The sequence below is a fragment of the Streptomyces sp. NPDC014764 genome (assembly GCF_043082785.1).
Lineage (GTDB): Bacteria > Actinomycetota > Actinomycetes > Streptomycetales > Streptomycetaceae > Streptomyces > Streptomyces althioticus.
Genome location: NZ_JBIBXY010000001.1, coordinates 1047177 through 1149426 on the forward strand (window position 1 = coordinate 1047177; position 102250 = coordinate 1149426).

General features: G+C 73.1%; 73 protein-coding genes, 1 rRNA gene and 1 other RNA gene. 27 read left to right on the forward strand and 48 right to left on the reverse strand.

The window, feature by feature from the left end:
• Nucleotides 1-107: 107 nt before the first annotated feature.
• From ACF1AG_RS04770 to ACF1AG_RS04815, 10 genes are all read right to left on the reverse strand, one after another.
• Nucleotides 108-1280: an SUKH-4 family immunity protein gene (locus tag ACF1AG_RS04770; protein WP_391809314.1), complete on the reverse strand. Its 1173-nt coding sequence runs from the start codon at nucleotides 1278-1280 to the stop codon at nucleotides 108-110.
• Between the two features lie 226 nt (nucleotides 1281-1506).
• The gene (locus ACF1AG_RS04775) at nucleotides 1507-3816 is read right to left on the reverse strand and encodes a molybdopterin cofactor-binding domain-containing protein (protein ID WP_359605194.1); all 2310 of its coding nucleotides are present in this window, start codon (nucleotides 3814-3816) and stop codon (nucleotides 1507-1509) included.
• On the reverse strand, nucleotides 3813-5654 hold the full coding sequence (locus tag ACF1AG_RS04780; RefSeq protein ID WP_391809315.1) for a 2Fe-2S iron-sulfur cluster-binding protein: 1842 nt from the start codon (nucleotides 5652-5654) through the stop codon (nucleotides 3813-3815). Before ACF1AG_RS04780 ends, ACF1AG_RS04775 begins: the two co-directional genes overlap by 4 nt.
• Entirely contained in the window at nucleotides 5651-6544 is an 894-nt protein-coding gene (locus ACF1AG_RS04785; RefSeq protein ID WP_359608137.1) for an FAD binding domain-containing protein, read from the reverse strand. The genes ACF1AG_RS04780 and ACF1AG_RS04785 overlap by 4 nt, the downstream gene beginning before the upstream one ends.
• A 309-nt stretch (nucleotides 6545-6853) precedes the next feature.
• Nucleotides 6854-8497 carry a beta-N-acetylhexosaminidase gene (locus ACF1AG_RS04790; protein WP_391809316.1) on the reverse strand — a complete coding sequence of 548 codons (1644 nt, stop codon included), beginning with the start codon at nucleotides 8495-8497 and terminating at the stop codon, nucleotides 6854-6856.
• A gap of 4 nt (nucleotides 8498-8501) precedes the next feature.
• The gene (locus ACF1AG_RS04795; RefSeq protein WP_387794252.1) at nucleotides 8502-9347 is read right to left on the reverse strand and encodes a carbohydrate ABC transporter permease; all 846 of its coding nucleotides are present in this window, start codon (nucleotides 9345-9347) and stop codon (nucleotides 8502-8504) included.
• 29 nt (nucleotides 9348-9376) lie between these two features.
• Nucleotides 9377-10339 (reverse strand): sugar ABC transporter permease, encoded by a 963-nt coding sequence (locus tag ACF1AG_RS04800; RefSeq protein WP_359607496.1) that lies wholly within the window; start codon nucleotides 10337-10339, stop codon nucleotides 9377-9379.
• Nucleotides 10336-11628, reverse strand: a complete 1293-nt coding sequence (locus ACF1AG_RS04805) for an extracellular solute-binding protein (RefSeq protein WP_387794249.1) — start codon at nucleotides 11626-11628, stop codon at nucleotides 10336-10338. The genes ACF1AG_RS04800 and ACF1AG_RS04805 overlap by 4 nt, the downstream gene beginning before the upstream one ends.
• A gap of 242 nt (nucleotides 11629-11870) precedes the next feature.
• Nucleotides 11871-12158 carry a DUF3039 domain-containing protein gene (locus ACF1AG_RS04810; RefSeq protein ID WP_033277520.1) on the reverse strand — a complete coding sequence of 96 codons (288 nt, stop codon included), beginning with the start codon at nucleotides 12156-12158 and terminating at the stop codon, nucleotides 11871-11873.
• A gap of 29 nt (nucleotides 12159-12187) precedes the next feature.
• On the reverse strand, nucleotides 12188-12760 hold the full coding sequence (locus tag ACF1AG_RS04815) for a YqgE/AlgH family protein (protein ID WP_359750439.1): 573 nt from the start codon (nucleotides 12758-12760) through the stop codon (nucleotides 12188-12190).
• Between the two features lie 310 nt (nucleotides 12761-13070).
• Here ACF1AG_RS04815 and murA point away from each other — a divergent pair, with 310 nt between their 5' ends.
• Nucleotides 13071-14417 (forward strand): UDP-N-acetylglucosamine 1-carboxyvinyltransferase, encoded by a 1347-nt coding sequence (gene murA, locus ACF1AG_RS04820; RefSeq protein ID WP_359607501.1) that lies wholly within the window; start codon nucleotides 13071-13073, stop codon nucleotides 14415-14417.
• A gap of 177 nt (nucleotides 14418-14594) precedes the next feature.
• Here murA and ACF1AG_RS04825 read toward each other — a convergent pair whose 3' ends face one another.
• The 13 genes from ACF1AG_RS04825 to ACF1AG_RS04885 all read right to left on the reverse strand — a co-directional run bounded on the left by ACF1AG_RS04825 (nucleotide 14595) and on the right by ACF1AG_RS04885 (nucleotide 31816).
• Nucleotides 14595-14876, reverse strand: coding sequence for an HU family DNA-binding protein (locus ACF1AG_RS04825; protein WP_003990598.1), 282 nt, complete (start codon nucleotides 14874-14876; stop codon nucleotides 14595-14597).
• Between the two features lie 418 nt (nucleotides 14877-15294).
• Nucleotides 15295-16704 (reverse strand): NAD-dependent malic enzyme, encoded by a 1410-nt coding sequence (locus ACF1AG_RS04830; protein ID WP_359603817.1) that lies wholly within the window; start codon nucleotides 16702-16704, stop codon nucleotides 15295-15297.
• A gap of 357 nt (nucleotides 16705-17061) precedes the next feature.
• Nucleotides 17062-19359: a UvrD-helicase domain-containing protein gene (locus tag ACF1AG_RS04835; protein ID WP_359603816.1), complete on the reverse strand. Its 2298-nt coding sequence runs from the start codon at nucleotides 19357-19359 to the stop codon at nucleotides 17062-17064.
• A gap of 60 nt (nucleotides 19360-19419) precedes the next feature.
• Nucleotides 19420-20184 carry an anti-sigma factor family protein gene (locus tag ACF1AG_RS04840; protein ID WP_387794244.1) on the reverse strand — a complete coding sequence of 255 codons (765 nt, stop codon included), beginning with the start codon at nucleotides 20182-20184 and terminating at the stop codon, nucleotides 19420-19422.
• A 74-nt stretch (nucleotides 20185-20258) separates the two neighbouring features.
• Complete coding sequence (locus ACF1AG_RS04845) at nucleotides 20259-20843, reverse strand: sigma-70 family RNA polymerase sigma factor (protein WP_078492847.1); 585 nt, start codon at nucleotides 20841-20843, stop codon at nucleotides 20259-20261.
• Nucleotides 20844-21150: 307 nt separating this feature from the next.
• Nucleotides 21151-21738: a CGNR zinc finger domain-containing protein gene (locus ACF1AG_RS04850; RefSeq protein WP_387794242.1), complete on the reverse strand. Its 588-nt coding sequence runs from the start codon at nucleotides 21736-21738 to the stop codon at nucleotides 21151-21153.
• Between the two features lie 153 nt (nucleotides 21739-21891).
• A complete protein-coding gene (locus ACF1AG_RS04855; RefSeq protein WP_359603812.1) occupies nucleotides 21892-23049 on the reverse strand; it encodes a uroporphyrinogen-III synthase in 1158 nt (385 codons plus the stop codon).
• A 129-nt stretch (nucleotides 23050-23178) separates the two neighbouring features.
• Complete coding sequence (locus ACF1AG_RS04860) at nucleotides 23179-24537, reverse strand: nitrate/nitrite transporter (protein WP_359750449.1); 1359 nt, start codon at nucleotides 24535-24537, stop codon at nucleotides 23179-23181.
• 174 nt (nucleotides 24538-24711) lie between these two features.
• Nucleotides 24712-25557 carry a hypothetical protein gene (locus ACF1AG_RS04865; protein ID WP_391809317.1) on the reverse strand — a complete coding sequence of 282 codons (846 nt, stop codon included), beginning with the start codon at nucleotides 25555-25557 and terminating at the stop codon, nucleotides 24712-24714.
• Nucleotides 25558-25659: 102 nt separating this feature from the next.
• Nucleotides 25660-27000, reverse strand: a complete 1341-nt coding sequence (locus tag ACF1AG_RS04870) for an acyltransferase (RefSeq protein ID WP_387794235.1) — start codon at nucleotides 26998-27000, stop codon at nucleotides 25660-25662.
• Nucleotides 26997-29195: a polysaccharide deacetylase family protein gene (locus ACF1AG_RS04875; protein ID WP_359603807.1), complete on the reverse strand. Its 2199-nt coding sequence runs from the start codon at nucleotides 29193-29195 to the stop codon at nucleotides 26997-26999. Before ACF1AG_RS04875 ends, ACF1AG_RS04870 begins: the two co-directional genes overlap by 4 nt.
• Nucleotides 29195-30418 (reverse strand): hypothetical protein, encoded by a 1224-nt coding sequence (locus ACF1AG_RS04880; RefSeq protein WP_387794233.1) that lies wholly within the window; start codon nucleotides 30416-30418, stop codon nucleotides 29195-29197. The genes ACF1AG_RS04875 and ACF1AG_RS04880 overlap by 1 nt, the downstream gene beginning before the upstream one ends.
• Before the next feature lie 414 nt (nucleotides 30419-30832).
• Complete coding sequence (locus ACF1AG_RS04885; RefSeq protein WP_359750459.1) at nucleotides 30833-31816, reverse strand: LysR family transcriptional regulator; 984 nt, start codon at nucleotides 31814-31816, stop codon at nucleotides 30833-30835.
• Nucleotides 31817-31900: 84 nt separating this feature from the next.
• Between ACF1AG_RS04885 and ACF1AG_RS04890 the strand changes: the two genes are divergently transcribed.
• Together ACF1AG_RS04890 and ACF1AG_RS04895 are read left to right on the forward strand one after the other, a co-directional pair.
• On the forward strand, nucleotides 31901-33205 hold the full coding sequence (locus tag ACF1AG_RS04890; RefSeq protein WP_359603804.1) for an MFS transporter: 1305 nt from the start codon (nucleotides 31901-31903) through the stop codon (nucleotides 33203-33205).
• Nucleotides 33206-33302: 97 nt separating this feature from the next.
• The gene (locus ACF1AG_RS04895) at nucleotides 33303-34310 is read left to right on the forward strand and encodes a LacI family DNA-binding transcriptional regulator (RefSeq protein ID WP_359603803.1); all 1008 of its coding nucleotides are present in this window, start codon (nucleotides 33303-33305) and stop codon (nucleotides 34308-34310) included.
• 3 nt (nucleotides 34311-34313) lie between these two features.
• On the opposite strand, the gene ACF1AG_RS04900 is transcribed toward ACF1AG_RS04895, so the two are convergent.
• The 6 genes from ACF1AG_RS04900 to ftsE all read right to left on the reverse strand — a co-directional run bounded on the left by ACF1AG_RS04900 (nucleotide 34314) and on the right by ftsE (nucleotide 39365).
• Nucleotides 34314-35294, reverse strand: a complete 981-nt coding sequence (locus ACF1AG_RS04900) for an alpha/beta hydrolase family esterase (RefSeq protein WP_387794230.1) — start codon at nucleotides 35292-35294, stop codon at nucleotides 34314-34316.
• 143 nt (nucleotides 35295-35437) lie between these two features.
• Nucleotides 35438-35841: a transfer-messenger RNA gene (ssrA, locus tag ACF1AG_RS04905) on the reverse strand.
• Between the two features lie 118 nt (nucleotides 35842-35959).
• A complete protein-coding gene (smpB, locus tag ACF1AG_RS04910; protein WP_359603799.1) occupies nucleotides 35960-36439 on the reverse strand; it encodes an SsrA-binding protein SmpB in 480 nt (159 codons plus the stop codon).
• A gap of 61 nt (nucleotides 36440-36500) precedes the next feature.
• Nucleotides 36501-37661, reverse strand: coding sequence for a S41 family peptidase (locus ACF1AG_RS04915; RefSeq protein WP_387794227.1), 1161 nt, complete (start codon nucleotides 37659-37661; stop codon nucleotides 36501-36503).
• Between the two features lie 67 nt (nucleotides 37662-37728).
• Nucleotides 37729-38646 (reverse strand): permease-like cell division protein FtsX, encoded by a 918-nt coding sequence (ftsX, locus tag ACF1AG_RS04920; RefSeq protein WP_033277538.1) that lies wholly within the window; start codon nucleotides 38644-38646, stop codon nucleotides 37729-37731.
• 29 nt (nucleotides 38647-38675) lie between these two features.
• Nucleotides 38676-39365 carry a cell division ATP-binding protein FtsE gene (ftsE, locus tag ACF1AG_RS04925; RefSeq protein ID WP_006132401.1) on the reverse strand — a complete coding sequence of 230 codons (690 nt, stop codon included), beginning with the start codon at nucleotides 39363-39365 and terminating at the stop codon, nucleotides 38676-38678.
• 334 nt (nucleotides 39366-39699) lie between these two features.
• On the opposite strand from ftsE, the gene ACF1AG_RS04930 reads away from it, so the two are divergent.
• Nucleotides 39700-39891 (forward strand): hypothetical protein, encoded by a 192-nt coding sequence (locus tag ACF1AG_RS04930; protein ID WP_019525816.1) that lies wholly within the window; start codon nucleotides 39700-39702, stop codon nucleotides 39889-39891.
• Between the two features lie 106 nt (nucleotides 39892-39997).
• Here ACF1AG_RS04930 and ACF1AG_RS04935 read toward each other — a convergent pair whose 3' ends face one another.
• The 4 genes from ACF1AG_RS04935 to ACF1AG_RS04950 form a co-directional block, all read right to left on the reverse strand.
• The gene (locus ACF1AG_RS04935; protein WP_359603796.1) at nucleotides 39998-40606 is read right to left on the reverse strand and encodes a hypothetical protein; all 609 of its coding nucleotides are present in this window, start codon (nucleotides 40604-40606) and stop codon (nucleotides 39998-40000) included.
• 306 nt (nucleotides 40607-40912) lie between these two features.
• Nucleotides 40913-42019, reverse strand: a complete 1107-nt coding sequence (gene prfB / locus ACF1AG_RS04940; protein WP_359750471.1) for a peptide chain release factor 2 — start codon at nucleotides 42017-42019, stop codon at nucleotides 40913-40915.
• A gap of 661 nt (nucleotides 42020-42680) precedes the next feature.
• Entirely contained in the window at nucleotides 42681-43919 is a 1239-nt protein-coding gene (locus ACF1AG_RS04945; RefSeq protein WP_359750473.1) for a serine/threonine-protein kinase, read from the reverse strand.
• 109 nt (nucleotides 43920-44028) lie between these two features.
• A complete protein-coding gene (locus ACF1AG_RS04950) occupies nucleotides 44029-45696 on the reverse strand; it encodes a protein kinase (protein ID WP_359602269.1) in 1668 nt (555 codons plus the stop codon).
• A gap of 512 nt (nucleotides 45697-46208) precedes the next feature.
• On the opposite strand from ACF1AG_RS04950, the gene ACF1AG_RS04955 reads away from it, so the two are divergent.
• The 9 genes from ACF1AG_RS04955 to ACF1AG_RS04995 all read left to right on the forward strand — a co-directional run bounded on the left by ACF1AG_RS04955 (nucleotide 46209) and on the right by ACF1AG_RS04995 (nucleotide 63809).
• Nucleotides 46209-49679, forward strand: coding sequence for an FHA domain-containing protein (locus ACF1AG_RS04955; RefSeq protein ID WP_391809330.1), 3471 nt, complete (start codon nucleotides 46209-46211; stop codon nucleotides 49677-49679).
• 477 nt (nucleotides 49680-50156) lie between these two features.
• A complete protein-coding gene (locus ACF1AG_RS04960; RefSeq protein WP_387794222.1) occupies nucleotides 50157-51584 on the forward strand; it encodes an ABC transporter substrate-binding protein in 1428 nt (475 codons plus the stop codon).
• 6 nt (nucleotides 51585-51590) lie between these two features.
• Nucleotides 51591-52940 (forward strand): sugar ABC transporter permease, encoded by a 1350-nt coding sequence (locus tag ACF1AG_RS04965; RefSeq protein WP_359602273.1) that lies wholly within the window; start codon nucleotides 51591-51593, stop codon nucleotides 52938-52940.
• Nucleotides 52937-53851 carry a carbohydrate ABC transporter permease gene (locus ACF1AG_RS04970; protein ID WP_359602275.1) on the forward strand — a complete coding sequence of 305 codons (915 nt, stop codon included), beginning with the start codon at nucleotides 52937-52939 and terminating at the stop codon, nucleotides 53849-53851. The genes ACF1AG_RS04965 and ACF1AG_RS04970 overlap by 4 nt, the downstream gene beginning before the upstream one ends.
• A gap of 147 nt (nucleotides 53852-53998) precedes the next feature.
• On the forward strand, nucleotides 53999-56239 hold the full coding sequence (locus ACF1AG_RS04975) for a bifunctional glycosyltransferase family 2 protein/CDP-glycerol:glycerophosphate glycerophosphotransferase (RefSeq protein WP_359602277.1): 2241 nt from the start codon (nucleotides 53999-54001) through the stop codon (nucleotides 56237-56239).
• A 172-nt stretch (nucleotides 56240-56411) separates the two neighbouring features.
• The gene (locus ACF1AG_RS04980) at nucleotides 56412-58613 is read left to right on the forward strand and encodes a CDP-glycerol glycerophosphotransferase family protein (protein WP_391809318.1); all 2202 of its coding nucleotides are present in this window, start codon (nucleotides 56412-56414) and stop codon (nucleotides 58611-58613) included.
• Between the two features lies 1 nt (nucleotide 58614).
• Nucleotides 58615-60831, forward strand: a complete 2217-nt coding sequence (locus tag ACF1AG_RS04985; protein ID WP_391809319.1) for a CDP-glycerol glycerophosphotransferase family protein — start codon at nucleotides 58615-58617, stop codon at nucleotides 60829-60831.
• A complete protein-coding gene (locus ACF1AG_RS04990; protein ID WP_359602283.1) occupies nucleotides 60828-62093 on the forward strand; it encodes a hypothetical protein in 1266 nt (421 codons plus the stop codon). The genes ACF1AG_RS04985 and ACF1AG_RS04990 overlap by 4 nt, the downstream gene beginning before the upstream one ends.
• A 96-nt stretch (nucleotides 62094-62189) precedes the next feature.
• Nucleotides 62190-63809: a hypothetical protein gene (locus ACF1AG_RS04995; protein ID WP_391809320.1), complete on the forward strand. Its 1620-nt coding sequence runs from the start codon at nucleotides 62190-62192 to the stop codon at nucleotides 63807-63809.
• On the opposite strand, the gene ACF1AG_RS05000 is transcribed toward ACF1AG_RS04995, so the two are convergent.
• Entirely contained in the window at nucleotides 63758-64171 is a 414-nt protein-coding gene (locus ACF1AG_RS05000) for an organic hydroperoxide resistance protein (protein ID WP_359750493.1), read from the reverse strand. The two genes, ACF1AG_RS04995 and ACF1AG_RS05000, sit on opposite strands and share 52 nt — an antisense overlap.
• Before the next feature lie 125 nt (nucleotides 64172-64296).
• On the opposite strand from ACF1AG_RS05000, the gene ACF1AG_RS05005 reads away from it, so the two are divergent.
• Entirely contained in the window at nucleotides 64297-64791 is a 495-nt protein-coding gene (locus ACF1AG_RS05005; protein ID WP_359602289.1) for a MarR family transcriptional regulator, read from the forward strand.
• Nucleotides 64792-64876: 85 nt separating this feature from the next.
• Nucleotides 64877-66487, forward strand: a complete 1611-nt coding sequence (locus tag ACF1AG_RS05010; RefSeq protein ID WP_391809321.1) for a glycosyltransferase family 2 protein — start codon at nucleotides 64877-64879, stop codon at nucleotides 66485-66487.
• Between the two features lie 72 nt (nucleotides 66488-66559).
• On the opposite strand, the gene ACF1AG_RS05015 is transcribed toward ACF1AG_RS05010, so the two are convergent.
• On the reverse strand, nucleotides 66560-67195 hold the full coding sequence (locus ACF1AG_RS05015) for a TetR/AcrR family transcriptional regulator (RefSeq protein WP_359602293.1): 636 nt from the start codon (nucleotides 67193-67195) through the stop codon (nucleotides 66560-66562).
• 140 nt (nucleotides 67196-67335) lie between these two features.
• On the opposite strand from ACF1AG_RS05015, the gene ACF1AG_RS05020 reads away from it, so the two are divergent.
• From ACF1AG_RS05020 to ACF1AG_RS05035, 4 genes are all read left to right on the forward strand, one after another.
• Nucleotides 67336-68265, forward strand: coding sequence for an ABC transporter permease (locus ACF1AG_RS05020; RefSeq protein WP_359602295.1), 930 nt, complete (start codon nucleotides 67336-67338; stop codon nucleotides 68263-68265).
• The gene (locus ACF1AG_RS05025) at nucleotides 68258-69046 is read left to right on the forward strand and encodes an ABC transporter ATP-binding protein (protein WP_359750500.1); all 789 of its coding nucleotides are present in this window, start codon (nucleotides 68258-68260) and stop codon (nucleotides 69044-69046) included. The genes ACF1AG_RS05020 and ACF1AG_RS05025 overlap by 8 nt, the downstream gene beginning before the upstream one ends.
• 134 nt (nucleotides 69047-69180) lie before the next feature.
• Entirely contained in the window at nucleotides 69181-71376 is a 2196-nt protein-coding gene (locus ACF1AG_RS05030) for a CDP-glycerol glycerophosphotransferase family protein (protein ID WP_359602299.1), read from the forward strand.
• Nucleotides 71376-73052, forward strand: a complete 1677-nt coding sequence (locus ACF1AG_RS05035; RefSeq protein ID WP_391809322.1) for a glycosyltransferase — start codon at nucleotides 71376-71378, stop codon at nucleotides 73050-73052. Before ACF1AG_RS05030 ends, ACF1AG_RS05035 begins: the two co-directional genes overlap by 1 nt.
• Before the next feature lie 65 nt (nucleotides 73053-73117).
• Here ACF1AG_RS05035 and ACF1AG_RS05040 read toward each other — a convergent pair whose 3' ends face one another.
• The 4 genes from ACF1AG_RS05040 to ACF1AG_RS05055 form a co-directional block, all read right to left on the reverse strand.
• Complete coding sequence (locus ACF1AG_RS05040) at nucleotides 73118-74638, reverse strand: hypothetical protein (RefSeq protein WP_359750506.1); 1521 nt, start codon at nucleotides 74636-74638, stop codon at nucleotides 73118-73120.
• Between the two features lie 129 nt (nucleotides 74639-74767).
• Nucleotides 74768-79720 carry an NAD-glutamate dehydrogenase gene (locus ACF1AG_RS05045; protein WP_359602305.1) on the reverse strand — a complete coding sequence of 1651 codons (4953 nt, stop codon included), beginning with the start codon at nucleotides 79718-79720 and terminating at the stop codon, nucleotides 74768-74770.
• Between the two features lie 428 nt (nucleotides 79721-80148).
• On the reverse strand, nucleotides 80149-80823 hold the full coding sequence (locus ACF1AG_RS05050; protein WP_391809323.1) for an HAD family hydrolase: 675 nt from the start codon (nucleotides 80821-80823) through the stop codon (nucleotides 80149-80151).
• A 21-nt stretch (nucleotides 80824-80844) separates the two neighbouring features.
• Nucleotides 80845-81351 carry a DUF6912 family protein gene (locus ACF1AG_RS05055; protein ID WP_391809324.1) on the reverse strand — a complete coding sequence of 169 codons (507 nt, stop codon included), beginning with the start codon at nucleotides 81349-81351 and terminating at the stop codon, nucleotides 80845-80847.
• 311 nt (nucleotides 81352-81662) lie between these two features.
• On the opposite strand from ACF1AG_RS05055, the gene ACF1AG_RS05060 reads away from it, so the two are divergent.
• On the forward strand, nucleotides 81663-82271 hold the full coding sequence (locus ACF1AG_RS05060) for an Rv3235 family protein (protein WP_359602311.1): 609 nt from the start codon (nucleotides 81663-81665) through the stop codon (nucleotides 82269-82271).
• 111 nt (nucleotides 82272-82382) lie between these two features.
• Here the strand turns inward: ACF1AG_RS05060 and secA are convergent, their stop codons facing one another.
• The gene (gene secA / locus ACF1AG_RS05065; protein WP_359605164.1) at nucleotides 82383-85223 is read right to left on the reverse strand and encodes a preprotein translocase subunit SecA; all 2841 of its coding nucleotides are present in this window, start codon (nucleotides 85221-85223) and stop codon (nucleotides 82383-82385) included.
• Nucleotides 85224-85501: 278 nt separating this feature from the next.
• On the opposite strand from secA, the gene ACF1AG_RS05070 reads away from it, so the two are divergent.
• Both ACF1AG_RS05070 and ACF1AG_RS05075 read left to right on the forward strand, forming a co-directional pair.
• Nucleotides 85502-86071, forward strand: a complete 570-nt coding sequence (locus tag ACF1AG_RS05070) for a GNAT family N-acetyltransferase (protein WP_359605162.1) — start codon at nucleotides 85502-85504, stop codon at nucleotides 86069-86071.
• Nucleotides 86072-86129: 58 nt separating this feature from the next.
• The gene (locus tag ACF1AG_RS05075; RefSeq protein ID WP_359605160.1) at nucleotides 86130-87317 is read left to right on the forward strand and encodes a DNA glycosylase AlkZ-like family protein; all 1188 of its coding nucleotides are present in this window, start codon (nucleotides 86130-86132) and stop codon (nucleotides 87315-87317) included.
• 56 nt (nucleotides 87318-87373) lie between these two features.
• On the opposite strand, the gene ACF1AG_RS05080 is transcribed toward ACF1AG_RS05075, so the two are convergent.
• From ACF1AG_RS05080 to mtnA, 7 genes are all read right to left on the reverse strand, one after another.
• Nucleotides 87374-88120 (reverse strand): response regulator transcription factor, encoded by a 747-nt coding sequence (locus ACF1AG_RS05080; protein WP_359605158.1) that lies wholly within the window; start codon nucleotides 88118-88120, stop codon nucleotides 87374-87376.
• Between the two features lie 204 nt (nucleotides 88121-88324).
• Complete coding sequence (hpf, locus tag ACF1AG_RS05085; RefSeq protein ID WP_189905688.1) at nucleotides 88325-89017, reverse strand: ribosome hibernation-promoting factor, HPF/YfiA family; 693 nt, start codon at nucleotides 89015-89017, stop codon at nucleotides 88325-88327.
• 312 nt (nucleotides 89018-89329) lie between these two features.
• Nucleotides 89330-90274 carry a ComF family protein gene (locus tag ACF1AG_RS05090; protein ID WP_391809325.1) on the reverse strand — a complete coding sequence of 315 codons (945 nt, stop codon included), beginning with the start codon at nucleotides 90272-90274 and terminating at the stop codon, nucleotides 89330-89332.
• A 312-nt stretch (nucleotides 90275-90586) separates the two neighbouring features.
• On the reverse strand, nucleotides 90587-92434 hold the full coding sequence (locus ACF1AG_RS05095; RefSeq protein ID WP_359605154.1) for an LpqB family beta-propeller domain-containing protein: 1848 nt from the start codon (nucleotides 92432-92434) through the stop codon (nucleotides 90587-90589).
• Complete coding sequence (mtrB, locus tag ACF1AG_RS05100) at nucleotides 92424-94538, reverse strand: MtrAB system histidine kinase MtrB (protein WP_387794205.1); 2115 nt, start codon at nucleotides 94536-94538, stop codon at nucleotides 92424-92426. Before mtrB ends, ACF1AG_RS05095 begins: the two co-directional genes overlap by 11 nt.
• Before the next feature lies 1 nt (nucleotide 94539).
• The gene (gene mtrA, locus ACF1AG_RS05105) at nucleotides 94540-95229 is read right to left on the reverse strand and encodes a two-component system response regulator MtrA (protein WP_004987303.1); all 690 of its coding nucleotides are present in this window, start codon (nucleotides 95227-95229) and stop codon (nucleotides 94540-94542) included.
• A gap of 4 nt (nucleotides 95230-95233) precedes the next feature.
• A complete protein-coding gene (mtnA, locus tag ACF1AG_RS05110) occupies nucleotides 95234-96382 on the reverse strand; it encodes an S-methyl-5-thioribose-1-phosphate isomerase (RefSeq protein WP_359605151.1) in 1149 nt (382 codons plus the stop codon).
• 141 nt (nucleotides 96383-96523) lie between these two features.
• Here mtnA and ACF1AG_RS05115 point away from each other — a divergent pair, with 141 nt between their 5' ends.
• The 5 genes from ACF1AG_RS05115 to ACF1AG_RS05135 are packed head-to-tail and all read left to right on the forward strand — an operon-like array spanning nucleotide 96524 to nucleotide 102074.
• Nucleotides 96524-97834: a hypothetical protein gene (locus ACF1AG_RS05115; RefSeq protein WP_359605149.1), complete on the forward strand. Its 1311-nt coding sequence runs from the start codon at nucleotides 96524-96526 to the stop codon at nucleotides 97832-97834.
• 4 nt (nucleotides 97835-97838) lie between these two features.
• Nucleotides 97839-98585, forward strand: a complete 747-nt coding sequence (locus ACF1AG_RS05120) for a DUF4129 domain-containing protein (protein WP_359605147.1) — start codon at nucleotides 97839-97841, stop codon at nucleotides 98583-98585.
• A complete protein-coding gene (locus tag ACF1AG_RS05125) occupies nucleotides 98582-99775 on the forward strand; it encodes a DUF4350 domain-containing protein (RefSeq protein WP_359605145.1) in 1194 nt (397 codons plus the stop codon). Before ACF1AG_RS05120 ends, ACF1AG_RS05125 begins: the two co-directional genes overlap by 4 nt.
• Nucleotides 99775-100764, forward strand: a complete 990-nt coding sequence (locus tag ACF1AG_RS05130; protein WP_359605166.1) for a MoxR family ATPase — start codon at nucleotides 99775-99777, stop codon at nucleotides 100762-100764. Before ACF1AG_RS05125 ends, ACF1AG_RS05130 begins: the two co-directional genes overlap by 1 nt.
• A complete protein-coding gene (locus ACF1AG_RS05135) occupies nucleotides 100764-102074 on the forward strand; it encodes a DUF58 domain-containing protein (RefSeq protein WP_359605143.1) in 1311 nt (436 codons plus the stop codon). Before ACF1AG_RS05130 ends, ACF1AG_RS05135 begins: the two co-directional genes overlap by 1 nt.
• Nucleotides 102075-102155: 81 nt before the next feature.
• On the opposite strand, the gene rrf is transcribed toward ACF1AG_RS05135, so the two are convergent.
• Nucleotides 102156-102250: ribosomal RNA gene (gene rrf / locus ACF1AG_RS05140) — 5S ribosomal RNA — on the reverse strand; the annotation flags it as partial.

Below are 102250 nucleotides of genomic sequence, written 5' to 3' on the forward strand. Positions count from 1 at the left end.
TTCGATTCCCGCCACGGCCTCAAGCGAAAGGGCGAGGTGCTTCGACAGCGCCCCGCCTTTTCGGCGTGCGCGTCAGAAACAGCCCGCCCCCGTCGGGGCGACGCGCCTCAGAGAACCCCGCCCGCCTCGTCCTGGAAGAGGCGGGTCCAGTAGTGCCAGTCCGTGTCCGGGGTCGTGCCCGTCGGGTCGACCGAGGCGAGGACCTGGATCATCGTCAGGGCGAGCTGGTCGTAGGCGTCGCTCGTGAGCGCGTGGCCGGAGTCCTCGTCGAGGGAGCGCTCCCGGTGCAGGAGCCAGAGGGTGAACGCCAGCGTGGAGATGTCCGTGTTCAGCGGGCGCAGCGCCCCGTCCGACTCGCTCCAGCTCAGCACCGCCCCCGTCGCCCCGTCGACGACCAGGCCGTGGTCGTCGATCAGGTGCCCGACGCGTATCAGCCGGTCGGCGTGGGCCGGAAGGAGGCCGGGCGGGAAGCCGCAGCCGTCGTCGGCCGTGTACTCCGTGAGCGTGCGCAGCGGCTGGTCCGTGTCCAGGGAGAACAGGAAGCCGTCCTCGGGCAGGCCCGTCTCGCGCAGGAAGCGGCGGGTCGGCTCGTGCGTGAGCGTCGCGGGGAAGTCGACCTCCTCGAAGCGGACCACGCCGCCCCGGCCGAACTCGTCGTCCAGCAGGCGCAGGGGGAGGTCAAGGGCGAGTCCCGAGGCCGTGCCGGGGCCCGCGACCAGGGCGAGGGGGCGGATCAGCGCTGCCATCCGCCAGAAAGGCGCGGGCTCGCCGTCCGCGCCCTCCTCGAACACCGCGAGCAGCTGCCGCGAGGCCTCCGCGACCGCCTTGGTGCCGTACCGGCCGGCGTAGGCGGCGAACTGGCTGCGCAGTCCGGCCAGTTCGTCCGTGGCCGCGGCGAAGCGCACGAACGTCGGCAGCGACGGGGCCAGCGGACGGCAGTCCAGGAGGTCGGGCCGGTCATGGACGTACGCGCTGGAGACCTCGCCGGTGGCGCCGTCGAGCAGCAGGGACTCCGGCTCCAGGCCCGCCGGGGCGGCGAACGCGCCGATGACGAGCCGGTCGCGCAGCGCGGGCGACAGCCGGTCGGCGGCGCCCGTCACCTCGGCGACCGTGGGCAGGCCGCCGGGGCGGGCCGGCTCCGTGAAACGGAACAGGCCGTTGTCGCACGGCAGTCCGGGCCCGGTCAGCCAGCTCCGCGTCGACGCGTGCGTGACCTGGGGACCGAGGTCGTCCTCGGTGAGTGTGATCGCCCTCGCGACAACGGTGTCGGTCGTGCTCATGATTCCCCCGCGATACGTGTGCTCGGTCCCGGGCCCGCGAACGTCCCGCCCCGGGCAGGACGGCCCGCGCCCTGCCGGACCCACGGCCGTCCCCCACTGCTCCGAAGAGTACGCGGCACCACTGACAACGCATCGGAAACGGGGAGCGCGGCCGGCGCCCTGTCCCTCAAGACGCACGGGAGGCCCCGAGCGTTGCCCCGAGAGGCCGATCGGCCCGGGGAATCGCTCAGTTACCGGTCACCACGGCGGCCTGCGGACGGATCGGCAGCCGGTTCACCGGACGCCCGGTGGCGGCGCGCACGGCGGAGGCGATCGCGGCCGGCGAGGTCACCACCGGCACCGCGCTGACCGCCTTGGCGCCGAACGGGGCGACCACGTCCCGCTCCTCGACCAGCTTGACGATCCGGATGTCGGGCGCGTCCAGCGCGGTCGGCAGGGCGTACCCGGTGAGGTCGGGGTGGCGGATCAGACCGCGCGGGGTGCGCAGGTTCTCGGTGAGCGCGGCGCCCAGGCCCTGGGTCACGCCCGCCTCGATCCGCGCGGCGAGCTGCGCCGGGTTGAGCACCCGGCCCACGTCCTGTGCGACGGCCAGCTCCACGACCCGGACCGAGCCCAGCTCGATGTCGACGTCCACGACGGCGCGGATCGCGCAGAAGGAGATGCCGACGAAGGCGTCGCCCTGTCCCGCGTCGTCCAGCGGCTCGGTGGGGTGCGGCCGGCACTGCGCGGTCGCCCACAGCTCCTTGCCGTCCATGGCCTCGGTGACGGTCGTGGACAGCACGCCGTCGTACGAGGTGATCTTGCCGTCGGTGATCTGGAGCAGCTCGGTGGACATGCCGAACTTGTGCGCCAGCGGCTGGAGGAGCTGGGTGCGGACCATCTTGGCCGCGCGCTCCACCGCCCCGCCCGACACCCAGGTGTGGCGTCCGCGGCAGCCCGGCCCGGCCGGGGGCTGGTCGGTGTCGACGGGCACCACGTGCACCTCGTCGACGCCGAGGGTCTCCTGGACGATCTGCCGGGCCAGCGTGGAGAAGCCCTGCCCGGTCTCGACGGCCGCGCACAGCACGGTCGCCACGCCGTTCTGGACGCGCACGGTGGCCGTGGACACCTCGTCGGCGCCCTCCGCGCCGAGCATGTGCACCATGCCCAGGCCGTAGCCCACGCCCCGGCGCACCGCGCCCGGCTCGCCCGCGCCCTCGGGTCCTCCGGGCAGCAGCCACTCGTCCTCGGGGGTGTCCTTGGGCAGCGGCGGCAGCGGGAAGTCCCGCACGGCCTCCAGCAGTTCGGCGACGGGGGCGGGGCAGGTGACGGTCTGGCCGGTGGGCAGCACGTCGCCGGTGGCCATCACGTTCCGCAGCCGCACCTCGGCCGGGTCCAGGCCGAGCTTCTTGGCCAGCTTGTCCATCTGCGCCTCGTACGCGGCGCACACCTGCATCGCGCCCTCGCCGCGCACATGGCCGGAGGGCGGGTTGTTGGTGCGCACCGCCCAGCCCTCGATGAAGGCGTTGGGCACGACGTACGGGCCGCAGGCGAAGGCGACGGCGGCGGCCAGGGCCTCGGAGGAGGTGCCGGCGTAGGCGCCCGCGTCGAGCAGGATCTGCGCCTCGACCTTGACCAGCTTGCCCTCGGCGTCGGCGTGGTGGCGGTAGCGCAGCAGCGTGGGGTGGCGGTGGGTGTGGCCGAGGAAGGACTCCTCGCGGGTGGCGGCGAGCTTCACCGGGCAGCCGGTCTTCAGCGCGAGCAGCCCGAGGGGCAGCTGGAAGCTCTGGTCCTCGCGGTCGGCGGTGGCGCCGGGCACGCCCGTGACGACGATCTTGACCTGGTCCTGCTGGAGACCGAACGCGGCGGCGGCGGTGTCCCGGTCGCCGTGCGGGTCGGTGGACGCCAGGTACAGCTCGACCCCGCCGTCCGGGCGGGGCACGGCGAGTCCGGCCTCTGCCCCTATGGGGGCGGGGTCCTGGCGGCCGATGCGGTACAGCCCTTCGACGACGACCTCGCCGGCCGCGTCCGCGTCGCCGTGGCGCAGCGGGATGTGCCGGACCAGATTGCCGTCGGGGTGCAGGGGTTCGGCCTCGAAGGCCTGTTCGGGGTCGGTCACCGGGTCGAGCACCTCGTACTCGACGATGACCGCGGCGGCGGCCATGCGCGCGGTGTCGGGGTGGTCGGCTGCGACGGCGGCCAGCGGCTCGCCGTGGTGGCGTACGACCTCGGAGGCGAAGACCGGGCGGTCGGCCGTGCCGCGGCCGAGCACGGAGGCGCCGGGGACGTCCTCGTGGGTGACGACCGCGCGGACGCCGGGCATCTCGCGCGCGTGCGTGGTGTCGATCGACTTGATGCGCGCGTGCGGGTGCGGGGAACGCAGCACGGCGGCCCACAGCAGGCCCTCGGCCCACAGGTCGGCGGCGTACGGGAAGGTGCCCTCGGTCTTGGCGCGCGCGTCGGCGGCCGGGAGGGAGGCGCCGAGTCCGCGTCGCGGGGCGGCCTCCTCCTCGGGGGCCGCCTCGGCGGTCTGCACGGTGGCTGCTTCGTTGCTCACGCCTGGCCTCCGTCCTGGCCGTGGGGCTGGTCCTGCGGTGCGACGCCGAACGCCGAGGGGTTGACCCCGCCGGCGCCGGGGCCCGCCTGGTGCGGGATGCGGGGGGCGCCGTCGCCGTCGTCCGCGGCGGCCTCGGCCTCGGCGTGCGCCTCGCGTTCGGCGACGACCTCCTGCACGGCGTCGACCACGCCCCGGTAGCCGGAGCAGCGGCACAGGTTGCCGCACAGGGCCTGGCGGGTCTCCAGCTCGGTCGGGGCCGGGTTGCCCTCCAGCAGGTCGTGCACGGTCATCGCCATGCCGGGCACGCAGAAGCCGCACTGCACGGCGCCGCAGCGGGCGAGGGCGCGCTGCACGTCCGAGGGGCGGCCGTCCTGGGCCAGTCCTTCGACGGTGCGGACCTCGCTGCCGGCCGCGGTGACGGCGGGGACCAGGCAGGACGCGACGAGCCGGCCGTCGACCTGGACGTTGCAGGCGCCGCACTCGCCCTGCGAGCAGCCGTCCTTGGCGCCGGCCAGGCCGAGCCGCTCGCGCAGCACGTAGAGCAGGGACTCGCCGATCCACGCGTCGGTGACGGGCCGGTCGGTGCCGTTGACGCGGAGGACGTAGGAGGCGAGGGGGTGGTCGTCGTGCGGGGCCACGAGGACGTCGGCGACGGGGGCGTCCGGTTCGTCGGAGGCCTCCGGGGCGCCCGGACCGTCCGCGACGTCGGGGGCGTCGGGGGCGCCGTCGTCCTCGGCGGGTGCCGGGGCCTGCGAGGGCCCCTCGGAGGCCTCGGCGGCCTCCTGCGCGTCCGCGGCGCGGTCGCCGTCGTCCTCGGACGCGCCGGAGGGGGGCTCCTCGGCGTCCTGGGGGGCCTGCGGGTGCTCGTGGCCTCCGGCGTCTCCGGCGTCGCCGTCGGCGCCCTCCTCGGACTGCCACGGCTGCTCCGGGTGCTCCTCGGCGGGCAGCGGCCGGGACGCCTGCGGGACGTCGTGCGCGGAGGCGTCCTCGGCAGGGCGCGGCTGCGGCTGCTCCTGGGAGGCGCCGGGCGCGCCCGGGTACGAGGGCTGCGAGCCGTGCTGCCGGGCGGCGGGGTCCTGCGTCTCCGGGGCGGGCCCGTGCTCGCCGCCCCGGTCCTCGTAGGCGCCGGGCCGAGGCGCGTACGCACCGCCCTGCTGGTCGTGGTCCTGCGGCACGCCGGGGACGCCGGGGCCCCACGGCGTGCCGATGGACTGGGACTCGGCCCAGGGGGCGGCGGCCCCGCCCGGCAAGGTCGCCGGAGGGGTGTTCCCCCACTGCTCGACCAAGGAGGACGTGGTGAACTCGCCGGACTCGTCCGGCAGGTCGCCGCCCGCCACGGGGATCGACCACTGCCCGGTGACGTCCTGCCCCGGCGCCTGACCGTGACCCTGGTGCTGCGCCGCGGGGTCGTGGCCCTGCGCGTGGTGCTGCCCCTGCCCCTGCGCGTGGTGCTGCCCCTGCGCGTCGGGGTCGTAGGCCCACTGCCCGCTCGCGCCGGGGTCGTAGCCGTACGGGGCCCCCGCCGTCGCGTCGGGCTCCGCGGACGCCGGGTCGTGCCACTGGGCCCCGTCGACGGGGGCGCCGGGCGCGGCCCAGCTGCCGGTGGCCGACGGGTCGGTACCCGCGGTGGTGGCCGGCGTGACCGTGATCTGCGGCGGGACGTAGCCGTGGCCGGGGGCGGCCAGCGGGCTCTCCATGGCGTCCAGCAGGGCGTCGATGCCGCCCTCCGGGAGGTTCACGAAGGCCGTGGCACCGTCGTCGTAGTCGCCCTGCGGCAGCGGGTCCCACCGGCTGCCGCCCGGAGGCGTGCCGCCCTGTCCGTGCTGGTCGTCGGTCACGACAACGCCCTCCCCAGTGCTCGTCGGGCCAGCGCGGCGACGGTGCGCCGCAGGTGGAGTACCGCGGGCGGCAGCGGCGGAACGGTGCCGTCCTCGCCGGGCGCGGCGTCAGGGATGCAGGCCGCGGCGACGTACTCCCCGAACGCGCTGAGCGCCTCGGGCACGATCGCGCGGTTGTTGTCCCAGTCGATGAGCTGCGCGACCCACTGCTCGGCCTCCAGGGGCCGCAGCGGCATCGGCGCTATGGCGCCCACCGCGCAGCGCACCCCGCGCCGGGCGGGGTCGAGCACGAGGGCGACGGAGGCGACCGCGCGGCCGGGGCCGGTGCGGCCGGTCGCCTTCAGGAAGACCTGGGGGGCGTGCAGCAGCGGCACGCGCACGTAGCCGATCAGCTCGCCGGGGCGCAGCACGTCCATGCCGGCCAGCAGGTGCGACACCGGGGCCTCTCGGCGGGCGCCGCCCGGCCCGGCGACGATCAGCGTCGCCTCCAGGGCGGCCAGCACGGGCAGGGCGTCCCCGGTGGGGGCGGCGGAGGCGATGTTGCCGCCGAGGGTGCCGGCGTTGCGGATGTGCGGGGGTCCGGCGGCCCGCGCGGCGGCGGCGAGCGCCGGGATGAGCGCGGCGAAGTCCGGGCGCCCCATGCGCGCGTGCGTGAGTCCGGCGCCGAGGAGCGCGTGTCCGTCCAGGTACTGCCAGCCGCGGATCTCGCTGATCTTGCCGAGGCCGACCAGCGCAGCGGGCCTGAGCTGCCCGGAGTTGACGGCGGCCATCAAATCGGTACCGCCCGCGACGGGCACGGCGGCGGGCATGGCGGTAAGCGCCGCCACGGCCTCGTCCAGCGTCGTGGGCAGCGTCACGGCCTGCGCCGCCTGCGGTGCGTGCGTGCTCAAAACCGGCTGCCCCTTCCCGCTGCCCCACCTGGTCCCACCCGTGCGCCGTACGGTACGTGCTGACAGGGCGGACGTGGCAACTCTGGCACATCTTGGCAGGTGCCGAAGACGGGGGTCCGCTAGGAGGCATTCGCCCCGCTGGGCCCGGACCTGGCCGATTCCGTCCCCGAATCGCCCCGGCACCGCGGAATCACAGCCTTCGGAAGCCCTTGTTCCGTTATGACCCGGCCTGTTCGGCCCGCAGCGAACGCGCGAGGCGCGGGTCGTGCCCCGGGGCTGAGGAGCACCGGGGGACGACCCGCGACGCGACTACAGGGCGGGCGGCGGCCCGTCGATCGGGCGGCCCAGGACGCCCGGGCGGCGCTGCCACGGGCGGGGACCGCCGGGCGGCCGGTAGGCGACGCCGAGGGCGTCCAGGCGCCGGTAGTGCTCGGTCATCCGCCGCTCGAAGCCGGGGAAGTCCCGGTCGGCGGGGGCGGGCAGCTCGCTCCAGGCGACCTCGGCCAGCGCGGCGAGCCGGGGGAACGTCTGGTAGTCGACGCGCCCCTGGTCCTCCATCACCTCGGTCCACACGTTGGCCTGCGTGCCCAGCACCCGCTCCCGCTCCTCCGGCGTCAGCTCCGCCGGGACCGGGTCGAACCGGTAGACGTCCTCCAGGGTGCGCACGTACCCGATCGGCACCGGCTCGTCGGGGCCCGCGTCCTGCCGGTGGTCCAGGTAGACCTGCTGTTCGGGGCACATCACCACGTCGTGGCCCGCGCGGGCGGCGGTGACGCCGCCCGCGTAGCCGCGCCACGACGACACGGCGGCGCCCGGCGCGAGTCCGCCCTGGAGGATCTCGTCCCAGCCGATGAGCCGCCGCCCGCGGTCGGCCAGCCAGCGGTCGAAGTGGCCGATGAACCAGGACTGCAGGGCGTCCTCGTCCGCGAGCCCGAGTTTCGCGGCCTGTTCCCGCGCCGTCCTCGACTCCCGCCACTGGTCCTTGACGCATTCGTCGCCGCCGATGTGCACGAACGGCGAGAACGGCCCGGCGTCGGCGGGGAACACTTCCAGAAGTTCCTCCAGCACCCCTTCGTAGAAGCGCAGGGTGTCCTCGGTGGGGGCGAGGACGTTCGGATTGATGCCCCAGGTGTCCCAGACGGTCAGCGCGGCGGTGTCGACGACATCGGAGTTGCCGAGTTCCGGATAGGCGGCGATGGCGGCCTGCGAGTGCCCGGGCACGTCGATTTCGGGGACCACGCCGATATGCCGCTCGGCGGCGTAGGCCACGATCTCGCGGAGGTCGTCCTGGGTGTAGAAGCCGCCGTGCGGCCGGTCGTCCCACAGCGGCGAGGCCCGGTGGCCGATTTTCGTGCGGGCACGCCAGGATCCGACCTCGGTGAGCCGCGGATACCGCTTGATCTCGACGCGCCAGCCCTGGTCGTCCGTCAGGTGCAGATGCAGCACGTTGAGTTTGTGCGCGGACATCAGATCGAGATAGCGCAGCACCCCTTCCTTCGGCATGAAGTGGCGTGCCACGTCCAGCATCAGACCGCGCCAGCGGAAGCGGGGCGCGTCCTCGACGGTCACGTGCGGCACGGCCCACACCCGGTCGCGGCGGACCGGCGCCCTGCGGAACGCGTCGGCGCCGAGGAGCTGGCGCAGGGTCTGCGCGCCGTGCAGCACACCGGCCGCGTCGCCGCCCTCGACGAGCACACCCGCAGGGCCGCTGACGAGCCGGTACGCCTCCGGGCCGAGGTCCGCGGCGAGGGAGAGCCGGACGCCGTCACGCGCCTCCGCGGGCTCCCGCGCCTGCGTCCAGGGCAGTCCGGTGGCGGCCCGCAGCACACCCCCGAGCCACCGCGCCACACCTTCCGTACCGGCATCGGCGTACAGCCCGGAAGCCTCCGTCAGACGGGTCTCCCCGGTACCGGCGACGACGCCCCGGGGCGCCGGAATCAGTGAAGTCGGCATCACGTCAGTCCTTTACCGCGCCGCCCAGTCCGGAGACCAGACGCCGCTGTACGAGTACGAAGAAGACCAGCACGGGAATCGTCATCACGGTGGACGCCGCCATGACCCCGCCCCAGTCGGGGTCGTCGGGTTTGTAGAACACCAGCAGCGCCATCGGCAGGGTCGACTGGGAGATGTCGCTGATGATGAACGACTTGGCGAACAGGAAGTCGTTCCAGGCGGAGATGAACGAGAACACACTGGTGGCCACGAGCCCCGGCAGGACGAGCGGGAAAAGGATCTGCCAAAGGAACCGGGTACGGCTCGCGCCGTCCATGTACGCGGCCTCCTCCAGCGCCTCGGGAACGCCCTTCACGAACCCCCTGAGCATCCAGATCGCGAACGGCAGCGAGAAGGCGATGTGCGGCAGGATCAGCGACCACAGCGTGTTCAGCTGACCGAGATCCCGCATCACGAAGAACAGGGGGATCGTCAACGCTTCCACGGGCACCATCTGAGCGACCAGAAACATGATCAGCAGCGTGGTCCGCAAACGGAACCGGAATCGTGTCACGGCTGTCGCGGCGAGGAACGCGATGAACGCGGAGGCGATCACCACAGCGACCGCGACGACGACGCTGTTGAGGAAGTAGCGGCCGAAATCCTCCTGCCCGAACACCCGCCGGAACGAGTCCAGCGTCGGCGCCAGCGTCCACGGCCGCGGCTCGGTCGACCGGATCTCACCGGCCGGCTTGAAGGCGCTCAGCACCATCCAGTACAGGGGGAAGGCCACCACGGCGGCCACCACCAGGGCGGTCGCCTCGGCCGCCGTCCGGCCCGGGCGCCGGGTGAACCGGCCCAGAAGATTCACCCGGGATTCCACATCCTGCCTCACGGGACTCACAGTTCCTCCCCCTGGCGGCGCAGCAGCCGCAGGTACACCAGCGTCACGGCGAGCAGGATCAGCAGCATCACCACGCCGATGGCGGCGCCCAGGCTGTACTGCGAGGAGGCGAACGCCTTCTGGTAGGCGTACACGTTGAGCACCAGGTTCTGTCCCGCGATGCCCCCGCCGCCCGTCATGACGTAGATCTGCGTGAAGACCTTGAAGTCCCAGATGACCGACTGGATGGTGACGACGACCAGGATCGGGCGGAGCATCGGCGCGAGCACCGACCGCCAGATCCGCCACTGCGAGGCCCCGTCCAGCGCGGCCGCCTCCAGCACCTCGGCGGGCACGGCGCGGATGCCGGCGTAGACCGTGACCATCACGAACGGGAAGGAGCACCACACCACTTCGAGCAGCACCAGGAAGAACGCGCTGAACCGCCCGTACGTCCAGGAGTGGTCACCGAGCCCCAGCACCCGGTTGACGGGACCGAAGTCGGCGTCGAACAGGAACAGCCACACCGTGGACCCGGTGATCGCGGGCGTGGCCCAGGCGCCCAGCGCTGCCAGCATCAAGGCCAGGCGGGGCACCGCCCGTACCCGGGTGAGCAGCACGGCGAGCGCGCACCCCACGGCCAGCGTGGAGACGACACAGGCCGCCGCGAACACCACGGTGGCCAGCAGCACCTCCCAGAACTGCCCGTCCGAGAACAGCCGGGAGTAGTTCCCGAACCCCTCGAAGGTCGTCGGCTCCCCACCGCTGACCTGAGCCTGGGTGTAGTGGAAGACCGAAATCAGCCCGAGCTGGTAAATGGGATAGGCAAGCAGCCCCCCAAGAACCACCAACGCCGGCGCGAGATACAACCAAGGCGTGCGCGAACGCCCCGCTCGGGGGCGCGGGGAGCTGCGCGAGGGACCCCCACGCACCGGAACCCGCGCACGCTCGAGCACCCCCGCCCCAGTAGGCACCGTCATCCGACGGACCCGAACGCGTCGTTCATCTTCCTGGCAGCATCCGCCGAGGCGGAGTTCACATCCTTCTTGCCGGAGACGACCTCCTGGAACATCGTCGGCAGCACCGCACCCGCGTCGATCTGCGCCCACGCCGGCGAAGCGGGCACGAACTTCGTGTCAGCCGCGAGCGTCTCGACGAACGGCTTCACGAAGGCCTCCTTCGCGGCCACCTGCTGCCGCACGTCGGAGAACGTCGGCAGGAACCCCATCGCCTCGAACAGCTCCCCCTGTGCCTCCTTGGAGGCGAGCCGCTTCATCAGGTCGACGGCGAGGGTGCGGTGGGTGGTGGACTTCAGTACGCCCAGGTTGTTGCCGCCGGCGAACGCGGGGGCGATCGACCCGGCCTTCAGGCCCGGCAGCGGCACGACCGCGTATCGGCCCTTGACCTTGCCGGCCTCGACGGCGGCATGGCTGAAGTCGCCGCCGATCGCCATGGCCGCCTTGCCCGCGGCGAACGCGGTGATCGTGTCGTTGCCGGTCATCGCGGCGCACTTCGCGGCGGGGCAGTTGTCGTCGCCGAACAGCGAGGTGTACGCCTCGATGCCCTTGCGCGCGGCAGCGCTGTCGATCGCGGAGGCGTACGAACCGCCCTTGCCGGTGGCGAGTTCGCCGCCGTGGGCCCAGATGAAGGGCATCGCGCCGTAGGTGTAGGCGCCGCCGACGGCGAGCCCGTACAGCTCGGGCTTCGCGGCGCGGATCTCCTTCGCCGTGGCGATCAGTTCGGCCTGTGTCCTCGGGACGTCGAGGCCGAGTTCCTCGAAGACGTCGGTGCGGTAGTACAGCGCGCGGACTCCGACGAAGTAGGGCACGCCGTAGACCTTGCCGCCGACGGTGACGGACTGGCGGGCGGTGGGATCGGTGTCCTTGGCCTCGTCCCAGGCGCCGAAGTCCTCGGTGACGTCGGCGAGTCCGCCGTCCTTCACGTAGCCGGCGGTGTCGGTGTTGCCGTACTCGATGAGGTCCGGCGCGGACTTCGGGTCGTTGAAGGCGGCCTTGATGCGTTGGGCGCGGGTCTCGACGGGTATGTACTCGACGGTGACCTCGGCGCCCTCGTGCTCCTTCTCGAACTCGGCGAGGACGGAGTCGACGACCTGTTCCTTGGGCTGGTTGTTGACCTCCTGGAAGAGCCAGACGCGCAGGGTGCCGGTCTTCTCGTCCTTGTCGGAGGAGGAGTTGCCGGAAGTCTGGGGGGCGCAGGCGGCGGTGGCGAGGACGGCCGCGACGGCGACCATGCGGACGGACAGCTTCATGGAGTGCTCCTCCGAGCGCGTTGCAACATATGCAATGGCGGTTTCGCTGTGCACAACACACGGAGGCTAAGGACTGGGTGAACCACGCCACAAGAGGTCTCAACCACTCTGTGACCGGCCGACGCACCCTGCGCAACGGGAAAGCAGCAAAAAGGCCCCCGGGGGCGCGCAAAGCGCACCCACGGGGGCCTTCGGAGGACTCGGACCGGCGCCGGGAAGGGGAGGTAGGTGAGGTGAGGGGACTACTTGTCGCCCTTGCCCTTGCCCTTGTCGTCGCCGCCTTCACTCATGGACTCGTAGATCTCCTTGCACATGGGGCAGACCGGGTACTTCTTCGGGTCCCGGCCGGGCACCCACACCTTGCCGCACAGCGCCACGACGGGCGTACCGTCGAGGGCGCTCGCCATGATCTTGTCCTTCTGGACGTAGTGGGCGAAGCGCTCGTGGTCACCGTCGCCGTGGGAGGTCTGCGGCGTCGGCTCGACGAGGGTCCCCGTACCAGTCCCGCGCTCGGGCTCAAGAGTGCTCATGCCGCCAAGGGTACTGAAGCCCGCGCGCCTCAGTTGAGCGAAGGGTCGTCCGGATACGTGGCGACCATCGCCAGCTCGCTGCGCTGCCGGCGCAGCACCTCGCGCCAGAGCCGCTCGGGCGACGGGCAGGACACGTCCCCGGGCTCGGACTCCACCACGTACCACGCGCCGTCGACCAGCTCGTCCTCCAGCTGGCCGGGGCCCCAGCCCGCGTAACCGGCGAAGATCCGCAGCGAGCCGAGGACGGAGGCGAGCAGTTCCGGCGGGGCCTCCAGGTCGACCAGGCCGATCGCGCCGTGCACCCGGCGCCAGCCGACCGGCGGCTCCTCCCCCGTCGCGCCGCCCGGGACGACGGCGACGCCGAGCGCCGAGTCCAGCGACACCGGTCCGCCCTGGAACACCACGCCGGGTTCGCCGGCCAGGTCCGCCCAGCCTTCCAGGATGTCTCCCACGTCCACCGGGGTCGGCCGGTTGAGGACGACACCGAGGGAGCCCTCCTCGTCGTGGTCGAGGAGGAGCACCACCGCGCGGTCGAAGTTCGGGTCCGCCAGAGCGGGAGTGGCCACGAGCAGCCGCCCTGTGAGCGAGGACACCTCGGTCATGCCAGACATGATCCCGCATCTTCCCCGTGCGCGGGGAGGCAATGCGGGTGACGGAGTGAAGACCGCCGCCGCGCGCGAGAGCTTCCTGGTCGGGCGTCGTCCGGCCGGGGTGAAGGGGTGCGGACGGGCGGCCGGGAGCACGTGCGGCGCGCGCCGGGACGCGGTGACCCCGCGTGGCCGCCGGGGAACCGTTCGTGTTGTGACAGAGCCATGACGTTCCCAGGGCCTCCTCGGGCTTACAGAAGGGGGGTGAAGGGCGATTACCCTTTCCCTTCTGACCCTCTGCCCGACTCCACGGAACGCGAGATTCATGACCGTCAACGACGTCGATGACGTACTGCTTGTCCACGGCGGAACCCCGCTGGAGGGCGAGATCCGGGTCCGCGGTGCGAAGAACCTCGTACCGAAGGCCATGGTCGCCGCGCTGCTCGGCAGCGCACCGAGCCGGCTGCGCAACGTTCCGGACATCCGTGACGTCCGGGTCGTCCGGGGTCTGCTGCAGCTGCACGGCGTGACGGTCCGTCCGGGCGAGGAACCCGGCGAACTGGTGCTCGACCCCACCTATGTGGAGAGCGCCAACGTCGCTGACATCGATGCCCACGCCGGTTCCTCGCGGATCCCGATCCTGTTCTGCGGCCCGCTGCTGCACCGGCTCGGGCACGCGTTCATCCCGGGCCTCGGCGGCTGCGACATCGGCGGACGCCCGATCGACTTCCACTTCGACGTGCTGCGGCAGTTCGGCGCGCGGATCGAGAAGCGGGCGGACGGCCAGTACCTGGAGGCCCCGCAGCGGCTGCGCGGCACCAAGATCGCCCTGCCGTACCCGTCCGTCGGCGCGACCGAGCAGGTGCTGCTCACGGCCGTCCTCGCGGAGGGCGTCACCGAGCTCTCCAACGCGGCGGTGGAGCCGGAGATCGAGGACCTGATCTGCGTCCTGCAGAAGATGGGCGCCATCATCGCGATGGACACCGACCGGACGATCCGCATCACCGGTGTGGACAAGCTCGGCGGCTACACCCACCGGGCCCTGCCGGACCGCCTGGAGGCCGCCTCATGGGCGTCCGCCGCGCTCGCCACCGAGGGCAACATCTACGTCCACGGCGCCCAGCAGCGGTCGATGATGACGTTCCTCAACACCTACCGGAAGGTCGGCGGCGCCTTCGAGATCGACGACGAGGGCATCCGTTTCTGGCACCCGGGCGGGCAGTTGAAGTCCATCGCCCTGGAGACGGACGTGCACCCCGGCTTCCAGACCGACTGGCAGCAGCCGCTGGTGGTCGCCCTGACGCAGGCCACGGGCCTGTCCATCATCCACGAGACGGTCTACGAGTCCCGGCTGGGCTTCACCTCCGCGCTCAACCAGATGGGCGCCCACATCCAGCTCTACCGCGAGTGCCTGGGCGGCTCCGACTGCCGCTTCGGCCAGCGCAACTTCCTGCACTCGGCGGTCGTCTCCGGCCCGACGAAGCTCCAGGGCGCGGACCTCGAGATCCCCGACCTGCGCGGCGGCTTCTCGTACCTGATCGCGGCCCTCGCCGCCCAGGGCACGTCCCGCGTCCACGGCATCGGCCTGATCAACCGCGGCTACGAGAACTTCATGGAGAAGCTCTCCGCCCTCGGCGCGAAGGTCGAGCTCCCGGGCAAGGCCCTCGGCTGACCCCGGCACACGAACGCCGATGGGGCGGTCACCCGATTCGGGTGACCGCCCCATCGGCGTCCAGCCGCGGCGCCCCGTCAGGGGCGCGGGGAACTGCGCGACACGCCACGTCGGGCCCGCACCCGCCAGGGGCGCTCGGGGCCGAACGGCGTTGAAGCGCGCAGGCGCGCAGGCGCCTTACTTGCCCTTGGCCGCTTCCTTCAGCTTCGAACCCGCCGACACCTTCACGCTGTAACCCGCGGGGATCTGGATCGGCTCACCGGTCTGCGGGTTGCGCGCGGTGCGCGCAGCGCGGTGGGTGCGCTCGAAGGTCAGGAAGCCGGGGATGGTGACCTTCTCGTCGCCCTTGGAGACGATGTCGCCGACGACGTCGGCGAACGCGGCCAGCACGGCGTCGGCGTCCTTGCGGGTCACCTCGGCGCGGTCGGCCAGCGCGGCCACCAGCTCACTGCGGTTCATGTTCTTACTCCCGTGTTCTTCTTGCCGTTGAGGCGTGCCACGCGGCGGAGCCGCATGTCGGGCACGGCGAAAGCCGATGCTGCCAGGTTCCTCGGTGAGTCCCCGGACCCGGGTCCTTCGTCGGACCCTCGCGCCCAGGGACGCATCCTGCCTCTACCTGCGGCGGTAATGCCAATCCGGCACCCGCAGGAGTCGTGAGAACACCCGAGGGAGTCACACGAAGAGCGCCACGGCCTCCGAGCGGTGACGCTCCGTCCGCTTCCGGCAGCGGACAGCAGGGGCCGGAGCCCAGGCCCGGCCGCCCACCCTAGAGGGCCGCCGGGACTACGGGTTCCGCGACGCGCCGTTTCAAACCCCGTGGCGATCCTCACAGCGTGCGGACCGCCCCGGATTCAGGCGCCGGCACCCTCCGCGGGCGTCACGCGCCGGCCGCCTTCGCGGCGTCCCTGACGGCGTCGGCGACCGCGCCCGCGACCTTCTCGTTGAAGACGCTGGGGATGATGTAGTTCGGGTTCAGCTCGTCCTCGGTGACGACGTCGGCCAGGGCCTGCGCGGCGGCCAGCATCATCTCGGTGTTGACGGTGCGGGACTGGGCGTCCAGCAGACCCCGGAAGACACCCGGGAAGACCAGCACGTTGTTGATCTGGTTGGGGAAGTCCGAGCGGCCGGTGGCCACAACCGCCGCCGTCTGGCGGGCGATTGCCGGGTCCACCTCGGGGTCCGGGTTCGCGAGCGCGAACACGATCGCGCCCTCGGCCATCGCGGAGACGTCCTCGGCGCCCAGCACGTTGGGGGCGGAGACGCCGATGAAGACGTCCGCGCCGCGCACGGCCTCCTTCAGCGTGCCGGTGAGGTTCTCCGGGTTGGTGTTGTCGGCGATCCACCTCAGGGCCGTGCCGGGGGCGGCGTCGACCAGGTCCTCGCGTCCGGCGTGCACCACGCCGTGGATGTCGGCCACCACGGCGTTCTTCACACCGGCGGCGAGCAGCAGCTTGAGGATGGCGGTGCCGGCCGCGCCGGCGCCGGACATGACGACCCGGATGCTGTCGATGGACTTGCCGGTGACCCGCAGGGCGTTGGTCAGGGCGGCGAGCACCACGATCGCGGTGCCGTGCTGGTCGTCGTGGAAGACGGGGATGTCGAGGGCCTCCCGCAGCCGGGCCTCGATCTCGAAGCAGCGGGGAGCGGAGATGTCCTCGAGGTTGATGCCGGCGAAGCCGGGGGCGATCGCCTTGACGATCTCCACGATCGCGTCGGTGTCCTGGGTGTCCAGGCACAGCGGCCAGGCGTCGATGCCGGCGAACCGCTTGAAGAGGGCGGCCTTGCCCTCCATCACCGGCAGGGCGGCCTTCGGGCCGATGTTGCCCAGGCCCAGCACGGCCGAGCCGTCCGTCACGACCGCAACGGAGTTGCGCTTGATGGTGAGGCGGCGGGCGTCCTCGGGGTTCTCGGCGATCGCCATGCAGACCCGGGCCACGCCGGGCGTGTAGACCATGGACAGGTCGTCACGGGTGCGGATGGGGTGCTTCGACGCCATCTCGATCTTGCCGCCGAGGTGCATCAGGAACGTACGGTCGGAGACCTTGCCGAGGGTGACGCCCTCGATGTGGCGCAGCTGTTCGACGATCTCTTCGGCGTGGGCGGTGGAGGTGGCCGCGATCGTGACGTCGATCCGGAGCCGCTCGTGGCCCGACGCGGTCACGTCGAGGCCGGTCACCAGGCCTCCGTGGGACTCGACGGCCCCGGTGAGCTGGGACACCGCGGTTCCTCCCGCCGGCACCTCCAGCCGGATGGTCATCGAGTAGGAGACGCTGGGCGCCGTTGCCATGGCCGTTCCTCTGCTTTTCAACCGTGTCGCGAATCGTGCCGTCCGATCGTCGCACCTACCGCTGAGTACGTGGTAGCCGCCTGGGATTGCGGACGTTTTGTTCATCGCCGACTGTCGCCAACCGGAAAACAAGTTCCACCATACGAGAGGGAGGCGGGCAACAAAAGAGGCCCACGTCACTCTCGTGACGTGGGCCTCTCGAACGCCTATGACACCGACCCGCCATGCTCGCCTCGCGGCAAGTGGTCGCTCGAAGCGACTAAGGTTGGGCCCGGGGGCTTGGATCGGGCCGGTGCCACGTCCAGGCTAACAAACGGATCGCCCAGGGCCATTCCCATGACCCGGGGATATTTCCGCTCAGTCCCGCAGCAGATCGGGGACCCCCTCGGCGTCCGGTTCGTCGCGCTCCGCGGACACCACGGTGAGCTGCTGCGTCGCGCGCGTCAGGGCGACGTAGAGCACCCGCAGGCCGGCCGGGGACTCGTCGGCGATCTCCGCCGGGGAGACGACCACCGTCGCGTCGTACTCCAGGCCCTTGGCCTCCAGGCTGCCGAGCGCCATCACCCGGTCGCCGAGCCCGTCGAGCCAGCGCCGCGCCTCCTCGCGCCGCCGCATGGCGACGACCACGCCGACCGTGCCGTCCACCCGCTCCAGCAGCCGGGCGGCCTCGGCGCGCACGGTGTCGCCCAGGGCCTCCTCCGCCACGGCGAAGCGCGGCTCGACGCCGGTGGAGCGCACCGCGCGCGGCGACTCGGAGCCCGGCATGGCGAGGGCGAGGACCTTCGCGGCCAGCTCGGCGATCTCGGCGGGGTTGCGGTAGTTCACGGTCAGCTCGAAGCGGCGGCGCGGGCGGGTGCCGAGCGCCTCGTCACGGGCCCGGGCGGCCTCGTCCGGATCGGACCAGGAGGACTGCGCCGGGTCGCCGACGATCGTCCAGGTGGCGTGCCGTCCGCGGCGGCCGACCATGCGCCACTGCATCGGGGTGAGGTCCTGCGCCTCGTCGACGATGACATGGGCGTACTCGACCCGCTCCTGTGCCAGCCGCTCGGCCCGCTCGCGCTGGGTCTCCTCGCGCACCGGCATCAGTTCCTCCAGGCCGGTGAGCTGGTCCAGCGGGTCGATCTCGCGCTTCCTGCGGGGCCGGGCGGGGGCGCCCAGGATCGCCTGGAGCTCGTCCAGCATCGCGATGTCGTGCACGGAGCGCCCGTCCCGCTGAAGGGCGCGCGCCAGCTTGCGCACCTCCCCCGGGTTGAGGACGCGCCGGGCCCAGCGGCCGAGGCGCCGCTCGTCGGCCATGGCGTCCAGGACGGCGGCCGGGGTGAGTTCCGGCCACCAGGCGTCGAGGAAGGCGGTGAAGTCGTCCTCGGAGGTGATGTCCTCGTCGAAGGAGGAGCGCAGCTCGGCCGCGAGCTCGGGGTCGGTGTGCCGGTTGCCCGCGCCGGAGCGCTCCCACAGGGCGTCCAGGAGCAGCTTGCGGGCGCGGGGGCGGAGCAGGTTGACGGGGGCGGTGCCGCCGAGCGCGGTGCGGCGGATGCCCGCCAGCTCCTCGGCCTCCAGCTCCAGACGGCGGCCGAAGGCGACGACCCGCAGCCGCTGCGGGGAGCCGTTCGGCTCCAGGGCGCCGCGCGCGGCCTTCCGCAGCACCTTGAGCATGCGGGAGGAGCCCTTGGTCCGGGCCACGGCCGGGGTGTCGTACACCGTGGCCTCGGCGCCGTCGACGAGGGAGCCGATGGCGCGGATGGCGACCTGGCCCTCCTCGCCGAGGGACGGCAGCACGCCCTCGGTGTAGGCGACCAGCAGCGGGGTCGGGGAGACGATCAGGATGCCGCCCGCGTACCGGCGCCGGTCCTGGTAGAGCAGGTAGGCGGCGCGGTGCAGGGCGACGGCGGTCTTGCCGGTGCCGGGGCCGCCCTCGACGTAGGTGACGGAGGCGGCGGGGGCGCGGATCACCAGGTCCTGCTCGGCCTGGATGGACGCGACGATGTCCCGCATCGTGTGCGTACGGGCCTGGCCGAGCGCGGCCATCAGGGCGCCGTCGCCGATCACGGCCAGTTCGCGGCCGTCGAGGGACGCCGTCAGCTCGGGGCGCATCAGGTCGTCCTCGACGCTCTGCACCCGGCGCCCCTTGGAGCGGATCACCCGGCGCCGCACGACGCGGCCGGGGTCGACCGGGGTGGAGCGGTAGAAGGGGGCCGCGGCGGGCGCCCGCCAGTCGATGACCAGCGGGGCGTAGTCCTCGTCCAGGACGCCGATGCGGCCGATGTGCAGGGTCTCGGCGATGTCGGCGGTGTTGTCGGGGCGGACGGCGCCCTCGGCGGGCTCCACGGCGGTGTACGCGCCGTCCGGGCCCTTCTTGCCGTCCTTGCCGAGCAGCAGGTCGATCCGGCCGAAGAGGAAGTCCTCGTACTCGTTGTGCAGCCGGTTGAGGTGGATGCCGGCCCGGAAGACCTGGGCGTCCCGTTCGGCGAGGGCGCCGGGCGTGCCGACGTGGCCGCGCTGGGCGGCGTCGTGCATGAGGAACTCGGCCTCGGAGATCTTCTCCTCGAGGCGCCGGTACACCCGGTCCAGGTGTTCCTGTTCCAGGCGGATCTCCCGGTCGCGAACGGAGTCGTGAACCGGGACGACCGCGGATTCCTGTTGAGCCTGAGCGGCCACCGGGCCCCCTTCTGACGTGCTGGGCAGCCGTCAACCGTACGCGAAGGGGGCCCCGTGAGGCTACGCGTCGACCTCCACGAGCGTCTTGCCGTCGAAGGTCGCGACCACGAAGTGGTCGATCTGGTTGCGCTCGAACGCGGCGCCGCCCTGGACGTACAGCGGCTGCTTGCCCTTGTCCGTCGCGGCGTCGGGCAGTCCGTAGCCCTCGCCGGTGACCGCCCAGGAGTTCACCGTCTCGCGCTCGCCGTTCTTGCCGACGGCGATGAGGGAGCACTTCTGTTCGCCCTTGACGTTCTTCAGCTCGGTGACGATCTCGGTGCCCCAGAGCTTGTCCTCCAGGGCCACGGTGGCGGTCACCCCGGTGGAGGGGTCCGTCGCCGTGATCTTCTCGGAGCTCTTGTCGAAGGCGTCCTTCACCGGGTTGGCCGCGAGCGTGCGGCCGGTGTTGCCACCGCCGGCGCTGCCGCCGTCCCCGCCGCTCGCGGCGACGGCCACGAACGGGCCGCTGACGATCAGCGCGCCGGCCGCGGCGACCATGTAGAAGTTCCGGCGGCGCTTGCGCGCCCTGCGCTCGGCCACCTCGTCGACGAGCTTCTCCACCACGCGCGGCGACGGCTTCGCCGACAGCGACTCGCCGATCGCGGGCGATCCGGCGGCGTCGGGCAGGTCCGCGAGCGCGGCCAGCATCGGTTCCATACCGGCGAGTTCGTCGAGCTGCTGGGCGCACCACTCGCAGGTCGCCAGATGCGCCTCGAACGCGCTGGCTTCGGCGTCGTCGAGGATACCGAGGGCGTAGGCACCGACGGTCTCGTGTTCGTTCGGCACCGGTGATCCCTCCATGGCACCAGACATACCCGTCCCGCCCGTGCCGAATCCCTGGTTTCCCCCGTACACACTCATCACGCCGTCACCCCCCGCTCCTCCAGAGCCAGCTTCATCGACCGCAGGGCGTAGAACACCCGGGAGCGTACGGTGCCGCTCGGTATGCCGAGTGTCTGGGCCGCCTCATTGACGGTACGCCCCTTGAAGTAGGTCTCGACGAGGACCTCCCGGTGTGCCGGGGTCAGGTCGTCGAGTGCGTCCGACAGCGTCATCAGCCACAGCGCCTTGTCGATCTCGTCCTCCGCGGGGATGACCTCCAGCGGCGACGGATCGACCTCCTGCGGCCGGGCCTGCCGGCTGCGGTGGCCGTCGATGACGATGCGCCGGGCGACCGTCACCAGCCAGGGGCGTACCGAACCGGTCGCCCGATTGAGCTGACCGGCGTTCTTCCAGGCACGGATGAGCGTTTCCTGGACGACGTCCTCGGCGCGCTGCCGGTCTCCGGCGACCAGCCTGAGGACGTACGCCAGCAGGGGTCCTGCGTGCTCGCGGTACAGCGCACGCATCAGCTCCTCGTCAGGTTCCGAGGGCTGTGAAGACATGCGATGTCGGGCCCTCGTTCCACGTTCATTGGCCACGGCCGCATCCTTGCGCACGCCCACCTCCGGTGTCCGGGGGATCCCCCAGTCGGTCGCTCGACAACCGGTACGCACGGGGGGCGTCGGGCGTTCAAAGAGAGACGGCGGTTTTCTCGGGGACGCCTCAACGACCGGGACATGAACGCACATTCCCCCCGCCTCCTCTTCACATTTCCGACACATGGCGGAAGGGCGGGGCGCCGACGCACGTCCGCGAGGGTCAAACGGATACGTGACGGACATCACTTGACCGGTTCTCGAGGACCTGGAGGCGCGAAAGACCGCGAACGGGTCAAGGGGGTTCAATCGGGCGTGGGCGGCGGGCCGCTGTTCACGCGCGGGTGAGGGCTGCCGTACGGCGGCGGTGGCGGGCCACGCGTTCCCGGTTCCCGCAGATCTCGCTGGAACACCAGCGCCTTCTGCGCCCCCGTGAGGTGTCGACGTACACGATGGGGCAGTTGTCGCCCTCGCACTGACGCACGCTCGCGCGGGCGGCCGGATCGGTCAGCAGCTCCACCGCGTCCCGGGCCACCGCGCCGATCAGCGCGTCACGGCCGGGCGGGCCGTCGAGCCGGCGCACCAGCGTCCCGTCCGCGCCGGGCACCGCGCGCGGAGCCGGGGGCGCTGAGCGTGCCAGCTCGTTGACCCGGGCGAGGGCCGGGCCCTGCGGCGGGGAGCCGGGCGCCCGCACCAACGGGACCAGATGCGCGCGCAGTTCGCGGAAGGCGTCCAGCCAGGACGGGTCGGCGTGGGCGAGCGGGGTGCCCTCGGGGACGAGTCCGGCGCCGGTGATCCACGCCCGCAGCGCGTCGACGGAGCCCAGCCGTTCCCCCGGATGGGTGGTCGCGAGCAGATCCAGGCAGACCCGCCCGGTGTCGAACCTCAGCTCGTAGGACGCCGTGACCGTGCCCAGTGCCATGTCCTGCCACCGCCTAGGTGGGCCCCCGCGCGCGTGGGGGCCGTGCGCGAACCGGGAAACCGTGCTCCCTCCACAGTGCCCGCCCGCCCCGGACCCCGGAACCCCTCCCGCTCCGTGCTTTCGGCCCGGCCTTTCCGCACGGAGGGGCAGGACTCACACCGCGGCGTCGTACTTGGTGTCCGCCGCCGGGTCGAGGGCCAGGCGGTAACCGCGTTTGACCACCGTCTGGATCAGCTTCGGGGCACCCAGGGCCGTGCGCAGGCGGGCCATCGCCGTCTCCACCGCGTGTTCGTCGCGGCCCGCCCCGGGCAGGGCGCGCAGCAGCTCCGCGCGCGAGACGACCCAGCCGGGCCTGCGGGACAGCGCCCGCAGCAGGGACATCCCGGCGGGCGGCACGGGCCGCAGCTCGCCGTCGACCAGCACGGCGTGCCCCCGGATCTCCACACGGTGCCCGGCGACGGGCAACGTGCGCGCACGGGCGGGGAGTTCACGGCAGAGCAGCTGGACCAGCGGGCCGAGGCGGAAGCGTTCGGGCTGCACCGTGTCGACGCCCCGCGCCTGGAGCGGCAGCGCGGTGACCGGGCCGACGCAGGCGGGCAGCACGTCGTGGCCGAGCGCGGCCAGCAGGTCGTCGAGCAGACCCCGCTCCTCGGCGCGGGACAGCAGCGACGCGGCGGCGGGCGCGCTGGTGAAGGTGACCGCGTCCAGGGTGCGGGCGACGGCCGCGTCGATCAGGCGGTCCACCGGGGCGATGTCCTCCGGCGGCAGCCACCGGTACACCGGCACGCCCACCACCTCCGCTCCCGCGGCCCGCAGCGACTCCACGAACCCGGGCAGCGGCTCGCCGTGCAGCTGGACGGCGATGCGCAGCCCGTCGACGCCCTCCTCGAGGAGCCGGTCCAGCACCTCCGCCATCGACTCCGACGCCGGCGACCACTCCTCGGTCAGCCCGGCCGCCCGGATCGCGCCCTTCACCTTGGGCCCGCGCGCCAGGATCCGCACCCCGCGCAGCCGCTCCAGCAGGTCCTCGCCGAGCCCCCAGCCGTCGGCGGCCTCCACCCAGCCGCGGAACCCGATCGCGGTGGTGGCGACCGCGATGTCCGGGGCCCGCCCGATGATCTCCTTGGTGGCGGCCAGCAGTTCGCTGTCGTCGGAGAGCGGCACGATACGCAGCGCCGGGGCGTGCAGCACCGCCGCGCCGCGCCGCTCCAGCAGCGCGCCCAGCTCGTCGGCCCGGCGCGCCGCGGTCACGCCCACGGTGAACCCGGCGAGGGGGCCGTGCTCCGGAGACTGCTCTCGTTCGTCGTACATCACTCTCGTCCCGGCTCGAGTCGGCGTCCTGCACGGAGGTGCGGCTCCACGTCCGTGCCGAGCGAGCCTGCCAATGATCCATGACAGGCTCGGTTCGGCTTCATGTCACCAGTGTTACGTCACCGTCCGTCAGACCTCGGCGTAGCTGAGCTGCGGCTTCTCCTGCGGGGCGGTGTCCGTCCCGGCCGGTCGGGCGGCGGGCCGGCGAAGGTATACCGCCCAGGTGACCGCGAAACAGACCGCGTAGCAGGCGAGGAAGGCCACGAACGCGCCGGTGCCTGAGCCGTAGGAGAGGAAGGACTGGCGGAAGGCCAGGTTGATGCCGACACCGCCGAGCGCGCCCACCGCGCCGATCAGCCCCATGGACGCCCCGGACAGCCGCCGCCCGTACGCGGCCGCCGCCTCCCCTTCGAGACCCAGGGCATGCGCCTTGGCCTGGAAGATGCCGGGGATCATCTTGTACGTCGACCCGTTGCCGAGGCCGGTCAGCACGAACAGCCCCACGAAAGCGACGGTGAACAGCGCGAGCGACTGCTCCATCGAGGCGGCGATCAGCACGGCGGTCGCGGCGCCCATGGCGACGAAGTTCCACAGCGTGATGCGCGCGCCGCCGTACCGGTCGGCGAGCGAGCCGCCCACAGGGCGGATCAGCGAGCCGAGCAGCGGACCGATGAAGGTGACGTACGCGGCCTCCAGCGGGGTGCGGTCGAACTGGTTCTGCAGCACCTGGCCGAAGGCGAAGCTGTAGCCGATGAACGAGCCGAACGTGCCGATGTAGAGGAACGACATGATCCAGGTGTGCGGGTCGCGCGCGGCGTCCTTGGCGGCGCCGGTGTCGTTCTTCACCGAGGCCAGGTTGTCCATGCACAGCGCGGCGAGCACGGCGGCGACGACGATCAGCGGGATGTACAGGCCGAGCAGCACCCGCGGCCCCCCGCTCGCACCGATGATGGCGAGGGCGACGAGCTGGATGACGGGGACGCCGATGTTGCCCCCGCCGGCGTTCAGGCCGAGCGCCCAGCCCTTCTTCCGCAGCGGGAAGAAGGCGTTGATGTTGGTCATGGAGGAGGCGAAGTTGCCGCCGCCGATGCCGGCCAGCAGGCCGACCAGCAGGAACGTGGAGAAGGAGGTCCCCGGCTCCATCACCGCGAACGCGGCGACGGTCGGCACGAGCAGCAGCCCCGCGGAGACGATCGTCCAGTTCCGCCCGCCGAACACCGCGACGGCGAAGGTGTACGGGACCCGGACGACGGCGCCGACCAGCGTCACCAGCGACGTCAGCAGGAACTTGTCGGCGGGCGTCAGCCCGTACTCGGGGCCCATGAAGAGCACCAGCACGGACCACATGGTCCAGATGGAGAAGCCGATGTGCTCGGACAGCACGGAGAAGAGGAGATTGCGGCGGGCGATCCGCTCTCCGGTGCGGTTCCAGAAGGTCTCGTCCTCCGGGTCCCACTGCTGGATCCAACGGCCGCTGCGGGCTGTCATGGGGCCTCCACTGCTCTCCGGGGCGCGGCGGTGCCGCGAGGGCTTGATCCGAAGGTAGGGAGGGAGAGTTTCCGGCCTGTGGCACGCGGTGACCGGCAGGGAACGTTGCTCTCACCCGCGCCAGGGGCAGGGTGAGAGGTGTCCGTCACCGGTCACCGAGGGCGTGGTGAGGGGTCAGTGCTGCGGAGGCTGGCCGTAGGCGGGGGGCTGCTGGCCGTACGCCGGCGGCTGCTGGCCGTAGGGGCCGGGCTGGCCGTACGCCGACGGTTGCTGGGCGGGCGGGGCAGGCGGCGCGTAGCCGGGGGCGGGCTGCTGCTGCGGGAACGGCCGGCCGTACGCCTGGGGGTGTTGCTGGGGCTGCTGCTGCAGGTAGCCCGGGGCTCCCTGCGGCTGCGCGCCGTACGGGCCGCCGCCGTAGGGCGTGCCGAGGCCCGGCGGCAGATAGCGCACCCGGCCCGCCTCGTCCGTGACCGGCGTGAAGCCGGCCGCCTGGAGGCGCGCCGCGAACTTGGCGTTGCGCTTGCGGGTGACGACGAGGCCGATGCCGAGGATCGCCATGAGACACAGCCAGATGATGCCCGCGATCACGAAGTCGTCCGAGGTGCCGCCGAGCCGGTAGGCGATGATCACGGCGCCGATGGAGACGCCGATCGCGCCGTAGCCCATCCGCTTCTCGGCGTTCTTGCCCGTGAGGTCGAAGTTGATGCGTGCCTTGAGCAGTTCGACGGCGTCCGGCACCAGCGGCGGCAGTGAGACGCCGTCGTGGGCGTTGGGGTACTGCGCCCAGTTCTGCGCGGCGCGCGCCTGTGCCTGCGGGCCGGGGTCGGGCACGATCAGCATCGTGAGCTTGCCGTTGTTGCCCCCGCCGCCCTGCCGGACGTCGGCGTACTCGTAACCGAACTGCTGGGCGAAGAAGGCGAGTCGGGCGAGTTTCTTCACGGATGCCATCGGGCTGGTGAGCTGGACCGGCTCCCCGCTCGCCATCAACTGCAGCATCTTCTGCGTCTGCCGCTTGCTCATTCGCCCTGCGCCCCCTGGCTTACCGTTCACTTCAGCAACAGGGGGCAGTCTGGCACGGGCCGCCCCGGCGCGAAAGGCACGGTCGGGGGCGGCCCGTCGACGTCAGCGGCGGCGGCCCCGCCCGGCGGTCTCCGCACGCTTGCCCTTCGCGCCGTTCGGCCACAGTCGGGGGCGTCGCTTGGCCGCGAGGTCCTCCACCCAGCCGGTCGCGAACACCACCAGGCCGATCAGCGGCCACACGAACGTGAACGTCCACAGCTCGTAGGTGCTGTTGAGAGCCTCCGCGCCGCGCTCGCTCTGCATGAACGGGATCTCGTAGAGCAGGTCGACGATCGGGAAGGTCAGCGCGATCAGCAGGTTGTGCCACAGGTAGATGGTGACCGCCCGGTTGTTGGACAGGGTCACCAGCTTGTCCCAGGTGGCGAGCCGCCCCGGCAGCTCCTGCCACGACGGTGAGTACTGGAGCAGGATCACCACGAAACCGAACGACCAGGCGGCCTGCGCCAGCGGGATGTTGTTGAGGTTCCAGCCCTCGTCGCCGAGGTGGTTCGACGCCCACCACAGGCCGAACGCCATCACCAGGGAGGCGCAGGACACGGAGATGTAGCGCGGGATCTGCTTGAGCATCCCGTCCTGATGGGCGAAGCCCAGCACCCAGCAGGAGCCGTAGACCGCGAAGTCGGTGACCGCGTTGCCGGTCTCGCCGGGGATGGTGACGAGCCCGGTGCCGACGACGGCCGTCAGGCCGAGCGGGGCGAGCAGCGTCGGCCAGGGCGCCCTGCGGAACGCCCACAGCAGCAGCGGGGACGCGAGCACGAACCACAGGTAGGCACGCAGGTACCACAGGGGGCCCACCGCGTCGTCCGCCCAGGTGCCGCCGGTCAGCGGGCCCAGGTCGCCGGCCTCGAAGGGGAAGGGCGGGGCGCCGATCGGGACGAGGTAGTTGAACAGCTTGACCAGGCCCCAGGACCCGCCGCCCTGGTCGGGGTCGTCCCCGGGATTCCAGCCGCTGACGAACAGCATCGTCAGGACGACGGCGGCGAAGAGCCACATCGGCGGCAGCAGACGGCGCACGCGCGAGCGGATCACGCTCCACGCCGGCCGCTTCAGGGACCGGGCCATGAGCGAACCGGCGAGCGCGAACATCACGCCCATGGACGGGAACACCACCGTCAGCCACGCCCACCCGAAGAGGTGGAAGACGACGACGCGGACCAGGGCGATGGAGCGCAGCAGGTCCAGGTACCGGTCCCGGCCCGGCTTCTTCGGGGCGGCGTCCTCCGCGGGCTCCGGCTGCGGAGCCGGTTCGGGGACCGGCTCCGTGGCGTGCTGCTGCGGGAACGCGTGCGCCGGCTGCGGGGCCACGCCCATGGGGGCGCCGTACGGGGGCGGGTAGGAGCCGTCCGGGACCGGGCCGGCGCCGGACGGGTGTCCGTGGGTCATGCCACCGGCCTCCGGTCGTCGTTGTACGCCTGGGCGCCCTGCACGGTCCCGTTCACGGGCGCCCCGACGACGCCGGTGCGGCGCAGCTTCTGCCAGCGCAGCCGGCCGCCGGTGAGCGCCGTGATCCAGGACTGGAGCAGCACGACGTACATGAGCTGGCGGTACAGGATCTGCTGCAGCGGCAGCGAGATCAGATGGGTCATGCGTTCCTTGTCGAGGCGGAACGCGTAGGCGGCGCAGACCGCCTGGATGGCCAGGACGCCCAGCCACGCGAGGATGGTCTGCTGGGTCGGCCCGAAGACCAGGCCGTACAGCAGGAAGACGTCGATGAGCGGCGCCAGCAGCGGGGCCACGATCATGAACAGCGAGACGAAGGGCAGGCCCACGCGGCCGAAGCGGCCGGAGGGGCCCTTGTCGACGAGGGCGCGGCGGTGTTTCCAGATGGCCTGCATGGTGCCGTAGGACCAGCGGTAGCGCTGGGACCAGAGCTGCTGGACGGTCTCCGGGGCCTCGGTCCAGGCGCGGGCGTTCTCCGCGTAGACCACGCGCCAGCCGGCGCGGTGCAGCGCCATGGTGACGTCGGTGTCCTCGGCGAGCGTGTCGTCGCTCATGCCGCCGATGGGCTCCAGTGCCGACTTCCGGAAGGCGCCGACGGCGCCCGGGATGGTCGGCATGCAGCGCAGGATGTCGTACATCCGGCGGTCCAGGTTGAAGCCCATCACGTACTCGATGTGCTGCCAGGCGCCGATGAGGCTGTCCTTGTTGCCGACCTTGGCGTTGCCGGCCACGGCGCCGACCTGAGGGTCACCGAAGGGCTGGACGAGCTCACGGACGGTGGACGGCTCGAAGACCGTGTCGCCGTCCATCATCACGACGATGTCGTACCGGGCGTTGGCCAGACCCCGGTTGAGGGCGGCGGGCTTGCCCGCGTTGAGCTGGCGGATGACCCGGACGTTGGGCAGGCCCATCGCCTCGACGATGCGGGCGGTGCCGTCGGTGGAGCCGTCGTCGATGACCAGCACCTCGATCGGATGATCGCTGGCCATCAGGGAGTTGACGGTGTTCTCGATGCACTTGGCCTCGTTGAACGCCGGTACCAGCACGGTCACCGGCTCGGTGACCGGCGGGCCCCAGCGGAAGCCCTTGCGGCGCACCCGGCGGGCGTGCGCGCCGGACAGCAGCAGCATCAGCACGAAGCGGGCGATGACCAGGGTGCCGATGACCGCCAGGCCGACCACCAGCACGCCGGTGATCTTCTCGGAGGCCTGCACCAGGAAGATCCAGGCCTTGCCCTTCCACAGCTCGGGCCCCGTGACCGGGCTGTGGGCGCTGGGCGCGTCCAGGGCCTCGGTCAGGTTGTCGAACTCGTAGCCCTTGTCCTTGAGACCGGGCAGGAAGGTGTCGAGCGCGGCCACGGTCTGGCTGCGGTCACCGCCGGAGTCGTGCATGAGGACGATGGCGCCCTCGCCGTTCTTCGGTGTGGCGCGGCGGATGATCTCGTCGACGCCGGGCCGCTTCCAGTCCTCGCTGTCGGTGTTGTTGACGACGGTGAGGTAGCCGCGGCTGCCGATGTACTCGGTGACCGGCCAGGACTCGTTGTCCATGGCGTCGGCGTGGGAGGAGTACGGCGGGCGGAACAGCGAGGTGCGGATGCCCGCCGCACCGGTGAGGGCGAGCTGGTTCTGCGACAGCTCCCAGTCGATGCGCTTCTTGGACTGGAGCGACAGGTCGGGGTGGTTGAAGGTGTGCAGGCCGACCTCGTGGCCCTCGTCGACCATGCGCTGGACGAGGTCCGGGTAGCGGGAGGCCATGGTGCCGGTGACGAAGAAGACGGCGTGCGCGTCGTGCTTCTTCAGCACGTCGAGCACCTTCGGCGTCCAGACGGGGTCCGGGCCGTCGTCGAAGGTGAGCACCAGACGGTTGTCGGGCACGCTCAGGGACGTGGCCTTGCCGCTGCGGGCGTCTATGACCGGGCCGCCCTCGAGTATCTCCTTGGGCACCTCGGTGGTGGGGGCAGGATCCTGGACCCGGTGGTCGGCGAGGATCTCGCTGTGCACGTAGCCGCGGAGCATCAGCATGGCGGCGAGGGCGACCAGGACCAGCAGCGGCAGCAGCAGGCGCAGCGGTACGCGACGGCGCAGTGCGCCGCGCCGGTCCGGGCGGGGCGCCCGGCGGCGGTGGGACGGGGATGCCATCAGAGGACGTTCTCCGGGGACGGTGCGGCGGCGGGGTCGGAGTCGGCGCCCGCGGCTGGTTCGGCGGCGACCGGGCGGTCGCCGGCGGAGGGAGCGGAAAGGCTGTCGGTGCCGCCGGCCTCGCCGCCGCCTCCGGTCGGGTCGGCCGGGGTGTCGGGCGGCGGAGACTCGACCGAGGTCGCCGGTGTCGTGGGCTGCGTGGCGGTGCCGCCGCCGGCCGGAGGCGTCTCGACGGTGGTCCCGCCGCCTGCGTCGCCGCCGCCGGTGGCCGGCTGGGAGCTGGCGCGGCCGGCCGGGGTGGTCGCCGGGGCGCCGCCGTCCGGCTGCCGCGCCGTGCCGCCGGTGCCGCCCGCCACGGGGGCGGAGGCACCGGGCCCGGGCAGGTCGGAGGCGCCCGGGGCGGGCGTGCCGGCGCCGGGGCCGAGGCTGGTGCCGGAGCTGGGCACGGGATCGGTCGCGGAGGGCCGGGGAGTGGTCTCGACCTGCCCGGACGGCTTCTCCTCCTGACCCGGGACGGGCATCCACGGAGCGTCCGAGTTGCCGGACAGCAAGGTGGCGACCATGACGACGGCGTAGCCCGCGCAGGCGAGTCCGACGGCCAGGCCGATGCGGCGGTAGAGGCGGTTGCGGCGTCCCGACTCGTCGACGAACACGGGGGCCGCCTCGGACACCGCGCCCGCTCCGGGAGTACGGCTCAGCACACCGCCGGCACCGATCTGCACGGCGTCGAGCTGGACCGTCACCTCGTGCGGGTCGTGGGTGGCCTCGGCGGTGCCGGGGTCCTCCTGCCACGGGTCGCGGACGGCGGCGCCGGCGCCCTCGGGGACCACGGCGTCCGCGGTGGGGCCCCGGGTGGCGGCGCCGGCGTCCGGCACCACCGTGGCCGGGGTGGCCGCTGCGGCGGGGCGGGGCACGCGGAGGGCGGTGGTGCGCTCGGAGTCGTAGGCGTCGTCGGCGGGCCGGTGTGGAGCGGGCGCGGTCGGCTTACGGAAGGCGTCGAAGCCGCCGCGGCCGCCGGACGCTCCGGGTCCGTCGCCAGGGCGGGCCCCGCCGGCCGGGCCGGGGCGGGAGGACTGCCGCGGGTGGCCGCCCGCGGGGGGCAGCACCTGTGTGCGGTCCTCGCCGCCGTGCCGAGGCGCGTCGGACCGGCCGGGCGCGCCATGGCGGCCACCCGTCCTGGGCAGGACCTCGGTCCTGTCGTCGCCTCCGGTGGGGGGCGTCATCCGGGTGCGGTCCTCGTCGCCGTTCCCGGACGGGAACACTCCGAGCCGCGCCCAGCGCTCGTCGAGGGACCCGGAACCGGAACCGGCGCGGAAGCTCTCCGCGCCGTCTCTGGGACCGGGTTCGGCGGGTCTCTCCGCCAGGGGGAGCACCCGTGTCTCACGGGCGTCCTCGTCCGCTTCCGCGAACCTCCGGGAACCGTCGGCCGACTGCGGCCGACCCGGTTGGGCGTCTTCTCGCCACTTTTCCACGCGCTCGCACTTCCCCCCAACGGAACCATCGGCGCGCGTACGACCCGAGCACCCGTCGGCGGACCGGGCCCCCACCCGCTCCGAGCGCCCCGTTTATCACACCGTGCTCGAAGCATCGAATGTAGCGCACGCGGAGGTTGTGTGTTTGCGCGGCGACCTTTTGTGTCAGCAGCGAGACATTGGGCGCGCTCCCATCACATCGGCGTCCGGTGCGGGGAGCCAGGAGTCCACGGGACGCTCCAACCAGCTCCGCTCGGCGGCCAATTCGGCCGCCGACCTGCGCAGCTCCGCCAAAGCGGGGTGGATCATTCCCTTTCGCCACACAAGGGACACGGGTGAGAGGGGGGCCGGCTCCACCAGGGGCCGCGCAACCGTCCCGGGCAGTGGCGGAAAACTCACCACGGCGAGAATGGGGTTCCGGGACCGCGCCATCACCCGCCGGAACTCCTCCTCCCCCACCGCCAGCGGGACGGGCGGCGCGAGCGTGATGTCCCGCCCGTCGAACAGCCGCCGCGCCAGGTCCGTCCACTCCTCGGTGCGCGTGTTGCCCGCCCCGGCGTAGACGGTCTCGCCCGCGAGCGCGGCCAGCGGCACCTCGGGCAGCCCGGCCAGGGCGTGGCCCTCGGGCAGCAGCACGGCCATCGGCTCGTACCGCACCGGCTGCTGGTCGAGGCCGGCCCGCACGGCCGGGGCGAGCCCCGCGAACCGGCCGAACGTCGCGTCGAGTCGCCCCGCGAGGAGCTCCCCCGCCGCCCAGGTCAGCCCGCTCTCGTAACGGGCCATCAGCTCGTGCCCGGGGGCCCTCTCACGCGCCCGGTGCAGCACCTCGCGGTGGGTCCCGAGGCCCGGGGAGTTGAGGTCGACCAGCAGCGGGCGGCTCCGCCCGGCGGCGGCGAGCAGGTCGTCCTGCGCCTGGAGCGCGGCGCGGGCGTACGGCAGCAGGCGCTCGCCGTCGGCGGTGAGCGTGACCCGGCGGGTGCTGCGGACGAACAGCTCGCAGCCCAGCTCCCGCTCCAGCCGGCGCACGTCCCTGCTGAGCGCCTGCTGGGCGACGTACAGGCGGGCCGCGGCGCGGGTGAAGTGCAACTCCTCCGCCACGGCGGCGAAGGCGCGCAGCAGGCGGGGGTCGACGTGGGAGGGTGCGGGCATGCCCGCGAACCTACAACACAGGTGCGTCAATCGGCGCGGAGAAGGTGTTGGACCGGGCGGCCGGCCAGGGGCGACGGTGAGGCCATGCCGCAACCGACCTCCCGGGACACCCGCCTGTTCACCGTCACCGCCGACACCCTCGTGGCCGTCGACTTCACCCCCCGCGCCCCGCGCGAGCCGGGCCCGTACCGCCGTCTGTTCGAGGTGCCCGGCTCCCGGGCCTTCACGGCGGGGAACCTGCTCGCCCGGCTGCCGATGGGAATGTTCGCGCTCAGCGCGATCATGATGATCGCCGGCAGCCGCGGGTCCTACGCCCTGGCCGGAGCCGTCACCGCGACGGGACTCGCCGCGACGGCGGTGGTCGCCCCGTGGACCGCGCGCCTGGTGGACCGCTACGGGCAGGCGCGCATCGCGCTTCCGGCCACACTGATCGCGGTGCTCGGTTCGCTGGCACTGGTGCTCTGCGTCCGGTACGACGCCCCGGCCTGGACCCTGTTCGCCGCCTACGCGGCGACCGCCACCACCCCGAACACCGGGGGCATGTCCCGGGCCCGCTGGGCGCACCTGCTGAAGGGCAGACCCGACGCCCTGCACACCGCGAACTCCTTCGAGCAGGCCGCAGACGAACTGTGTTTCATGCTCGGCCCGGTGCTCGCGGCCGTGCTGTGCGGGACTTTCTTCCCGGAGGCGGGGACGCTGACGGGCGCGGTGCTGCTGCTGACGGGCGTCGCGCTGTTCACCGCGCAGCGCTCCACGGAACCCCCGGCCGTCCGCCGTGCCGCCGGGCGGGCCCCTCTGCGCGCGCCGGGCATACGGCCGCTGCTGCTGGTCTGCCTCGCGACGGGCGGGGTGTTCGGCTCGACGGAGGTCGTGACGATCGCGTTCGCGGACGGACAGGGGCACCGTACGGCGGCCGGTGCGGTGCTGGCGCTCCAGGCGGCGGGTTCCTGTGCGGCGGGCCTGCTGTACGGGGCGGTGCGCCTGTCCGGGCCGGCGTGGGCCCGCCTGCTGTGGTGCCTGGCCGCGATGGCCGTGCTGGCGGCACTTCCGCTGACGGCCGCCGCCCTCACCGGCTCGCTCCTGGTGCTGGCGGGGGCGCTGCTGGTGGCGGGCATGGCGACCGCCCCGACGATGGTCACCACGATGACCCTGGTGCAGCGGCACACTCCCGAGGGGCGGCTGAACGAGGGCATGACGCTCGCGGTCACCGGGCTGCTGGGCGGGATCGCCTGCGGGAGCGCGGCCGGCGGCTGGGTCGTGGAGCACGTTTCGGCCACCGCCGGATACGGGGTGCCGGTGGTGGCGGCACTGACCGCCTTCACGGTCGCCGGGAGCCTGCTCTCGTTCGGCTCGTCGAACCGCTTGATGTATCACCGTCCGCACCATTGACGGGCACAGATCCCGCACATACCTTCACCCGTCGAAGCGCTTCGACAGGCTGTCGGCCGCTTCCTCCCCCCACTGACCGTGCCCACGAGGACTCCCGATGGCGAAGATCACGGATGTGGCCCGGCGCGCCGGCGTCTCCCCCAGTACGGTCTCGTACGCGCTGAGCGGCAAGCGGCCGATCTCCGACGCGACCCGGCGCCGGGTACAGGCCGCGGTGCGCGAGCTGGGCTACCGCACGGACGGCGGCGGGCGGTCCCGGTCCGGTGCCCGGGCGAAGGTGCTCGCCCTGGCGGTGCCGATGCGGCCCGGCATCCATGTGCCGGTGGTGACCCAGTTCGCGGTGTCGGTGGTCACCGCCGCCCGCGCCCGCGACCACGACGTGCTGCTGCTGACCCAGGGCGAGGGCGACGAGGGCATCGGGCGGGTCACGGAGACGGGGCTGGCGGACGGGCTGATCGTGACGGACGTGCAGCTGCAGGACCCGCGGGTTCCGCTGCTGCGCTCCTGTTCCTTGCCGTCCGTGCTGATCGGGGTGCCAGCCGAGGCGGACGGTCTGACCTGTGTCGACCTGGACTTCCGGGCGGCCGGGGAGCTGTGCGTGGACCATCTGGCGGGGCTCGGGCACCGCGCGGTGGCGCTCGTCGGCTCGCCGCCGGAGGTGTACGTGCGGCGCACGGCGTTCGCCCGGCGGCTGGTGGAGGGCTTCACCGCGGCCGCCGACCGGCACGGGCTGGCCTCGTCGGCGCTGCCGTGCGGCACCGGCCGGGACGCGGCCCGCGCGGTCGTGGAGCGGCTGCTGCGCGACCTGCCCGCGCTGACCGCGGTGGTGGTGCACAACGAGCCGCTCGTCGACCCGCTGATCGAGGCGTTCGAGGAGCTGGGGATGCGGGTCCCCCGCGATGTGTCGTTGACCGCCGTCTGCCCGGCCCCGGTGGCCGCGGCGGCCCGCGTCCCGGTCACCTCGGTGGCCGTGCCGGCCGCCGAGCTGGGCGCCCGCGCGGTGCATCTGCTGGTGCGGAAGCTGTCCGGGGCTCCCGTACCGGGCACCACCCTGCTGCCGCCCCGGCTGACGGAGCGGGCGAGCACGGCGCCGCGCGGGCACTGAGACTCAGCCGAGCTGCCAGGCCTTCCCCAGCCGGTACGCGGCGCACAGGTTCACGTCCAGGAAGTACGCCCCGGCCGCCCCGCACTGGGCGTCCCCGCTCCCGGGATCGACGGGCTGGCCGTGCCCCATCCCGGTGAGGCTGTACGTCTCCACGACCGCGTTCCCGGCAGGGCCCCCGTAGACGCGGTGCGGGTGCCCGGCGACGGTGTCGCTGACGTCGGCGGTGCGGTCGGCGCCGTGCACGTTCGTCCACTGGTCCACGAGGGCGGTCATGTTGGCCGCCCTCACCGTGTAGTCGGCCGTGCCCTGGAACACGGTGAGCGCCGGCCAGGGCCCGGTGTACCCGGGCCGCGCGGCCCGCACCCGGTCGCCCCACTGCGCGGGCGTCTGGGTGGCCCCGACGAACATGCACACGTACGCCGTCCCCGCGGCCTGCGCGCAGCCGTACGGCAGCCCGGCGACGATGCCGCCGGCGGCGAACTTCTCCGGGTAGGCGGCCATCATCACGGCGGTCATCCCGCCGCCCGCGGACAGCCCCGTGACGTAGACGCGGGAGGGGTCGCCGGAGACGTCGGCGAGCTGCCGGTCGACCATCTGCGCGACCGAGGCGGCCTCGCCCCGGTCGCGCCCGATGTCGGCGGACTCGAACCAGTTGAAGCACTGGCTGAGGTTGTTGCCGCTCTGCTGCTGCGGCAGGACGACGGAGAAGCCCCAGCGGTCGGCGAGCGTGGTCCAGCCGGTGCCGGAGGCGTACCCGGCGGCGTTCTGGGTGCAGCCGTGCAGGGCCACGACCACGGGGCGTCCCGCGGGCAGCCCGTCGGGCACGTAGCGGTACATCTTCAGGGCGCCGGGGTTGCTGCCGAAGCCGGTGACCTCCTGGAGGGAGGCGGCGGAGGCGGGCGCGGGGGCGAGCAGGACGGAGAGGAGCGCGGCCAGGAGGGCCGTCAGCACGGTGGGGCGCAGTGCGGCTCTGGTCTGTGTCATGGAGAGCGAAGGTAGAAGGGTGAACCACCCACCGATATGGGTGCGGCACCCACATCGCGGGGGTGCGCCCATGTGCCGCGCATGTGGCCGCGCATGACAGAGGCCCCGCCGCTCGCGCGACGGGGCCTCTGCCCACATGGGGTAAGTGGAGATGGCGGGAATCGAACCCGCGTCCAACGGTGCGGAACCAGGGCTTCTCCGTGTGCAGTCGGCTGTGCTTTTCTCGGCCCCGGAGATCACGCCGACAAGTCTCCGACGGGCCCAGTCACTGTTTGGTTTCCCTCTTCACCCCGTGACCGGGATCAAGGTTTAGTTCCCTAGCTGATGCCAGGATCCGGGTCGGGAACACCCCCGGGCTGACACTCCCTTAAGTAGGGGAGCCGCTGCTCGCTACCTGAAGATCAGGCAGCGAGGGCGAGCTCGCCCTGGGAGATGGATCGCTTGGAATTGGCGATTATTTTTTTCGGCCTGTGGTTTACGAGATCATGGCCGCTTCCTCGACACGCTTCCCCTGCTTCGACAGCCGCTGTCGAAACCGATCATCCCCATGTTGTGTTGTCAAACCCTCCCGGAGGAGGTGACCCGCACCCTCTGTGAGGTGCAGGGCCATCGTACGTGACCAACGCGGGTCGATGCCAGCCTATTCCCGCGGAGCCCCGGGACCCTCAGGCCCGCTGCTTCCTGCGCACCGCGGAGATCGCCCGCTCGGTCTCCCGCCGGTCCTGCTTCTCGCGCAGCGTCTGCCGCTTGTCGTACTCCTTCTTGCCCTTGGCGAGCGCGATCTCGACCTTCGCCCGGCCGTCCTTGAAGTACAGGGCGAGCGGCACGATGGTGTGGCCGGTCTCCTGGGACTTGGCCTCCAGCTTGTCGATCTCCTCGCGGTGCAGCAGCAGCTTCCGCTTGCGCCGGGCACTGTGGTTGGTCCAGGTGCCCTGGCTGTACTCGGGGACGTGCACGTTGTGCAGCCACGCCTCGTTGCCGTCCAGCTGGACGAAGCCGTCCACCAGCGACGCCCGGCCCTGGCGCAGCGACTTCACCTCGGTGCCGGTGAGCACCAGACCCGCCTCGTAGGTGTCGATGATGAGATAGTCGTGGCGCGCCTTCTTGTTCTGCGCGATCAGCTTGCGCCCTTTTTCCTTAGCCATAGTGCCGCCCATTTTCGCACTACGGAGGGGCTTCTCGGGAAGCCGATTTACCGGGGGCGGCTCACCGGCCGAGTCCGCCGACGACCGTCTCCGCGCGCTCCAGCGCCTGCCCGCCGGCCTCCAGGTCGGGGGTGATGCCGTGGCCGTCGACGCCGCGGCCGGAGGGGGTGCGGTAGTGGCCGACGGTCAGTTCGGCGACGGAGCCGTCGGGCAGCTCGGTCGGCATCTGCACCGAGCCCTTGCCGAAGGTGCGGGAGCCCACGACGACCGCCCGTCCGCGGTCCTGGAGGGCACCGGTGAGGAGTTCGGCCGCGCTCATCGTCCCCGCGTCGACCAGCGCGACCAGGGGTCTCCTGGTGTCACCGCCGGGCTCGGCGTGCAGGGCGCGCTGCTCGCCGGCGACGTCGTAGGTGGCGACCAGGCCGCCGTCGAGGAAGGCGGAGGCAGCGGTGACCGCCTCGGCGACCAGGCCGCCGGGATTGCCCCGCAGGTCGAGGACGATGCCGGACTCCTTCGGCGCCTCGCGCACGGCGGCGCCCACCCGCTCGCCGGAGCCCTTGGTGAAGGCGGACACCTGGACGACCGTGACACCGGAGGCCAGGGAGCGGACGGTGACCGGCTCCCGGGAGAGCCGGGCGCGCCGGACGGTCTCGCTCCACGAGCGCGAGCCGCGCTCGAGGCCCAGCCGCACGGTGCTGCCGGCGGTCTTGCCCGCCCTGTCGCCGCGCAGTAACGAGACGACCTCGGTGACGGGCCGTCCGTCGACCTTCGTCCCGTCGACGCTGCGCAGCCGGTCGCCCGGGCGGATGCCCGCCTCGTCGGCGGGCGTGCCTCTGCCGACCCTGCTCACCTCGATGCGCCCGTCCCGCTCGCGGGCCCACAGGCCGACGCCGGTGTAGGCGCCGTCGAGGGTGGCCTCGAACTCCTCGTACTCGCCGCGCGAGTAGACGGCGCCCCAGCGGTCGCCGCTGCGGCTGACCGCGCGCTCCGCGGCCTCCAGCGGGGACGCGCCGTGGGCGGCGGCCTCCTCGGCCGCCCGGGCGACCTCGGCGTGGTGGCCGACCGGAGCGGCCTGCGCGGCGCCTTCCGCGGTCTCTCCGCGGTCGGTGCCGGGAAGGCTGCCGGTGGCTGCCCCGGCGACGAGCACGCTCGCGAACACCAAGGTCAGGGCGGCGCCGCGGCGGACGCTGCGGGGCCGACAGAACGGGTCACGACCTGACATGCCGGTGAGTCTAGGACAACGCGAAGGGGCGCACGGCCCGTTGGCCACGCGCCCCGGTTGGCAAGAGTCACACCTTCAGATACTTGCGCAGCGCGAAGAACGCGGCCAACGCCGGCATCAGCAGACTGGTCGCCAGGATGAGCGGAAGCTTCGTCAGGACGGCGTCCCAGCCGATGAAGTTGATCAGGCTCAGCTTCTCCGACAGGGCGAGTCCGTGGTCGATGATGAAGTACCGCGCCAGGATCAGGAAGCCGCACGCGAGACCGCCGCCGATGAGTCCGGCGACCGCGGCCTCCATGATGAACGGCGCCTGGATGTAGAAGCCGGAGGCGCCCACCAGGCGCATGATCCCGGTCTCGCGCCGTCGGCTGAACGCGGACACGCGGACGGTGTTCACGATCAGCATCAGGGCGACGACCAGCATCAGCGCCATCATCGCGAGGGCGGCGATGTTCATGCCCTCCAGCAGGCCGAAGAGGTTGTCCAGCAGGCCCTTCTGGTCCTGCACGGACTGCACCCCGTCACGCCCGTCGAAGGCGGTCGCGATGACCTGGTACTTCTCCGGGTCCTTCAGCTTGATGCGGTACGACTCCTGCATCTGGTCCGGCGTCAGGGAGCTGGCCAGCGGCGAGTCGCCGAACTGCTCCTTGTAGTGCTTGTACGCCTCGTCCTGCGACTCGTAGGACACCGTGTCGACGACCGACATCTTCTCCAGGTCGGCCTTGATCTGGCTCTTCTGGTCGTCGGTCACCGCGCCCTTGGCGCAGTTCGGGTCGGACTCGGCGTCGGACTTGTTGCACAGGAAGATGGAGACGTTGACCTTGTCGTACCAGTAGCCCTTCATCGTGCTCACCTGGTCGCTCATCAGGAGCGACCCGCCGAACAGGGCGAGCGACAGGGCGACGGAGACGACGACCGCGAAGGTCATCGTCAGGTTGCGGCGGAGACCGACGCCGATCTCCGACAGGACGAACTGGGCGCGCATGGCGTCTGATCAAGCCTTTCCGTGGAGCGTCAGTGCTGGTAGCCGTAGACGCCGCGTGCCTGGTCGCGCACGAGGCGGCCCTTCTCCAGCTCGATGACGCGCTTGCGCATCTGGTCCACGATGTTCTGGTCGTGCGTCGCCATCACCACGGTGGTGCCCGTCCGGTTGATCCGGTCGAGCAGCTTCATGATGCCGACGGAGGTCTGCGGGTCGAGGTTGCCGGTGGGCTCGTCGCAGATGAGCAGCTTGGGCCGGTTGACGAAGGCCCGCGCGATGGCGACGCGCTGCTGCTCACCGCCGGACAGCTCGCCCGGCATCCGGTCCTCCTTGCCGCCGAGCCCGACCAGGTCGAGCACCTGCGGCACGGACTTGCGGATCTCACCGCGCGACTTGCCGATGACCTCCTGCGCGAAGGCCACGTTCTCGGCGACCGTCTTGTTCGGCAGCAGGCGGAAGTCCTGGAACACGGTCCCCAGCTGCCGCCGGATCTGCGGCACCTTCCAGTTGGAGACGCGGGCGAGATCCTTGCCGAGGACGTGCACCTGCCCGTGGCTGGCCCGCTCCTCGCGCAGTACGAGCCGCAGGAAGGTGGACTTACCGGAGCCGGAGGACCCGACGAGGAACACGAACTCGCCCTTCTCGACCTCCAGGGACACGTCCCGGAGGGCTGGGCGGGTCTGCTTGGGGTAGACCTTGGACACGTTGTCGAATCGGATCACGGATGCACCACGGGTAGCCGGGGGTAGATGAGCGTGACCTTACGCGACCCGGGGAGGCGTGCGCAGTCACCGGAGGGGGTTGTGGAAGAGATGCGCCCTTTTGTTCCGGTGCCGGATGAGGGCAGCATCCCCAGGGGCGCGGGGCTGTGACATTTGCGGCTCCGCCGCGTCGGCGCGAGCGATCCCGAAGGCGCCGACGCGGCGAAGGCCCATGAACCACCCTCTCCGGGAGCGACCCGGCGCAGCTTCCGCAGGAACCTGGCACAGTGGAAGGGGAACGTTCACCCGGTGGTGGGCGTTGAACCCCACGAACAGGCGCGAGGAGGGCGAGCGCATGACGTACGACCGGCTGGTGTGCGCGAACTGCGCCGCGCCCGTGAGCGAGGGCCGGTGCCCCGTGTGCCGTGCGAACCGCGAGCGGATGCAGCAGGAGAACTTCTTCGCGGGGCTGACCCCGATGACCCTGATCGTCCTGCTGGCGGTGCTGGTCGCGGCGGTGGCCCTGCTCGCCCATCAGACCGTCTGACCAGGGCGGACAGGGAACCCACGGACACGGCGAGGGCCCGGAGCGCGGCGGCGCTCCGGGCCCTTGCGTCATGTCGTGCGTACGGTGCGTACGCGCGCTGCCACCGTCAGGCGGCGGCGCCGCGGCCGGACATCAGGCGCGGGAGCACCCGGAAGCCGATACCGCCGGCGATCATCGTGGCGGCGCCGATCACCAGGAAGGTGGTCTCGGCGGCGCCGGTCTCGGCCAGCTCCTTGCCGTTGCCCTGCGCGGAGGCCGCCGGGGCCTCCTCGCCGGTGTCGGTCAGGGAGGAGGAGCCCTCCTCCTGCGGGGAGGCACCACCGTCGGGGTCGAGGCCGCCGCCGGGGGCGGACTCGGAGGGCGCCTCGGAGGGCTCCTCGGTCGGGTCCTCGGTCGGGTCCTCAGTGGGGTCCTCAGTGGGGTCTTCGGTCGGGTCCTCCGTGGGGTCCTCCGTGGGGTCCTCGGTCGGGTCCTCCGTCGGCGGGTCGGTCGGAACCTCGGTGGGCGGGTCGGTGGGCTCCTCCGTCTCGCCCTCACCCGGCTCGTCGCCGTCGAGGCTCACACCGAGACCCAGGCCGAGGCCCGCGTCGTTCGCCTCGGCGCTCACGCCGATCTCGAGGGCGGAGGCGGCGCCGGCCGCCGTCAGCGAGGCACCGGCCGCTATCACGGCACCGGCCGCGATGCGTGCGACACGGATCCGCGTCTTCTTGGTCATGTGGTTGCTACCCCCAGTAGCTCATCGTCAGTGAGGCGGCGCCCGGGGCCGTGATCAACGGAGGTAACTGTGGTGAAACGCCCCCCGGTTCACATGCGCCCCAGAAATGCGCATGCCACGCGCCACCCTTCCCACTTTCCAAAAGAACGTCAAGGGCGTTGCGTACGCGATGTCCGGCTCCGCACGCTTTGCCGGACAGGGAAGCTGTGAGTGTGATGTAAATCCCGGACATCCCCGACACGACAAGGCAACTACCGCTTCGTAAGCGGCAGTTGCCTTGTCGACAAGTCGGTGTGCGGGCGGGCCTTACTTCTCCTGCTGCTTGCGCCAGCGAATTCCGGCCTCGAGGAACCCGTCGATCTCGCCGTTGAACACGGCCTCCGGGTTGCCCACCTCGAACTCCGTGCGCAGGTCCTTGACCATCTGGTACGGGTGCAGCACGTACGAACGCATCTGGTTGCCCCAGGAGTTGCCGCCGTCGCCCTTGAGGGCGTCCATCTTGGCCTGTTCCTCCTGGCGGCGCCGCTCCAGCAGCTTGGCCTGGAGGACGTTCATCGCGGTGGCCTTGTTCTGGATCTGCGACCGCTCGTTCTGGCAGGAGACCACGATGCCGGTGGGGATGTGGGTGAGGCGCACCGCCGAGTCGGTGGTGTTGACGCCCTGCCCACCGGGTCCGGAGGACCGGTACACGTCCACCCGCAGCTCGGACTCGTCGATCTCGATGTGGTCGGTCTGCTCGACCACGGGGAGCACCTCGACGCCCGCGAAGGACGTCTGGCGGCGGCCCTGGTTGTCGAAGGGCGAGATGCGCACCAGGCGGTGCGTGCCCTGCTCGACGGAGAGGGTGCCGTAGGCGTACGGGGCCTGCACGGAGAAGGTGGTCGACTTGATGCCGGCCTCCTCCGCGTACGAGGTCTCGATCAGCTCCGTCTTGTAGCCGCGCTGCTCGGCCCAGCGCAGGTACATGCGCTGGAGCTTCTCGGCGAAGTCGGCGGCGTCCACGCCGCCCGCCTCGGCGCGGATGTTGACCAGCGCCTCACGGGAGTCGTACTCGCCGCTGAGGAGGGTGCGGACCTCCATCTCGTCCAGTGCCTTCTTGACCGACGTGAGCTCCGACTCGGCCTCCTCGCGGGTGTCCGGGTCGTCCTCCTCCTCGGCCATCTCGAAGAGCACGGCGAGATCGTCGATCCGCGAGCGCAGGGCTTCGGCCTTCCTGACCTCCGCCTGGAGGTGGGACAGCTTGCTGGTGATCTTCTGCGCCTCGTCCGGGTTGTCCCACAGGGACGGCGCGGCCGCCTGCTCCTCGAGCACGGCGATGTCTGCCCTCAGCTTGTCGAGGTCCAGGACGGCCTCGATCGACTCCATGGTCGAGGAGAGGGACTTGAGCTCTTCGGATACGTCGACGACTGCCACGCCCTCCAGCGTAACGGCTTCCCGCGGCGGGCCATGCCGGGCGGGGGCGCCCGGCTCCCTCCCCCTGTTCCGGGGGCTGCGCCCCCGGGCCCCTTTTTTGCGCAGTTCCCCGCGCCCCTGGGGGTCGTCCCTCCGTGGCCCTGCTGGTGGGTGCCGGGTGTTTCCCTCCCGTACCTGGGGGCTACGCCCCCAGACCCCCTTCGCGCAGTTCCCCGCGCCCCTGAGGGGGTGACCGCCCGCGTCCCCCGAGGGGGCGCGTACTCCGTCGTCCCTGAGGGAGTCGTCCTCCCGCGTCCCTGAGAGCGGGAGGCCCCGCCTCCCTGAGGGGGCGTGCTCGGTCGTCCCTGAGGGGGTCGTCCTCCTGCGTCCCTGAGGGGGGCGTGCTCAGCGTCCCTGAGGGAGTCGTCCTCCCGCGTCCCTGAGAGCGGCGTCCCCCCGCCTCCCTGAGGGGGCGTGCTCGGTCGTCCCTGAGGGAGTCGTCCTCCCGCGTCCCTGAGAGCGGCGTGCTCAGCGTCCCTGAGGGAGTCGTCCTCCCGCGTCCCTGAGAGCGGCGTGCTCAGCGTCCCTGAGGGGGTCGTCCTCCTGCGTCCCTGAGGGGGGCGTGCTCCGTCGTCCCTGAGGGGAGCATGCTCCCCCGTCCCCGGGGGGCGTTCCCGCGTTTCTAAGGGGTGGCCGGGGCCGAGTTCTCCATGTCCGGGGGTGGGGGCGGGGTGTCGTCCGTCGTGGTCAGCCAGGTGGCTACTCCTGCTGCCGCGAGGAGGGTCGCCGCCACCGCCAGGGTGAGGCGGCGGCGGCGCGTCACCGCTCGGTTGCGGGCCGAGCCGGGGCGCGGGGCGCCCGCCGCCCGGGGGGCGCGGGCCGTGCCGCGGGCTCCGCCGGCCAGCTCGTCCGGCGCGGGGACCCGCATCGACGTGTGCGTGTCACGGTTGGAGTCGGACGGTCTGGCGCCCGGCACCAGCGGGACCGCGCCCCGGCGGCGCACCGGCTGTCCGGCGGCGGGGGCCGCGCCGGACAGCTCCTCGGCGGCCTCCTCGGCCTCGTCGGTGTCCGGCTCGTCCACGTCCAGCGGCGGCATCCCGGCCAGCAGCGGCAGCAGCTCCCGCAGCCGGGCGGCCAGCTCGGAGGCGCGCAGACGCGAGGCGGGTGCCTTCGCCAGGCACTGCACCAGCAGCTGCCACAGCTCGTCCGGGATGCCGGGCAGCGGCACCACCGTCTCGGTGACGTGCCGGCGCAGCACGGCCCCCGGGTGGCCGCCGCCGAACGGGGTGAAGCCCGCGAGCAGCTCGTACAGGACCGTGGCGAGGGCGTAGATGTCGACGGCGGCGCGCGGCGGGAGTCCCTCGACGATCTCGGGGGCCAGATAGTCCGGCGTTCCGATGATCTTCGAGGCGCGGGTGCGGCGCGGGGTGTCGATGAGTTTCGCCACGCCGAAGTCGGTCAGCAGGGCGCGGTGCGAGCCGCCGGGGCCGAGCGGGCCCTGCATGTCCAGCAGGACGTTCTCCGGCTTGACGTCGCGGTGGACGACCCCGGCCGCGTGCGCCGCGGCCAGGCCGTCCGCGACGTCCGCGGCGATCGCCACCGCGGCCTCCGGGGCGAGCCTGCGCTCCCGGTCCAGCCGGGTGCGCAGGTCCGTGCCCCGGACCAGGTCCATGACCAGCGCGAGGTCGTTGCCGTCGACGACCAGGTCCCGCACGGACACCACGTGCGGATGCTCCAGACCCAGCAGCGCCGTCCGCTCCTGCACGAAGCGGCCGACGAGCTCCTGGTCCGAGGAGAGATCCTCACGCAGCAGCTTGATGGCGACGGGCCCCTCGGGGCCCTCGCCCAGCCACACCGTGCCGGCGCTGCCCCGCCCGAGGATCTGATGGGCGGTGTACCGGCTGCCGATTCTCCGTGCCAAGACTGCTCCTACCGACGCGTGTTGCCGCCAAAGCTACGCGTCCGGACAGGTGACCTTCACCGGAGACCCGGAAATCGGCCCCCAGATGTCGACAAATCGGCAGACGAACCTAGTTCGCCGGGTCCGAGGGGCCGCCCAGGTCCTCGATCCAGCCCGTGACCGAGCCGAACCAGTCGCTGAGCTGGTCCCAGTAGCCCTTGCCGGTGCCGATCCAGTCCTGGAGCGGGCTCAGCTCCCAGATCAGCCAGCTCGCCACGAACAGGATGAGCAGCGTGAACAGGCACCCCTTCAGGCAGCCCAGGCCGGGGATGCGCATGGGGTTGGCGCTGCGCTGCCGGGGCTGGCGCGGCTCCCGCGCGGGGCGCTGCGGCTCCGGCGGGGGCGCGTACCGCTGCGGCGGCTGGGGCGCCTGTCGGCGCCCGCGCTCCGGCGGCGGGGCGTACTGCTGCGGCTGGGGCTGCTGCGGCGGGGGCTGCTGCGGGTAGCCGTACCCGGGGCCGGGCTGCGGCTGCTGCTGGGGGTGGCGCTGCGGCGGCTGCTGCGGCGGCCGGGCCACCTGCCGCTGGGGGCGGCGGCGCAGCGGGTCCTGGTTGGGGTCGAGGTACTGCACCTGGGTCTGCTCGTTGCGGTCGCGGGCCGCGCGGAGCTGGTTCTGCCAGGGGTGCGGGTCCTCGGGGCCGCCGGCGTGCTGCCCCGGCGGTACCGGGGGCATCACGGCCGTGGGGTCGGCCGCGCCGGACGGGCCGGTCTGCGGCAGGACGCTGGTCGCGGCGTTGGGGTCGTAGGCGCCGTTCGGGTTCTGCGGCAGCACCTGCGTGGGGTCGGAGGCGCCGGGGGCGGACGGCTCGCCGGGGACCTGCGCCGGGGCGGGGTCGGGGGCGAGGAGCGCGCCGACGTTCTCCGCGGCGGAGATCTGCGCCGAGTTGGCGTGCACGCCGATGCCCTCGGCGACGACCCGCAGGCCGCGCGCGAGGTTCTCGGCGCTGGGCCGCTCGTCGGGGTTCTTGCGCAGGCAGCGCTCGATGACCGTCCACAGCGGGTCGGGCACGGTGGACGGGCGGCGCGGCTCGGCGCTCAGGTGCTGGTGCAGCACCTCCAGGGCGGACGCGCCGGAGAACGGCGGACGCCCTGTGACCAGCTCGTACAGCAGGATGCCGGCGCCGTAGATGTCGACGGCGGAGGTCTGCGGGCGGCCCTCGGCGGACTCCGGCGCGATGTACGCGGGCGTGCCGACGAACTCGTGGGTGCGGGTCAGGCCCGGGGAGTCGGCGAGGCGCGCGATGCCGAAGTCGGTGAGCATCGGGTGCATCTCACCGCCGTGCTGCTTGAGCAGGACGTTGGCGGGCTTGAGGTCGCGGTGGACCACGCCGTCGGCATGGCTGGCCCCGAGCGCGTCGGCGATCTGCGCGGTCAGCAGGGCCGCGGCGACGGGGGTGAAGGGGCCGTTCTCACGCAGGTAGCGGTGCAGGTCGGGACCGTCGATGAGGTCCATGACCAGCGCCAGCAGCTCGCCCTCGACCACCAGGTCGCGGACCCGGACGATGTTGGGGTGGGTGAGCCGCAGCAGGACCGAGCGCTCCCGCAGGAAGCGCATCACGATGTCGGCGTCGCTCGCGAGCTCTTCCTTGAGGACCTTGATCGCCACGGTCTCACCGGGCTGGCCCGGCACGGCCGCCTCGGCGCCCGCGGTCTCCCGCTGGCGTGCGCGCCAGACGGTGCCCGTGGCGCCGCGTCCGAGCGGCTCCTCGAGCAGGTACTTGCTCCCTACCGGCCGCACGTCATGCGCTCCCTGCTGCTTGCTGGCTGGCTGGCGTACACCGTGGTCCACCCTGCTGCGGAATGTTCCGACCCACTGTAGTGCCGCCGCACGGGATACCGGCCGGTCGACTTCTGCGTCGCCCTGTGCTGGGTCTTACGCACCGGTTCCTGTTCCTGTTCGACGGTTTCGGCGGCTCCGCTGATTTCCCCGCGGATTCCGCGTGTGCGGAGTCTGCCGGAAAGACGCCCGACTCTGTCCGTTGGTTGCCGCGGGCCGGACGTGACCGATCTCAAGTCGGCGCGGAACGATCATCCGCGCATCACTGGTCAGGCATTTTTACGGGCAGAGCCGACCAATCAAGATCATTTGATGCCCGGAGGCGGGCGCGCTGTCGGTGACAGGTGCAAGGATGCGGGCAGTACTGGCCGTACGTGCGCGTGTGGCGGTGGGGGAAGTCCGCGGAGGGGGACCGCGGGACCGCTTCGTCCCCCGTGTCGCGGGCGCTCGCGCAGAAGGGACCGCTGACGGCGATGCAGATCCGGCTGACCGTCGTAGACCCGCTGGGCCCCTCCTCCCCCGTCCGGGAGCGGGCCGTGAGCTGTGACGTGCTGGTCACGGCGCCCGCGGGCACGGCTCTCGCCGCGGTCGCCTCCGCGCTCGCCTCGGCCGTCTCCGGCGGCGACGGCTCCTCCGGCTCCTCGGGCGCTCCCGTGCTCTACGCCGGTGACCAGCGCCTCGACGCCCAGCGCTGCACGCTGGGCGAGCCCCCGCTGATCGACGGCGCGGTGCTGGCGGTGGGCGCACCGGGCGAGCCCGAGCCGCACCCCGAGCTGGACGCCGCACCCACCCGGCTGCACGTGGTCGCCGGGCCCGACGCGGGCGGGGTGCATCTGCTGCACGGCGGGGAGATCCGCATAGGCCGCTCCGCCGACGCCGACGTGCCCCTCGACGATCCGGACGTCTCCCGGCTGCACTGCGCGGTGACGGTAGGCGCGGACGGCCGCGTCTCCGTCGCCGACCTCGGCTCCACCAACGGCACCACGCTGGACGGCCGTCCCGTCGGCGCCCGCCCGGTGCGGCTCACCCCGGGCGCGCTGCTGCGCATCGGCGAGTCCGCCCTGCGGCTGACCCCGGCGGAGGGGCCGTCCGCCCGCACGGCGACCACCCCGGACGGGGAGGGTCACGTACGGGTGCCCGGGCCGCTCACGGCCCAGGCGGCGCGCGATGCGGCGGGAGCGCCGGGTCCGGCGGACCTCGGGGGCGCACCCGAGGGGCCGCGCGCCCCGACCCACCACGCCCACGGCTCCGCGGACCGGGCCACCCCCGCCCGCGCCGCAGCCCCTCCACCGGGGCCCGTCTCCCGTGTACCGGAGCAGGGCGGCCCCCCGGAGGCCGAGCGGCGCGACGGCGGAGGCCAGGGACGGCGCACCGTGCGGATCGCCGCCCAGGGGGACGTACCCCGGATGCCGCAGGGGCGGCGGGTCTCCCGGCCCGTCCCGGCCGACGAGACGCACGCGGGCCGGGGGGAGGCGCACGATCTGTACGCCGACCCCGTGCACGGCCAGACGCGGGACGAGGCGCCCACCGCGCACCCCGCACCGCACGCCTCGGGACCGGCGCCCGTCGGCCCCACCGGCCGCACCACCGGCGACGCCCGCGACGGGCGGTACGCCGACGCGACCGCCGCGCAGACCGCCGGCACCCCCGACGGCACCCGCAAGGGCACCCCCGTCCGGGGCACCGACGTCCCCGAGCCGCCGCGGGCGCGCAAGCGGGGCGGGATCGGCGCCTGGGCGCGGCGGCTCACCGGCGGGCGGACCGAGCGGGACGCCGACGCGGCCTTCGACGACGAGCCGCCCCAGGGAGCCGGGTACGCCCCGGTGCCCGCCGTCCCCGCGCAGCCCGAGACCTGGCCGGACCCGGCCACCCTGCTGCTCACCGCGCTCGGCCCCGGCCCCCGGCTGTGGGAGCGCGGGCCCGGCCACCCCGAGGCGCTCGCGGTGCGGCTCGGCACCGCCGACCGGCCCGCGCCGGACGGCTCCGGTCTGCTGCCCGTCGTCCCCGTGACGGTGGGGCTGCGCGAGGTCGGCGCGCTGGGGCTCGCCGGACCGCGCGAGCGGCTCTCCGGGCTGGCCCGCGCCGCGCTCGCCCAGCTCGCCGCGCTGCACTCCCCCGACACGCTGGAGATCGTCCTGATCGCCGCGGACCCGTCCCGTCCCTCGGACGAGCGCACCGCCGAGTGGTCCTGGCTGGGCTGGCTGCCGCATCTGCGGCCCGGGCACGGCCAGGACTGCCGGCTGCTCCTCGCCCACGACCGGGAGCAGGCCGCGGCCCGCGCCGACGAGCTGCTGCGCCGTCTCGCCGACCACGACCACGCGGGCGCCCCGGCCGACGCCGGTCCGTTCACGGTGGTCGTGGTGGACGGCGACCCCGGCGGCGCCGACGTGCGGGACGCCCTGGCGCGGCTGGCGGTGGAAGGGCCGCACGCCGGTGTCCATCTGCTGTGCCTCGCCGAGACGCCCGCCGCCTCGCCCGCGTCCCCTTTGACGGAGACGTACGAGGCGGCCTGCGCGGCGGCTCCCGCGTTCCGTGACTGCGGGGCGGTGGCGCTGCTCAGCGGGGACGTGGCGACCGCGCTCCGGCTGCTGCGGGTGGCGAGGACCGGCGACGGCTCCCCGCCCGGCCCGGTCGGGCACGGCACCCTCGCCACCGTGGACGCGGTGTCCGCGGCCTGGGCCGAGCGGTTCGCGCGGGCGCTCGCGCCGCTGCGGACCGCGGCCTGGGCCGAGCGGTTCGCGCGGGCGCTCGCGCCGCTGCGGCCGGACGGCCCCGCGGCCGGACCCCACCCCCGTGTGTCGGCGCCGTTGCCTCCGTCGGCGCGGCTGCTCGACGAACTGGGTCTGGCCCGGGCCACCCCGGCGTCGCTGATGGCCCGCTGGGCCGACGCGGCCGACGACACCGGTGAGCTCGGCGGGCGCGCCACCGCCGTCCTCGGGGCCGGCCCGCGTGGACCGGTCACCGCCGACCTCGCCGCCGACGGACCTCACCTCCTGGTCGAGGGCCCGTCCGCCAGCGGCCGTACGGAGCTGCTGCGCGCGGTCGTCGCCTCGCTGGCCGCGGCCGAGCGGCCCGACCGGCTGGGCATCGTCCTGGTCGACGGGCGCGGCGGACCGGCCGCCGGGGCCGGGGCCGGGGCCGGCGAGGGCCTGCGGGTGTGCACGGACGTGCCGCACGTCTCCACCCATCTGAGCGCCGACGACCCCGTGCGGATGCGGGAGTTCGCGCAGTCGCTGAGCGCGGAGCTGAAGCGGCGGGCGGAGCTGCTGGGGCGTTCGGACTTCGCCGAGTGGCACACCGGACGGGAGCTGGCGGACCGGATGGTCGCCCAACGCACGGCCGCGAACGGCGACCTGGACAGCCCGCCCAGTGCGACCGTGCGGCTGCGGCCGGGCGCGGACCGGCGCAAGACGCAGGCCGCGCCGGCGCTGCCCCGGCTGGTGGTGGTCGTGGACGACCTCGACCAGCTGGTCTCGCCCCCGCTCGGCGCGCCCGGCCGGCCGGCCGCGGGGTCGGTGATGCGGGCGCTGGAGGCGGTGGCGCGGGACGGCGAGCGGCTCGGGGTGCACCTGGTCGCGGCGACCGCGCCGTGTCCCCGGACGGCGCAGACCGAGCCGGTGAAGCAGGCGTCGCTGCGGGTGGCGCTGGACGCGCCGGTCGTCGGGCGCGGGCCGGACGATCCCGCGCCGGGGCGTGGCCGGCTGGTCCGTGCGGACGGGCGGGCGACGGAGTTCCAGGGGGGCCGGGTGACGGGGCGGATTCCGCGTACGGCGACGCTGCGGCCGACGGTGGTGCCGCTGGAGTGGCACCGGATGGGCGACCCCCCGGCTCGGCGGCAGGTCCGCGAACTCGGCAACGGGCCCACGGACCTCGCGCTCCTCGCCAGCGCCCTGGACCGGGCGGCCCGCCAGGTCGCGTCCCCCCGGGTGCCGTCGCTCTTGTAGCGGCTGCCCTCCGGGGCGCGGGCGACGAACCACCCGCAGCCAAGCGGGGCGCGGAAGCGCCCCCCAGGGGCGCGGGGAACTGCGCGACCAGCCACCGACCACCCGCACCCGACGTCGACAAGGTGCGAGGCACGGCACGCAAGGAACCGAACCCTCCCTCACGGCGCTAGCCAGGCCCCGCCTGCGCCCACCCTCCCCCGCTCTCGGCTTCGCTCGAGCGGGAGGTACCCCCATCGCCCCAAGCGGCACGACTGCCCGCAGCTGCGACGCCCCACAGGGGCGCGGGGAACTGCGCGACCAGCCACCGACCGTCCGCAGGCGGCCTCGTACGTGACGCCTGGTCACGACGTGGTCACGATCGACGAGTTGACACCGGACGCGCTCTTGCCACCCCCTCGCGCCGGGCGTAGACCAGACCGCACGGAACAGCGCTCGAACGTTCGGCCAAGTACGACGGAGTACGAGAACGGGGCAGTGATGCGCAGGACGAGCAGGAACTTCCGGATACAAGGGGCGGCCGGGCGGCACGGGCCGGTCCTCCCCTCCCGACGGGCCGTCAGGGCCGCCGCGGCACTGGCCGCCGGTGTGCTGGCGGTGTCCCTCACCGCCTGCGGAGGCGACGACGACGGTGGCGGCGGTGGCGGGGACGACAAGGGCAAGGCGTCCGGGGACACCGGAACCACCGTCACCCTGCCGAAGCTGGACGGCCAGACCCTGGAGGTCGCGGCCGTGTGGACCGGTGCGGAGCAGAAGAACTTCAAGCAGGTCCTCACGGAGTTCGAGAAGCGCACCGGCGCCAAGGTGACCTTCGTCCCCGCCCAGGACCCGATCATCAACTTCCTCGGCTCGAAGATCGCGGGCGGCGCCCCGCCGGACGTGGCGATGCTGCCGCAGCCCGGCGCGATCAAGCAGGCCGTGGAGAAGAACTGGGCCAAGCCGCTCGGCCCGGAGGCCACCCAGGAACTGGCGAAGAACTACTCGCAGGGCTGGCAGGACATCGGCAAGGTCGACGGCAAGCAGTACGGCGTCTACTACAAGGCCGCGAACAAGTCGCTGATCTGGTACAACGCCCAGGTCTTCGAGAACGCGGGCGCGTCCGAGCCGAAGACCTGGGACGAGCTGCTGAACACCGCGCAGATGGTCTACGACTCCGGCGTCACCCCGTTCTCCGTCGGCGGCGCCGACGGCTGGACCCTCACCGACTGGTTCGAGAACATCTACCTCTCGCAGGCGGGCCCGGAGAAGTACGACCAGCTCGCGAAGCACGAGATCAAGTGGACGGACCCGTCCGTCAAGGAGGCGCTGACCACCCTCGCCGAGGTCTGGGGCAAGAAGGACTACATCGCGGGCGGCCCTGACGGCGCGCTGCAGACGGAGTTCCCGGCGTCCGTGACGCAGACCTTCACCGGCGGCGACCAGCCCAAGGCCGGCATGGTCTACGAGGGCGACTTCGTGCAGGTGAACATCGGCGAGACCGAGGCGGAGGTGGGCACCGACGCGAAGGTGTTCCCGTTCCCCGCGCTCGGCGACACCCCGCCCGTGGTGTCCGGCGGCGACGCGGCGGTGATCCTGGAGGACTCCGAGGCGGCGCAGGCCCTGGTGACGTTCCTCGCCTCGCCGGACGCGGCGGGCATCCAGGCGAAGCTCGGCGGCTACCTCTCGCCGAACAAGAACGTGCCGGAGTCGGCGTACCCGAACGAGGTCCAGCAGAAGATGGCCAAGGCGCTGATCGACGCCGGCGACGACTTCCGCTTCGACATGTCCGACCAGGCCCCGCAGGCCTTCGGCGGCACGCCCGGCAAGGGCGAGTGGAAGGCGCTGCAGGACTTCCTGAAGAACCCGTCGGACGTGGCCGGCACCCAGGCGAAGCTGGAGGCCGACGCGGCCGCGGCGTACGGGAACTGACCGGGGATGGCGGCGGACACGGCGGCGGGGACCGCGAAGACGGCCCCCGCCGCTCCCAGGTCGCGCAAGAGCGTCACCGGCACCCGCAGGACCGTGGCGGCGCTGTTCCTGCTGCCCGCGCTGGTGCTGCTCGGGGCGCTCGTGGTCTACCCCATCGGGTACTCGGTCATCCGCAGCTTCTACGACCAGTCCGGCGACTCCTTCGCCGGATTCGACAACTACCAGGCGCTGTTCACCGACGACGGCATCCGCACCGCGCTGAAGAACAACGTCCTCTGGGTGGTGTTCGCCCCGACGGTGGCGACCGCGCTCGGTCTGGTCTTCGCGGTGCTCACCGAACGGGTGCGCTGGGGGACGGCGTTCAAGCTGGTCGTCTTCATGCCGATGGCCATCTCCATGCTGGCGGCGGGCATCATCTTCCGTCTCGTCTACGACCAGGACCCGGACAAGGGCGTGGCGAACGCCGTATGGGTGGGCGTGCACGACACCTTCGCCCAGTCCTCGGCGTTCCCGAAGGCGCACCCGGGGCGCGAGTCGCCGCTGGAGCCGGCCGGCGGGGGCGCGTTCGTCACCAGGGACACGGTGCGCGCCGGGGACACGGTGTCGCTGCCGCTGGTGGGCGTCGCCCCGGACGTGATGCCGGACGACGCGAAGCCGGCCGCGGCGCCCAAGCCGGAGGACGACCGGATCACCGGCAGCACCTGGCAGGACTTCACCCGCGGCAAGGGCGTCGGCACGCTCAACCAGGTGGACTCCGCCGAGCTGGGGTACGCCGGGATGCGGATCGAGGCGGTGAAGGACGGCGAGGTGGTGGAGACGGCGACGGCCGCCGCCGACGGCACGTTCTCCTTCTCGTCGAAGGCCGACGGGGCACAGCTGCGGCTGCCCGCGAGCAACTTCACGGAGCCGTACAACGGGCTCGACTGGCTCGGCCCGTCGCTGGTCACCCCTGCCGTGATCGGCTCGTACATCTGGATGTGGGCGGGGTTCGCGATGGTGCTGATCGCGGCCGGGCTCGCGGGCATGCCCCGTGAGCTGCTGGAGGCCGCCCGGGTGGACGGCGCCAACGAGTGGCAGGTGTTCCGGCGGGTCACGGTGCCGCTGCTCGCCCCGGTCCTCGCGGTGGTCGCCGTCACCCTGATGATCAACGTCCTGAAGGTGTTCGACCTGGTGTTCATCATCGCGCCGGGCTCGTCGCAGGACGACGCCAACGTCCTCGCGCTGGAGCTGTACCGCAAGGGCTTCTCCGAGGACCAGCCGGGCGTCGCCAGCGCCATCGCGGTGTTCCTGCTGCTGCTGGTGATTCCGGTGATGTGGTTCAACGTCCGGCGGCTGAGGCGGGAGGTGCGGCGATGAGCGCGGACGCCGAGAGCGTCACGAAGGCGGGCGTGCGGCCCGCCGGGCCCGTCCGGGCGGAACGGCCGCTGGGGTCCCGGCTCGCCGGCTGGGTGAGCGGCGGGGCGGTCCGCGTCTTCCTGATCGTCGTCGGCCTGTTCTGGCTGGTGCCGACGATCGGGCTGCTGCTGGCCAGCCTGCGCTCGCCGGAGGACATGGCGGTGGACGGCTGGTGGACGGTGTTCACCGAGCCGTCCGAGCTGACCTTCGGCGCGTACCGGACCCTGCTCGAGAACGACGACATCACCGCCTCGCTGCTGAACACGGTGTACATCACCGTGCCGGCGACCGTGCTGGTGGTGGTGATCGGCGCGCTCGCCGGGTACGCCTTCGCGTGGATGGAGTTCCCGGGCCGCGACTGGTGGTTCCTCGCCGTGGTGGGGCTGCTGGTGGTGCCGGTGCAGGTGGCGCTGATCCCGATCGCCGAACTCTTCGGCGAGCTGGGAATCTTCGGCTCCCTGGCCGGGGTGGTGGTGTTCCACGTCGGCTTCGGCCTGCCGTTCGCGGTGTTCCTGCTGCGGAACTTCTTCGCGGAGATCCCCAGGGAACTGCTGGAGGCGGCCCGGCTGGACGGCGCGGGCGAACTGCGGCTGTTCGTGCGGGTGGTGATGCCGCTGGCCGGTCCGGCCGTCGCCGCGCTGGGGATCTTCCAGTTCCTGTGGGTGTGGAACGACATGCTGGTCGCGCTGATCTTCACCGACTCGGGGAGCCAGCCGATCACGGTCGCCCTGCAGACGCAGGTACGGCAGTTCGGCAACAACATCGACGTGCTGGCGCCGGGCGCGTTCATCTCGATGGTGGTGCCGCTGGTGGTGTTCTTCGCGTTCCAGCGGCAGTTCGTGTCCGGTGTGATGGCGGGCGCCGTCAAATAGGCACATCGCACGCTCAGTTGGGGGCGGACCGGCCGAGGTCCGCCCCTTCGTGCGACGTGATTCCCCCGGATGCCGCAGGGGTGCGTAACCAAGGCGGGCCAACGGGCGTTGCCGGGCAGAACGCCCGCGCCGACCGTTGGATGCCCCTTGCCCAGGTTCAGTGTCATTGTCCCCGCGTACCAGGTTCAGGCGTATCTGCGCGAGTGCCTGGAGTCGGTGCTGACCCAGTCGTACCCGGACCTCGAACTGATCGCCGTGGACGACTGCTCGCCCGACGCCTGCGGTGCGGTGATCGACGAGTTCGCGGCCCGCGACCCGCGGGTGCGGCCGGTGCACCTGCCGGCCAACGTCGGCCTGGGCCCGGCCCGCAACGCGGGCATGGCCCGCGCGACCGGCGACTACCTGGTGTTCCTGGACGGCGACGACACCCTCACCCCGGACGCGCTGCTCGCCGTCGCCGACCGGCTGAAGGAGACCGGCGACCCGGACGTCCTGGTCTACGACTACGCCCGCGCCTACTGGACCGGCGAGACGGTGCGCAACCAGGTCGCCGCCCAGCTCGCCGAGCACGGCCCGGCGCCGTTCACCCTCGATGACCGGCCAGGTCTGCTCAGCCTGCTCGCGGTGGCCTGGAACAAGGCGTACCGGCGGGATTTCGTCGAGCGGCAGGGCTTCACCTTCCCGCCCGGCTACTACGAGGACACGCCCTGGACGTACCCGGTGCTGATGACGGCGGGGACGGTCGCCACCCTCGACCGGGTGTGCGTGCACTACCGGCAGCGGCGCGCCGGCGGCATCCTGCACACCACCAGCGAGCGCCACTTCGAGGTCTTCGGCCAGTACGACCGGGTCTTCGCCCACCTCGACGCGCACCCCGGCCTGGAGCGCTGGCGGCCGGTGCTGTTCCGCCGCATGGTCGACCACCTGCTCACCGTGTACACCCGCCCCGACCGGCTGCCGCGCGGCTCGCGCGCCGCCTTCCTGCGCCGGGCCCGCGAGCAGTACCGGCGTCACCGCACACCCGGCGCGCCCGTCCCCGCCCGCGCCCGGGTGCGGCACGCGCTGGTCCGGTTCGGCCTGCACCGCACGTACCGCGTCCTGCGGCTCGCCGCGTCCCTCGGCCGCCGCGCGGGCCGGATGCGGCGCCGCGCGCTGCGCGGTCTGCGCCGCGCCCTGCTGCGCACCCACTACCGCGTCCAGCGGCTGCTCCCGCTGGACACCGGCCGCGTCCTGTTCACCGTCGAGGACGACGGCGGCTACGGCGGCGACCCGGCCGCCCTGGAGTCCGCTGTCCGCGACCACGCCCCGCGCGTCCGCACCGCCTGGGCGACCCGCCCCGGGCTGCACCACACCCTGCCCACGGCCACCCGCCGCCTGGTGCCCGGCACCGCCGCCCATCTGACCGCGCTGGCCCGCAGCGCGTACGTGGTGACCGACCGCGCGCTGGTGCCGGGCCTGGTCAAACGCAAGGGGCAGATCCTGGTGCACACCCCGCCCGGCACCCCGCTGGCGTACGCGGGACTCGACCTCCAGGACCGTCCGGCGGCGGCCCGGGACACGGACTTCGCGCGACTGATGGAGGGCGTCGACCAGTGGGACCACGTGGTCACCGGCGACCGTCACTCCACGCTGACCTACGAGCGGGTGCTGCCCGGCCGCTACCGCACGCTGGAGTACGGCAGGCCGCGCACGGACCGGTTCCACACGGCGACCGCGCAGGACGTGGCCGTGCTGCGCGACTCCCTGGGCGTCCCCGCGGGCGCGGTGGCGATCCTGTACGCGCCCGCGCCCCGCGACTACCGCCGCACCCCGGTGCGCACCCTCGACCTGGAGCGCGTGGTGCGCCGGCTCGGCCCCCGGTTCGTGATCCTCTCGCGCGCCGCGCGCCCCGACGGCGAGCCGCTCGAGGCCGCCTCCGACCGGGTGGTGGACGTGAGCGGCCACCCGGACGTGATGGCGCTCTGTCTGGCCTCGGACGCACTGGTCACCGACTTCTCCCCGCTGATGTGCGACTACGCGGGCCTGGACCGCCCGATCGTGCTGTACGCCGAGGACCGGGAGGCGTACGCGGCGGCCCGCGGTCTCTACGTCGATCCGTGGACCGTCCCGCCCGGCGCGGTCGCGGACAGCGAGGACGAACTGATCGAGATCTTCGCCGGGGGCCGCTGGTGCGGACCGCGGGCGACCCGGCTGCGGGCTGCGTTCCGTGACCGCTTCTGCCCGCACGACGACGGCCGCGCCGCCGAACGGGTGGTGCGCTCGGTGCTGCTGGGGGAGTTCGCCGAGCCGCCGGCCGTCCCGCCGGCGCGGCGGCGCCCGGTGCCGGCGGCCGCCGTGGTGCCGGAGACGCCCGTGGTGTCGCTTCCGCCTCAGCCGGCCGTCTTCTGACCGTCACCCACCCCGTCCGCCCGTCGTTGCCCCCATTGGGAGTACGCATGTCCCCCGGCTCGTCACGGCCCGCCCCGGCCCGGCCGCCCGCGCGGCGTCCGACGGGGCGGCCCGGGCGGCGGCCCGCCCGCTGAGCGGCCGCCGTCACGCCCTCGTCAACGGAAAGAGCAGAATGCCCCGCTTCAGCATCATCGTCCCGTCCCATGGGGTCGCAGGTCGGCTGGGCCAGGCGATGGACTCGGTCCTCGCCCAGTCGTTCGGAGATTTCGAGCTGATCCCGGTCTGCGACGCGGCCGGGTCACCGGCGGCCGGTGTCGCCGCCGGGCACGCCGAGCGGGACTCCCGGGTGGCGCCCGTCCACGCGCCGCCGTCCGAGGGGCTGGCGGGTGCGCGCAACGCGGGCGTGCGGGCGGCGACCGGGACGTATCTGCTGTTCCTCGACGGGGACGACGTGCTGGTGCCGGGCGCGCTGGCGGCGCTGGACGCGCGGCTGGCGGAGACCGGGCCGGTGGACGTGCTGCCCTGCGAGCACGAGCGCGTCCCGTGGTGGGAGGGCGAGCCCACGCGGCCCGTCGCGCCGCTGCTGGAGCACGCCCCGGGCGGCGCCTTCGCCCCCGGCCGCGCCCCACGGCTCACCGGGGTGGGGCTGCCGGCGTGGAGCGCGGCCTGGCGGCGCGACTTCGTCACCGAGCACGAACTGGCATTTCCGCCGGGGTGGTTCACCGACGTCGGCTGGTGCGGGCGGGCGCTGCTGCGGGCGGAGCGGGTGGCGGTGTCGCGCCGGGTGCTGGTACGGCACCGGGCGCGCCGCCAGGGCGACCGGCTGCGGCTGCCCGGGGCGCACCACCACGACCTGCTGGACCAGACGGAGCGGGTGCTGGACGAGGCCGCCGGACTGGGACTGCCGGCCGCGCGGTCGTGGCCGTTGTTCGAGCACCTCTTCGCGGCCGTGCTGAAGACCGCCGCGCACCCCCGGCGGCTGCCGTCCGGGCGGCGGGAGTTCTTCCGGCGGGCAAGCGCCCTGTACCGCGGGCACCGGCCCGCCGGGTTCCGGCCGCCGGGCGGCAGCCTGGGCGTGCAGCACCGGCTGCTGGCGGCCGGGTCGTACGAGGCGTTCGCCGCGCTGCGGGACACCCGGCGCGCGGCCGGGCGGGCGGCGGCCGCGCTGCCCCGCCCGCGTGGTGTGCGCACCCGGCTGCACTACGGCCTCCAGCTGCGCCGCCCGCTCGACCCGGACCTCGCGGTGTACTGCGCGTACTGGGGCCGCGGCTACGCCTGCAACCCGGCCGCGATCCACGCCAAGGCCCGCGAACTCGCCCCGCACATCCGGGGCGTGTTCCTGGTGGAGGCCGACCAGGCGCACACCGTGCCCGACGGCGTGGAGTACGCGGTGCTCGGCAGTCACCGCGCCTGGGAGTTGCTGGCCCGCGCCACGTACCTGGTGAACAACGCCAACTTCGCGGAGGGTGTGGTCAAACGCCCCGGCAGCGTGCACCTCCAGACCCAGCACGGCACCCCGCTGAAGACCATGGGCGTGGACCAGTCGACGTATCCCGTCGTGGCGGCCGTCACGGGCAGCTTCACCAAGCTGCTGGGACGGGTGGACCGCTGGGACTACAACCTGTCCTCCAACCCGCACTCCACCCGCGTCTGGGAGCGCGCCTTCCCCGGCTCGTACGAGCATCTGGAGTACGGCTACCCGCGCAACGACGTGTACGTGAGCGCAGGCGCCGACGACGTGGCCCGGGTCCGTGCCGAGCTGGGCGTCCCGGAGGGCGCGCGGGCCGTGCTGTACGCGCCGACGCACCGCGACCACCACACGGGGTTCGAGCCGGGGCTCGACCTGGAGGCGTTCTGCGAGGCGGCCGGCGAGGACGTGGTGGTGCTGCTGCGCGCGCACTACTTCTACGACCGGGGCGGGCGCGGAAGCGGCGGGCGGGTCATCGACGTCACGGCGCACCGTTCCTCGGAGGACGTGTGCCTGGCGGCGGACGCGCTGGTCACGGACTACTCGTCGATCATGTTCGACTACGCCAACCTGGACCGCCCGATCGTGGTGTACGCCGACGACTGGGAGGTGTACCGGGAGACGCGGGGCGTCTGCTTCGACCTGACGGCCGCCCCGCCGGGCCGGGTCGCCCGTACGCCCGAGGAGCTGGGCCGGGTGTTCCGCGACGGCTCGTACGCGGACGCGGAGGCGGCGGCGCTGCGGGCCGCGTTCCGGGAGCGGTTCTGCCCGTTCGACGACGGCCGCGCCGCGGAGCGGGTGGTGCGCCGGGTGCTGCTCGGTGAGCCGCCCGAGGCCCTGCCGCCCGTGATCCCGCTCGCGGAGCGCGTTCCCGCCCCTTCGGCCGCCACCCTGGTGAGGAGCTGACGTGCCCCGCTTCAGCGTCATCGTCCCCGTCCACCACGTGCAGGGCTATCTGCACGCCTGTCTCGACTCGGTGCTCGGGCAGTCCTACCGCGACCTCGAGCTGATCGCCGTCGACGACCGCTCCCCCGACGGCTGCGGGGCGATCCTCGACGACTACGCGGCCCGCGACGACCGGGTGCGGGTGCTGCACCTGGAGGAGAACGTGGGCCTCGGCCGGGCCCGCAACGCCGGGATGCCGCACGCGACCGGTGACCACCTGCTCTTCCTGGACAGCGACGACACCCTCACCCCGGGCGCGCTGCGCGCCCTCGCGGACCGGCTCGACGAGACCGGCGACCCGGACGTGCTGGTCTTCGACTACGCCCGCACTTACTGGTGGGGCGGCACCCGCCGCAACGTCCTCGCGCATGTGCTGGCCGAGGCCTCCGGGAGCACCTTCACGGCGGCCGAGCGGCCGGAGATCCTCGAGCTGCTGATGGTGGTGTGGAACAAGGTCTACCGCCGTGACTTCGTCGAGCGGGAGGGCTTCACCTTCCCGCCCGGCTACTACGAGGACACGCCCTGGACGTTCCCGGTGCTGCTCAGCGCGGAACGCATCGCCACCCTGGACCGGATCTGCCTGTACTACCGGCAGCGCCGCCAGGGGAACATCCTGTCCACGACCAGCCGCAAGCACTTCGACGTGCACGAGCAGTACGCGCGGGTGTTCCGGTTCGTGGACGCCCGTCCGGCGCTGGCGCACTGGCGGCCGTTCCTGCACGCCAAGATGGGCGAGCACTGTCTCGACATCCTGTCCAAGCGGGACCGGCTGCCGCCGTCGGACCGGGCCGAGTTCTTCCGCCGCACCGCCGACATGTTCCACGCGAACCGCCCGCCGGACGGGCGCATCCCCGCCGAACTCCGGGCCCTCGAGGGCTCGTACGCCGAGTACGTGCTGCGCCGCAGGGCCACGCGGACCGGCCGGGAGCTGCAACGGCGGGCCCGGCAGGTCCGCACGGCGACGGCGGCGCGGGCGGTGCGCGCCCGGTCGCTGCTGCGTCGTCCCCTCGACCCGCACCTCGCCGTGTACTCGGCGTTCTCGCACCGCGGGATGCTCGGCGACCCGGCGGCCGTCTACCGCGCGGCCCGCGAACTCGCCCCGCACATCAAGGGCGTGTGGGTGGTCGCCGACGAGGAGCGGGCCGCGGCCCTGCCGCCGGGCACCCCGTTCGTGCTGCCGGACACGCCGGAGTACCGCCGGGTGACCGAGCGGGCCGCGTACTTCGTCAACAACGTCAACTGGGCGGGCACGCTGGTGAAACGGCCGGGCAGTGTGCACGTCCACACCCACCACGGCACCCCGCTGAAGTACGCGGGCGCCGATCTGCTGGACAAGCCCGGCGCGAGGCTGCACTTCGACGTGCCGCAGATGCTGCGCCGGGCCGACCGCTGGGACCACAGCCTGGTCGCCAACCGCCATTCCGAGCTGGTGTGGGAGCGGGCCTTCCCCTGTCACTTCACCTCGCTGCGGTCGGGCTCCCCGCGCAACGACGTGCTGGTGCGGGGGGACGAGGAGCGCGCCCGCGCGACCCGGGAGCGGCTGGGCATCCCGGAGGGCGACACGGTGGTGCTGTACGCGCCGACCCGCCGGGACTACCGCAGGGACGGTCTGGTGGAGCGGATCGACCTGGCCCGGTTCGCCGCCGACCTGGGCGAGGGCCGCACCCTGGTGGTCCGGCTGCACCCCACGCTCGCCGACGGGCCGGCGCGCGGACTCGGCCTGTCGGAGCTGCACCGGCGCGGTGTGCTGGTGGACGCCACCGACGAGCCGGAGGTGCAGGACGTGCTGCTCGCGGCGGACGTCCTGGTCACCGACTACTCGTCCGTGATGTTCGACTACGCTCTGCTGGACCGGCCGGTCGTGGTGCACGCCGACGACTGGGACGCCTTCCGCGCGAGCCGGGGCGCGTACCTGGACGTCACGGCCGGGCCGCCGGGCCATGTGACGCGTTCCTACCGGGAGCTGGCGTGGCTGTTCGCGTCGGGCACCTGGGCGGACGAGGAGTCGGCGCGGCTGCGGGCGGCGTTCCGGGAGCGGTTCTGCGAGTACGACGACGGCCGGGCCGCCGAGCGGGTGGTGCGCGCCGTGATGCTGGGCGAGCCGCTGCCGGAGCCCTCGGGCGATCCCGGCCTGCTGCCCGCGCAGACCGCCGGCCGCGACCTGCTGACCCCGTCGTGAGGCCGCGCACCTGGGTGCTGCTGCTGGCCGCCCTGTTCGCGCTGATGCAGCTGGCCACCGTGGAGGGCCGCGACACCCCCGACAGCAAGAACTACGTGTCGTACGCGCTGAGTCTGACCGGCGCGGACAAGCGGGAGGCGGCGGCCGCCACCATCGACCACTACTGCGCGGGGAAGGCGGCGATGGCGCACCGCGCGCAACTCGTGGACGTGGTGCGCTTCCACGCCCCGGACCCCGCGCCCCGGGTACTCGAGGAGTGCCGGGAGCAGGAGTGGCGGCAGGTGGAGGCGCGCCTTGCGGCCGGGGACACCGCCGGGCACACGGTGCCGTTCATGCCGGAGCGGTTCATGCGGATCTTCGAGGTACGGCCCGGTTATCCGCTGGTCCTGGCGCCGTTCGTCGCGCTGCTCGGGGTGACGTGGGGGGTGTGGACGGCGGGCGTGCTGATCACCTGTGCGGGCGGGGTGCTCGCGTACCTGGTGCTGCGCACGCTGGCGACCCCGGTGCCGCTCGCGCTCACCGGGATGGCGCTGTACCTGGTCCTGCCGTGCGGGACGACGGCGATGCGCCCGATGACCGAGGGCCTGATGCTGGCGCTCACCCTGGCCGCGCTGTGGGGCTGCGCCCTGGTGCTGGGCGGGACGGGACCTCGTGCCGGGCTCGCGCTCGTCGGGGGCGCGTTGTTCGCGCTGTTCACGGTGAAGCACTCGCAGGCGCTGTTCCTGGGGGCGGGTCTGGCGGCGGCGGGCGTGGCGGTCGCGGTACGGCGGCGGTGGCGGGGGATTCCGGCGGGGCGCGGCCCCGTCGCGCTCGCCGCGGTGGGGTGCGCGGGGATGCTGGGCACGGTGCTGGTGTCCCGGCTGCTGGACTACCCGTCGGTGTCGGACAGCGTGCAGGACCTGCTCACCGACCACTTCGCCCGGCCGGACCGGGAGCGGCCGTGGGCGGAGTTCTTCCAGCTCCAGGGGAACTTCTGGATGGAGTGGGCGCGGCGGCAGCTGTGGGAGCCGTTCTTCCTGGCGGCGCTGGCGGCGGGCGGGCTCGGGGCGCGGCGGCGGCCGGCGTTCGGGGTCTTCCTGGCCGCGGCGGCCTGCACGGGGTTCCTCAACCAGGCGGGGCACCCGGACATCAACATCTGGGGCGACCGGCTGATCACGCTGGCCTGGCTGCTGCCGGTGCTGGGGGTTCCGCTGCTGCTGGAGCCCGTGCTGCGGCGGGCGGTGGTGCCCGCACAGGGGGCGTCGATGGAGCCGGTGGGCTGACCGGGTGTCACCCGAAGCGGTGACGGCTGGTCAGGACCGGACCGTAGCTGGGAACATTGGGCAAATGCCCCGAATGCCCCTTTCTCTTCGCGTCCGATGAGCGCCGGCGTCCTCGTCCGGCGCCGCACGGTGGACGGCGCCACGGCGCTGCGCGGCGGCGGGTCCTGGCGCCCGTCGCCGTACCAGTGCGCCGGCTTCCTGTTCTTCCTGATGATGACCCTGGCGTTCTGGCGGGTGCCGCTGTGCTGTGACGCCGGTCAGCACGCGGCGGTCGTGGAGCGCCTCAAGGCCGATCTGCTGCGCCCCCGGCACCCGATGGCCGACCTGCCCGGCGCGGGCAGCCCGTACTACTCGCCGTACGCCGTGGCGCAGGGCGTGTTCGCCCGGCTGACCGGGCTGGGCGGCTGGGAGGTGCTGCGGCTGACCGGTCCGCTGAACCTGCTGGTGCTGCTCACCGGCCTGGGCCGTTTCGTGCGGGTGCTGACCCCGCGCCCCTGGGCGCCGGTGCTGGCGCTCGCCGCGACGGCCCTGCTGTGGGGTGTGGAGCGCGCCTGGTGGAGCGGCTACCTCAACCTGATGTCGATGACGGGCAACCTGCCCTACCCGTCGGCGTTCGCGATCGGGCTGGCCTTCTGGGCGTGGGCGCTGACCGGCGCGCGGGCCCGGGACACCGGGGGCGTGCGCTATCTGGGTCCGGGCGGCCTGCGCCCGCTGTCCGGGTACGCGGGCCTGGGCGTACTGTACGGGCTGATCCTGCTGGTGCATCCGATCACCGCGGTCGCGGCGGCGATCGGGGCGCTGGCACTGGTCGCCGGATGGCAGCGGCGGTGGTCGGCGGCGCTGGCCGGGCGCTGGGCGCTGACCGGCACGGCGGCTCTGGCGACGGCGGCCTGCTGGCCGTACTTCGACGTGTTCGCGCTGGCCGGGGACTCCAGCGTGGACGCGATGCACCGGCGGCTGTACCTGGAACTGGCCGGGCAGTTCGGGCTGGCGCTGCTGGGTCTTCCGGCCCTGTGGCTGCGGGCCCGGCGCTCACGGCGGGACCCGCTGGTGCTGATGTTCGCCCTGGACTGCGCGGTCGTGGCGTACGGCTGGGTGAGCGGCCACTACACCTACGGGCGCGCCCTCGGAGTGACGTTGCTGCCTCTGCAGATCGCGCTGGCGGTGGAACTGGCGGCGCCCCGCCCGTGGCCGGTGTGGCGGCGGCTGCTGGGCGGGGCCGCTGCGGCGGGGGCCCTTGCCGGGCTGCTGACCGTGCACGCGGGAGCGCTGGTGCCCCCCGCCGCGGATCCGGTCGGCTTCCGGCAGCCCCCGGACTGGCCGTCGTACGACTGGGCCGCGCGGCACATCGCGCCCGGGGAGGTGGTGGTCACCGACGGCTACTACGCCGTCCACGCGATCGCCGGCTACGGGCCCAACCTCGCCGCACCCGCCTGGCCGGACGCCTCGCTGGACGAACGGGAGCGGCTGCGGCGGGTGGCCGATGTGCGCGCGTATCTGGACCCCGCCTCGACCCGCGCCCTGCGGGACACGGTGGTCCGCCGCTACGAGGTGCGCTGGCTGCTCCTCACCAAGTACCAGCGGGTGCCCGAGGAGGCCGTGGTGGTGGCGTGGAGCCGGCGCACCGGCGAGGTGCTGGCGCGGGTCGGGAGCGGGCGGCGGGACTACTCGACGACGAGCTCGACCGGGATGTTGCCGCGGGTGGCGTTGGAGTAGGGGCAGACCTGGTGGGCCTGCTCGACCAGCTTGCGGCCGGTCTCCTCGTCGAGGCCGTCGGGCAGCTCGATGCGGAGCGTCACGGCGAGCGCGAAGCCCTCGCCCTGCTTGCCGATGCCGACCTCGGCGGTCACCGCGGCCTCGCTGACGTCCACCTTCGCGGCGCGGCCGACGGCGCCGAGGGCGCTGCCGAAGCAGGCCGCGTAGCCGGCGGCGAAGAGCTGCTCGGGGTTGGTGCCCTTGCCGTCGCCGCCCAGCTCCTTGGGGGCGCTCAGGCCGAGGTCCAGCTTGCCGTCGGAGGTGACGGCGCGTCCCTCGCGGCCGTGGGTGGCGGTGGCGACTGCGGTGTAGAGCGCGTCCATGAGGACACCTTTCCTTTCGGCGGGTGACCGGCCGGTTCCAGGGGACCCGGCCTCCGTGAGCTCAAGTAGAGCACACAATTCAATTGGACACAACCAAATGACTCGCGCAGCGCTACCCTGGAGACATGACAGCGACATCCGGCCCCATCCCGGCGACGGACGCACCGGCCGTTTCGGACGACTGGCTCCGTCTCGACCAGCAGGTCTGCTTCAGCCTCAACTCCGCCGTCCGCGCCTTCAACGGCGTCTACCGGGTGGTGCTGAAGGATCTCGGCCTCACCTATCCGCAGTACCTGGTCATGCTGGTCCTGTGGGAGGACGGCACGGTGCCGGTGAAGCGGCTGGGCGAGCGCCTGCGGCTGGACTCCGGGACGCTGTCCCCCCTGCTCAAGCGGCTGGAGGCGGCCGGTCTGGTGCACCGGGAGCGCAGCGCGCGCGACGAGCGGTCCGTGGAGGTGCGGCTCACCGAGGAGGGCGCCGCGCTGCGCGAGCAGGCCCTGCGGGTGCCACGCCGGATCTCCGCCGCCACCGGGCTGCGGAGCGAGGAGATGCGCGCGCTGAGCGCCACTCTCGCCGACCTCACCGCCGCCCTGGACAAGGCGGCCGCAGCGGGGGCCTGACGCCCGCCGGGACCGTCCCGGGGTGCGCGACGGCACGCTCCGGGCGAGCGTGGAGTGAACCTCCGCAGCGCGCCCCGAGGATGCCATGCACCCCGACCCCTCCCCGGCCGACGCCGGCGCCGTCTCGGTCGTCGTCATAGGCCACGACGACGCCGCCCACGTGGCCGACGCGGTGCGTTCCGCGCTCGGGCAGGGGCCCGCCGTGCGGGAGGTCGTCGCCGTGGACGACTGCTCCACGGACGGCAGCGCGGGACTGCTGGAGCGGCAGGCCGCCGCCGAGCCCCGGCTGCGGGTGGTCCGGCTGGCGGTCAACAGCGGCGGCTGCGGCACCCCGCGCAACACCGGCCTGGACGCGGCGGCCGCCCCGTACGTGATGTTCCTGGACAGCGACGACGTGCTGCCGCCCGGCGCCGTGGACGCGCTCCTCGCCGCCGCGCGCGAGACGGACGCGCAGGTCACAGGCGGTCTCTGCGTGCGCCGTGAGCTGCCCTCGGGCCGCGAGGTGCCGTGGGAGCCGGCCCTGTACGCCTCCCCCGCCGTCGTCGCCCGCCCGGCCGACCGCCCGCGCCTGGTCCGCGACACCCTCAGCGTCAACAAGCTGTACGCGACGGACTTCCTGCGCGCCCACGGCATCCGGTTCCCCGACGGCCGCTTCCCCTACGAGGACATGGTTTTCACGGCGCGGTTGTGGGCCGCCGCCCCGCGCGTCGCCCTGGTCCCGGACCGGGTGTACGTCTGGCACGTGCGCCGTGCCGCGCCCCGGCTGTCGATCTCGCTGGACCGTGCGGGCGTCGGCAACTGGCGGGCCCGCACGCACGCCTGCCGCGCCGCCCACGCGATCCTGCTGGACGCCGGGGAGAAGGGGCTGGCGCGAGCCGTCCGCGCCAAGTTCCTCGATCACGACCTGCGCATGTACGTCCGCGAGCTGCCGCTGCGCGACGAGGCCTACCGCCGCGCGTGGTGGGCGCACACCCGTGAGCACCTCGCCGAGTACGACGCCGCCGACCGCACCGGTGACCCGGCCGCCCCCGGCATGCTGCTCGCGCGGGTGCTGCTGGCCTCCCCCGAGCCGCGCGACCTCCCCCGGCTGCGCGAGCTGGCCGCCCGCCCGTCCCGGCTGTGCCCGCCGTACGCCCGGACGCCCGACGGCACGCCCTGCTGGTCGGCGGAGCTGCCCGAGGTCACCCTGGAGACCCTGCCGGAGCGCCCGGTCCGCCTGCTGCCGCTCGCCGTGGACGCCGAGCTGCGCACCCGCACCCGTTTGCTGCGGCTGCGCCTGCACGAGCTGTACGGCGCGGTCGGGCGGGCCGGTCCCGTGGACGCGGAGGTGGAGTGGCGCCACCGGGACCGGGCGGGCCTGGCGCTGCGCCGCACGGTGCCGCTGCGGCCGGCCGCCGACGGCGCCTGGACCGCCGCGACACCCGTCCCGCTGGCACGACTGGCGTCCCTCGGCACGGGCGCGTGGGATCTACGTCTGACGCTGCGGTTCCAGGACGGCGCGACCCGCACGGTCTCGGCCCACGCCCTCACGGGTCCGGGCCCGCTGCGCCCCCGTGCGGCCACGAGCCCTCGCCACGGCCTGATCCTGGCCCGCCCGTACGCGACCCACGGGGGCGCACTGGCCCTCCGGGTGGCGGCGGGGCCACAGGACGCGCGCCGCATCCTCACCGGCCGCCTGCGCCGATGGCTGCCCTGACGCGGGCCGTCGCCGTCTCCGGGGCACTGGCGCGGGCCGGGACCGTCTCCCCGCCCTGGCGCGGGCCGGAGCTCAGAGCGCCTTGAGGGCCTGTGCCGTCGCGCGGGCCAGGCCGTCCAGGTAGCCCTTCGGCAGCTTCGGGCTGCGGATCACCACCGAGCGCCAGTACAGGGGCCCGGAGATCAGGTCGAGGGCCAGGGCGTGGTCGACGCCGGCGCCGATCTCGCCCCGCTCCTGGGCCGCCGTGACGATGCCCTTGGCGACCCCGTCCTGGCCCTCCCGCAACGCCTTCTGCACGGCCTCGGCGATCTCGGGGTTGCGGGCGGCCTCGGCCTGGAGGTCGGGGAGGATCTGCGAGGCGACGGGATGGCGCAGGGCGCGCGAGCTGACCTCGTAGAGCAGGCGCAGGTCGCTCTCCAGGGAGCCGGTGTCGGGCGCGGGCAGGCCCTGGACGGCGAGGGCGGAGACCACGTCGAGGACGACGTGCAGCTTGGACCGCCAGCGGCGGTAGACCGCGGTCTTGCCGACTCCGGCACGGCGCGCGATGCCCTCGATCGACATCCGCGCGTAGCCGACGGCGGCGAGCTCCTCGAAGACGGCCGCACGGATGGCCTCGGTGACGTCCTCGCGCAGCACGGCGGCCCCGGCGGGAGCCCGGCGGCGCGGACGTGGCTCGGGCGCGTCGGCGTTCGTCATGCGTTCCAGCATAGGCCGCCCGCGTAGCGACGATACGGTTGCGTTCCGACGCGTTTTCGACCTACGCTCGTCGTCACGACGATACGGTCCCGTTCCGACGTAACAGCCGTAGTGACCGTCGCCCCACCCCCCTCCTAGCGAAAGCAGCGGATGTGAGTCAGGCACTCGACACACCGCCCGCCGCGTCGGCGCGCCCGGAACCGCCCGAGACCGACCTCGCGGCCCTCGCCGCCCGGCACGGTCTCACGGTCAGCGGCGCCCGCCCGCCCCTCGGCGCGTACGTCCGTCAGCTGTGGGGGCGGCGGCACTTCATCCTGGCCTTCTCGCAGGCCAAGCTGACCGCCCAGTACAGCAAGGCGAAGCTGGGCCAGCTGTGGCAGGTGGCGACGCCGCTGCTGAACGCGGCCGTGTACTTCTTCATCTTCGGCCTGCTGCTCGGCGCCCGTAGGGGCATACCCGGCGACGTCTACGTGCCGTTCCTCGTGACGGGCGTCTTCGTGTTCACCTTCACCCAGAGCTCGGTGCTCGCGGGCGTGCGGGCGATCTCCGGAAACCTCGGCCTGGTACGGGCGCTGCACTTCCCCCGGGCGTCGCTGCCGATCTCGTTCGCGCTCCAGCAGCTCCAGCAGCTGCTGTTCTCGATGATCGTCCTGGTCGTCATCATGATCGGGTTCAAGAGCTACCCGGACGCCTCCTGGCTGCTGGTGCTCCCCGCGCTCGCCCTGCAGTTCGTCTTCAACACCGGCCTCGCGCTGATCTTCGCCCGGATGGGCAGCAAGACCCCCGACCTGGCGCAGCTGATGCCGTTCGTGCTGCGGACCTGGATGTACGCGTCCGGCGTGATGTTCTCCATCCCCGCGATGCTGGAGGACAAGAACGTCCCCGCCTGGCTGGCGGACGTCCTGCAGTGGAACCCGGCCGCCGTCTACATGGACCTGGTGCGCTTCGCGCTGATCGACAAGTACGACTCGTCCTACCTGCCGCCGCACGTGTGGGCGTTCGCGCTCGGCTGGGCGGTGCTCGCGGGCGTGGTCGGCTTCGTCTACTTCTGGAAGGCAGAGGAGAGGTACGGCCGTGGCTGACACCCCCAAGGACAGGAGGCCGACGGTCGTCGCCGACGGCGTCGACGTGGTCTACCGGGTCAACGGCACCGGCGCCGGACGCGGCACCGCGACCGCCGCCCTCAACCGCATGCTCCGCCGCCGGCAGACCGAGAAGGCGTCCGGCGTGCGCCGGGTGCACGCCGTGCGGAGCGTGTCCTTCGTGGCGTACCGCGGCGAGGCGATCGGGCTGATCGGCACCAACGGCTCCGGCAAGTCCACCCTGCTCAAGGCCGTCGCCGGACTGCTCCCGGTGGAGAACGGCCACATCTACACCGACGGCCAGCCGTCCCTGCTCGGCGTCAACGCGGCCCTGATGGCCGACCTCACCGGCGAGCGCAACGTGATGCTCGGCGGGCTCGCGATGGGCATGTCCCGCGAGGAGGTCAAGGAGCGCTACCAGAACATCGTCGACTTCTCCGGGATCAACGAGAAGGGCGACTTCATCACGCTGCCGATGCGCACCTACTCCTCCGGCATGGCCGCCCGCCTGCGGTTCTCCATCGCGGCCGCCAAGGACCACGACGTACTCCTCGTCGACGAGGCGCTCGCGACCGGCGACCGCTCCTTCCAGAAGCGCTCCGAGGCCCGCATCCGCGAGCTGCGCAAGCACGCCGGCACGGTGTTCCTGGTCAGCCACAACAACAAGTCCATCCGCGACACCTGCGACCGGGTGCTGTGGCTGGAGCGCGGCGAGCTGCGCATGGACGGGCCGACGGACGAGGTGCTCCGGGAGTACGAGAAGTTCACGGGAGCCCGCTAGCAGATCCGGTGCGGGCCCGGCGAGCGCCGTTCGGGTGGACTTCCCGCCGCCTGATTCGCCCTGATGGTGTCACTATGACTGGATAACGACCGACGGGACCGTCCGCGCCGACGAGCAGCCGAAGGAGCCCCGTGATGCCCCAGCTCAGCGTCATCGTCCACGGGCCGAACACCCAGGACCACCTGACCGGCCTGCTCGACTCGCTCGTCGCCCACCCCCTGCCGGACGTGGAGGTCGTCGTCGCCGCCGTCGGCGACTGGGCCCGTGAGACGGCCGGGCGGCACGCCCCGCAGCTCCAGGTGGTCCCGCTGCCCGACGGCACCTCCGACGCGGCGGCGAGAGCGGCGGGGGCCGCGCGGGCCACGGGCCGCTGGCTGCACTTCGTCCGCGCCAAGGACGGCCTCCCGCCCGGCAGCCCCCGCACCGTCGCCGAGCGCACCGCCGAGCTGCCCGACAGCGTCGACGTCCTCCTCCTGGACCATCTGCGCAGCACCTGGCGCAGCTCCGCCCTCCCCTCGGCGGACGGGCCCCTCCTCGCCCGCGCCGGACGCACCGAGCCGGCCCTCGCCGACGCCGCCTACCTGCTGCGCCTCACCCCCTTGCTCGGCACCCGCGTGCTGCGCGCCGGCTTCTGGCGGACCCACGAGGAGCACCTCACCACCGACGACGAGCCCCGCGCCGCCCTCGCCGCCCTGCTGCTCGCCGGCCGCGTCTCCTGCCTGCCGCACATCGCCTACGAGGACCGGCGGCTGCGCCCCGCGAGCCTCCCGCCCGTCACCCCCGCGCAGCACCTCGCCGCCGTCGACCGCTACGAGGCCCTCCTCGACCTCGCCCAGGACCGGCCCGCGGCCTACACCGTGCTCTACGAGATCATGGTCCGCGACTGCCTGCGCACCTTCGCGCGGGGCGCCGTGCCCGAGCCGGCCGCCCGGGAGTTCTTCCTGCGGGCCGGATCCGCCGCCGTGCGCCGCCGTCCCGAGGGGTACCGCCGTCCCGGCGGCCCGGAGGGCGTGCGCCGCTCGCTGCTGGAGGAGGGCGCCTACACCCGCTACCGCGCCTTCCAGGCCGCCAACCACGCCCGCCGCGCCGTGCGCTCCACGGTGCGCGCCGGACGGCGGCAGGCCGGCGCCCTGGTCCGCGACCACCAGTACCGCGCGGCGCTGCGCCGCCCCGTGGACCCGCACCTCGCGGTGTTCTCCGCCTACTGGAACCGCGGCGTCGCCTGCAATCCCGCCGCGATCGCCGCCAAGCTCGCCGAACTCGCCCCGCACGTCCACCCGGTGTGGGTGGTGACCGCGCGCAACGCGGCCCTGCTGCCGCCCGGCACCGACCACGTGGTCCCCGGCACCCGCCGTTACTGGGAGGTGCTCGCCACGGCGAAGTACCTCGTCAACAACGTCAACTTCCCGAACGCCGTGGTCAAACGCCCCGACGCGGTGCATGTGCAGACCCACCACGGCACCCCCCTCAAGCGCATGGGCCTCGACCAGATGGCCTACCCGGCCGCGGCACAGGGGCTGGACTTCGACGCCCTGCTGGAGCGCGTCGACAAGTGGGACTACAGCGTCTCCGCCAACAGCCACACCACCCGCATGTGGGAGCGCGCCTACCCGTCCCGGTACGTCTCCCTCGACCACGGCTATCCGCGCAACGACGTCTACTGCACGGCCGGCGCCGACGAGGTGCGCGCGGTCCGCGAACGGCTCGGCATCGCCCCCGGCCGCCGGGCCGTCCTCTACGCGCCCACCCACCGCGACTACGAGGCCGGCTGGACCCCGCGCCTGGACCTGGCCGCGCTCGCCGACCGGCTCGGCGAGGACACCGTACTGCTGGTGCGCGCCCACTACTTCTACGACTCGGGCCTCTCCCCGCTGGCCGGGCTGCGCCGCTCCGGACGCGTGATCGACGTGTCGTCGTACGACCCGGTCGAGGAGCTGTGCCTGGCAGCGGACGCCCTGGTCACGGACTACTCGTCGATCATGTTCGACTACGCCAACCTGGACCGCCCGATCGTCATCCACGCCGACGACTGGGAGACGTACCGCACCACGCGCGGGGTGTACTTCGACCTGATGGCCGAGGCGCCGGGGCCGGTCGCGCGCACCCAGGACGACCTCATCGAGATCCTCGCCACCGACGCCTGGCGCGACGAGGGCGCGGCGAAGGCGCGGGCCGCGTTCCGCCGCCGGTTCTGCGAGTTCGACGACGGCCGGGCCGCCGAGCGGGTCGTGCGCCGGGTGTTCCTCGGCGAGGACGAGGCGTCCCTGCCCCCGGTGCTGCCGCCGGAGGAGCGCACCCCGGCGCCGGCTCCCCAGGAGGTGACCGCGTGATGTCCACGTCCCGGCTCCCCGACGTCACCGTCACGGTGATCGTGCACAACGACGCCGGACGGCTGCCCCGCGCCGTGCGGTCCGTGTGCCGCCAGACCCACCGCAACCTGGAGGTCGTCATCAGCGACGACCACTCCACGGACGACACCCCGCGGGTGGCGCGGGAGCTGGCGGCCGCCGACCCGCGCGTGAGGTACCTCCGACTGCCGGAGAACAGCGGCGGATGCAGTGCGCCCCGCAACCGCGCCCTGGAGATCGCCCGGGCGCCGTACCTGATGTTCCTCGACAGCGACGACGAGCTGCCGGACGGCGCGGTCGCCGCCCTGCTGGCCGCGCACCGGGAGCGGGAGATCGACTTCGCGATGGGCGCGGTGCGCCGGATCCGGGTGGACACCGGGCGCCGCTCCACGTGGATGCCGCACCTGGTGGGCGAGCGCCGCACCCTCGACGGCGTCGAGGACGACCCGCGGCTGTTCTTCGAGCACCTGGCGACCAGCAAGATGTACGCCCGCGCCTTCCTCGACCGGCACGCGCTGCGCTTCCCGGAGGGCATCCACTACGAGGACCAGCTCTTCTCGGCGCAGGCCTACTGCCTGGCCGAGCGGTTCACGATCGTCCCCGAGCCGGTCTACCTCTGGTACATAGCCCCCTACGTGAGCTCGGACGCCGCGTCCATATCCAACCAGCGGCACCTGATCGGCAACGTCCGCGACCGGATCCACGTGCAGCGGCTGATCGACGCGTTCCTGGCGGAGAGCGGGCACGAGGGGCTGCGGGAGGACAAGGACCACAAGTTCCTCAAGCACGACTTCCGGATGTACGCGGGCGACCTGCCGTACCGCGACGAGGAGTGGCTGGCCGCCTTCGCCGACGAGGTGAACCCGTACCTGGAGACGCTGGCCCCGGGCGCGTACGCGCGGCTGCCCCGCGCGGAGCGGGTGGTGCTCCAGCTGGTCCGGGACCGCCGTCTGCCGGAGGCCGCGCTCGCCGCGCGGGGGCTGGGGTACGGCGTCGCCCCGAGGCGGCTCGCCGCCGACGCGGACGGCCGGGTCTACTGGGGCGACCGTGTGCCGGACGGCGTGGGCGCCCGCCGCGAGCTGGACCTGACCGAGCTGGAGCCGGACACCCGTCCCTTCCCCGGCGCCCTGTTCCGGCACGAGATCACCGGGATCGCCCGTGTCCCCGGGGGCGGAGCCCGGGTGGACCTCACCGTGCGCACCTACGACCCGGCGCTGCGGCTCCCCGTCGGCCCGCAGCGGGCGAGCCTGGTGATCTCCCCGGGCCGGCGCCGCCTCACCGTGCCGTTCCGCCTGGCCCCGGTGCGGCCGGGTGTGTTCGAGGGGACGGTGCGGCTGGACCTGGCCGTGGCGCGGCTGCCGCTGGGCGGATTCTCAGGGGTCCGGCACCCTCTGCTGCGGCTCTCCGGCAGCGGCCAGAGCAACCAGGCGCTGCTGCTGGCGCCCCTGCAGTTCCCGCCGCTGACCGCCCGCGTCCCCTACCGCTCCGGCGCCGCCCCGCACCGGGTCACCGTCGAACCGGAGGGGCACAACCCGGGGCGCCTCCAGGTCCGCTGGGAGCCGGCCGGTGTCGCCGCCGCGCTCCGCCCGGCCGCCGGCCGCCTGGTCCACCCGCGGCTGCGGCGGGCGGTCCAGCTGGTGGCGGGCATCCTGCGCTGACGGCCCGCAGCACCGCCACGCACCGGCCTGCCGGACGACCGGTCGCCAGGCCGCCCTCGGCCGGCTCACGGCACCGCGTACAGCACCTCGCCGCGCGGCCCCCGGGCCACCGGACGCAGCGCGGGGTCGTCCAGGGCGCCACGGCGGTCCAGCACCCAGCGCACCTCGTACGCCCGCTCGGTGCGCCGCCGCTCGGCCGGGGGCGTGCCCGCGGCGAAGTACGCCTCGGTGGCGGCCGTACGGCGCTCCTCGTCGGCGAGGAAGAAGTCCGGGTAGCCGGGCGCGACCGTGTAGGGGCCGTAGGCGGGCACCTGGCGGGCGACCCGGCCCTCGGCCATGACGACGTCGCCGTACCGCACCCAGCGGGTGATCCACCCGTACCCCGGCCACGGCCGCCGGTACTTCTCCGCGACCGGACCCGGCAGCGCGTCGGCCGGGACCACGTACCCGAGGGCGCCCGCCTGCGCCCACGCCCCGGCCAGCAGCGCCCCGGCGAGCAGCGCCGCCCACACCGACCGCACCCGCCGCGACCCCGCCCCCACGACCGCGAGCGCCGCCGCGAGCTGCGCCGGGATCACCGCCGCCGGCAGGGCCCGCGCCCAGGAGTGGTGCCCGGTGACCCGGCCCGCCGCGACGGCCAGCACCCCCAGGGCGCAGAACACCACCAACGGGTCCCGGTGGTCGCGCCGCCACCGTCCCGCCAGGGCGGCGGCCCCGAGCAGCACCAGTCCGAACCGCGCGGCCGGGTGCTCGTACAGCACCCGGTGCACCGTCTCCAGCCCTTCCCCGGCGTCCGCCAGCGCGAAGAAGTCGTAGTACGGCCACGCCCCCAGCGCAGAGACGCCCAGCAGCAGCGCGCCGCCGAGCCGGGGCCACACCGCGCGGCCCGGCCGCGCCGCGACCACCGTGGCGGCCGCCCCCAGTGTGGTCACCACCCCGGAGAACTGGTGGCAGAGCAGGATCACCGCCCACAGCACGCCCAGGCCCAGCCACACCCCCCAGCCGGCCGGACCGCGCAGCGCCCCGGTCAGCCAGGTCCAGAAGTGGAAGGCGAGCCCCAGCGTGAAGGTGCTCGGGTACGCCGCCGTCAGGGCCAGCGAGTGCAGCCCGGTGAAGCCGCTCCACAACAGGGGCTCGGTGCCCCAGAGGAACAGCAGGGACAGCAGCGCGAGCACGGGCGCGGCCGGGTGCGCGCTCAGCGTCCGCACGTACCGCCACACGCCCGTGACCAGCAGCGCCAGTCCGGCCGCGGCGGCGAGCCGCAGCACCACGAAGACGTCCAGGCCGGTCGCCCGTGCCACACCGCCGAGCACCAGCGTCCACGGCGAGTAGTACGGGCTCGGGGTGTTCGCGTCGACCAGCGGGTTGCCGGGGGCGAGCGGGGCGTGGCGCAGCCGCTGCAGCGTGGCCGCGTGGATGCCCAGGTCACCCATCCACGGAAGCCGTACGACGACCAGGATCAGCAACAGCAGGACGAGTCCGGTGACGCCCGTGGCCAGGACGCGGCCGACGGCGGCCGGGCGGAGCGCGGAGCGGCGCGTGTGGGCCCCTCCGGAGACCCCGGACGACGAGAAACGGACAGTCACACCGAAGCCCTATCCCGTCAGCGGCCCGTCCCCACGGGTTCGCCGCCGATTCCCGCCTAAGGCACCACACGCGCGAGGGGCGCCGCGGACCGTCACGGTCGGCGGCGCCCCTCGACGGGCCCTGTCGTCCTACGAGTGCGACCTCAGCAGCGTGCGCATGGTCCGCATGGCCACCGACAGGTTGGCCAGGTCGAACGCGTCGGAGTTGTGGATCTCCTCCAGCGTGGTGCGGGCCCGGCCCAGCAGCGCCGCGTTCTTCTGCTCCCACAGCGCGAACCGCTGCTCCGGCGTCGACGTGCCGTCGCCCTCCGCGAGGACGTCCGCGGTGACCGCCGCGTGCGCCGCGTACAGGTCCTCGCGGATCGCCGCGCGGGCCATGGACTGCCACCGGTCCGCGCGCGGCAGCTCGATGATCCGGTCCATCAGCTGGGTGATGCGCAGCCGGTCGGCGAGGTCGTAGTACACCTCGGCGACGTCCAGCGGCTCCCTGCCCATCCGGTCGGCCACCGACACGATGTCGAGCGTCGGGAAGGCGGAGGAGAACCCGGCGACCCGGGTGGCCAGCTCGTCCGGGACCCCGGCCCCGGTGAGCTCGTCGTAAATCTTCCCGTACCAGTCCTGGTCCTCGCCGCGCAGCAGCTTCGGCAGCTGCGACCAGACCAGCTCCACCCGCTCGGCGAAGAACGACACCGTCTCCTCGAGCTGCAGCGGCTGCGGCCGGTTGTTGAGCAGCCAGCGCGTGCCGCGTTCCACCAGACGGCGCGAGTGCAGCCGGATCCGGGTCTGGGTGGCGGCGTCGGCCTTCGTGTCGAGCGCCTCCACGCCGTCCCACACCACCGAGGAGCGGAAGATCGCGCGGGCCGCGGTCTGCGCCCGGACGATCTCCTCGAGCGACGCCCCGGTCTCCTCGCGCATCCGGTGCAGGTAGGTGGTGCCGCCGGTGTTGACCGTGTCGTTGACCAGCACGGTCGTGGTGATCTCACGGCGCAGCGGGTGGCTGTCGATGTGCTCCCCGAACTGCTCGCGCAGCGCGGTCGGGAAGTACGCGTGCAGCAGACCCCTGAGGTACGGGTCGTCGGGCAGCGAGGTGTGCAGCAGCTCGTCGGCGACGGTGATCTTCGTGTACGCCAGCAGCACCGCCGTCTCCGGCCCGGTCAGGCCCTGCCCGGAGGCGAGCCGCTCGCGGATCTGCCGGTCGGTGGGCAGGAACTCCAGCGCCCGGTCCAGGTGACCCTCGCGCACCAGGTGCTTCAGGAAGCGCTGCTGCGCGTGGATCATGTCCTTCGACTGGGCGAGCGCGTTGGCGATGGCGGTGTTCTGCGCGTAGTTGTTGCGCAGCACCAGGCGGCCGACCTCGTCGGTCATCTCGGCGAGCAGCTTGTTGCGCTGCTTCACCGTCATGTCGCCTTCCTTGACCAGGCCGTTCAGCAGGATCTTGATGTTCACCTCGTGGTCGGAGGTGTCCACGCCCGCGCTGTTGTCGATGGCGTCGGTGTTGATCCGGCCGCCGTGCAGCGCGAACTCGATCCGGCCGAGCTGGGTCATGCCCAGGTTGCCGCCCTCGCCGACGACGGAGACCCGCAGGTCCTTGCCGTCGACGCGGATCGCGTCGTTGCTCTTGTCGCCGACGTCCGCGTTCGACTCGGTGGACGCCTTGACGTAGGTGCCGATGCCGCCGTTCCACAGCAGGTCGACCGGCGCCGTGAGGATGGCCTTCATGAGGTCGGCCGGGGTCATCTTGGAGATCTTCTCCTCGATCCCCAGGGCCTCACGGATGTGGCCGTTGAGCTGGATCGCCTTGGCCGTGCGCGGGAAGACGCCGCCGCCCGCGGAGATCAGCTCGGCGTTGTAGTCGGCCCAGCTGGAACGCGGCAGCTCGAACAGCCGGCGGCGCTCGGCGTACCCGGTGGCCGCGTCCGGGTTCGGGTCGATGAAGATGTGCCGGTGGTCGAAGGCCGCGACCAGGCGGATGTGCTCGCTGAGCAGCATGCCGTTGCCGAACACGTCGCCGGACATGTCGCCGATGCCGACGACCGTGAAGTCCTCGCTCTGGGTGTCCACGCCCAGCTCGCGGAAGTGCCGCTTGACGGACTCCCAGGCGCCGCGCGCGGTGATGCCCATGCCCTTGTGGTCGTAGCCGGCCGAGCCGCCGGAGGCGAAGGCGTCGCCGAGCCAGAAGTTGTAGCTCTCGGCGACCTCGTTGGCGATGTCGGAGAAGGTCGCGGTGCCCTTGTCGGCGGCGACGACGAGGTAGGTGTCGTCCTCGTCGTGCCGGACGACGTCCGCCGGGGGCACGACCTCGCCGCCCACCATGTTGTCGGTGATGTCCAGCAGCGCGGAGATGAACGTCCGGTAGGAGGCGATGCCCTCGGCCATCCACGCGTCGCGGTCGACGGCCGGGTCGGGCAGCTGCTTGGCGACGAAGCCGCCCTTGGCGCCCACCGGCACGATGACGGTGTTCTTCACCATCTGCGCCTTGACCAGGCCGAGGATCTCGGTGCGGAAGTCCTCGCGCCGGTCGGACCAGCGCAGACCGCCGCGCGCGACCTTGCCGAAGCGCAGGTGCACGCCCTCCACCCGCGGCGAGTACACCCAGATCTCGAACGCCGGGCGCGGCGCGGGCAGGTCCGGGATGGCCTGCGGGTCGAACTTCATGGAGACGTAGTCGTGCGGCTCGCCGCCGCTCGCCTCCTGGAAGAAGTTGGTGCGCAGCGTCGCCTTGATGACGGTGAGGAAGGAGCGCAGGATGCGGTCCTCGTCGAGGCTGGCGACCTGGTCGAGGGCTGCGTCGAGCTCCTCGAGCAGGGCGTCCACCAGCTCGTACCCGGCGCGCTGCCGGTCCGGCGACATCCGCGCCTCGAACAGGGAGACGAGCAGCCGGGTGGTGTGGACGTTGTGACGGAGGGTGTCCTCCATGTAGTCCTGGCTGAAGGTGGACCCGGCCTGGCGCAGGTACTTGGCGTACGCGCGCAGCACCATCGCCTGGCGCCAGGTGAGCCCGGCGCTCAGCACGAGGGCGTTGAAGCCGTCGTTCTCCGCCTTGCCGGTCCAGGTCGCCTCGAAGGTGTCCTGGAAGCGCTCGCGGGCGTCGTCGCCGAGGTAGTCGACCCCGCCGCCGGGCGCCTGCGGCATGCGCAGCCCGAAGTCGTAGATGTAGGCGACGCTGCGGTCGTCGCACCGCAGTTCGTACGGCCGCTCGTCGATGACCTCGACGCCGAGGCGCTGCAGCACGGGCAGCACCGCGGACAGGGAGACGGCCTCGCCGGTGCGGTAGATCTTGAAGCGGCGCTCGTCGGGCGCCGCGCCCACCGGCTCGTACAGGCTGAGCGCGAAGTCGCGCTGCTCGCCCAGCTCCTCGAGGCGCACCAGGTCGGCCACGGCGCCGCGCGGGGTGTGGTCGGCCTTGTAGCCCTCGGGGAAGGCGCCCGCGTAGCGGCGCAGCAGCTCGGCGGCGCGCTCCTCGCCGAACTCCGTGGTCAGGGCCTCGGAGAAGCCGTCGGACCAGGAGCGGGCGGCCTCCGCGAGCCGGGACTCGATGCGTTCCTTGTCGCTGTCGGACAGGGGTCGCAGTTCGGTGCCCTGCGGGACGCGGACGACGAAGTGCAGCCGGGACAGGACCGACTCGGTGTTCCACGCGGTGAAGTCGACGCTGACGCCGCCGAGCTCCTCCTTGAGGATGTCGATGATCCGCAGCCGCACCGCGGTGGTGTAGCGGTCGCGCGGCAGGTAGACGAGGGCGGAGTAGTAGCGCCCGTACTCGTCCTGGCGCAGGTACAGCCGCAGCCGGCGACGCTCCTGGAGGTAGAGCACCGAGGTGGCGATGGTTTGCAGTTCCTCGACCGGGGTCTGGAACAGCTCGTCGCGCGGGTAGGTCTCCAGGATCTGGAGCAGGTCGCGCCCGTCGTGGCTGTGCGGCGAGAAGCCGGCCCGCTCCAGGACGTCCTCCACCTTGCGGCGGATCACCGGGACGCGACGCACGGACTCGGTGTAGGCGGCGGAGGAGAACAGTCCGAGGAAGCGGCGCTCGCCGACGACGTTGCCGTCGGCGTCGAACTTCTTCACGCCGATGTAGTCCAGGTACGACGGCCGGTGCACGGTGGCGCGGCTGTTGGCCTTGGTGAGGATCAGGAGCTTGTGCTCGCGGGCCTTGGCGCGGGCGTCGGCGGGCAGCCGCTCGAAGGACGGGCTGACCGGGTGGTCCTCGTCGGCCGCGTGGTGCGGGTCGGAGCGCAGGATGCCGAGGCCGGTGCCGGGAACGGCGGCCAGCGAGTCGTCGGCGCGCAGCTCGTACTCGCGGTAGCCGAGGAAGGTGAAGTGGTCGTCGGCGAGCCAGTGCAGCAGCTCGCGGGCCTCCTCGACCTGCAGCGGGGGCAGGTCGGCGGGGACGGGCTCGTCGGGCAGCGCGTCGGCCAGCGAGGTGGCGGCCTGGCGCATCTTGCCCCAGTCCTCGACGGCCTCGCGGACGTCGGAGAGGACGCGCAGCAGATCGGCGGTGATCTGCTTGAGGTCGCCGCGGTCGGTCTCGCGGTCGATCTCCACGTGGATCCAGGACTCGACGTGCGCGTCGTGCGGCAGGTCGCGGGCGTCCTGCGGGAGGTCGCCGCTCACCCCGTCGGAGAGCACCTCGATCAGCTTGCCCGTGACGTCCCGGCGGACCACGAACTGCGGGTGGATCACCACGTGGATGCCGCGGCCCTGGCGGGTCAGCTCGTTGGTGACGGAGTCGACGAGGAAGGGCATGTCGTCGGTGACGACCTCGACGACGGAGTGGCTGCAGGTCCAGCCGTTCTCCTCGACGGTCGGGGTGTGCACCCGGACGTTCGCCGTGCCCTGCGGGCGGTTCTCGGCGAGCCTGCGGTGCGAGACGGCGGCCCCGAAGATGTCGACCGGGTCGCGGTCGGTGAGGTCTTCCGGGGCGGTGTGCAGGTAGTAGCGCTGGAGGAACGCGAGGACGGTGTCCCGGTCGGGTGTGTCCCCCTCCACGGTCCCAGTCGGCAGTTTCCCCCCGGCCGGGCTGTTCTCAGCTACCCGGGCGGCCCGATCGAGCAGCTCGGCCTTGGCTTCGTCCAGCTTGGTCTGCATGGTCCTCTGGCTCCTGTCGCGCGCCGTTGCGTGACGTAGAAGGAAGTACGGTCTCCGACCCTGAGGTGCGGCGGTACGACACGGGGTGTCCGGTCTGTGCCGACGGTATGCCGCAAGGTGAGAGGAGCGGGGGCTTCTCGGCGGAATTGAGTGCGTCCGACGGGTGTGACGTGGCTCTCCGTGACGTCGGCCCCCCTGGGGTGCGCCGCGTCCCGTGCCGCCCGCGAGGATCAGCGGTCGCCACCCGGCCACGGATGTCCTCCGTGCTCGCCGGGCGCACAACGGGGACGCAACGGTCCCCGCGAGCTATCGCGCTGATCACGCTGCCTAGGCTATCGCTCTCCTGAGGGGCCCCGTCATGAGCCGTATGTGTACAAAACCGGGGGGCGAACTTTGACGTTTCGCACAGTGCGCCCGGGGCCCTCGGGTCAGCCGGAAACCGCCAGGCGTTCCGCCTCCGCCACGGCCTCGCTCAGGCTGTCGACCACCGGCACCCCGACCGCCTCCAGACTGGCCCGGCCGTGCGAGCCGCCGGTCCACAGCACGGCGTGCGCGCCGACGTGGAGCGCGGCCAGCGCGTCGTCGGTCGCGTCGCCGATGACCACCGTGCGCCGCGGGTCCACCGTGCCGCGCAGCGCTTCCAGGTGGCGCACCATGTGCTCCGCCTTGCTGCCGCCGGAGGGTCCTGTGCGGCCGTCGACGCGTATGAAGTGGGAGGAGATCCCGAAGTCCTCCACCAGCGGGACGAGCTCCTCGTGCCCGTACATGCTGAGGATCGACTGGCTGCGGCCCGCGGCCACCCACCCCGTGAGCAGGTCCTCCACGCCGTCGGCGAGGCCGCAGCGCACCCGGTGCTCGGTGTAGTGGCGGTGGAAGACCGCGTCCATGACCTCCCACTCGGCCTGGCTGGGCAGCCGGCCCATCAGCCGCTCGTAGAAGCGCGGCACCGGCACGCAGTACAGCTCCCGGTACCGCTCCAGCGTGATGGGCGCGAGGCCCAGCTCGGCGAAGGCCGCGTTCGTCGCCCCGATGACCGCGTCGACGTCGTGGAAGAGCGTGCCGTTCCAGTCCCAGACGATGTGCGCGTACGTGTGCGTCCCCATGCGGAAAACCTACCCGTGCCGTCAGGCGACGAGCTGCGGGATCTCCTGCGTCGCGAACCACAGCAGCTCGTGGTCCTCCGCGCCGTCCACGACGAACCGGGCGTCGTCGTCGCCCCCGTCCGCCGCGTCCAGCGCCTGCGCGGCGGCCGCCACGTCCTCCTCGGCGTCCTCCGCGTCCACGTGCACGGCGGCCGCCTTCGCCAGGCGTACGGGCCCGGCGAGGCGCACCTCGCCCAACGCGTCCCGCTCCGGGCCCCGGCCGGGTTCGGCGGAGGCGGCGCCGTCGGCCACGTCCACGGCGACCACGACCCGGCGGCGGGGCGCGGCGGGGTCGGCGGCGAGGAGACGCAGGGAGGCCAGCGAGGCGCGGCCGAGCGCGGCGTACTCCAGCTCCTCGATGTCGTCGGAGACGTACCACTCGCGCAGCGCGGGCGTCACGGCGTACGCCGTGAACGGCCCGTCGCCCAGCTGCCCCGTCCTGTGCGCCTCGGCGAGCCCGGGGAGGGTCAGGGGGACGTAGACGCGCATGGTCGGCCGCTTTCGTCAGCTCGGGTCACTTCTTCGGCAAGGTCTCAGAATACGTCGCACCCGTCCCCCTTCGAGCCCTCGCCGCCCCCTCGGAGACCGTCACCCCTGGTCCACGGATTCACCCGCCTCGGCCGCGTGAACAAGGGCTCGGCAGCCACCGGACCACCCGGATAAGTGAACTTCCCGCCCGCTCCCCGCACCCCCGTCCTTCCTTGCCCCGCCCCCGCGCGACCCCGTACAAGATCCCCGTCACGAAGTTACTGCCCGGTACCCGGCTCCCCCGCCGGCCCGGCCTTCAGAACGGGGCCCTCGTGCACAAGGTCATGAGCAGAACACCACGCCGCTCCCCCGCAGCGATCCCCCCACGCGTACCCACGACAGGCCCGGCCCTGGCGCCCGCCCCGGGCGCAGGCCGCCCCCGGGGAACGACCGCCCGCCGCACCCGCCCCACGGACAACCGCCCAGCGGGCCGCGCACCGGCCGCCCGCAGCCGCCCGACGACGCCCGTCCGCGGCATCACTGCAGCTGACCGCGGCATCACGGCGCCTGACCGCGGCATCCCCTCAGGTGACCGCGGCGCGGCTCCCCTGGGCGTCCCGCAGCCCCGGCCCACCGACCGGTTCGCCGAGATGCTCGTCGCCGTGCTCAGCGGGCAGCGTCCCGTGCACGCGATGTTGCGGCACAGTGCCGGGCAGGCCTACGACGAGCTGATCCGGCTCGCCGAGCGCGGGCCCCTGCGGACGCGCGGGGCGCGGCCCGTCGTGCGGGACATCGGATGGTTCGTGCCGCGGGAGGGCGCCATCGAGGCGTTCGCGCGGATCGGCGCCGGGGACAGACTCCGCGCCATGGCCTTCCGGCTGGAGCGCGGCCGGGACCTCCGCTGGCGCTGCACCGCCGTCGAGCTGGGCGGCCCCCGCTGACGACCACGTACGACGGCCGGGGCCGGACACCCTCAGGTGGCCGGGGCCGGACACCCTCAGGTGCCCGGCCCCGGCCGACAGTGCCGTGAGCGCGCCCTCGGCGCGGCGGCGTCACTTCTTGCGGCGACGCCCGCCCCGCGCCTGCTTGCGGCGCTCCGCGCGGGTCAGACCGTCCGCCGACGAGCGCACCGGCTCCTCGTCGGTGGCCAGCTCGCCCTCGATGGTGCCGCCCTCGCCGTCCACCGTGGGAGCGGAGAAGTGGAGGTTCCGCCGCTGCGGGGCGTCCAGGCCCTTCGCGCGGATCTCCGGACGCGCCTGCGCCGGCACCGCGTCCTGCTTCTCCAGGTCGGCGGTCGGCTTGACGTCCTCGACCGGCACCTCCTCGACCTGCTGCTCGACCTGGACCTCCAGGTTGAACAGATAGCCGACGGACTCCTCCTTGATGCCGTCCATCATCGCGCTGAACATGTCGAAGCCCTCGCGCTGGTACTCGACCAGCGGGTCCTTCTGGGCCATCGCGCGCAGGCCGATGCCCTCCTGGAGGTAGTCCATCTCGTAGAGGTGCTCGCGCCACTTGCGGTCCAGCACCGACAGCACGACCCGCCGCTCCAGCTCACGCATGATCTCGGAGCCGAGCTGTGCTTCGCGCGCCTCGTACTGGGCGCGGATGTCGTCCTTGATGGACTCGGAGATGAACTCGGCGGTCAGACCCGCACGGTCGCCGGCCGCCTCCTCCAGCTCCTCGATGGTGACGCTCACCGGGTAGAGCTGCTTGAACGCGCCCCACAGCCGGTCCAGGTCCCAGTCCTCGGGGAAGCCCTCGGCGGTCTCCGCCTGGACGTACGCGTCGATGGTGTCGTCCATGAAGTGGTGGATCTGCTCCTGCAGGTCCTCGCCCTCCAGGACGCGGCGGCGCTCGCCGTAGATGACCTCGCGCTGCCGGTTGAGCACCTCGTCGTACTTCAGGACGTTCTTACGCGTCTCGAAGTTCTGCGTCTCCACCTGCGACTGCGCGGACGCGATCGCGCGGGTGACCATCTTGTTCTCGATCGGCACGTCGTCCGGCACGTTCGCCATGGACATCACGCGCTCGACCATCTGCGCCTTGAACAGCCGCATCAGGTCGTCGCCGAGCGACAGGTAGAAGCGGGACTCGCCCGGGTCGCCCTGACGGCCGGAACGACCGCGCAGCTGGTTGTCGATACGCCGCGACTCGTGCCGCTCCGTGCCCAGCACGTAGAGACCGCCGAGCTTCTCGACCTCGTCCTTCTCGGCCTTCACGGCCTCCTCGGCGCGCGCCAGCGCCTCCGGCAGGGCCGCGGCCCACTCCTCGATGTGCTCCTCGGGGTCGAGGCCACGCTGCCGCAGCTCCGCCTCCGCGAGGTCCTCGGGGTTGCCGCCGAGCTTGATGTCTGTACCACGGCCGGCCATGTTCGTGGCGACCGTGACGGCGCCGCGGCGGCCGGCCTGGGCGACGATCTGCGCCTCACGCTCGTGGTGCTTGGCGTTCAGCACCTCGTGCTGGATGCCCCGCTTGCTGAGCTGCTGCGACAGGTACTCGGACTTCTCGACCGAGGTGGTGCCGACGAGGATCGGCTGCCCCTTGCGGTGCTTCTCCTCGATGTCGTCGACGACCGCCTCGAACTTGGCGACCTCGGTGCGGTAGATCAGGTCCGACTGGTCCTTGCGGACCATCGGCCGGTTGGTCGGGATGGGCACCACGCCGAGCTTGTAGATCTGGTGGAACTCGGCGGCCTCGGTCATCGCCGTACCGGTCATGCCGGACAGACCCGGCAGTTCCTTGCCGTTGTGGTCGTGGCGCTTGTAGAGGCGGAAGAAGTTCTGCAGCGTGATCGTGGCGAGCGTCTGGTTCTCGTCCTTGATCGGCACGCCCTCCTTGGCCTCGATGGCCTGGTGCATGCCCTCGTTGTACCGGCGGCCGGCGAGGATACGTCCGGTGTGCTCGTCGACGATCATGACTTCGTCGTCGATGATGACGTAATCCTTGTCCTTCTTGAAGAGCTCCTTCGCCTTGATGGCGTTGTTCAGGTAGCCCACGAGCGGCGTGTTCACCGACTCGTACAGGTTGTCGATGCCGAGCCAGTCCTCGACCTTGGCGACGCCGGACTCGTGGATGGCGACCGTGCGCTTCTTCTCGTCGACGTCGTAGTCGCCGGTCTCCTCGATGCCCTTGAGCGGGTTGCCCGGCTCACCGCGCTTGAGGCGCTTCACCAGCTTGGCGAAGTCGCCGTACCACTTGGTGGCCTGGTCCGCGGGGCCGGAGATGATCAGCGGCGTACGGGCCTCGTCGATGAGGATCGAGTCGACCTCGTCGACGATGGCGAAGTTGTGGCCGCGCTGCACCAGCTCGTCCTTCGACCACGCCATGTTGTCGCGCAGGTAGTCGAAGCCGAACTCGTTGTTCGTGCCGTAGGTGATGTCGCAGGCGTACTGGGCGCGGCGCTGGGCCGGCGTCATGTTGGCGAGGATGCAGCCGACCTCGAGGCCCAGGAAGCGGTGGACGCGGCCCATCATCTCCGAGTCACGCTCGGCCAGGTAGTCGTTGACCGTGATGATGTGGACGCCGCCGCCGGACAAGGCGTTCAGGTACGCGGGGAGCGTGCCGACGAGGGTCTTGCCCTCACCGGTCTTCATCTCCGCCACGTAGCCCATGTGCAGGGCGGCGCCGCCCATGATCTGGACGTCGTAATGGCGCTGGCCCAGCACCCGCCGGGCGGCTTCGCGCACCGTGGCGAAGGCCTCGGGCAACAGGTCGTCCAGGCTCTCACCGTCGGCGTAGCGCTGCTTGTACTCATCGGTGAGGGCCCGCAGCTCGGCGTCGGAGAGGCCTTCGAAGTCCTCTTCGATGGAGTTGACCTGGTCCGCGATGCGGTGCAGCTTGCGCAGGATTTTGCCTTCGCCTGCACGCATGATCTTCGAGAGGACGGACACGGGGGTTGGTCTCCTTGCCGGTCGGGCCTGGGACGGTCGGTTTCCGTTTCACTGACTGAGCAACGGCCATCGTATGCGAGGACCCCGTCGCGCCGGGAGGCCTGCCGGGGCGGTGACCGTCCGCCGCAGCCGAACCGTGGCACGGCTGCTACACGGACAACGTCCCGGACGCCCGGATGGTGCCGCACGCGCACGGCGAATCACACGCAGGGTGATCATCGGTTCACCGCCATCCGAGGGGATGGCGCCCGCCGCCGTGACGTGCGCAGAATCGCCCGATGGAACCCGTCACGCTCACCACCGACCGTCTGCTGCTGCGCACCGTCGGCCCGCAGGACACCGACACCGTGTACCGGATCTGCCAGGACCCGGACATCCAGCGGTGGACCACGATCCCTTCGCCGTACCTCCCCGAGCACGCGCGCGGTTTCACGGAGCAGATCGCCCCGGACGGCTGGGCGAACGGCACGATGTTCACCTTCGGTGTCTTCCTGCCCGCCGGGGAGCTGACGGGCATGCTCGGCATCACCATGCGGTCGTTCGCGACGGGCGAGGTCGGCTTCTGGAGCGCCAAGGAGCACCGCGGCAACGGCTACATCACCGAGGCCACCGTGGCGGCGTGCCGCTGGGCCTTCACCCGGATGTCCATCGACCGCATGGAATGGCGCGCCGAGGTCGGCAACACGGCCTCCCGGGCGGTCGCCGAGCGGGCCGGCTTCACGATCGAGGGCGTGCTGCGCTCCTCGCTCGTCAACAAGGGGGTGCTGCGGGACGGCTGGGTGGGCTCCCTGCTCCCGTCCGACCTGGGCCTTCCGTCCACCATGCCGTACGTGCCCGCCCACGGCTGACATCCGTGCCGTGCGGGACGCCCGCGGTTGTCAGTGGGGCCCTCTAGGGTGCGGACCTATGACGACCCTGCCGCGTCCGACCACGGAACTCTCGGCCGACGAGGCCCGCCGCATCGCCCTGCGGGCCCAGGGACTCCTCGGCGCCCCCGACCGCCGCGCCGGTGTGCGAGGCGTCCTGCGCCACCTGGGCGCGGTGCAGCTCGACACGATCTCCGTCCTCGCCCGCTCGCACGAGCTGATCCCGTACGCCCGTCTCGGCGCGGTGGGCCGCCGCACGGTGGAGGAGGCGTACTGGAAGCAGGGCGACCAGCCTGCGCACACGTTCGAGTACTGGTCGCACGCCGCGTGCATCCTCCCCGTCGAGGAGTGGCCGCACTTCGCCTTCCGCCGCCGCGCCTACCGCGCCCGCCCGCACTGGAACCACGAGCTGCCCGACGGCGTGTACGACCGGGTCGTCAAGCAGTTGCGCACCGGAGGGCCGCTGACCGCGACCGAGCTGGGCGGCGCGAAGCGCACCAGCGAGTGGTGGGACTGGTCCGGCACCAAGGTCGCCGTGGAGCGCGCCCTGATGTACGGCGAGGTGGTGTGCGTGGAGCGGCGCGGCTGGAAGCGGGTCTACGACCTCGCCGAGCGGGCCGTGCCGGCCGCGCTGCTGGCCGAGGAGCCTTCGGACGAGGAGTGCCTGCGCCGCCTGGTGGGACTGGCCGGGCGTGCGCTGGGCGTGGGCACCCGCGCGGACATCGCGGACTACCACCGGCTGAAGGGCGAGCAGGTCGAGGCGGTGATCGCCGACTCGGGTCTTGTGCCCGTGACGGTCGAGGGCTGGTCCAAGCCGGCCTGGGCGGACCCGGAGGCCCTGGCCACGCCACCGCGCGGCCGGCACCGCACGACGCTGTTGTCCCCCTTCGACTCCCTGATCTGGGAGCGGGCGCGCACGGAGCGGATCTTCGGCTTCACCCACCGCCTGGAGGCCTACGTCCCCAGGCCCAAGCGCGTCCACGGCTACTTCGCGATGCCGGTGCTGGCGGGCGGACGGCTGGTGGGCCGCGTGGATCCGGCGCGGGAGGGCCGCACGCTGGTCGCCAGGCAGGTCACGCTGGACGGCCGTAAGGCGGTGCCGCAGGTGGCGCAGGCGCTGGTGGAGGCGGCGGGCTGGGTGGGCTGCACGGACGTGCGCGTGGAGCGGGTGGACGCGCCGGAACTGCGCGAGCCGCTCTCGGCGGAGCTGGCCCGGCTGCTCGTCTGAGCCAGCGGATCGCGGGTCGGCGGGTCAGCGGATCGGCGAACCGCGGATTCGGCGGGTCAGCGGATCTCGAGGATCTTCTCCCGCATCGCGTAGACCACGGCCTCCATCCGGGAGTGCAGCTGGAGCTTCTCCAGGATGTTGCGCACGTGGTTCTTCACGGTGTTCTCGGAGATGAACAGCTCCTTGGCGATGTCCCGGTTGTTCATCCCCGTGGCGACGAGTTTGAGGACCTCCAGCTCGCGGTCCGTCAGCCGGGGCGCGGGGACGAGCCGGCGCTCGTCGGTGCGCTGGATCATCGACTTGAACTCGGTGAGCAGCTTGGACGCCATGGAGGGGCTGATCTGCGACTGCCCGTCGGCTACGGCGCGGATGGCGGTGGCGACCTCGTCGGTGGAGATCTCCTTGAGCAGGTAGCCGGTGGCGCCCGCCTTGATGGCGTCGTAGAGGTCGGCCTCCTCGTCGCTGATCGTCAACATGATGATCTTGGCACTGGGGGCGACCTCCTTGATGGAGGTGCAGGCCTCGATGCCGCCCCGCTTGGGCATCCGCACGTCCATCAGGATGATGTCGGGCAGCAGGTCGGCGGCCTTCTCCACGGCCTCGGAGCCGTCGCCGGCCTCGCCGACGACCTGGATGTCCTCCTCGGCGGCCAGCACGATCTCCAGACCGCGGCGGAACAGCGCGTGGTCGTCCACCACAAGGACTCTGATCGGCTCCTTGCGCGGAGTGTCCGCGTCCGGGCCCATGCCGACGACGCCGTCGTCGGCATCCTCGTCCCGCATCGGTCCGAAGCTGTCCGCCATCACGTTCCTCCCCCTGAAGGCTGTGGCCTGTGGTCCTGACCATCGCCAACCCAAGGCAACGGCCCACCGGTTGGGCCGCTGCCGCCATGATTCCATGCCGCACCGTCACCGGGGTGCCGGTGTGCACGCCGGGCGGTGGCACGCCGGTGCCCCTGGGGGCGCACACGCGCACCAGGGGCACCGGCTGTGCTGTCGCCCGGCGGGTCAGCCGCCGAGGGTTCCGCCCGCCTCGGGGGAGTGGTTCTCGGTGACCATCGTGTCGGTCCTGAGGTGGATCACGCCGTAGTCGTAGGCGTGGCGCCGGTAGACGACGCTGGGCTCCTTGGTCTCGGAGTCGACGAAGAGGTAGAAGTCGTGCCCGACCAACTCCATCTCGTAGAGCGCCTGGTCGAGGGTCATGGGGGCGGCCACGTGGGTCTTCTCGCGGACGACCAGCGGCCCGTCGCCCTGGACCTCCAGGGAACCGATCTTCTTGGTGGGGACCGCCTGCTCCTCTTCCCGCGCGGTGCTCGCGCCGGTCCCGTTGAGGGTGGCCACGCCGGGCACGTGGTCGGGGACCTCGGCGGCGGGGATCCTGCGCGCGCCCCGCCGTGAGAAACGCTTGTCGTGCTGCTTGCGCAGCCGGGCGTCGAGCTTCTCCGCTGCCAGGTCGAGCGCCGCATACGGGTCGCTCGCCGCCGCCTCCGCCCGGATCACCGGGCCGCGGGAGCGGAGCGTGATCTCCACCCGGTCGCAGCGGTCGGCCTGTCGGGGGTTGGGCTCCTTGGACACCTCGACGTCGAGGCTCATCACCTTGCCATCGAGCTTCTGGATCTTCTCCAGGTTCAGCTTCTCGGCCACGTGCTTCCGGAACCGCTCGGGCACCTCGGTCTTGCGGCCCTTGACGACGATGTCCACGCAGAACTCCGTTCCCGGATCACTCCGCTTCGCTGCGGATGTGTCTCCCTTTTGCACCAGGCTCCGGTGTCGTCCGGAGCCTCGGACTCGGTGACGTCCACCTCCTCCCCCGGCGCGAGATCTCCAGTCCACCGGTGCGGGTGAAGTGGAAAAGACCCGCACCACCGCATTCCGATCAGAAGGGTGTGGCCTGCGGCTTTCCCTCACAACCGAACATATCTCGCGCGGACGGATGGCGTCACCCTCTACCGCGACGTACCTCCATTCAGGGGAATTAACCCTCTGATTACCTGCAACGACGTAAGTTCTCAGTCAGTTTCGGTGTATTCCGAACGCATCCGGCGACGCCGCCACGACGGCCGCGCACACCACGCCGGGCGCTCCGCCGACGCGCTTCCCGCCCGCCTCCTTCACCGTCCGGCCGGGCTGCCGGTCCGTTCCGCTCCACGCCGACGGCGGTGTCCTCCGTTGTTCTGACCCTTCCCATGTCTCACCCAGGTACACGAACGCGGGCCGCGAATTGCTCGATGCTCCCCGGCCCTTTCCGGCCGGTTCCGTTTCCGGGCCGGGCGGCCCTTGTACGGCCCTGACCGCGCGCGCCGCCTCGGCGAGGGTCGCCCCGGTCGTGATCAGGTCGTCGACCAGCACGACCCGGCCCCGGTGCAGCAGCCGGGCGCAGCCGGGCAACACCCCGAGAGCGCCGGCGACGTTGGCCAGCCGCTGCCTCGGGCCGAGCTCCGACTGGTCGGCCACCGGGCGCCGTTGCCGCAGCGCGGCGAGTACTGCGGCGGGTACCCCCGAGCGCCGCAGCTCACCCGCCGCCGCGTACGCGATCCGCCGCGCCGGGTCGTGCCCGCGCGCTCTCACGGCCCGCCGCGCGGACGGCACGGGGACGAGCAGTACGGGGGCGCATGTCGCCGTGCCCGTGCCGTCCCGGCTGCCGGGCCGCGCGCGCGCCGCCGGAGCCTCCAGTCCCGCCCGTACCGCGCCCGCGAGGGCCTCGCCCAGGGGCCGGGCGAGAGACAGGGCGCCCCGCTCCTTGTGCGCGAGCAGCGCGGCGCGCACCTCGTCGGCGTAGGGGGCGGCCGCGTGCACGGGCGGCAGTCCGGAGGGCTCGGGCGCCGGCCGCACCCGGCGCGGCGTCCTGCCGCTCAGCGCCGCACGGCACCGGTCGCAGAGCACGGCGCGAGGCCTGCCGCATCCGCCGCACTCGGCTGGAAGCACCAGGTCGGTGAGGTCCGTCCACCAGCTCCGCATGGGCTCACTGTGCCAACGCTCCGGTCACCCGGCCACCCCTGTGGACAACCGTGTGACCAGCGCCGGAACCGCTCGAACACCGAAGCGAGATCCGCGAACCGGCCGACCCGGGCCCGGTCGGCTTGGACCCGCTCAGCCCGAACCCGGCCGGCTTGAGCCCGGCCGGCTTGAGCCCGGCCGGCTTGAACCCGGCCGGCTTGAGCCCGGTCAGCCCGGACCCGCTCGGCCCGGCCCCCAGTCGCCCGACCCCGCTCAGCCCGGCCCGCTCAGCCCGGGACCCGGACGCCCCGACTCCGCTCAGCCCGAACCCGATCAGCCCGGATAGACCGGCGCCTTCCCCTCCGTAACCTCCGCCACCTTCTGCCACTGCGCTCCCGACGGCAGCCGCACGATGCCGTCCACCGAGTACGCGACCAGCGGCGCGTTCTCGTCCCCGGCGGCGGTCAGCGCCTTCACGCCGGTCAGCGCGGCGGGCGGCGGCACGTCCGGGGTGGAGCCGTCGACCTCGACGTACTTCATCTGCTCCACTCCCTCGTGCTCGCGTCCGACGACCACGAGCCGGCTGTCCCCGGCCCACGACATGGCGGTGACCTGCTCCAGCTCGGGGGTGGCCGAGCGCAGCTCCACCACGGTGACCGTGGGGTGCTCACCCGAACCGGCCTCGTCCGGGCCACTGCGCTCGATCCGTCCGATGAGCAGCGACCGCTGGTCGCCGTTCTCGACGACGAGGGCGATCCGCACCCCGTCGGCGGCCACCCGGACCGCCTGGATCCGGCCCTCGAGGCCCGGCGTGCGCACCTGGAGCGGCTGGCCCGCGCCCTCCTCCAGCAGGTAGAGGCCGGGGCGGGCGGGGTTGCGGTCGGCGATCCACAGGCCGCCCTGGGCGTCCCAGCTCGGCGGGGTCAGCCGGTCCTGCTCGGTCTTGCCCTGGCTGCGCAGCACCGGCTCGCCGAGGGTGGCGCCCTGCGCCAGCGCGGAGACGAACAGGTCCTGGCCGTTCAGGCCGACACCGGCCGCGGTGCGCTCGTCCCGCGCGACCGCCACCGACCGCAGGCGCTGCTCGCCCTGTCCGAGCGCGCCGGGCGCCGGTTCGGGGTCGGGGCTGCGGCTGCCGGCCGTGACCCGGACGAGCTTGTCCTTCCCGTCGAGGTAGTACAGGTGGTCGGACTGGTTGAGCGCGCCCCTGGTGGCCACGGTCTCGGCGCCGTCCTGGGTGAGCGAGCACAGCTGCCCGCCGTCGGCCCGCAGTTCGACCTCCTCGACCGCGGGGCTGAGGTCGCGCAGCGTGAACAGCAGCTGGGCGGCCATCTCCTCGCAGCGGCCGGTGCCGATGTCGGACGCCCGGTCGTTGAGCGGCACGGTGAGCTTGCCCCGGTCGTCCGGGGTGAGCGGCCCCGTGCCCTTGCGCAGCCGGGTGCCGGTCGGGACGCTCGACCGGACGACGGGGTCGAGCCAGTTCGTCGGGCCGGAGAGCAGTGAGCGCACCATCCGCGTCGTGGGGTCGACGTGCCGGCGCACGTACACGGGGTCGGCGACGGCCATCGGCAGCGACGACCCGTTCACGTCCACGTTCGCGGCGAAGTAGTACTTGTTGAAGGACGTGTAGTTGCGCTGGAAGTCCGACTTGCCCATGACGACGCCCTGCGGCACGGCATCGATCCGCCACTGGCCGCTCTTGTCGTCCTTCACCAGTCGCACCAGCTCGCTGTAGTGGCCGGAGGAGGGCGCGTACGCCTGCTGCGCGTCCACGGTGGCGAACTTGGTGCCGGTCAGCGTGTACGTGAGGGCGGTGCTGTCCTCGCGGGGCTCCCGGTCGGCGCGGGCGCCGGGCCCGTCGGACAGCACGGTGGTCGACTGCTCCGGCCGCCAGTACTTGGACGCCTCGGGGGTCAGGTACTGGCGCGCGGTCTTGTAGTCGGCGTCGTCGCTGGTCAGCGCCTCGAGGAAGCCCTGGACGATCTGGGTGGGGGTGGCGTCGTCGCTCGGCGGCATGGCGTACACCCGCACCTGCGAGTCCTGGCGGGGTGTGGACTCCACCCCGCGCAGGTCGCCGCTGTCCGGCATCGAGGCGCACCCGGCCAGCAGGACCGCCCCGCAGGCCGCGTACACCGCCGCCCTGGCCGGTGTCCCCCGTCCGCGCCTCACACGCTCACCGCCCACGCGTCGCCTCCCCGTCCTTCTCCGCACCGCGCGGTGCGCCGTCCCCGCCCCCGCCTCCGGACGTCGGCCGGTCCGGGCCGCCCGGGGCCTCGTCCGTCCCGCCGTTCACGCCGGGCGCCGTGCCCGGTGTCATCCGCGTGCTGCCCGAGCGGGCCACCACGCGCGCGCCGTTGCCGGGCAGCGCGGTGGGGTCGGCCGTGGGCGCCGAGGCGCCGGGCCTGCGGCCCAGCGGGTCGCGGGCGGACTGCGCCGGGTCGTCGGCGCCCGGCCGGCCCACCGGCACCGTGGCGCGCTTCTCGCCGTCGCCGCCGCGCTGCAGTCCCGCGTCGTCGAGGCCGCGGTTGCGCCGCGAGTCCTTCGGTTCCAGGGGTATCGGGGATCCGCGCAGCGGCTCGTCCGCCGTCCTGGGCAGCGTCAGCCGGAACTGCGAGCCGCCGCCCGGCTCACCCCACGCCTGGAGCCAGCCGCCGTGCAGCCGGGCGTCCTCCAGGGCGATGGAGAGCCCGAGGCCCGTGCCGCCCGTGGTGCGGGCGCGGGCCGGGTCGGCGCGCCAGAAGCGGCTGAACACGCGCGTGGCCTCGCCGGGTTTGAGCCCGACGCCGTAGTCGCGCACGGCGACCGCCACGGCGCCTCCCGCAGCCGCCAGCTTGACGACGACGTCCTTGCCCTCGCCGTGCTCGACGGCGTTGACGACGAGGTTGCGCAGCACCCGTTCCACGCGCCGGGCGTCGGCCTCGGCGACCACGGGCTGCTGGTCGCCGACGACCTTGATGGCGGTGCCCTTGCGCTCGGCGAGCGGCTCCGCGCCGCTGACCACGCGCCGCACCACCTCGCGCAGGTCGATCGGCTCCGCCTCCAGGGCTGCCGCGCCCGCGTCGAAGCGGCTGATCTCCAGCAGGTCGGCGAGCAGCGACTCGAACCGGTCGAGTTGGTCGGCGAGCAGTTCGGCGGACCGCGCGGTCACGGGGTCGAAGTCCTCGCGTGCCTCGTGGATCACGTCGGCGGCCATCCGCACGGTGGTCAGCGGGGTGCGCAGTTCGTGCGACACGTCCGACACGAACCGGCGCTGCATCCGCGACAGGTCCTCGAGCTGGCTGATCTTGAGCTGGAGGTTCTGCGCCATCTTGTTGAAGGCCTCACCGAGGCGGGCGATGTCGTCCTCGCCGGTGACCTTCATGCGTTCCTGGAGCCGCCCGGCGGACAGCCGTTCGGCGATCCCGGCGGCCATCCGGACCGGCGTGACCACCTGCCGCACCACGAGCCAGGCGATCGCCCCGAGCAGCACGACCACGAACAGCCCGGCGGTCGCCAGGGTGCCCTTGACCAGGCTCAGCGACTTCTCCTCCTGGGTGAGCGGGAAGAGGTAGTACAGCTGGTACGGGTCGCCGTTGGGGTCGTTGACCTGCTTGCCGATGACGAGGGCCGGCTGGGACTCCTTGTCCTTCTCGGCGTAGACGATGCGCGTGTAGCTCTGCGCGGCCCCGGTGGCGGTGTCGATGCGCTCGCGCAGCGCCGCGGGGACGCTGGCGGCCGGGTTGAGCCCGCCCGAGGCGCGCGGTCCGCGCCCGCTGCCGCTGTCGCCGCCGGAGGGCAGGGTCACCACGTCGAAGGCGCCCTGGCCGCCGCTGGACAGCGAGGCGACGAGGTCGCTCATCCACTGGATGACGCTCTGCGAGGGGCGGCCGTCGGGTGCGGGACCCTCCTCGTCGGTGACGCTCCCGGCCTGCTCGGCCTGCTGCTTGGCCACGGCGAAACCGCCCGTGGCCTGACTCTGCGACGCCTTCACCTTGGCGTCGAGCAGGCCGTTGCGCACCTGGCCGATGACGACGAAACCGAGAAGCAGCACGACGCCCAGCGACATCAGCAGCGTCGTGACGACGACCTTGAGCTGGATGTTGCGCCGCCACAGCCGCATGACGGGCAGCAGCGGGCGCCGCACCCAGCGCATGACCAGGCGGACGACCGGGCTGCCCTGGACCCCGCCCTGAAGCAGATCGCCGTCGAAGAGGTGGCGCCACCGGGAAGCTGCCGTCCCCCGGCCGACAGGCCGCCCCGGACGGCCCCCGGACCGGCCGGGCGCCGAAGCGGCACTGTCACCGGACATGTCAGCTGGGTCCTGCCTTGTATCCGACACCACGGACCGTCACCACGATCTCGGGCTTCTCCGGGTCCTTCTCGACCTTGGAGCGCAGCCGCTGCACGTGCACGTTCACCAGGCGGGTGTCCGCCGCGTGGCGGTAGCCCCAGACCTGCTCCAGCAGCACCTCACGCGTGAACACCTGCCACGGCTTGCGCGCGAGGGCGACCAGCAGGTCGAACTCCAGCGGCGTCAGGGCGATGGACTGCCCGTCCCGCTTCACGGAGTGCCCGGCCACGTCGATCACCAGGTCGCCGATGGCGAGCTGCTCCGGCGCCGGCTCCTCGGACCTGCGCAACCGCGCACGGATCCGGGCGACCAGCTCCTTCGGCTTGAACGGCTTGACGATGTAGTCGTCGGCCCCGGACTCCAGGCCCACCACCACGTCGACGGTGTCGCTCTTCGCCGTGAGCATCACGATCGGCACCCCGGACTCCGCCCTGATCAGGCGGCAGACCTCGATGCCGTCACGGCCGGGGAGCATCAGGTCCAGCAGGACCAGATCCGGCTTCGTCTCACGGAAGGCGGCCAGCGCCTTGTCGCCGTCGGCTACGAAAGACGGCTCAAAACCTTCACCGCGCAGCACGATGCCGAGCATCTCGGCCAGTGCGCTGTCGTCGTCGACGACAAGGACTCGTCCCTTCATAAACGACATCATCCCATTAGCTAATCGTTACCTGGCGTGACCTGGCACACAGGGCGGCCAGAGCCTCGGTGGTCACGGGCGAAACGACGCCCTCTTCGGTGACGACGGCCGTCACCAGCTCCGGCGGTGTCACGTCGAACGCCGGGTTGTACGCGGTCGTCCCCAAGGGGGCCACCGGAATTCCGCCTCCCGCCTCCGCTCCGGCCACCGGCACCTGCGGCGCCGTGATCTCTGTCACCTCATGGCCGGGACGCTGTTCCACCTCGATGGACGCCCCGTCCGGCGTCGAGGGATCCACCGTCGTCACCGGAGCGACCACGATGAACGGCACATGGTGGTACCGCGCGAGCACCGCGAGCGGATAGCTCCCCACCTTGTTCGCCACCGAACCGTCGGCCGCGATGCGGTCCGCGCCGATCAGCACCGCGTCCACCTCACCCGCCGCGAACAGCGAACCCGCCGCGTTGTCGGTGAGCAGGGTGTACGCCATGCCACTGCGGGCCGCCTCGTACGCCGTCAGGCGAGCACCTTGCAGCAACGGACGCGTTTCGTCCACCCACAGGCGCCGCAGCTGTCCCGCCCGGTGCGCCGCGAGCGCCACCGCGAACGCCGTCCCTTCGCCGCCCGACACCAGCGAACCGCTGTTGCAGTGGGTGAGGATCCGGTGCCCGCCGCCGGGCATCAGCTCGTCGAGGAGCGCCAGCCCGTGCTCCGCCATCCTCGCACTGGCCTGGGCGTCCTCCTGGTGCAGCTGCCGCGCGGCGGCCAGCGCCGCCCCGGCCGCCTGCCGCGGCTCGCCGCCGCCGTCCACCACCGCCCGGTACGCGGAGTGCGCCCGCCGCACCCCGACCGCCAGGTTCACCGCCGTGGGCCGGGCGCTCTCCAGGGCTGCCGCCGCGTCGTCCACGTCGTAGCCCCGCACGGCCGCGAGCGCGACACCGTACGCGCCCGCGATGCCCAGCAGGGGGGCGCCGCGCACGGCGAGCGAACGGATCGCCTCCACCAGTGCGGGCGCGTCCGTGCAGACCAGCTCGACCTCCTCGGCCGGTAGCCGCGTCTGGTCGAGCAGGACCAGCACCGGGCCTTCGGGAGGCTCCTCCCAGCGCAGTGCCGGCATCCAGGTCGGCCGCTTGTTGTCGCCGCTGTGCGCGTACTGATCAGCCATGCCGCCAGTCTGCCCCCTGTCACGCGGACAATAGAAGGCGAACGGCCCCGACCTCGGCCGGTCCACCGGGAAGCACCGCATGGCACGATGGCTGCCCGAGCCGCCACCGCGACCGCGGCCGGGCACCGTGAAGGAGCGACGATGAACGACACTCCGGGCTGGGCCTCGCCCGGATCCGCCCCGTCCGACGGGCGGGAACCGGACGCGTCCGGGCCCGCCGGGTCCGACGGCCGCCCCGGCCCCGGGCAGTCCGCCGACCGGCCGCGGCAGTCGGGTGACGCCCCGCGGGAGCCGGGCGTGAAGTGGTCCAAGGACCAGCCCCCGGCCGCCCAGTGGTCCGCGCCCACCGGCACCCCCGGTGCGGGCGGCCCCGGCCAGGCGCCACCGCCGCCCCCCGGCCCCGGCTGGGGCGCCCCGCCGCCCGGCGGACCCGGCGGCCAGGCCCCCTGGGGCAGCGGCTGGGGAGGGCCCCCGCCCGCGGCGAAGCCCGGCGTCATCCCGCTGCGCCCCCTCGGCGTCGGCGAGCTCCTCGACGGCGCCGTGTCGACCATGCGCACCTACTGGCGCACGGTCCTCGGCATCTCCCTGACCCTCGCCGTCCTCACCGAGATCGCCGCGGTCCTGCTGCAGGGCTTCGTCCTCGACGACGCCAACACCGAGGTGCTCGACGACCCGAGCGCCACCCTCGGCGAACTCACCGAGGTCATGGGCGACCTGCTGCTCAGCTCCGCCGCGCTCTACGGCATCACCCTGATCGGCACGGTCGCGGCGACCGCCCTGCTCACCACCGTCACCAGCCGCGCCGTGCTCGGCCGCCCGGTGACCACCGGCGAGGCCTGGCGCGACGCCCGCCCTCAGGTCCTCAAGCTGTTCGGCCTGATCCTGCTGCTGGGGCTCATCGCGGTGGGCATCGCCGCCGTCGGCGCGCTGCCCGGCATCCTCGTCAGCGTCTCCGCCGGCGCCGAGGTCGGCTTCGGACTGACCCTGTTGGGTCTGCTCGCCGCGGCCGTGTTCGCCGCCTGGCTCATGGTCCGCCTCTCCCTGGCCTCCCCCGCGCTGATGCTGGAGAAGCAGGGCATCGTCACCGCGATGCGCCGCTCCGCCCGACTGGTGCGCGGCTCCTGGTGGCGGGTCTTCGGCATCCAGCTGCTGGCCGCGATCATCGCCTACGTCGTCGCGGCGATCATCGTCATCCCGTTCACGTTCCTCGCCGCCGCGTTCAGCGGCGACGGCGTCACCGGCTTCGTGAGCACCGCCGGCGGGGACATCGGCTGGACATTCCTGATCATCAGCGGCATCGGCTCGGTGATCGGCTCCATGATCACGTTCCCGATCACCGCCGGCGTCACCGTGCTCCTCTACATCGACCAGCGCATCCGCCGCGAGGCCCTCGACCTCGAACTGGCGCGCGCTGCGGGCATCCAGGGCCCCGGCGCCACCGGCGGGAGCTGATGCGGTGACCGTCACGGGGGGAGTTCTCCAGGCCGTACCGGCCCTGCCGTCGGCCGCCGACACCGCCGTACGCCTGCTGGCGCGCGGCGACGACGAACCGCCCGTCACCCTCCCGCGCGACCCCGCGCGGGAGGCCGCCCGGCGCGAGCTGTCGAAGCAGATGTACCACGAGAACGACCTCAGCTGGCTCCAGCGGGCACTGGAGGCCTTCTGGGACTGGGTCGACGACCTGCTCGGCGCCGCGTCCACCGCCACACCCGGCGGCGCGCTCGGCCTCGTCGTCATCGTCGTCGCCGCGCTCGCCGTCGCAGCCGCCCTCTGGTGGCGCCTCGGCACCCCGCGCCGCCGCCCGGTGACCGCCCCCGCCCTGTTCGACGACCGCCCCCGCAGCGCCGCCGAACACCGCGCCGCAGCCGAGGCGCACGCAGCCCAGGGCCACTGGAACCAGGCCATCCAGGAACGCATGCGGGCCGTCGTCCGCGCCCTCGAGGAACGCGCCCTCCTCGACCCCCGCCCCGGCCGCACCGCCGACGAGGCCGCCGCCGAGGCCGGCCGCGCCCTGCCCGCCCACAGCGACCGGCTGCGCACCGCCGCCCGCGACTTCGACGACGTCACATACGGCGGCCGGACCGCCTCCGAGGACACGTACCGCGGCCTCGCCGCCCTCGACGGCGACCTGGAGCGCGCCAAGCCCGCCCTCGCGGGCAGCGGCGGCACCCACCCCGACGCCCGCCAGGGAGCCGCCGGATGACGACCGAGGTCACCTCGCCGCCCACCTCCGCGTCTCCCACCGCCCGCCAGGTGTGGACCCGCGGCCGGGGCGTCGCCCTCGCGCTGGTGCTGCTCGTCGTCGCGGCCGTCGCCATCGCCGTCGTCCGCTCCGACGCCCGGCACGGCCGGCTCGACCCGCGCTCCGCCGACCCGCTCGGCAGCCGCGCCGTCGCCGAACTCCTCGCGGACCGGGGCGTCGACACCCGCGTGGTCACCACCCTCGCCGAGGCCGCCGACGCGGCAGGACCCGACACGACCCTGCTGGTCGCCGTGCCGGACCTGCTGACCCCCCGCCAGCAGACACGGCTGCGCACGGCCACCGAGGACTCCGGGGGCCGCACCGTCCTGGTCGCCTCCGGCATCGCCTCCGTGGAGCGTCTCGCCCCCGGCGTCATGGCCGACCCGGCCAACAGCCTCGACTCCACCCTCGAACCGGGCTGCGACCTTCCCGCCGCCGTACGGGCGGGCAGCGCCGACACGGGCGGCATCCGCTACTCCTCCGACCACCCCGACGCCGACGAGTGCTACCGCAGCCACCGCCTGGCCACCCTGCTGCGCGTCCCCGACCCCTCCGGCGCCGGCGACACCGTCCTCCTCGGCGCCCCCGACATCCTCTACAACGACCGCCTGGACGAGCACGGCAACGCGTCGCTGGCGCTCCAGCTCCTCGGCTCCCGCCCCCATCTCGTCTGGTACCTCCCCGCCCCCGGCGACGCCGGCGCCGGGACCGAGGACGAGAAGAGCTTCTTCGACCTCCTCCCCTCCGGCTGGCTCTGGGGCACCCTCCAGCTGTTCGTCGCCGCCGCCCTGGCCGCCCTGTGGCGGGCACGCCGGCTCGGCCCCCTCGTGCCCGAGAAACTCCCCGTGGCGATCCGCGCCTCCGAGACCGTCGAAGGCCGGGCACGTCTCTACCGCAAGGCCGACGCGCGCGACCGCGCCGCCCTCGCCCTGCGCTCCGCCACCCGCATGCGCCTCGCCCCCCTCGTCGGCGTCCCCGGCACCCAGGCGCACTCGCCCGAGGCACTGCTGCCCGCGCTGTCCGCCCGCCTCGACGGCGACGGACCGTCCCCCCACACGCTTCTGTTCGGCCCGCCCCCCGGCGACGACGCGGCTCTGATCCGGCTCGCCGACCAACTCGACGCCCTCGAAAGGCAGGTACGCCGTCCATGATGGACCCGACCACCGACAACGCCGCGCCCACCGGCGACCCGGCCGCCGCCCGGGCCGCCCTCGAGGCCCTGCGCGCGGAGATCGCCAAGGCCGTGGTCGGCCAGGACCCCGCCGTGACCGGCCTCGTCGTCGCCCTGCTCTGCCGCGGCCACGTCCTCCTCGAGGGAGTCCCCGGCGTCGCCAAGACCCTGCTGATCCGCTCCCTCGCCGCCGCGCTCGAACTCGACACGAAACGCGTCCAGTTCACCCCCGACCTGATGCCGAGCGACGTCACCGGCTCCCTGGTCTACGACGCCCGCACCGCCGAGTTCTCCTTCCAGCCCGGCCCGGTCTTCACCAACCTGCTCCTCGCGGACGAGATCAACCGCACGCCCCCGAAGACCCAGTCGTCCTTGCTGGAGGCCATGGAGGAACGCCAGGTCACCGTCGACGGCACCCCGCGCCTCCTCCCCGACCCGTTCCTGGTCGCCGCGACCCAGAACCCCGTCGAGTACGAGGGCACCTACCCCCTGCCCGAGGCACAGCTCGACCGCTTCCTCCTCAAGCTGACGATCCCCCTGCCGTCCCGCCAGGACGAGATCGACGTCCTCACCCGGCACGCCCAGGGCTTCGACCCGCGCGACCTGCGCGCCGCCGGCGTACGCCCCGTCGCGACCGCCGCCGACCTGGAGGCCGCCCGCCGCGCCGTCGCCGCCACCACGGTCTCCCCCGAGATCACCGCGTACGTCGTCGACGTCTGCCGCGCCACCCGCGAGTCGCCGTCCCTCACCCTCGGCGTGTCCCCGCGAGGCGCCACCGCGCTGCTCGCCACCGCCCGCGCCTGGGCCTGGCTGACCGGCCGCGACTACGTCATCCCCGACGACGTGAAGGCCCTCGCCCTGCCCACGCTCCGCCACCGCATACAGCTGCGCCCGGAGGCCGAGATGGAGGGCGTGACGGCCGACTCGGTCATCAACGCGGTCCTCTCCCACGTCCCCGTCCCCCGCTGATGGCTCCCACCGGACGCGCCGCTCTCCTCGCGGCCCTCGGCTCCCTCCCCGTCGGCATCTGGGAACCCGGCTGGACGGGCCTCCTCGCCGTCAACGCACCCCTGGCGGTGGCCTGCGCCTGCGACTACGCCCTGGCCGCCCCGGTCCGCACCCTCGGCCTGACCCGCTCCGGCGACACCTCCGTACGGCTCGGCGAGACCGCGGACGTCACTCTGACCGTCACCAATCCGTCCCGACGCCCGTTGCGAGCCCGTCTCCGCGACGCCTGGCCGCCGAGCAGCTGGACGCCCGGCACGGAGACGGAGGCGTCGCGGCACCGGCTGACGATTCCCCCGGGCGAACGCCGCCGCATGACGACACGCCTGCGCCCGACCCGCCGCGGCGACCGCCAGGCGGACCGCGTCACCGTCCGCTCCTACGGTCCGCTCGGCCTGTTCACCCGCCAGGGCACCCACAAGGTCCCGTGGTCGGTCCGCGTCCTGCCGCCGTTCACCAGCCGCAAGCACCTGCCGTCCAAGCTGGCCCGCCTGCGCGAACTGGACGGCCGCACCAGCGTCCTGACGCGGGGTGAGGGAACGGAGTTCGACAGCCTCCGCGCCTATGTCCCCGGCGACGACACCCGCTCCATCGACTGGCGGGCCACCGCCCGCCAGTCGGAGGTCGCGGTACGCACCTGGCGCCCGGAGCGCGACCGCCACATCCTGCTCGTCCTGGACACCGGCCGCACGTCCGCCGGCCGTGTGGGCGACGCACCGCGCCTGGACGCCTCCATGGACGCGGCCCTGCTCCTCGCCGCCCTGGCCTCCCGCGCCGGTGACCGCGTCGATCTGCTGGCCTACGACCGCCGGGTACGCGCCCTGGTCCAGGGCCGTGCGTCCGGCGACCTCCTGCCGTCGCTGGTGAACGCGATGGCCACGCTGGAACCCGAGCTGGTGGAGACGGACACCCGCGGCCTGACGGGGGCGGCACTCCGAACGGCCCCGCGCCGCTCCCTCATCGTGCTTCTCACGACCCTGGACGCGACACCGGTCGAGGAGGGCCTCATGCCTGTCCTGAGCCGCCTGACACAGCGCCACACGGTCCTGCTGGCCTCGGTGGCCGACCCGCACGTCGCGTCGATGGGTCGGGGCCGGGGGGACGTCGACGCCGTGTACGAGGCCGCGGCGGCCGCACAGGCCCACACGGAACGCGACCGCACAGCCGAACAGCTCCGCCGCCGCGGGGTGACGGTCGTGGACGCGACTCCGGAGAACTTGGCGCCGGCGCTGGCGGATGCGTACCTGGCGTTGAAGTCGGCAGGGCGGCTGTGAGGAAAGGGGCGGTGCGGGGGACGCCGTAAAACGCAGAAAGCCCCCGTGCCGAATGGCACGGGGGCTTTCTGTTCAAGAATTGTTCGGCGGCGTCCTACTCTCCCACAGGGTCCCCCCTGCAGTACCATCGGCGCTGTAAGGCTTAGCTTCCGGGTTCGGAATGTAACCGGGCGTTT

Bases quoted from the DNA above. Each gene is read 5' to 3' on its own strand.
- ACF1AG_RS04770 (WP_391809314.1), bottom strand. From the start codon at position 1,280: ATGAGCACGACCGACACCGTTGTCGCGAGGGCGATCACACTCACCGAG.
- ACF1AG_RS04790 (WP_391809316.1), bottom strand. From the start codon at position 8,497: ATGCCGACTTCACTGATTCCGGCGCCCCGGGGCGTCGTCGCCGGTACC.
- ACF1AG_RS04800 (WP_359607496.1), bottom strand. From the start codon at position 10,339: ATGACGGTGCCTACTGGGGCGGGGGTGCTCGAGCGTGCGCGGGTTCCG.
- ACF1AG_RS04805 (WP_387794249.1), bottom strand. From the start codon at position 11,628: ATGAAGCTGTCCGTCCGCATGGTCGCCGTCGCGGCCGTCCTCGCCACC.
- ACF1AG_RS04810 (WP_033277520.1), bottom strand. From the start codon at position 12,158: ATGAGCACTCTTGAGCCCGAGCGCGGGACTGGTACGGGGACCCTCGTC.
- ACF1AG_RS04815 (WP_359750439.1), bottom strand. From the start codon at position 12,760: ATGACCGAGGTGTCCTCGCTCACAGGGCGGCTGCTCGTGGCCACTCCC.
- murA (WP_359607501.1), top strand. From the start codon at position 13,071: ATGACCGTCAACGACGTCGATGACGTACTGCTTGTCCACGGCGGAACC.
- ACF1AG_RS04825 (WP_003990598.1), bottom strand. From the start codon at position 14,876: ATGAACCGCAGTGAGCTGGTGGCCGCGCTGGCCGACCGCGCCGAGGTG.
- ACF1AG_RS04830 (WP_359603817.1), bottom strand. From the start codon at position 16,704: ATGGCAACGGCGCCCAGCGTCTCCTACTCGATGACCATCCGGCTGGAG.
- ACF1AG_RS04850 (WP_387794242.1), bottom strand. From the start codon at position 21,738: ATGGCACTGGGCACGGTCACGGCGTCCTACGAGCTGAGGTTCGACACC.
- ACF1AG_RS04855 (WP_359603812.1), bottom strand. From the start codon at position 23,049: ATGTACGACGAACGAGAGCAGTCTCCGGAGCACGGCCCCCTCGCCGGG.
- ACF1AG_RS04860 (WP_359750449.1), bottom strand. From the start codon at position 24,537: ATGACAGCCCGCAGCGGCCGTTGGATCCAGCAGTGGGACCCGGAGGAC.
- ACF1AG_RS04865 (WP_391809317.1), bottom strand. From the start codon at position 25,557: ATGAGCAAGCGGCAGACGCAGAAGATGCTGCAGTTGATGGCGAGCGGG.
- ACF1AG_RS04870 (WP_387794235.1), bottom strand. From the start codon at position 27,000: ATGACCCACGGACACCCGTCCGGCGCCGGCCCGGTCCCGGACGGCTCC.
- ACF1AG_RS04875 (WP_359603807.1), bottom strand. From the start codon at position 29,195: ATGGCATCCCCGTCCCACCGCCGCCGGGCGCCCCGCCCGGACCGGCGC.
- ACF1AG_RS04880 (WP_387794233.1), bottom strand. From the start codon at position 30,418: ATGACGCCCCCCACCGGAGGCGACGACAGGACCGAGGTCCTGCCCAGG.
- ACF1AG_RS04885 (WP_359750459.1), bottom strand. From the start codon at position 31,816: ATGCCCGCACCCTCCCACGTCGACCCCCGCCTGCTGCGCGCCTTCGCC.
- ACF1AG_RS04890 (WP_359603804.1), top strand. From the start codon at position 31,901: ATGCCGCAACCGACCTCCCGGGACACCCGCCTGTTCACCGTCACCGCC.
- ACF1AG_RS04895 (WP_359603803.1), top strand. From the start codon at position 33,303: ATGGCGAAGATCACGGATGTGGCCCGGCGCGCCGGCGTCTCCCCCAGT.
- ACF1AG_RS04900 (WP_387794230.1), bottom strand. From the start codon at position 35,294: ATGACACAGACCAGAGCCGCACTGCGCCCCACCGTGCTGACGGCCCTC.
- smpB (WP_359603799.1), bottom strand. From the start codon at position 36,439: ATGGCTAAGGAAAAAGGGCGCAAGCTGATCGCGCAGAACAAGAAGGCG.
- ACF1AG_RS04915 (WP_387794227.1), bottom strand. From the start codon at position 37,661: ATGTCAGGTCGTGACCCGTTCTGTCGGCCCCGCAGCGTCCGCCGCGGC.
- ftsX (WP_033277538.1), bottom strand. From the start codon at position 38,646: ATGCGCGCCCAGTTCGTCCTGTCGGAGATCGGCGTCGGTCTCCGCCGC.
- ACF1AG_RS04930 (WP_019525816.1), top strand. From the start codon at position 39,700: ATGACGTACGACCGGCTGGTGTGCGCGAACTGCGCCGCGCCCGTGAGC.
- ACF1AG_RS04935 (WP_359603796.1), bottom strand. From the start codon at position 40,606: ATGACCAAGAAGACGCGGATCCGTGTCGCACGCATCGCGGCCGGTGCC.
- ACF1AG_RS04955 (WP_391809330.1), top strand. From the start codon at position 46,209: ATGCAGATCCGGCTGACCGTCGTAGACCCGCTGGGCCCCTCCTCCCCC.
- ACF1AG_RS04960 (WP_387794222.1), top strand. From the start codon at position 50,157: ATGCGCAGGACGAGCAGGAACTTCCGGATACAAGGGGCGGCCGGGCGG.
- ACF1AG_RS04965 (WP_359602273.1), top strand. From the start codon at position 51,591: ATGGCGGCGGACACGGCGGCGGGGACCGCGAAGACGGCCCCCGCCGCT.
- ACF1AG_RS04970 (WP_359602275.1), top strand. From the start codon at position 52,937: ATGAGCGCGGACGCCGAGAGCGTCACGAAGGCGGGCGTGCGGCCCGCC.
- ACF1AG_RS04980 (WP_391809318.1), top strand. From the start codon at position 56,412: ATGCCCCGCTTCAGCATCATCGTCCCGTCCCATGGGGTCGCAGGTCGG.
- ACF1AG_RS04995 (WP_391809320.1), top strand. From the start codon at position 62,190: ATGAGCGCCGGCGTCCTCGTCCGGCGCCGCACGGTGGACGGCGCCACG.
- ACF1AG_RS05000 (WP_359750493.1), bottom strand. From the start codon at position 64,171: ATGGACGCGCTCTACACCGCAGTCGCCACCGCCACCCACGGCCGCGAG.
- ACF1AG_RS05005 (WP_359602289.1), top strand. From the start codon at position 64,297: ATGACAGCGACATCCGGCCCCATCCCGGCGACGGACGCACCGGCCGTT.
- ACF1AG_RS05010 (WP_391809321.1), top strand. From the start codon at position 64,877: ATGCACCCCGACCCCTCCCCGGCCGACGCCGGCGCCGTCTCGGTCGTC.
- ACF1AG_RS05015 (WP_359602293.1), bottom strand. From the start codon at position 67,195: ATGCTGGAACGCATGACGAACGCCGACGCGCCCGAGCCACGTCCGCGC.
- ACF1AG_RS05030 (WP_359602299.1), top strand. From the start codon at position 69,181: ATGCCCCAGCTCAGCGTCATCGTCCACGGGCCGAACACCCAGGACCAC.
- ACF1AG_RS05035 (WP_391809322.1), top strand. From the start codon at position 71,376: ATGTCCACGTCCCGGCTCCCCGACGTCACCGTCACGGTGATCGTGCAC.
- ACF1AG_RS05045 (WP_359602305.1), bottom strand. From the start codon at position 79,720: ATGCAGACCAAGCTGGACGAAGCCAAGGCCGAGCTGCTCGATCGGGCC.
- ACF1AG_RS05050 (WP_391809323.1), bottom strand. From the start codon at position 80,823: ATGGGGACGCACACGTACGCGCACATCGTCTGGGACTGGAACGGCACG.
- ACF1AG_RS05055 (WP_391809324.1), bottom strand. From the start codon at position 81,351: ATGCGCGTCTACGTCCCCCTGACCCTCCCCGGGCTCGCCGAGGCGCAC.
- ACF1AG_RS05070 (WP_359605162.1), top strand. From the start codon at position 85,502: ATGGAACCCGTCACGCTCACCACCGACCGTCTGCTGCTGCGCACCGTC.
- ACF1AG_RS05075 (WP_359605160.1), top strand. From the start codon at position 86,130: ATGACGACCCTGCCGCGTCCGACCACGGAACTCTCGGCCGACGAGGCC.
- ACF1AG_RS05080 (WP_359605158.1), bottom strand. From the start codon at position 88,120: ATGGCGGACAGCTTCGGACCGATGCGGGACGAGGATGCCGACGACGGC.
- ACF1AG_RS05090 (WP_391809325.1), bottom strand. From the start codon at position 90,274: ATGCGGAGCTGGTGGACGGACCTCACCGACCTGGTGCTTCCAGCCGAG.
- mtrB (WP_387794205.1), bottom strand. From the start codon at position 94,538: ATGTCCGGTGACAGTGCCGCTTCGGCGCCCGGCCGGTCCGGGGGCCGT.
- mtrA (WP_004987303.1), bottom strand. From the start codon at position 95,229: ATGATGTCGTTTATGAAGGGACGAGTCCTTGTCGTCGACGACGACAGC.
- mtnA (WP_359605151.1), bottom strand. From the start codon at position 96,382: ATGGCTGATCAGTACGCGCACAGCGGCGACAACAAGCGGCCGACCTGG.
- ACF1AG_RS05115 (WP_359605149.1), top strand. From the start codon at position 96,524: ATGAACGACACTCCGGGCTGGGCCTCGCCCGGATCCGCCCCGTCCGAC.
- ACF1AG_RS05125 (WP_359605145.1), top strand. From the start codon at position 98,582: ATGACGACCGAGGTCACCTCGCCGCCCACCTCCGCGTCTCCCACCGCC.
- ACF1AG_RS05130 (WP_359605166.1), top strand. From the start codon at position 99,775: ATGGACCCGACCACCGACAACGCCGCGCCCACCGGCGACCCGGCCGCC.
- ACF1AG_RS05135 (WP_359605143.1), top strand. From the start codon at position 100,764: ATGGCTCCCACCGGACGCGCCGCTCTCCTCGCGGCCCTCGGCTCCCTC.